An 84639-nucleotide genomic window follows, 5' to 3' on the forward strand; every position below is an offset into this window, starting at 1 on the left:
CTAAGAAGGTGCCCTTCCTTCAGTAGACAAGGGCTTGGGCGCCGTCGGTGAGGGTCTCTTCGACGAAGACGGCGGCGCCGGCGATGCGTACGCCCGCGATGACGTCATCGGGCGTGATGTCCCGGCGGGCGGCGCACTGGGTGCACAGGGTGACCGTGCCCCCGGCCAGGACGGCGGCCAGCAGGTCGGGCAGCGGCGCGGAGTGCGGCAGCTCGAACTCGGCGGCCCGGCCCGGCAGCGCGAACCAGCTCGACTCGCCGGTCAGCCACAGCGACACCTCGGCCCCGGCCGCCACGGCGGTGGCGGCGACGGTGAAGGCCTGCGCGCACCGCTCCGGCGCGTCGGCCCCGGCGGTCGTCTTGACGATCAGTTTGCGTGCCACGTCCGACAGCCTACGCACGGCGCCGGAGGCGTACTCATAGGATCTACTGGTGGTCACCGAGATCGGGTTCGTCAGCCTGCTGGTCGCGGGCTTCGGTGCGCTCGCCGGTGGCCTGGCCTACCTGGCCGTGAAGATCTCCCGGGGACGCTGGTGAGCCGTCGCCCCGGGGCAGCCGCCTGACGAAGAGGGTTGAAACGGTGAGTACAGAAGAGAACCCGCTGCAGCCGCCGCCGTGGCTCAACGCGCCGCCGGTCGACCCGTATCCGTACGAGGAGACCCACGACCTGCGCCAGGGCCCGGACCTGCACGCCGACCTGCTGGACCTGCTGCCGTTCATCGGCGTGTGGCGGGGCCGGGGCCGGGGCGGTTACCCGACCATCGAGGACTTCGACTACGCGCAGGAGATCCGGATCAGCCACGACGGCCGACCGTTCCTGCACTACGAGTCGCGGGCCTGGATCCTGGACGAGGAGGGCAAGCCGGTGCGGCCGGGCGGCCGCGAGGTCGGCTGGTGGCGCCCGGCGGGCAAGGACAAGGACGAGATCGAGGCGATCCTGACCACGCCGACCGGCATCATGGAGCTGTACCTCGGCAAGATCGAGGCGAACCCGCCGCGGATCGAGATGGTCACCGACTTCGTGGCGCGCACGTCCACCGCCAAGGAGGTCACCGCCGGGCACCGGCTCTACGGCATCGTCGAGGGGGCGCTGCTGTACGCGCAGGACATGGCGGCGATGGGTGAGGGCCTGACCCCGCACCTGAGCGCCCGCCTGATCCGGGTCGGCGGCTGATCCCGGCCGCACTTAACCGGTGTAGTTTCAGCTCCGTGACTGATCAGATTCGTTGGGGCGTTCTCGCCACGGGCGGGATCGCCGCACGCTTCGCGCGCGAGCTGGCACTGGTGCCGGACGCCGAGCTGGTGGCGGTGGGTTCGCGGACGGCGTCGTCCGCCGAGGCCTTCGCCACCGAGCACGGTGTGGCGCGCAGCCACGGCTCGTGGGAGGCGCTGGCCGCCGACCCGGACGTGAACCTCATCTACATCGCCACCCCGCACTCCCACCACCACGCGGCGGCCTCGCTGTGCCTGCGGGCCGGCAAGCCGCTGCTGGTGGAGAAGGCCTTCACCCTGGACCTGGCGCAGGCCCAGGAGCTCGTCACCGTCGCCCGGGAACGGCAGCTGTTCCTGATGGAGGCGTTCTGGACGCGTACGCTGCCCGCGATCCTCAAGGCGCAGCAGCTCATCGCGGACGGGGCGATCGGCGAGGTGGTCGCGGTGCAGGCGGCGTTCGGCATCGCGTTCGACCCCGATCCGGCGCACCGGCTGCGCAACCCGCAGCTGGGCGGCGGCGCGCTGCTGGACCTGGGCGTCTACCCGATCGGCTTCGCGCAGCTGCTGCTCGGCGAGCCGAACCAGGTCCGCGCCTGGGCGCAGCTGTTCCCCGAGGGCACCGACGCCCGCACCAGCATCGCGCTGGGCTTCCCGTCCGGCGCGGTCGCCTCCCTCTACTGCGGCACCGGTGGCGACCTGCGTACCGCCACGGTCGTCGGCTCCACCGGAAAGATCGACTTCCCGTGGGGCTTCCACGCCGCCGAGCGCTTCGTCCTCCACCGCGACGCCGCCGACCCCCAGGAGTTCCAGGACGCCCCCGCCGGTCTCCACTTCGAAGCCGCCGAGGCCGGCAAGTGCTGGCGCGCGGGCAAGCTGGAGTCCGACCTGGTCCCCCTGTCCTCAACCCTGTCCGTAATGCGCACCATGGACGCGATCCGCGCCCAGATCGGCGTCAGCTACTGACCCCCATACCGCGACGATCTTGCGTGAACTGTGGGGATGACACGCCCATTTGGGACGAAGTCCTAACAGTTCGCGCAAGATCGTCGCGATCTTGAAGCCGACGCCGAAGGCGAGGGCGGGGCGGGGCGGGGTTAGAAGATGGGGCGGACCAGGACGTAGGCGATGATGGCGGCCAGGGCGGCGCCGGGGAAGGTGAGGATCCAGGCCATCACGATGTTGCCCGCGACGCCCCAGCGGACGGCGGAGAACTTCTTGGTGGCGCCGACGCCCATGATCGCCGAGGTGATCGTGTGCGTCGTGGAGATCGGCAGGCCGTAGCTGGCCGCGGTGAAGAGCACGCCGCTGGCGACGGTCTCGGCCGCGAAGCCCGCCATCGGGTCCAGGTGGATCACCCGGCGGCCCAGCGTGCGGATGATGCGCCAGCCGCCCGCGTACGTGCCCAGCGCCAGCACGGTCGCGCTGGTCCAGAACACCCACTCCGGGATGTGCTCGTTCGAGCTCTGGAATCCGCCGGTGTAGAGCGCCAGCACGATGATGCCCATGGTCTTCGCGGCGTCCTGCATGCCGTGGCCGACCGACATGGCGACGGCCGACAGCGACTGCATGATCCGGAAGAACCGGTTGAGCGGGGTCGGGTGGAACAGGCGGGCCGACTTCTTCTCGGCGGTGGCCTTCGCGAGCAGGTACACCGCCCACAGCAGGGCCAGCATGAGCACCGCGCCGAGGATGAAGCCGGTGGCCGGGGACGCGATCATCGGGATGACGACCTTGTCCACGATGCCGCCCCACAGCACCTCGCCCTGCACGCCGAACGCGATCGCGGCGAGCATGGCGCCCACCAGGCCGCCGATCAGGGCGTGCGAGCTGGACGACGGAATGCCGAAATACCAGGTCAGCAGGTTCCAGGCGATGGCGCCGATGACCCCGGCGAAGACGATGCCGAGACCGGCCAGCCCTTCCGGCGGGGTGATGATGCCGCTGCCGACGGTCTTGGCCACCTGGGCGCCGAAGTGGGCGCCGACGAAGTTGCCGAGCGCGGCGATGCCCAGCGCGATCCGCGGGGTGAGGGCCCGGGTGGACACGCTGGTGGCGATGGCGTTCGCGGCGTCGTGGAAGCCGTTGGTGTAGTCGAACACCATGGCCGCGATGATGACCGCGAGCACCGGGATCAGGAGTGCGTTATCCACGCCCGGCACCTCCGCCGCGGCAACCGGCGATGAGGCCCCGCATCAGGACTCCTTGACCGCGATGGTCTCGATGGTGTTCGCCACGTGCTCGAAGGCGTCGCAGGCGGCCTCCAGCTCGTCGGCGACCTCCTTCATCTTCAGCACGGTCAGCGCGTCGTACTCGCCGCTGAACAGGCGTACCAGGAGCATGCGGTAGGTGCGGTCGCCGTCGTTCTCCAGGCGGTTGCACTCGACCCAGTAGTCCTTGAGGCCCTTCATCTGCTTGAGCCGCGGCATGGCCAGCGCGGTGACCTTCGCCTGCTGGTCCAGCACGTCGATCATCTCGATCATCTCCCGGGGCAGGGCCGGGAGCTTGGTCAGCCCGTACAGGTAGACCAGGTTGCCGACGGCCTCCAGGTGGTCCATGACGTCGTCGAGACCGGAGCCGAGGCGGTAGATGTCCTCGCGGTCGAACGGGGTGATGAACGTGGAGTTGATCTTGTTGTAGAGCTCGTGCGTGATCTTGTCACTGTCGTGCTCGACCTCGGCCAGCCGCTCGCTGACCGACTGCACGTCGGCACCGGGCAGCGCCAGCTCGGAGAGCAGCTCGGTGCCCCGCACGAGGTTCTGCGCGGCACGGGAGAACATCTCGTAGAAGGCACCCTCTTGGGGGCGGAGCGAAAACTTCACCGCAAGCACCTTTGGTCTGGTGGTGTCATCCGGACGGTTGGGTCGGGGGAATGCTAGACACTGTTACCGGTAGTTCGTGACCCGGTCACCCAGCGCCACCTGGTCTTCATGGCTCGTTCACCTGCCGTTCACCTTCCCCGCCCTGCCCGTTTCATCCTTCGACAGGCGTTTTCGCTCTGTCTGGGGGTCGAAACCGGGCGGCGGGTAGCGCAGATTCAGGCTCCGGAAGGCGTCGAGCATGAGATGGGCCACCGCCCAGTCGCGGTACCACTTCCGGTCCGCCGGCACCACATACCAGGGGGCGTGATCAGTCCCACAGCGGCTGAGCACGTCCTCATATGCCTGCTGGTACGCGGTCCAGTGGGCGCGGTTCTCCACATCGGCCGGGTCGTACTTCCAGTACTTGGTGGGGTCGTCCAGGCGCTGGCGCAGCCGCTCGCGCTGCTCCCCGAACGAGATGTGCAGCATGATCTTGACCAGGGTGAACCCGCTGTCCACCAGCTCCCGCTCGAATGTGTTGATGGTCTCGAAGCGCCCCTGCCACACCCGCGGCTCGACCAGCCGGCGCACCCGCGCCACCAGCACTTCCTCGTAGTGCGAGCGGTTGAAGATGCCGACGTACCCCGGCAGCGGCAGCGCCCGCCGGATCCGCCACAGGAAGTCGTGCTTCCTCTCCTCGGCCGTCGGCGGCCCGAACGCCTTGATCCGCAACCCCTGCGGGTTCATCGCCCGCGCCAGCCGCTTGACCGTCCCGTCCTTGCCCCCGCAGTCCATCGCCTGCAGCACCAGCAGCACCCGCCGCTGATCCCCCGGGTCGGTCTTCGCGTTCGCGAACAACATCTCCTGCTGCCGCGCCAGCTCCGCCCCCAGCACGGCCAGCTCCGCCCGCGCCCACCCCTTCGGATCCCGCCGCGCCACCCCCCGCCGCGGCAACCCGGGCACCCCCGCCGCATCTACCGCCGCGAGCTCCACCCCCGACCCCACCCGCAGCAATTCGGACACGTCCGCCACATCCCGATCATTGCGCACCTTCCCCCCACCCCGCCGCCGCTCCAGCAGTTGATCATGAACTTATGGACGTGCTGAACGGCGTGTCCCTACCCCACGACCGTGATCACCAATCAGCGGACAGGCGGGGGTGGGCCGGGCGGGCGCGGCGGCGCGCGGTGATCACGGCGGCCGGGTGGCGACACGCCGCCGACCACGTCCATAAGTTCATGATCAACCCACAGAAGGGGGGGTGGGTTAGGGGGTGACGTGGGCTAGCCAGCGGTGGAAGTGGGCGGCGAAGGGTTCCTTTTCGCCGCGGACGGCTTCGAGGAGCCACTGGGCGGCGGCGCGGGCCTGGTGGACGACCTCGTCGGGGTAGTTGAACTTGGCCTGGTGGGCGGCGAATTCGTCCTCGTCCACGAGCTGGACCTCGCCGGTTTGGCGGATCTTGCGGACGTCGAGGTCTAGGTCGGTGACCACGACGGTGTCGTCGTTCCAGGTGGCGGGGGTGGTGATGTCGCAGTAGACCGAGGTGTTGCGGGGGGCGGCGTTGAACATGGCGGTCCACCAGCCGGAGTGGGGGACGAGGACGACGCCGGGGATCTCGTACACCTTGCCGGTGTCGCTGACCGTGCCGCTCGGGATGCCGAGCCAGGTGCCGTGCTCGTCGCGGCCGAGCAGCGTGGCGGGGAACGCGCGGTGCGCGCTCCCGTCGAACTTGCGGATCTCCACACGCACGACAGCCATTCGACTACCTCGCTTCACGGTGGTGGTGGCGGCCTCCGCCACCGCGCCACGACGCGAGGGGGACGGGGGTCGCGCCCACAATGCGCCATGCTCCCACATCCCGGCGCGTTTGCAGGAGTGTCGGAGCGGACCGGTACGGTCTATCGGTGCCGCCGAAGAAGTCGCGAACCCGCAGCCACAGTGCTCTGGACCTGCTGGAGGCCGCCGTCGGGTCGGTGCCCGGCGGCTCCGCGCGGCCTGGCCAGCAGGCCATGACCGCGGCGATCGCCGCGGCCGTCGAGTCCGGTGACCACCTGCTCGTGCAGGCCGGCACCGGCACCGGCAAGTCCCTGGCCTACCTCGCCCCCGCGCTGACCGTGCAGGGGCCTGTCGTCATCTCGACGGCGACGCTGGCGCTGCAGTCGCAGCTGGTGGAGAAGGACCTGCCCCGCATCGGCCGGGCGGTGGCCCCGCTGCTCGGCAAGGAGCCCACGTTCGCCCTGCTCAAGGGACGTCACCACTACGTCTGCCTGGCGAAGCTGGAGCACTCCGACGAGCAGGACCCGCAGGAGGGGCTGTTCGACGCGGGCTCCAGCGGCAGCGGGGTGAAGTGGCTGGGCGAGTCGGGCCGGCTGGGCAAGCAGATCGAGCGCATCCGCGACTGGGCGATGGACAGCGACACCGGCGACCGCGACGAGCTCGACCCGGGCGTCGACGACACGGCCTGGCGCATGGTGTCCACCCCGGCGCGCGAGTGCGTCGGCGCGGCCAAGTGCCCGTACGGGCCGGAGTGCTTCGCGGAGCTGTCGCGCGCCCGCGCCCGCGAGGCCGACGTGGTGGTCACCAACCACTCGCTGCTCTCGGCGGACATGATGGCCGGGCGGCACATCGTGCCCGAGCACACGCTCCTGATCATCGACGAGGCGCACGAGCTCGCCGACCGCGTCTCCAGCGCGGCGCAGGCCGAGCTGACCCCGGACGGCGTGGACCGCACCGCCCGCGCGGCGCGCCCGTTCGTCGAGGGCGACGAGTACCAGTCGCTCCTTGAGGCCGCCGACGCGCTGACCCTGGGCCTGGCCGAGACGCCCGCCGGGCGCATCACCGGCCCGCTGCCGGCCGCCCTGGTCGAGGCGTGCACGCTGCTGGACGCGGCGACCCGGCGCGCGCTGACCCGGATCGGCGAGATCAAGGCCGAGGACCCGGATCCGGTGCGCAAGAAGCAGGCGAAGTCGCTGCTCGACGAGGCGTCCACCACCACCCAGCGGCTGCTGGAGGACGCCGACCACGATGTGGCCTGGGTCGAGCAGGAGCCGCGCCGCGCGCTGGTGGTCGCGCCCCTGTCGGTAGCGGGCCTGCTCAGCGAGAAGCTGTACGAGGACCGCACCGTGGTGGCCACGTCCGCCACGCTCACGCTGGGCGGCAAGTTCGAGACGGTGGCCCGTTCGCTGGGCCTGCCGGTGGCCACGCCCAAGCCGGGTGAGACGGCGCAGCCCGCCGCGGCCGGGCCGGGGTGGACCTCGCTCGACGTCGGCTCCCCGTTCGACTACCCGAAGCAGGGCATCCTCTATGTCGCGGCGCACCTGCCCCGGCCGGCCGCGTCGGGGCTGCCGGACGCGGCCGGGGCCGAGCTGCTCGCGCTGGTCGAGGCGCTCGGTGGGCGTACCCTCGGCCTGTTCTCCTCCCGGCGGGCCGCGCAGCAGGCCGCGGAGCTGCTGCGCGCGAAGACCGACCTGACCGTGCTGCTGCAGGGCGACGAGGCGCTGCCGCTGCTGGTGCGCAAGTTCCGGGAGGATCGCAACAGCTGCCTGCTCGGCGTGATGTCGCTGTGGCAGGGCGTGGACGTGCCGGGCGACGCCTGCCAGCTGGTGGTGATCGACCGGCTGCCGTTCCCGCGCCCGGACGAGCCGCTGGCCGCGGCCCGCTCGGCGGCGGTGGACGCGTCGGGCGGCTCGGGCTTCGCCGCGGTCAGCGTGCCGATCGCCGCGATCCGGCTGGCCCAGGGGGTGGGCCGGCTGATCCGGTCCACCTCGGACAAGGGCGTGGTGGCGGTGCTGGATTCGCGCCTGGAGACGGCCCGCGGCTACGGTCCGTTCCTGCGCGCCAGCCTCCCGCCCTTCTGGTACACCACCAAGCAGGAGACGGTCCTCGGCGTGCTCAAGCGCCTCAGCGCGACCTGAGCCGGGTCAGCAGTCGCAGCCGCAGCAGTCGCAGTCACAGCTCTTGCAGCAGCGGCCGCACCGGCAGCAGTCGCCGCAGTCGCAGCCGCTCCCGCAGTCGCAGTTGGTGCACCAGCCCTCACGGGCCCGGCCGCTCCACGGCCCCGGGTAGGGGTCGCGGCAGCACACCTGGCACGTGCAGCACATCCAGGAGGCCAGCGCGCAGCCGGTCAGCGCCCCGTGCGTACGCGGCGGGCTCTCCACGTGCGGCCAGCACCAGGAGCTGCTGCCGGGCGGGCGGGGCGCCTTCTTCCCCGGCTGGATCACCGGCGGGTGGTAGTCGGGGTCGGCCTGGATGAACGAGCGCTCGATGGCGTGCTCGACCTCGTGCACCAGCAGCCGGTGCACCAGCTTCGCGTCGGTGAAGGCGACCTCGTCCAGGGCCAGCCGGATGCCCGCCGCGGCGTCCCGGGCCAGCACACCGGCCTGGGCGTACGTCGCGCCGGTGGCGGCCAGCGGGTTCCACGCGCCGCTGGCCCGGTCGGCGGCGAGGTCCTCGACCGCGTCCAGCAGGTGCGCGATCCGGCCGAAGAAGCGGCCCGCCTCGGCCAGCGGCTCGGCGTTGCCGGGCCGCCCGGACAGCACCGCCGTGTGCGCGAACGCCGCCGCGGTGGCCAGCTCGGTGGGCTCGGTGACGGTCAGCAGCGACGCGCCGCGGGTGATCGCCCGCTCGATCTCGCGCTGCCCGTCGATCGCCGCCAGCAGCACCGACGTGTCGATGCCGAGGTCGAGCCCGGAGCGGTGGGCGCGGGCCGCCCAGCGCCGGGCGACCAGCCGGGCGCCCGCCGCGACCGGGCGGCGGGCGTAGAGGCCGTCGCCGTCGGCGGCGTGGTCGGACAGCTTCGCCGAGGCCAGCACCAGGGAGACCGTGGCGGCCAGCCGGGCGCCCGCGCCGTCGGCGACCGCAGCGGTGCGCATGCCGCGCAGCGGGCACGGCCCGGCGGTGCGCCGCTGCACCGTGTCGAGCTGCGCCTGGGTCAGCGCCGAGATGATCAGGCCGTCGTAGTTGGTGACGATCCGGGCCGCCTGCCCGTGCTCGTCGCGCAGGGCCAGGCAGAGGCCGCACAGGTGGCCGAGCCACTCACCGTGCAGCCGCTCGGGCAGGCTGTGCGCGCAGGGTCTGATGATGCCGAACACGCGCGGCAGCCTAGGTCACGCGGGCCACCCGGCGGCACCCCTCGTGGCTGTCGGTTCAGAGATAGAGACCGGTGGCGTCCGGCTCCACCCGGGACGCGGCCACGGCGTGCACGTCGCGCTCGCGCAGCAGCACGTACGCCTCGCCGTGCAGCTCCACCTCGGAGCGCTCGTCCGGGTCGAACAGCACCCGGTCGCCGACCTGGATGGCGCGCACGTGCGGCCCGATGCCGACGGCGGTGGCCCAGGACAGCCGGGTGCCCACCGACGCGGTGGCCGGGATGACCAGGCCCGCCGAGGAGCGCCGCTCGCCCTCGCTGGCCTCCTGTTTCACCAGCACCCGGTCGTGCAGCAGGCGGATGGGCAGCCCCGTCTCGGCGGTGGATGCGTTGAGTGTCACGCCGGTCAGGGTACTTCCCCGATGTTTGAGTAGTCGCAGGCGACTAACGTGATGGAGTCGTCGTCCCCGGGAGGGCACCAGTGGGCCGGTTGGATAACTTCAAGGCGAACGTGCGGCGAGCCTACGAGGCGAGCCGCGCCAGCGCACGCGCCCGGCGGGAGCAGGAGGAGCGCGAACGCCGCGAAGCCGACCTGCCGCTGCCGGAGCCGGCGGCGCCGGAGCACGTGCACCAATCCACGAGCAGCCGCGACGACGCCGACGTGCCGTACGGGCTGCGCATCGGCGCGGCCTGGGCGTGGCGCATCATCGTGCTCGGCATCGCGCTGATCTACCTGCTGAAGTTCCTCGGCATGGTGAGCATCGTGATCGTGCCGGTGCTGATCGCGCTGCTGCTGACCGCGCTGCTCGCGCCGGCGGTGCGCTGGCTGACCCGCATCCACGTGCACCGCTCGCTGGCCACCGCGATCGTGGTGGTGGCCGGTCTGGGCGCCGTCGCCGGCACGCTGACCGTGGTCATCAACCAGTTCGTCAACGGCCTGCCCGAGCTGACCAAGAACGCCGCCCAGGGCATCCAGCAGATCCAGACCTGGCTCAAGAACGGGCCGCTGCACCTGACCGACAGCCAGATGGACAGCGCGATCAAGTCGGTCACCGACACCATCAACGCGAACAAGGACACCCTGACCACCGGCGCGATCACCACCGCGACGACCGTGTTCGAGGTGCTCAGCGGCCTGTTCCTGGTGATCTTCGCGCTCTTCTTCTTCCTGCGCGACGGCCGGATCATCTGGCGCTTCCTGCTGCGCCTGGTGCCGGCGCCGGCCCGCGAGCCGCTGGACCGGGCCGGGGTGGCGTCGTGGGGGTCGCTGGGCGCGTACGTGCGGGCGACCGTGCTGGTCGCGTTCATCGACGCGGTCGGCATCGGCATCGCGCTGGGGGTGCTGAAGGTGCCGTTCGCGCTGCCGCTGGCCGCGCTGGTGTTCCTCGGCGCGTTCATCCCGATCGTCGGTGCCACCCTGTCCGGCGCGGTCGCCGTGCTGGTCGCCCTGGTCACCAACGACCCACTGACGGCGCTGCTGGTGCTGGCCGCGGTGATCCTGGTGCAGCAGGTCGAGGGTCACCTGCTGCAGCCGCTGATCATGGGCCGGGCGGTCGCCATCCACCCGCTGGCCGTGATCGTCGGCATCGCCGCGGGCGTGGTGCTGGCCGGCATCGTCGGCGCGCTGATCGCGGTGCCGCTGATCGCGGTGCTCAACACCGCGGTGCGCAGCCTGGCGGGCCGCCCCCAGCCCGAGCCCGACTCCGTGATCGTCAAGGCCCCGCCCGCCCCGGCCGCCTGACCGCTGCCTTCACCGCCTTTGCTCTGCACACAAATACGCAACGGTTGCGTATTTGTGTGCAGAGCAAAGCGCGTCGGCGGCTGTGGCCGCCGCAACTCCGGGGCTGAGCCCGGCGGCGACCACAGCCCACGCGATAGGCACGGACGGGGGTATGAACCGTCAGTACTGACGTGGCGGATACGGCTGCTGCGGAGCGGCCGGGTAGCCGGGAGCCGCCGGGTAGCCGGGCGCACCCGGGTAGCCGGGCGCACCCGGGTAGCCGGGCGCACCCGGGTAAGCCGCGGCCACCGCCGGATAAGCCGGATGCACCGGAGCGGCCGGCAGCACGATCGGGACCGGCACAACAGGCTCGGCGGGGGCGGGGACCGTCCGGGTCACCCCGTCCGGGAACGCCATCCGGTAGGACGCGCCGTCGAAGAACGCGCGTGGCGTCTGCGGGTCGCGGCCCACGAAGACCGCCCGCGCGGCGGTGATCGCGCCGAGCAGCGCCCGCTCCTCCCCCGCGCTGCGCGCGTGCTGCTCGGGCAGCTCGTCTAGGCCGCGGTTCATGCCGTCGCGCACCAGCGCCAGCCGGGTCGCGGCGTACTGGAAGTCCCGCATGGCCTTGCGCCCCGGGTCGCCCGCGACGCGTTTGGCCCAGACCCGGGCCGCGTGCCGTCGGGCCAGCGTGCCCAGCGCGGCGACCTCGGGCGGGGTGAGCCAGCCGGCCGCGGCGTACGCGGGCAGCACCTTCAGCGACAGCCGGCCCTCGCGGGCGCGCACCCACAGCGCGATGCCGATCATCGACAGGAACACCGGCACCATGACCGCGATGTAGCCGTACAGGAAGAAGAACGGGCTGATCTCGGCGGACAGGGTGGCCATCAGGTTCCACGAGCCGTGCAGGATCATCGCCAGGAACAGCCCGCCCAGCGGCGCGCACCAGCGCACCCAGCCGTTGGCGGAACGGGCGGCGATGCCGATGCCGATGCCGGTCATCGAGGTGAACAGCGGGTGGGCGAAGCCGGAGATCAGGATGCGGCCGAGGAACATGCCGAAGACGAGCTGGGCGCCCGAGTACGGCCCCCACTGCTCGTTGCCCGCGTAGTAGCCGTGCCCGCCCAGGTAGAGGATGTTCTCCACCATCGCGAAGCCGACCCCCGACAGGCCGCAGTAGACGATGCCGTCGGTGATGCCGGAGATCTCCCGGCGGCGGAACCACAGGATGAGCAGCGGCCCGAGCGCCTTGCCGATCTCCTCGATGAACGGCGCGACCACCGTCGCGACGACCGTGTCGGGCAGCTCGATCAGCCCGAACCGGCCGGACGCGAACGAGTTCACCAGCAGCGCCAGGCCGGTGGCCGGGAACGCGCCCCACAGGAAGCAGCCGACCAGCAGCTTCGGCGGCTCGGGCTCGTACCGGTCGAGCCACAGGAACACCGAGATCAGCACCGGCACCGGCAGGAACGCGGTGATGAGGCCGATGGTGAACGCCTGCGGCCCGAGGTTCCAGCCCAGATAGCCGAGCATGCCCAGGGCCGAGCCGCCCACCACGACGATCGCCGCGGCCAGGGGCAGCCACCGGCGCACCCCGCGCGGCCGCAGCACCGGCTCCAGCGCCGAGGGCGGCGCCTGGTAGGGATTCTGCTGGTACGCCGGTTGCGGGGTCCCAGGAGTCGGGAGGTCGGACATGGCCGCAGCCTACCTCCGCTATGCTCGGCGGAAGGTCACGAGTGTCAGCCGCTCTCACATTCGCCTGCGTCAGCAGGGAGACATGTCGTCTCATGGAGAGCAAAGCCCCGGCTTGCTGACCGGCAACCCTCGTAGTTCGCGGTGGGGTGCCCCGGGTGATGACCGGGCCCAGCCCGTTGTCGTGCTGGGCAAGCGCGGACCGCTGAGCGACGCCCAGGGGTCCCCCGACCCCGGAGGTGTGCTCCCATGACCACAGTCGCCCAGCGTCCCTGCAGCGCCGTCGAGACGGCCCCCGTCACCCCGCTGCGCGTCAGCGGCGCCGACCTGACCGTGCTCGGCGTGCCCGGCCAGATCAACCTCGACTACGCCGCCACCGCGCCCTGCCTGAAGGCCGCCGCCGACGCCGTCACCGAGCTGCTGCCCTGGTACGGCTCCGTGCACCGCGGCGCGGGCGCGCTGTCGCAGCGCTGCACGCTGGAGTACGAGCGCGCCCGGCAGACCGTCGGCGACTTCGTCGGCGCCCGCGACACCGACCACGTGATCTTCACCCGCAACACCACCGACGCGCTCAACCTGCTGGCCCACGCGCTGCCCGCGGGGACCCGGGTGCTCACCTTCGCCGGCGAGCACCACGCCAACCTGCTGCCCTGGCCCGGTGCGGTGCGCCTGCCGGTGCCGGACTCCCCCGACGAGGCCGTGCGCTACCTCGCCGCCGCGCTGGCCGAGCTGCGCCGCGACGACACCGAGCGGGAGATCCTGGTCGCGGTCACCGGCGCGTCCAACGTGACCGGCGAGCTGTGGCCGATCGCGCAGCTGGCGCTGATCGCGCACCGCTTCCGGGCCCGCATCGCGCTCGACGCCGCGCAGCTCGCCCCGCACGTGCCGGTCGACCTGGGCGCGCTGGACGTCGACTACGTGGCACTGTCCGGGCACAAGCTCTACGCCCCGTTCGGCGCGGGCGTGCTGGTGGGCCGGGGCGACTGGCTCGACGCGGCCCGGCCGTACCTGGCCGGCGGGGGCGCGACCAGCGGCGTCGGCGACGCCACCCACGATGTGCGGTGGACCGACGGCCCCGCCCGGCACGAGGCGGGCACCCCCAACCTGCTCGGCGCGGTCGCGCTGGCCGCCGTGTGCGCCACCCTGGAGGCCGCCGACCGCTACGCCCTGCACGAGGAGGAGCAGCGCCTCCTGGCCCGCCTGCGCACCGGCCTGGCCGAACTGCCTGACGTCGCCGAGCTGCGCACCTTCGGCCCCGACGCGGCCCGCATCGGCGTGGTCTCCTTCGCCGTCCGCGACCGCGACTCCGCCGACATCGCCCAGCGGCTCGGCCGCGACCACCACATCGGCGTACGCGACGGCCTCTTCTGCGCCCACCCCCTGGCCCGCCGCCTCCTCACCGAGGCCTCCGTCCGCGCCCACTGGCCCACCACCCCCGCCACCGCCCTCCGCGCCAGCATCGGCCTCGGCACCACCGACTCCGACATCACCACCTTCCTCACCGCCCTGGCCGCCGTCCTGCGTTGACCCCACCGCGTTGATCATGAACTTATGGCACGGCTCGACGGCGTGTCGTGTTCACAACTTCATGATCGACGCCTCCGCTAGCGCGGTGGGGTGATGCGGCCGCCGGCGCGGCGGACGGCGCGTTCGGCGTCCTCGCGGGGGAGGCCGGTGGCGCGGAGGAGGTCGGTGGCGGTCGAGCGGAGCTGGGCGAAGACGACCTCGCCGGAGAAGGCCAGGCCGGCCTCGTGGGCGTCGCGGGCGCACCGCAGCGCGCGGACGGCGGCGTCGCGGCTGTGCTCGGGGTCGGCGGCCTCGGCCAGCTCGCGGTCCAGGGACGACACCGACTGGGCCAGCGCGTGCACCGCGTCCACCAGGGACGCGGGCACGGGCTCGCCGTCGCGGATCATCGACACGATGCGGCGCACCAGCACGCGGCTGTTGCGCAGCGCCCGCGCCAGGTGGTCGGCCGCGTCGACGTACGCGGCCAGCAGCCCGTGCTTGCCCCAGTGCAGCGGCGCGACGGTGGCCAGCTCCTTGGCCGCCTTCAGGGACTCGCCGAAGGCGCGCAGGTGCGACTCGGCCTCGCGCATGTGATCCAGCGCCTCCTGCGCCGCCGCGGCGTCGCCGTGCGCCAGCGCCTCGGCGGCGTCGTTGAGCCCGGACTCCAGCGCCTGGAACAGCGGCCGGACCGCCCGCTGCACCTCGGTCAGCGGGTTCAGCGGCAGCAGCAGCGCCATCACCACCAGGGCGATCCCGCCGCCGACCACCGCGTCCACGAACCGGCTGAAGTAGTAGTCCTCACTCAGCGGCAGCAGCGTGGCGACCAGGATGCCCGACGACGCGGCCTGGGTGACCAGCGACGCCGAGCCGCCGATGAAGATCGCCAGGCTGATCGCGAGCAGCACCACCAGCGACACCTGCCAGGCGCCCCGCCCGATGACGAGAATCAGCAGCTCGCCGAGCAGGATGCCGACCGCGTTGCCGGCCACGATCTCGAACGCCCGGCGCATCCGCTGGCCGACCGAGATCGCCAGCGTCACCACCGCCGCGATCGGCGCGAAGAACGGCTGCACGTGGCCGAGCAGATCGTGCGCCACGTACCAGGCCAGCCCCGCCGCGACGGCCGCCTGCACGGTGAGGATCGCGCTGGCGCGCACCCGGCGCACCCGGTCGCGCAGCGTCACGCCGGTCCGTCGGCGCAGCTCAGCGGCGTCCATAAAGCCAACTGTGGCGTACGCCGCACCGCCTGCCGGGCGGATGCGCCAAGATTTGAAGGTGCTCACCGCCGACCGGTTCGCCATCACCGCCAGGGCCGCGGGCGCGGCCGCCCCCGACAGCGTGCTGGCCGAGGTCGGCACCGAGCTGATCAACCGCTGGTCAGAGCCGCAACGGCACTACCACACCGTGGACCACCTGGTCTTCTGCCTCGACCGGGTGGAGACCGAGCCGGTGGTGGCGCTGGCCGCCTGGGGCCACGACGCCGTCTACGACCCCACCGCCGCCGACAACGAGGAGCGCAGCGCCGTCCTCATCGGCGACCTCCTGACCGAATGCGCGGTCCCGGCGGCCGTCGTCGCCGAGGTGCAGCGGCTGGTACGCCTGACCGCCGGCCACTCCGTCGCCCCCGGCGACCACCACGGAGCCCTGCTCGCCGACGCCGACCTGGCCATCCTGGCCGCCCCGTGGCCGGACTACGTGCGCTACGTCGCCGCCGTGCGCGCCGAGTACGCCCACGTCCCCGACGAGCTGTGGCGCATCGGCCGCGCCACGGTCCTGCAGTCGCTGCTCGACCTGCCCGCCCTCTACCAGCACACGCCCGCGCTAGAGCCCGCCGCACGCGCCAACCTCACCCGCGAACTCGGCTCCCTGCGTACCCCCGCTTGATCAGCCGAGGAAGACGGGCAGGTCGGGGCGCGGCGTGGTGAGGTGCTTGGGGCGGCGCAGCCCGGCGGCGCGCAGCATCCGCGCGATGTGGCGGGAGGTGGTCGCCTGGGCACCGAGCCAGATCGCCACGGGGACGCGCTCGCTGGGGATGTCGTAGTGGTCGCGGTCGAAGCCGCGGCGGGGGGCGCCCAGGAGTTCGGCGAAGATATGCAGCTCCGCGAGGGAGGTGTCGCTGACCAGGTGTGCCCACAGGCGGCCGTGGGCGGGCCAGACCGGGCTGTCGACATAGATCACGTGTCCACGCTAGCGTGCCAAGGTGACCTTCCTTGACGAGCTGACGGCCGCGCTCGGCCCGGACCGGGTGATCACCGACCCCGACCTGCTCTCCTCGTACCGGCGCGACGAGGCGGACCTCTGCGCGGCGGGCACGCCGCTGGCCGTCGTACGCCCCGAGGAGACCGCCCAGGTCGTGGCCGCGGTGCGGATCGCGGCCCGGCACGGCGTGCCGATCGTGCCGCAGGGCGCGCGGACGGGGCTGGCCGGCGGGGCGAACGCGGTCGACGGCTGCCTGGTGATCTCGATGCTGGCGATGAACCGGATCGTGGACATCGATCCCGCGAACCGGATCGCCACCGTGCAGCCGGGTGTGGTCAACGCGGTGCTGGCCCGCGCCGTGCAGGCCGAGGGCCTGCGCTACCCGCCGGACCCGGGCTCCTGGGAGTCGAGCACCATCGGCGGCAACGTGGCCACCAACGCGGGCGGCATGTGCTGCGTGAAGTACGGCGTGACCACCGAGTACGTGCTCGGCCTGGAGGTGGTGCTGGCCGACGGCCGGGTGCTGCGCACGGGCCGCCGCACCCCGAAGGGCGTCGCCGGATACGACCTGACCAGGCTGTTCGTCGGCTCCGAGGGCACCCTGGGCCTGATCACCGAGATCACCGTGGCGCTGCGCCCGGCGGCCGAGGAGTCGCTGACCATGGTCGCCGTCTTCCCGACCACGGCCGGCGCCGGGGACGCGGTGAACCGGATCTTCGCGGCGAAGCTGGCCCCCAGCCTGCTGGAGCTGCTCGACCGGGTGCACCTGGAGGCGCTGGAGGCGTACCGGCCGATGGGCCTGGACACGACCGCCGCCGCGCTGCTGCTGGCCGCGGTGGACACCGGCGCCCGCGCCACGGCCGACCTGGAGGCGCTCGCCGAGGTGGCGCGGCAGGCCGGGGCGAGCGAGGTGTGGCAGGCCACCGACGCGACGGAGGCCGCCGAGCTGCTCCAGGCGCGCCGGCTGGCCCACCCGGCGATGGAGCACCTGGCGCTGTCGCTGTACGAGCACGGCGGGCTGATCATCGACGACATCGCGGTGCCGCGTACCCGGCTGGCGGAGCTGCTGGACGACATCGTGGTGATCGCGGCGAAGCACGACGTGCCGGTGGGCGTGGTGGGTCACGCGGGCGACGGCAACCTGCACCCGAACATCGTGGTCGACCGGGCCGACCCGGCCAGCGTGGCGGCGGGCCAGCGGGTCTTCGACGAGATCATGGAGCGCGGCCTGGCGCTGGGCGGCACCTGCACCGGCGAGCACGGCGTCGGCCTGCTCAAGCGCGACTGGCTGGCCGCCGAGCTGGGCGAGGTCGGGGTGGACGTCCAGCGCGCCGTCAAGGCCGCCCTCGACCCCGCCAACCTCCTCAACCCCGGCAAGGTCCTCCACTGACCGCTGGGAGCGTTAAGAAGGGCACCTTCCTCTACGCATAGCGTTAAGAAGGTGCCCTTCCTTTCTAGACGGCGGTGAGGCGGGTGGTGTTGGCGGCGGCGTCGTCGGCCATGCGCTGGGATTCGCGTTCGGCGTCGACGCGGGCCAGGTAGGCGGCGGTTTCGGCGTCGACGGTGGCGGGGTCCCAGCCGAGGACGGGGGCCATGAGTTCGGCGGTGCGGCGGGCGGTCGCCGCGCCGCGGTGGGCGGTCTCGATGGAGATCCGGGTACGCCGGGCCAGCACGTCCACCACGTGCAGCGCCCCCTCGTTGCGGGCGGCGTACACGACCTCGGCGGACAGGTGCTCGGGCGCGCCGGGCAGCGGCTCGGCCAGCGAGCGGTCGGCGTCGATCAGCGCGAGCAGCTCGGTGGTGAGCGTGCCGTAGCGCTCCAGCAGGTGCTCCACCGCGCCGACGCTCAGCTCGTGCCGCCGGGCCAGGTCGGCGCGGTCGCGCCACATGGCGTCGTAGCCGTCGGCGCCGAGCAGGGGCAGCTCCGCGGTGCCGCTGTGCCGCACGTCGCCGAGCCGCCGCACCGCCTTGTCGACGACGTCCTGCGCCATCACCCGGTACGTGGTGAACTTGCCGCCCGCCACCAGCAGCAGGCCGAGCAGCGGCTCGACCACGGCGTGCTCGCGGGACAGGGCCGAGGTGGAGTCGGACTCGCCGGACAGCAGCGGGCGCAGCCCGGCGTACACCCCCTCGATGTCGTCGCGGGTCAGCGGCCGGTCGAGCACGGCGTTCACATGGGACAGCAGGTAGTCGATGTCCTTGGCGGTCGCGGCCGGGTGCGCCCGGTCCAGCGCCCAGTCGGTGTCGGTGGTGCCGATGATCCAGTGCCCGCCCCACGGGATGACGAACAGCACGCTGGTCGCCGTACGCAGGATCAGCCCCACCTCGCCGGTGATCGCGGAACGGGGCACGACCAGGTGCACGCCCTTGGAGGCGCGCACCCGGAAGCCGACCCGCGCGTCGGGCAGCCACGACGACACGTCGTCGCTCCACACGCCGGTCGCCGCGATGACGGTCTTGGCGCGTACGTCGAACTCCTCGGTGCCGTCGCTGACCCGGACGCCGGTCACCTGCCGGGCCTGCCGCAGCAGGCCGACGGCCTTCACCCCGGTCACCACGGCCGCGTCGAGGCTGGCCGCGGTCCGGGCCACGGTCACCACGAACCGGGCGTCGTCGACCTGCCCGTCGTAGTAACGGATCGCGCCGACCAGGCCCTCCTCGCGCAGCGACGGGAACAGCCGCCGCGCGCCGTGCCGGCTCAGGTGCCGGTGCAGCGGCATGCCGCGGCCGCCGCCGACCAGGCCCGCGAACACGTCGTACAGGGCGACGCCCGCGCCGTAGTAGACGCGGTGCCACGCCCGCTTGGCGACCCCGGCCAGGCCGGGCGTCTCGGGAGGCAGCGGCACCAGGAACGGCACCGGGCGCACCAGGTGCGGCGCGAGCCGGGTGGCCAGCAGGCCGCGCTCCCGCAGCGCCTCGTGGACCAGCGGGAACTCCAGCTGCTCCAGGTAGCGCAGGCCGCCGTGGATCAGTTTGGACGAGCGCGAGGAGGTGCCGGCGGCGAGATCACTCGCCTCGATCAGGGCCACGCGCAGGCCGCGGGAGGCGGCGTCCAGCGCGGCCCCCGCGCCGGTCACCCCACCCCCGACGACCAGCACATCGAACTCTTCGTCGCGGAGCCTGCGCAGGTCGGCGGCACGACGCTCCGGAGAGAGAGCGCCCGCGGCGAAGCGGGACACGCTGCGGTCACGCATTCCATCAAGGTACCGTGCGGCTGTGCTCCCAGACGGTGACCGGCAGGGTGTTCCGCCCCATATTCCGCCCCTGAACGCGCCCCCCGAAGCAGCGACGGCGGCGGATGCGGCACCGGCGCGCGCGTCGGCCGGGCTGATCGTCGCGACCGTCGTGGTCGGTCTGTGGGCGGTCGCCGTCGCGGTCGCCTCGCAGTTCGGCCTGGTGCTGACCGGGCAGGTGCTCGGCCAGCTGGGCATGGAGCTGCCCGGCCTGCTGTGGCCGCTGACCGGACTGCTGGCCCTGCTGGTGGCGGGCATCCCCGCCTGGCTGCTGTCCCGCCTGCCGCGCCATCCGGGGGTACGCGCCGTCGGCGCGGCCTTCGGCCTCGGCGCGATCGCCCTGGGCGTGGGCAGCGCGCTGCGCATCGTGCCCGCCTCGGCCAACGAGCTCTACCTGCTCTGCTACGCGATCCTCGCGGGCGGTGGGGCCTACCTGCGCTACCGGCGCACCGGTGCGGCCACGGCGGCGGGCGGTCCGGCCACCGCCGCGGCGGCACCGGCCGGCACCGCTGCCGAGCGGACCGCGGCGACCTCGCCGGGCGACGCTGCCGGCCCCGGCGGCTTTGCTCTGCACACCGATACGCACCATGCGTATCCGCGCGCGGAGCAGAGCGGACCGCAGCCCGGGGCACTGGGGTGGGCGGTGGTCGGCGGCGTGCTGGTGCTCGCGCCGTTCCTTTGGGCCGGGGCGCTGGGCGGGCTGACCGAGTCCATCGCCGCGCTGCTGGCGGCCCTCGCCGCGGGCGCGCTCGCCGCGACGATCCTCGGGCCTGTCCTGTGGCCGCACTTCACCGGCCGGGGCCGGCCGACGCTGGTGGTGGCGGGCGGGCTGGTGGCCGGGGTGGTGCTGGCGCTGCTCGCGGGCGGCACCGGCGCGTCCGGCGTGCAGGTCCTGGAGCTGCTGGTGCTGCCGCCGCTGGGCTTCGCGGTCGCCGCGCTCGCCCCGGCCTCACCGCGCGGCTCGGCGACCCTGCTGCTCGTGGGCATCGCCGCGTTCGGGCCCGTCGGCTTCGTCGACCCCGACGAGATGAACCTCGCCCTGTTCGGCCGGGACGTGCCGTTCTACGCCCTGCTCGCGGCGCTGGTCGCCTGGCTGGTGGCGCTGGCCGTGGGCGTCGCGTACGGCGCCGGCCTGCTGCGCACCGAGCGCGCGCCGACCGGGGCGCACGCGGCGGGCAGGCCGCAGCCGCCCGCCGGATCGGCGGTGCACTGGTCGGACGACCCCGACCCCGGACCGCCGCTGCGGGTGGTGCCGCGCACCGGCGGCCGGGCCCTGGCGGCCGGGCTGGCGACCGCGGTCGCGCTGGGCGCCGGGGCGTACTACCTGTCCACCGGCCAGCCGGGCTTCTTCGGCGACCAGCTGTTCGTGGTGCTCAAGGAGCAGGCGCCGCTGGCGGGGCTGCCGACCACGACCGGCCTCGGGCCGGGCCGCGACGAGCGGGTGACGGCCGTTTACCGGCGCCTGGTCGAGCACGCCGACCGCACCCAGGCGCCGCTGCGCGCCGAGCTGGACCGGTGGAGCCTGAACTACCAGCCGTACTACCTGGTCAACGCGATCCTGGTGAACGGCGGGCCGGAGACCCGGGTGTGGCTGGAGTCCCGTTCCGATGTCGACCGGGTGCTCACCGACCAGCGGCTGCGCCCGCTGCCGGCCGAGGCGCCGGTCGAGCACGGCACCCAGCAGCAGCCGCCCGCCGCGCCGGAGTGGAACCTGACCATGGTCGGCGCGCCCGAGCTGTGGCAGCGCGGCGTCACCGGCAAGGGCATCGTCGTGGGCTCGTCGGACTCCGGGGTGGACGGCTCGCACCCCGCGCTGGCCGCGAACTACCGCGGCGGCGACGACTCCTGGCTGGACCCCTGGTCGGGCAGCCGTACCCCGAACGACCACAACGGGCACGGCACGCACACCACCGCCACGGCCGTGGGCCGGGAGCGGGTCGGCGTCGCGCCCGACGCCCAGTGGATCGGCTGCGTCAACCTGGAACGGAACATGAGCAGCCCCTCGCTGTACCTGGACTGCATGCAGTTCATGCTGGCCCCGTACGCGCACGGCGGCGACCCGTTCACCGACGGCCGCCCGGCCCGCGCACCGCACGTGCTCAACAACTCGTGGGGCTGCCCGCCGCTGGAGGGCTGCGACAGCACCGTGCTGCGCCCGGCGACGGCGGCGCTGGCCGCGGCCGGGATCGCGTTCGTGGCGGCGGCCGGCAACACCGGCCCGTCCTGCGGCTCGCTGGACACGCCGCCGGCCACCGACCCGGACGCGCTGACCATCGCGGCGGTGGACGAGGACCGGACCGTCACCGGCTTCTCCAGCCGGGGCCCGGCCGACGGCAAGCCCGACCTGGCCGCGCCGGGGCAGGCGGTGCTGTCGGCGATGCCCGGCGGCACATACGCCCGGCTCAGCGGCACCTCGATGGCGACCCCGCACGTGACCGGCGTGATCGCGCTGCTCTGGTCGGCCCGGCCGGAGCTGGTCGGCGACCTGGCCCGCACCGAGCAGCTGCTGCGCGACGCCACCCAGCCCGCGCAGCTCGCGACGGCGGCCGCCCCGTGCAACGACGAGGCAGCTCAGGCGGGGGCGGGCATCGTCAACGCGGCGGAAGCGGTCGTCGCCACCGGCGGGTAGGCTGGGCGCTCATGATCACCCCGTACGAGCCGCAGCACCGGACCGCCGTGGCGGAGCTGCTCGCCCGCTGCCTGCTGGAGGAGGACGCCGCCGAGGCGGCTGACCTGGTCGACCTGCTCGGCGGCTCGGCGGGCTTCGTCGCCACCGACGGCGACGCCCCCGACGCGGACGTGATCGGGGTGGCGCTGGCCAGCACGGGGCACAAGGACCCCACCGTGGGCCACCTGGATCTGCTCGCCGTGGACCCCGCCTTCCGCCGTCAGGGCCTCGCCCGGGAGCTGGTGGGCGCGGTCGAGGGCCTGCTGCGCTCGCGCGGGCTGAGCGCGGTCCGGGTCGCCGGCAACCCGCCCACCCACGCCTGGCCGGGGGTGGACGTGCGCTACACCCCGGCCGTCTGCGCGCTGACCGCCCTCGGGTACGCCCACGACCGCACCGCCTGGAACATGACCGCCGAGCTGGTCGAGGGCTCCCCGGCGCTGCGCGAGACGCGTACCGCGCAGGAGCGGCTGGCTCATTCGCACGTGGTGGTCCGCGCGGCGACGCCGGACGACCTGCCCGAGCTGCGCCCGATGATCCTCGCCGAGTGGGGCCCGGCCTGGGCCGCCGAGGTCGAGCGCGCGATCGGCGGCGCGGGCGGGTGCCATCTCGCGCTGCGCGACGGTCAGCCGGTCGGCTTCGCCGCCTGGGGCGGCTGCCGGCCGAGCTGGTTCGGGCCGATGGGGACGCTGCCCGCGGCGGCCGGGCTGGGCATCGGCGGTGTCCTGCTGCGACGCTGCCTGCGCGATCAGGCCGAGCGGGGCATCACCAGGGCGCAGATCGGCTGGGTCGGCCCGGTGCCGTTCTACTCCGGCGCGGCGGGCGCGGCCATCGAGCGGGTCTTCTTCCTCTTCCACAAAGCACTCTGAGGTGCGCTTTTTTCGCTTTTCGGATTAAGTTCGGAAAATTCTGGGCAACATGAGGGGGTGGCAGCCCCAGCGAGCCCCTTGGCGGAACCGCACGACACCCGCGGCGCAGCGATCATGGTCGCCGCCGCCGCCGCGGTCGGTGGCTTCCTGTTCGGGTACGACACCGCGGTCATCAACGGCACCGTGGACGCCCTGCGGGACACGTTCCACCTGAATCCCGTGGCGCTCGGCCTGGTCGTGTCGGCGGCGCTGCTCGGGTGCGCGGTGGGCGCGTGGTTCGCCGGCCCGCTGGCCGACCGGCTCGGCCGGGTCCGGGTCATGGTGATCGCCGCGGCCCTCTTCCTGGTCAGCGCCATCGGCTCGGGCCTCGCGTTCAGCGCCGTCGACCTCACCTTCTGGCGGGTCATCGGCGGCTTCGGGGTCGGCGCGGCGAGCGTCATCGCACCGGCGTACATCGCCGAGGTCTCCCCCGCCCACATGCGCGGCCGGCTCGGCTCGCTGCAGCAGCTCGCGATCGTCACCGGCATCTTCGTCGCGCTGCTCGTCGACTACCTGCTCGCCGACGCGGCGGGCGGGGCCATGCAGCCGATGCCGTGGGGCGGCGCGGCCTGGCGCTGGATGTTCGCCTCGGCCGCCGTGCCCGCCGTCATCTACGCGGTACTGGCGCTGCAGATCCCCGAGTCCCCGCGCTACCTGGTGCGCCGGGGCAGGCTCGCCGAGGCCCGGGCCGTCATCAAGCGGCTGATCGGCGGCGATGTCGAGAAGCGGATCACCGACATCAAGCGCACCGTGGCCGGCACCCAGGAGAAGGTCAAGCTCGGGGTGCTCAAGGGGCCGCGGCTCGGCCTGCTGCCGATCGTCTGGGTGGGCATCCTGCTCTCGGTGTTCCAGCAGTTCGTCGGCATCAACGTGATCTTCTACTACTCGTCGACGCTGTGGGCGTCGGTGGGCTTCAGCGAGTCGAACTCGCTGCTCATCACCGTCATCACCAGCGTCACCAACATCGTCACCACGCTGATCGCGATCGCCCTGGTCGACAAGATCGGGCGGCGGCCGCTGCTGCTCATCGGCGCCGCCGGCATGGTGCTCACGCTCGGCGTGATGGCCTGGTGCTTCTCCACCGCCACGCAGACCGTGGGCCCCACCGGCGAGGCGCTGACCACGCTCAGCCCGGCCGTCGGCAAGGTCGCGCTGGTCGCCGCCAACCTGTACGTGGTCGCCTTCGGCATGAGCTGGGGCCCGGTGGTCTGGGTGCTGCTCGGCGAGATGTTCAACAACCGCATCCGCGCCACCGCGCTGGCCGTCGCCGCCGCCGCCCAGTGGATCGCGAACTGGCTGATCAGCACCACCTTCCCGGCGCTGGCCAGCATCGGCCTCACCTTCGCGTACGGCCTCTACGCCCTCTTCGCCCTGCTCGCCTTCTTCTTCGTCCTCAAGTCGGTCCGCGAAACCAAGGGCCGCGAACTCGAATCCATGTAACGCCCCGCCCGCCCCCCGGGCCGGGCCACGCCGCGCCACGCCGCGCCGCGCCGCCAAGATCGTCCGACTTGCCAGGCACATGGGCGAATGACGCGTCAAGATACGCCCGAGTGCCTGGCAAGTCGAACGATCATCGGAGCGGGCCGCGGCCCGCGGGCCGCCGGGCGGCAGCGGGGCGGGACGGGAAAGGCCCCCGAGCGTGGGCTCGGGGGCCTTTCCGTCGGGTCTGACGGAACTCAGAAGTCCATCTCGCCGCCGCCGGGGCCGGCGGGCGCGGCGGCCGCCTTCTCCGGCTTGTCGGCCACGACGGCCTCGGTGGTGAGGAACAGGGCCGCGATCGAGGCCGCGTTCTGCAGCGCCGAGCGGGTCACCTTGGCGGGGTCGAGGATGCCGGCCTTGAGCAGGTCGACGTACTCGCCGGTGGCGGCGTTGAGGCCCCAGCCGGCGTCCAGGTTGCGCACCTTCTCCACCACGACGCCACCCTCGAGGCCCGCGTTGACGGCGATCTGCCGCAGCGGGGCGTCGAGCGCGACCTTCACGATGTTGGCACCGGTGGCCTCGTCGCCCGAGAGGTCCAGCTTCTCGAACGCGGTCTTGCCGGCCTGCACCAGGGCCACGCCGCCGCCGGCGACGATGCCCTCCTCGACGGCCGCCTTCGCGTTGCGCACGGCGTCCTCGATGCGGTGCTTGCGCTCCTTGAGCTCGACCTCGGTGGCCGCGCCGACCTTGATCACCGCGACACCGCCGGCCAGCTTGGCCAGGCGCTCCTGCAGCTTCTCGCGGTCGTAGTCGGAGTCCGACTTCTCGATCTCGGCGCGGATCTGGTTCACCCGGCCGTTGATCTGGTCGGCGTCACCGGCGCCGTCGACGATGGTGGTCTCGTCCTTGGTCACGACGACCTTGCGGGCGCGGCCCAGCATGTCCAGGCCGACGCTGTCCAGCTTGAGGCCGACCTCCTCGGACACGACCTGGCCGCCGGCCAGGATCGCGATGTCCTGCAGCATCGCCTTGCGGCGGTCGCCGAAGCCCGGGGCCTTGACGGCGACGGACTTGAAGGTGCCGCGGATCTTGTTCACGATCAGGGTGGCCAGGGCCTCGCCCTCGACGTCCTCGGCGATGATCAGCAGCGGCTTGCCGCTCTGCATGACCTTCTCGAGGATCGGCAGCATGTCCTTGACGTTGGAGATCTTGCCGTTGACGATCAGCAGGTAGGGGTCCTCGAGGACCGCCTCCATGCGCTCGGGGTCGGTGATGAAGTACGCCGAGTTGAAGCCCTTGTCGAAGCGCATGCCCTCGGTGAGCTCCAGCTCCAGCCCGAAGGTGTTGCTCTCCTCGACGGTGATGACGCCTTCCTTGCCGACCTTGTCCATGGCCTCGGCGATGATCTCGCCGACGGTCGGGTCAGCCGCGGAGATCGAGGCGGTGGAGGCGATCTGCTCCTTCGTCTCGACGTCCTTGGCCAGCTTCGAGAGCTCCTCGGCCACGGAGCTGACGGCGGCCTCGATGCCACGCTTCAGGGCCATCGGGTTCGCACCGGCGGCCACGTTGCGCAGACCCTCACGGACCAGCGCCTGCGCCAGGACGGTCGCCGTCGTCGTGCCGTCACCGGCGACGTCGTCGGTCTTCTTGGCGACCTCCTTGACCAGCTCAGCGCCGATCTTCTCGTACGGGTCCTCGAGCTCGATCTCCTTGGCGATGCTCACACCATCGTTGGTGATGGTGGGGGCGCCCCACTTCTTCTCGAGCACGACGTTGCGACCCTTGGGGCCGAGCGTCACCTTGACGGCGTCAGCGAGGACGTTCATGCCCCGCTCGAGGCCGCGGCGCGCCTCCTCGTCGAACGCAATAATCTTGGCCATAACGGCGTTGTCCTCCTGGACAATTCCGAGGTCGGACGGCTGGCCCGCGACGACCGGCTGCCACCATTCGGCAACCCCGCCACTCCGACTTCTGGTCTCGTGTTGGCACTCCCGCGCGGAGAGTGCCAATCACCTGTTTAGCACTCTCGCCCCCCGAGTGCAAGCGAACACGGGATGATCACAGGTCAGCGGAGCCGCCCGGCGAGCCCGGCGGTGTCGACCCCGCGCTCGGCGCCGAGGCGCTCGGCGTACGTGATGAGCACGCCGCTGAACAGCAGCATGGTGAGCGGCACCTCGACGGCGGCGGTGAGCGCCGCCCCGGTGAGCGGGATGAGCGGCGCACCGGTGGTCACGCCCAGCGCGGCGGCGGTCCGGTCCCCGATCTCGGTGACCATCACCTCGACGAACGACGACGCGAGCAGCGTCAGGCCCACCAGCGCCAGCCGCGCGCAGTTCGGCCAGAGCGCGGCGTGGAACAACCGGAACGAGGTTGCGATCGCGTTGCCCCGCTCCAACAGGTACGCCGGGCCGACCAGCGCGGTGGCCATCGCGAGGTAGGCGTACACCAGCGCGGCCGGGACAAGCCCGAGGTAGTCGGCGGCGCCGACGCAGCACGCCGCCACCCCGGCGACCGCCACGCCGACGAGCACGTACGTGACCACCTGGTAACCGGCGAGCCCGAGCAGGTGGCGCAGCCCGAACCGCAGCGACTGCCCGATGGAGACGGTCAGCCCGGCGGCCTGCCGGGTGGCGTGGTGCGTCGCGGCGGCGTACCCGATCAATTGGGGTAGCAGCACCACCACGACGTAGGCGAGCCCGGCGGCGAGCAGGACGCCGACGATGCTGTTCCGCCCGCCCTCCGCGAGCAGGCCCGGGTCCAGCTCGCCCAGGCGCAGCCCGGCGCTGCGGGCCAGCAGGCCGAACCCGATCGCGGGCAACGCGTGGGTCAGCGTGAAGATGACCGCGAGCGGACGTGCGCTGCGGCGCAACAGCATGCCGGTGCGCTGGGCCCAGCCGTTGATGCGCTGCTCGGGCGGGTTCACCAGCGGATCGTCCGCCGCGGTGGGCTGCGGCGCGGCCGCCCGGTAGGCCCCGTCGGGGGGCAGGAAGCCCTGCTGCGGGACGGCCGGGTGCGACGGGTCGGGGGCGGGCTGCGTCATCTGCGGCTCCAACGGAGAACAGCGGCCGGGCAAGCCGAAGGGCCCCGATCCGGTGGGATCAGGACCCTTTCGTCTTGCTCAAGCTTTGATGGCCAAGCGGTCAGGCGATGACCCGGACCTTCTCAGCCTGGGGGCCCTTCTGGCCCTGGGCGATCTCGAACTCAACGCGCTGACCGTCGTCGAGCGCCTTGTAGCCGTCCATCTCGATCGCGGAGAAGTGGACGAACACGTCCTGCCCTCCGTCGACCGCGATGAAGCCGTAGCCCTTCTCGCTGTTGAACCACTTGACGGTGCCCTGTGCCACGGTGCACTTCCTCACTTCTGTAAAGCTGGGTGGCCTTGCCGGCCCACCCCCGGCTGGTGTTGTCAGCCGTCCTCGCACGCTACACGAGCACCGGTGCCCTCGCACAGCCCCAAAACGGACCTGTAGCGCTCCCATTACAGTTCGACAGTCGGCAATCTGACCGTGCGTACCATCTTGCGCGTGACCGCGCGGGGCATGCGCAGGTTACGTGGAACGTGGACAAGCACCGCCGCTCCCTCGCCCTTCGTCTGCCGGGCGCGATCATCCCCCTGATGGCGACCACCGTCTGCGCCGTAGGCCTGCTCATCACCGGTGGCGCCATGCAGTGGGCGCTGCACACGGGCACCGGTGCGGCACCGGCCACCGCACCCGGGCCGGGCGGCGACCGCGGCGACGGCGGCACGGGGGCATCGGCCACGCCGGTGCGGCTGCAGCTGCCGCCGGTCACCCTCGACGTCGACGGCTTCAGCAGCTGGGCGCTGCTGGACCGGCGCACCGGCGAGATCGCCGGCTCCTCCAACCTGGACGCACCGAGCGACACCATGTCCCTCATCAAGGTATGGCTGGCCGCCGACTTCTTGCGCCGCACCGAGTACCCGGACCAGCGCAGCCTGAACCGGCTGATCATCATGATCCGGGACTCGGACAACAAGGCGGCGTACGAGTTCTACGAGCGCAACGGCGGCCGCGAGGGCATCGAGCGCATGGTCGAGCTGTGCGGGCTCACCGAGTCCGAGCCGTACCGGATCGACGGATACTGGTCGAACACGGTCGTCTCGGCGCGGGACGTGGTGCGGCTGGGCGCCTGCCTGGCCGACGGCCGCGCGGCCGGGCCGCACTGGACCGACTGGCTGCTCACCCAGATGCGGCTGGTCCGCGGCGTCGGCGACTTCGGGCCGCGCGCGGTGTTCCCGCCGGAGGTGGCGTCGACCATCGCCATCAAGAACGGCTGGCTGCTGCGGGCCGAGGACAAGCTGTGGCACCTGGCCTGCCTGGCGGTGACCGACAAGTGGGCGATGAGCGTGCTGCTGCGCTACCCGTCGCGCTATGGCTTCGACCACGGCCGCGAGCTGTGCGCCTCGGTAGCCGAACAGCTCAAACCCGCCCTGCCCTGAGCGGCACCGTCCGGCAAACGTTAAGAAGGGCACCTTCTACAACGCATAGCGTTAAGAAGGTGCCCTTCCTTTCGGCGTCAGGCGGGGCGGCGGGACTGGATGATGCGGAAGCGGCTCGCGACGAACGCGCTGTCGGTGAGGGCCGCGTTGGCGGCCGGGTTGGCGCCGGAGGCGTGGAAGTCGGAGAAGGCGGCGGACTGGTTGACGAAGATCCCGCCGGTCAGGTTCGCCGACAGGTGCACGCCGACCTCCAGCGCCGCCTGCTCCACCGCGTCCAGCACGGACTCGTCGGTGCTGTAGACGGCGGCGGTGATGGCGCCCTTCGCGCCCACCGTCTCGCGGAAGATCTCGATGCTGCGCGCGGTCGAGTCGGTCGGGATCGCGAAGGTCACCGGGCCGAAGCACTCGGTGCCGTAGCCGTCGGTCACCTTGACGATCATCGGGGTGCGGCAGACCGCGTCCGCGTACGCCGGGTGGGCCAGCTCGGCCGAGTCGAGCACGACGTCGCCCAGCTTGCGGGCGGACTCGATCCGGTCCAGCACGTCGTCGTTGACGATCGCGCCGGTCAGCTCCACGGCCTTGGCCGGGTCGCCGGTGATGGCCCGGACGCCGTCGGCGATGCCCGCCACGACCTCGTCGAAGCTCTTGTGCCCGGCCTCGGTCTCGATGCCGGCCGCCGGGATGAGCAGGTTCTGCGGGGTGGTGCACATCTGGCCGCTGTAGAGGGTCAGCGAGAAGCCCAGGTTGCGGCACATGCCGGCGAAGTCGTCGGTCGAGTCGACGACGACCGTGTTCACCCCGGCCTTCTCGGTGTACACCTGCGCCTGCCGGGCGTTGGCCTCCAGCCAGTCGCCGAAGCCGGTCGAGCCGGTGAAGTCGATGATGCGCACCTCCGGCCGCAGCGCCAGGTCGGCGGCGATCGGGGCCTCGCGGGTGTCGACGGCGAGCTGCACCGTGTTCGGGTCGAGCCCGGCCTCGGCCAGCACCTCGCGGGCGGCCTGCACGGTGATGGCGAGCGGCAGCACCGCGCGCGGGTGCGGCTTGACCAGCACCGGGTTGCCGGTGATCAGCGAGGCGAACAGGCCCGGCCACGAGTTCCAGGTCGGGAAGGTGTTGCAGCCGATGACCAGGCCGATGCCGCGCGGCACCAGGTGGTACGTCTTGGCCAGGGTGTCGGCCTTCTTCGTCCACACCACCGAGCCGACCTGCCGGGTCTGCTCGGCGTAGCCGTACGCCACCGCCTCCAGCGCGCGGTCGAGCGCGTGCGGGCCGCCCGCCTGGAAGGCCATCACGAACGCCTGGCCGGTGGTCGCGTGCACCGCGTTGGCCAGCTCGAACACCCGCTTGTGCAGCCGGGCCAGGATCTCCAGGCACACGCCCGCGCGCACCTGCGGACCCGCGTCGCGCCACGACGGCAGCGCGGCCTGCGCCGCGGCGATCAGGGCGTCCGGCCCCGTGCGGGGGTATCGCACGTCGAGCGCGACCCCGAACGGCGAGCGCTCCGGGGCGACCCACTCGTCGGCGGGCTGGTCCAGCGGGAAGTCCTTGCCGAGCAGGGCGGTGAACGCGGCCTTGCCGTCGGCGGCGGCGGTCTCGCCGTACACCTTCGGGCTGGGCGACTCCGGGTACGCCGACCAGTAGCCGCGCTCGGTGATCGCCCGCAGCGCGCTGTTCAGCAGCTCCTCATGGGTGGTGAAGAGATCCGTGGCGGTAGCAGTCATGCCCTCATCATGCCCGACGCCGTGAGCGGCGCCACCCTCCCGGCTTGATCAGCACTTTCGTGGCTTCGCGCCGTCGAGCAGGCGGACGTACGCGTGGGAGACGTAGATGCCGTCGCCGACCCGGTTCCACAGGTCGGTGGTGCGTACCGTGCCCTCGACCTTGTCGCCCCTGACCTGGCACCGGATCGGCAGCCGGGCGTAGTCCCCGGCGCCGCCGCGCAGCGACGCCTTGACCCTGGGGGCCGAGCGCACCCGCAGCCACTCGCCGTCGGTGTCGACCTCGCCGCGGTCGCCCGCGCCGGTCCACAGGTAGGTGACGTGCACCCAGGCGTTGTCGGTCAGGCCGAGCCCGTCCCAGAACGCGCCGTCGGCGATGTCGATGCCGGCCGGGTTGCGCACCTCGCGGCCGAACTCGTCCTCGCCGTCGTTGTGGTCGTCCTGGTACGCCGCCTGCGCCTGGGGCTTGCCGCGGGGCAGCTCGTCCCACATGTGCCGGTCCTCGGCCCAGTAGTCGTCCTTGGTGTTCCACGGGCCGACGTCCCACACCGGCAGGAACACGCAGCGGTCGTTGCCCTCGTGGCAGACCCGTACGCTCCGGTCGCCCTCGCCGCGGTCGTTCAGCGCGCGCCAGGACGGCAGCGCCGCGAACCAGTCCCGCTTCTTGATGGTGTGGCCGTTGGCGGTCTTCCAGCCGACCAGGCCCTCGCGGGTGGCGTAGATCTTCGCGACCAGGGTGCCGCCCGCGGGCGGGGCCGAACTGGCGGGTGCGGTCGCGACGAGCAGCGCCGGGACCACACTGAGGACAGCGATCAGGGACACGAGCAAACGACGCCTCATGTCCCTGATCAACGATCATGCGCCCGGCCTGGTGCTGGGCGAACCGCCAGTCCGTTTCAGGCAAACCGCCCCTTTTATGCCGGTTGTTCGGTCGCCGGGTCCAGATCACGCTGCCAGGTCTGGAACGCGGCCATCCGGCGGAAGCCCATCTGCTCGTTGATCGAGACCATGTAGCTGTTCTCCGCCGCGTTGAACGTGTCGATGTGCTCGATCTGCGGCTCGTTCTCCCGGAAGTAGCGCAGGTTGGCCACCTTCACCAGCGCGCCCAGCCGGTGGCCGCGGTGCTTCGGGTCGACGATGGTGATCTGCTGGAAGGCGTGCCAGGGCGCCTCCCCGATCGAGATGAAGGTCCAGGCGACCAGGTCGCCGGAGTCCTCGTGCACCGCACCCGCGTGATACGTGCGCCGCTGCCGGGCCGCGACGACCTCCTCGATCCGGCGGAACCGGGTCACGTCCGGTTTCTCCGGCTCCACCTTGAGATCGCCCATGGGCGCGTCGGTCATCAGCCGCGAGTCGAGGTAGGCCAGGCGCTCCACCAGCTCGGCCGGGGCCGCGCCGTGCCAGTGGACCAGGCGATACCCCGCCGCCTTGGCTCGCGCCGCGGCCTCCATCCCGGCCAGCACGTTCTCGTCCACGTCAGCCATCGACAGGCGCCGCTGCACCTCGGGCAGCGTGTTGGTGAAGCCGAGCGCGGTCGCGAACGCCGGACCGGCCTCGTCGGGGGCGGGCAGGCCGGGCATCGACAGGCTGGAGCTGGAGACCAGCTCGGTGAGGCCGTGTTCGCGCGCGTACGCCAGCACGTGCTCGAACAGCGCGCGGCCGATGCCCCGGCGCCGGTAGGCGGGCACCACCTCCAGCGTGAAGACGAGGTGCTTGAGGTTCTGCTCGGTCATGTAGACCAGTTCGAGCCGGCCCACCGGCACCCCGTCCAGCCACGCCACCCTGTCCCGCACGACGCGGGCCGGGAAGCGATGCCTCTGCATCAGCTGCCCGGCCCGTTCGGATATCCGTGGGAAGTGTGGTGTCTCGTGGTCGCATACCTGGCTCATGACCTGGACCCAGGCGGCGACCGAGGCGGGATCGTCGGCGTCGACGGGCGCGATGTGAAGGCTCATGCCCGCCAGGGTTCCCGCCGAGCCGCCGAACCGCACCCCGTTTTCGGCGCCGCCCACGTCCAGGGCGCCTGCCCGCGTTAAGAAGGGCACCTTCCTCTACGTAGACCGTTAAGAAGGTGCCCTTCCTTTCATCAGCCGAGGAGGCCGGCCTCGCGGGCGGCGCGCAGGGACGGCTTGACGCGGTAGGTGGGGCCGACCAGGGCGGCGACGGCGTCCAGGGTCTTGAGGCCCTCGCCGGTGTTGTAGACGACGGTCTCCAGGGTGGGGTCGAGCTTGCCGGAGGCGACCAGCTTCGCGGTGACGGCGGTGGTCACGCCGCCCGCGGTCTCGGCGAAGACGCCGGTGGTGCGCGCCAGCAGGCGGATGCCGTCGCGGATCTCGTCGTCGGAGGCGTAGTCCATCCAGCCGCCGGTGCGGCGCACCGCCTCCAGCGCGTACAGGCCGGCCGCCGGGTCGCCGATGTTCAGCGACTTCGCGATGCCGGTCGGCTTCACGGGGGTGATCACGTCGGTGCCGGCGTGCAGCGCGGTCGCGATCGGGTTGCAGCCCAGCGACTGCGCGCCGAACACCTTCCAGCCGCCCTCGGGCGCCACCGCCAGACCGGCCGCGACCAGCTCCTCGAACGCCTTGTCCACCTTGGTCAGCAGCTCGCCCGAGGCCATCGGGATGACGACCTGGGCCGGGATGCGCCAGCCGAGCTGCTCGGCCACCTCGTAGCCGAGCGTCTTGGAGCCCTCGGCGTAGAACGGGCGCACGTTCACGTTCACGAACGCGGTGTCCTCGAACTCGTCGGTCTCGACCAGCTCCGAGCAGAGGCGGTTCACGTCGTCGTAGGAGCCCTCGATGGCGACCAGGTCGCCGCCGTACACGGCGGTCGTGATGATCTTGCCGGGCTCCAGGTCCCACGGGATGAACACGATCGACGGGACCCCGGCGCGGGCCGCGTGCGCGGCCACCGAGTTGGCCAGGTTGCCGGTCGAGGCGCAGGCGTAGCGGGTGAACCCGAGCGCCTTGGCGGCGGTCAGCGCCACCGACACCACACGGTCCTTGAAGGAGTGCGTCGGGTTGGCCGAGTCGTCCTTCACCCACAGCGGCGCGCGCAGGCCGATCTCGGCGGCGAGCGCGTCGGCGCGGACCAGCGGCGTGAAGCCGGGGTCGAGCGACACCCGGTCGGCGGCGCGCTGGCCGGCGGGCAGCAGCCCGGCGTAACGCCAGATGTTCTTGGGCCCCGCCTCGATCTGCGCGCGGGTCACCGTGGCGAGCGCGTCCGCGTCGTACCAGACCTCGAGCGGGCCGAAACACTCGTAACACGCGTGCTGCGCGGCGAGCGGGAAGCGGGCGCCGCAGCCGCGGCACTCCAGCCCACGAGCGGGCGAGTCGACACCGAGCGGCGAGATGACGGCAGACGTCATGAGATGTTTCCTCTCATCTTCCCGGCGTCGCCGATCTGGCCCGCCGGACGGAGTTGGCACCTGCCATCGATGGTGGTTGCCGGAGCGTCATCGGGCCGTGTCCCTCAGCTCCTCTGGATGAGGTATTCAGTTGTGCTTTGCAGTTAATCAGAACCGTTCTCCCCCGGGCCAGCGTTCTCACCGGGTGAGATGGACCTCACGAACGTCGGGAAGGGCACCTTCTTATACGCATGGCGTTAAGAAGGTGCCCTTCCTTTCGGGGGTCAGGGTTTGAGGATGTCGCGTACGGCCTTCGCGTCGGCGAGCGCAGCGCGCAGGTGGGTGCGGGCGGCGCGCACGGCGGCACGGGCGGCGCCGGTCTTGGTGCGGATCGCGGCGGCGTCCGGGCCCGGCTCGACGGCGAGCAGGGTGTCGGCCACTCCGGCCAGGTCCACGGCGTCGAGTTCGGCCTTCAGGTGGGCGAGTTTCGCCTCGGCGTCGCCGACGTCCCTGCCCGCGGCCTTGGCGGCGGCGACCGCCTCGGCGAGCTTGCCGTGCGCGTCGCGCAGGCGGGTCAGCGCCGCCGACTCCACGTCGGCCGCGACGGTCAGGTGCACCTGCGGGCGGACCAGCAGGTAGACGCGGTAGTCCTCGACCATGCTGCGGGCGTCCGCGCGGACCGCCTCGACGGTGGTCTCGGCGGCGACCTTCGCGCGCAGCTCGGTCAGCCCGGCCAGGTCCGCGTCGATGATCTTCTGCAGGGCGGCCTGGTGCGCGTCGGTCAGGCGGGCCGCGTTGCGGATCGCCACCCCGCTCACCTTGAGCATCGCCAGGCGTCCGTCGATGCGCGCGGTGGTCAGCTTCTTCGCGGCGTCCAGCGTGGCGGCCTTGTCCGCCGTCGCCGCCGGTGACCCGGCACGCGTGGCCGGAGCCGGAGCAGCGGCCTGGGCGGGCAGGGCGGCAGCGGCCTGGGCGGGCAGGGCGATTGCAGCACCCAGCGCGGTCACCGCGAGCAGCGCGGCCGTGCTCACCAGGGCGCGGCGGATCAGCGGTTCAGTCCTCATCGTTCGGGCTCTCCTCTGCCTTCTTCAGCTGCCCGTCCAGCTCGCCCAGGAGCCTGTCCAGCTCGGCGAGGTCCTGGTCGGCCCGGCCCGCGGCGGCGGCCGGGTCGGCGGGGGCGGTCTCCTGCGGCGCCGGCGCGGCCGGCGTGCTCACGGTCGCGGCGGTGTCGGGCCGGACCGGCGACTGCGCGTCCCGCCCACCCGCACCCCGGCACCCGGTCAGCGCCAGCCCCAGGGCCACGGCGACCGCCGTCATAGCGATGGCACGTCTCATGCCCGGCACTCTGCGCGCCCTCGGTAAACCCCCGCCCCGCGCAATGTAAGCGTCACGTCAGGCCCCAAACCGCGACGATCTTGCGTGAGCTGTGGGTACGACACGCACCAATCAGGCGTATCAGCAACAGTTCACGCAAGATCGTCGTGATCTTGCTTGAGGCCACGCGGGGTTAGGAGACGACGTCCTTACGGGTGAAGCGGGCGAAGGCCAGGGCCGTGAAGAGCGTGAAGTAGCAGATCGCGGAGATGGTGCCCTTGATGATGTCGTCGAACTGCATCGGGGTGGTCAGCAGGCCGAGGTAGGCCTGGGCGAAGTGGGTGGGGAGGAAGTTGCGGAGTTCGCCGAGGGCGGTGATCTGGTCGAGGATCGACGAGACGATGTAGAGCAGGACCGCGCCGCCGACCGCGCCGAGCGGGGCGTCGGTCAGGACCGAGAGCAGGAAGGCCAGGCCCGCTACGACGAGCATGTTGACGCCGAGGAAGCCGGCGGTGGCGAGCAGGCGCAGCACGCCCTCGGCGGGCGGGATCTCGGCGGCCAGGCCGGACTGGAGCGGGTGCCAGCCGTAGCGCAGCGAGCCGAGCAGCAGGGCCGTGCCGAGCAGGGTCAGCATGGCCAGAGCGGAGTAGCTCAGCGCGACCGCGAGCTTGATGCCGAGCAGGCGGGCCCGGGGCACCGGCACCGCGAGCAGGTAGCGCAGGCTGCCCCAGCTCGCCTCCGAGGCGACGGTGTCGCCGTGGAACAGCGCCACCACCACGACCAGCAGGAAGCTGGCCGAGACGAACAGCGCGAACATGGCGAAGTTCAGGCCGCCGGAGATCGCGGCGTCGGACAGCTGCGAGAACTGGCCCCGGCCGGAGCGCCCGTCGTCGTCCTCCCCGCCCAGCTCGAACGCGATCAGCAGGATGATCGGCAGCAGCACCATGAAGCCCAGCGCGAGCTGGGTCCGCTTGCGCCGCCACTGCCGGGCGAACTCGGTCGCGTAGGTCAGCGTGCGGGCCGGGCGGTAGCCCGCCGCCGCGCCGTCCGCCTGCGGAACAGCCGTCGTGCTCATCGGTCCCCACTTCCCGCCGTCGAGTCGCCCACCAGGGCCAGGAACGCGTCCTCCAGGCGCCGCCGCGGCGTCACCCGGTCGATGCCGACCCCGGCCCGCACCAGCGCGGACACCGCCTCGGTGCGGCTCAGGTCGCCGAGGTCCACCACGAGCGTGCGCTCGCCGTCGACCGCGTACCCGGCGACGCCGTCGAGCCGGTCCAGCGTCTTGCTGGCCAGGTCGATGTCGGTGACGTCGAGCAGCGTGGTCGGGCTGTCCCCGACGATCTCGTCGACCCGGCCGGACGCGACGACCCGGCCCTTGTGCACGACCACCGCGTGGGTGCAGGTCTGCTCGACCTCGGCCAGCAGGTGGCTGGAGACCAGCACCGCGCGCCCGTTCTCGGCGTAGCGCTGCAGCACCCGGCGCATCTCGGCGATCTGCGGCGGGTCGAGCCCGTCCGTCGGCTCGTCGAGCACCAGCAGTTCCGGCAGGCCGAGCATGGCCTGGGCCACGGCCAGGCGCTGCTTCATACCGTGGCTGTAGTTCTTGACCTTGCGCTTGACCGCGTCGCCGAGCCCGGCGATCTCCAGGGCCCGCTCGAACTGGGCCTCCTCCCACGGGCGGCCGGTGGCCCGCCAGTACGCGGTGAGGTTCTGCTCGCCGGTCAGGTGCGGCAGGAAGCCGGGGCCCTCGACCAGCGCGCCGATGCGGGACAGCACCGGGGCGCCCGGCGCGAGCCGGTGGCCGAAGATGAGCACCTCGCCCGCGGTGGCCTGGGTGAGGCCCATCAGCACGCGCAGGCTGGTGGTCTTGCCGGCGCCGTTCGGGCCGAGCAGGCCGACCACCTGGCCGCGCTCCACGGTGAAGCTGATCTCGTCGACCGCGACGAAGTCGCCGTACGTCTTGCGCAGGCCGCGCACCCACAGCGGCGTGTCCGCGTGCTCGGCCGACACCGAGTGGTCCACCCGCCGGTGCCGCCGCCGGGCCACCACGATGACCACGGCCAGCCCGAGCGCGATCAGCGCCAGCAGGCCGAGCAGCACGTACAGCCACAGCGTGTCGGCGGTCGCGATGGGCGTCGCGGTGACCGTGGGCAGGGTGACCGCGCCGCTGTTGCCGTCGCCGACCGCCACGGTGTACTCGACCGGGTTCGCCGGGCCGAGGTACGACTGGTCGGCGGTGGCGATGGTGACACGCAGCCGGTGCCCGGCCTCGATCTCGTGCACGATGCCGGGCAGGCTCACCCGCACCGGCTGCGCCTGGGCCAGGTCGGCGGGCAGGCCGGTCAGCCGGACCGGGGCGACCAGGCCGCCGCTGAGCGTGGCGCGGCCGCCGGGGTCGACGTCGTACAGCTTGACGAACAGCACCGCCTCCCCGGTCGGCGACGCGGCCTTGATGCTGACCTGGGGCGCGCCGACCACGGAGACGGTCTGCTCCAGCGGCGCGGACTCGAAGCGCGCGTGCTGGCCGGGCAGGTCGGTCGCGGCGGCCCCGCTGATCAGGCTGGCCAGCGAACCGGCGCCGGGCAGCGAGGACAGCGCGGCCGGGGTGCCGTTGGGCGGGTTGGCGATGCTGCGCGGGCGACCGCTCACCGGCACCTGCAGCGTCTGCCCGCCACCCAGGCCGGGGTAGTCGGTCACCTGGTAGCCGGTGGCCATCTGACCCCGGTCGACGGCGTCCAGGCCGGTGATCCGGGAGTAGGTGAAGCTGTTCGCGGGCGCGTCGCCGTTGCCCTTGAGGTAGTGGTCGAACCACGTCGCGATGAGGTACTTGAGCCGGTCCTGGTCGGACTGCGGGCCGTCGCCGCCGTCGTGGCCGCCGGTGAACCAGGCCACCCGCACCGGGGTGCCGTTGGCGGCGATGCCGCGCGCGTTGGCGTCGGCCTCGGCCAGCGGGAACAGCGAATCGGTCTCACCCTGGATCAGCAGCGTGGGCGCCTTGATCCGGCCGAGGACAGTGGCGGGGCTGCGCTGGGCCAGCAGCTGCCGGGCCGGGTCGTCGAGGCGGCCGGTGGCGGCCACCCGCAGGTAGGTCTCGCAGACGTCGGCGGCCCACCGCCCGCACTGCGGATCGAGGGCCGCGCCGCCGCGGTCGCCCGGCGTGCCGTTCGCGTCTCCCGTGCCGGAGCCGCCGGTGACGCCCTCGCCGCCCTGGCCGTCGCCCGAGCCGTCGCCATCGCCGCCGGTCGCGCCGAGGGCGTCCAGGTTCAGGCCGCCGCCGCGCCCGCCGCCCATGCCGGAGCCGAAGAAGATCCCGGCCCAGGCCTGCTTGAGCACGCCGTCGCCGGGCTTGTCGGCCAGCGACTGCTGGAACAGGGACTGGCCGAGGTCGTTCCACGTGATCATGGGGACGATCGCGTCGAGCCGCCGGTCCTGCGCGGCCAGCATCAGCGACAGGTTGCCGCCGTACGAGCCGCCCATCGCGCCCGCGCGCGGGTCGCCGGGCCCGTCGAGCATGATCTCCGGCCGGGCGGCCAGGTGGTCGAGCAGGCCCTGGGCGTCCTTGACCTCCCAGTCCGGGGAGTTCAGGTGGATCTGCCCGGTGCTCGCGCCGAGGCCCTGCGCGGTCCAGGTGAGCACCGCGTAGCCGAGCCCGGCCAGGTCCTTGGCGTCGGCCGAGACGCTCTCCTTGGTGCCGCCGAACCCGTGCCCGAGCAGCAGCGCGGGCACCTTGTGCGACGCGGACGCGCCGTCGGGCAGGTAGAGGCGGGTGTCGAGGGTGGCGGTCTGGTCGCCGGCCGGGCCGGTGCGCACCGTCACCCGCTCGTCGATCGTGCGGTAACCGGGGTCGGCGGGCGAGAGCGCCCAGGCCACGCCACCGGCCAGCACCGCGGCGGCGAGACCGCCCGCGAGCCACCGTCTGTTCAGCTTCGCCCGCAACCGGGACCCGAACGCGCGCATGCCCGCCACAGTACGGCTCCGCGCCCCCGGTCCCCTCAGGGAGAACCCCCAGCGCAGCTGAGAGTTCTTTCAGGTCGCGTGCGGGTGGCTTTCAGGCTTCAGCGGGTGCTGCGGGTGCGCGCGCGGCTGCCGCGCAACCGGCGCAGCCGGGCCACCAGCACCGGCTCCAGCTCCAGCGCGGCCGGGTTGTCCAGCAGCGCGTTCAGCAGCTGGTAGTAACGCGTCGCGGAGAGCCCGAAGCCGTCCCGGATCGCCTGCTCCTTGGCCCCGGCATGGCGCCACCACTGCTTCTCGAAGGCGAGGATGTGCCGCTCGCGCTCGTCGAGCCCGCCCTCCACCACGCCGACCGGCGCGGGCAGGTCGGAGTCGACCTCGTCGTCGCTCTCGGCGGGCAGCACGCCCGTGGCGGCGGGGTCGAGCTGGGCCGGTTCGCGGCGCGGAACGGGGATCAGGGGCAGCTCGGCCGGGTCGGCTTCGTCGGCACGCGTGCGCTGCCTCATCTGCTCCATTTTGTCCCCTCCCCGCGAACCACGTTCACCGAGTCTAGGTGCCCTGTCGAGATCAACGAAAGGCCGCCGGAGCGGGTTGCCGTGCCACATGAGGAAGGCGGCCGGGGTTTGACATACCCCCGGCCGCCTGCTGTTTAACGTGACCGTCAGCTCACGTCGCGGCGCCGCATCTGCCAGAACGCGAGCACCAGCAGCACCACGATCGCGCCCAGCGTGATCGAGCCGGTGTCCTGCCAGGTGATGGACTTCACCTGCTCCACGCACTGGCCGCCCATGCAGTCGGCCGGGTTCGCGAACGGGTTGCTGACCTGCACCACCTTCGACATCCACGCCTGCAGATGGGTCGGGATCAGGTACATCTCCGGGTACGGCACGCGCAGCATCAGCAGCAGGATGGTCAGGCCGACCTGGCCGACGACGACCACGGCCAGCGCGACGCCCAGCGCCACACCGGTGTGCCGCCCGAGCGTGGCCAGCGCGAAGCCGAGCACGCCGATGGCGACGATCAGGCCCAGGCCGCGCAGCCCGGTCAGGCCCAGCGACTGCCAGGTGCCCGGGGTCATGCCCGCCGTGCTGCCGCGATACACCGCGGTCGCCCACAGCGCCGCCGTCCACAGACCGCCGGTGACCACCGCGATCGTGGTGAGCCAGCCGACCAGCACGGCGAGCTTGGTGCCCAGCACCGACATCCGCTTCGGCCGCCACGTCAGCAGGCTGGACATGGAGCCGGTGCTCCACTCCGCCCCGACGAACGACGCTCCGATCACGAACGCGATCACCGCCATGATCGCCGCCCAGACGACGATCATCTCCTCGAACTGTCCCTTGAACACGAACGTCGAGGGCATGTAGTACTCGGCGCGGTACCAGTCGCGCTGCGGCTGCTCGCCGCTCTCCACCCACTGGCAGTATTCCGGCTTGACGTTGCCCGACGGCACCTCCTGGCAGGCCTTCAGCTGCCGCTGGAAGTCCGCCATCGCGAAGTCGTACTCCGCCTCGGCCTTAGCCTCCGCCGACGCGAGGGTCTCCGCCGACACCTTCTGGTTGTCGAAGAACACCGCGGTCGCGATCACGCCGAGGATCACCACGCCGACGACGACCAGCCACTTGATGAGCCGGCGCTTGAAGAACCTGCGCCGCTCCGCCCTGACCAGACTCATGCCGATACTCCGTCCTGCGCCGTGTCCGGCTTCACGCTCTGATCGACCTGACGGGCCTGGCCGGGCACCGGGGCGGTGCCGGTCAGCTCCAGGAACACGCTTTCCAGGTCGGCGTGGACCGGAGCCAGCTCCGAGACGTAGAGCTGGCGCTCGGCCAGCAACCGGGCGACCAGCGCGGGCTTGTCGACCCCGGTCAGCATCAGGTGGTCGGCGTGCGCCTGCAGCTGCATCCCGGCCGCCACCAGCACCTGCGCCGCGGCGCTCAGGTCCGCCGCGGTCTCCAGGGCGACCCGCACCTGGCCGGACGAGTGCGCCTGCAGCACCTCGGCCACCGGGCCCGCGGCCACCCGCCGGCCCAGCGAGATGATCGTGACGCTGTCACAGATCAGCTGCACCTCGCCGAGGATGTGGCTGGACAGCACGACGGTCATGCCGCCCGCCGACAGCGTCGCCATCATGTCCCGCATCTCGCGGATGCCACCCGGGTCCAGGCCGTTGGCCGGCTCGTCCAGGATCAGCAGCTTCGGCTGCTTGAGCAGCGCCGAAGCGACCGCCAGCCGCTGCTTCATACCGAGGGAGTACGTCTTGACCCGCTCCTTGGCGCGGTCGCGCAGACCGACCAGCTCCAGGGCCCAGTCGACGCGCGATTGCGGCAGGTTGCCCGCGTCGGCCAGCAGCGACAGGGTGTCCCGGGCGGAGAAGTGGGGGAAGAACTGCGGGCTCTCCACGATCGCCCCGACGTGCGCGATGACCTGCGGCAGCTCGGCCGGCACCGGCCGGCCCAGGATCCGCAGGTCACCACTGTCCGGCCTGATCAGGCCGAGCAGCGTACGCAGGGTGGTGGTCTTGCCGGAGCCGTTCGGCCCGAGGAAGCCGTGCACCTGGCCGGCTTCCACGTACATCTCGAAGCCGTCCAGCGCCCGGCGAGGTCCGCCCCGGGCACGGTACGTCTTTGTCAGGCCTTGGATCTCCAAGACAGCGGTCACAGGGACCTCCTAGCTAACGATGACCACCGCACCCTACGAGGTATGCACCCCCCACGCACCCCCGCTCTCCCCCGATCCTTCACAACCCACCAACCACATCACCCTGCGTACACACCCTCCGCCGCGCCGCGACCAAGGTCATCCGATTTGCCAGGCACATGGCGGTATGCGCGTTCATGATTCGCCCATGTGCCAGGCAAGTCGGACGATCAAGAGCGCCCGACGCGGCGGCCCACGGGTCGGGCCGGTCAGGCGGCGATGACGTTGAGGCCCGCGACGCGGAAGGCGGCGACGGCGGCGGGGTCCGCGTTGGAGTCCGTGATCAGGGTTTCGATGCGCTCGACGGCGCAGATGCGGGCGAACGCGTGGCTGCCCAGCTTGGACGAGTCCGCGATGATGGCGACCCGCTTGGCCCTCGCCACCATCAGCGAGTTCATCGCCGCCTCGCCCTCGTGGTGGGCGGCCGCGCCGAGCGTCACGTCGATCGCGTCCACGCCGAGCAGCACCAGGTCCAGGGTGACCTCGCGCAGGATGCCGCCACCGAGCGGGCCGACCAGCTCGAACGACTGCGGGCGCACCACGCCGCCGGTGACCACGATCTTCATCCGGGAGCGGACCAGCAGCTCGTTGGCGATGTTCAGCGCGTTGGTGACGACGGTGAGCTGCGCGCCCTCGGAGGTCGAGTTCAGCTCGGGGCGCACGGCCAGCGCCCGCGCCACCTCGGTGGTGGTGGTGCCGCCGTTGAGGCCGACCACCATGCCGGGCTGCACCAGCGCGGCCGCGGCGGCGCCGATGCGCTGCTTCTCGGCCGAGTGCTTGGCGGTCTTGTAGCGCAGCGGCAGGTCGTACGAGACGCCGCTGGCCACCGCCCCGCCCCGGGTACGCGTGATCATCTGCTGCTGCGCGAGCTGGTCGAAGTCGCGGCGGATGGTGGCCTGGGAGACGTCGAGCCGCTCGGCGGCCTCCTCGACGGTGACCCGGCCGGAGTCGGTGAGCAGTTCCAGCAGCGCGTTCCAGCGGGCGTACCGGTCCACCGATCCTCCGTTTGCGCGATTTCTGAGCGGATGCGTGCACACTAGTGCGCGAAACCGGCCCATGCAACGCGATGTGCTGCGCGTATGTGACTCTTGAGTTGCCTTCGGCAGAGGCGTCACGCAGAATAGCGCGCGAAACACCGTACTTTCGAACCGTTACGCGCACGCCTGCTGGAGGGGTCGCCGCCATGACGTACGTCGCCGAAGAGATCAACAGCCAGCCTGAGCTCTGGCGACGCGCCGCGGCCGAGGCCGCCGGAGCGGCCGGGGCGCTGCCCGTCCCCGGCGAGCGCGTCGCCGTCGTGGGCTGCGGCACCTCCTGGTTCATGGCGATGGCGTACGCGAGCCTGCGCGAGGCGGCCGGCCAGGGCGAGACCGACGCATTCGCGGGTTCGGAGTTCCCGATCGACAGGCCGTACGACCGGATCATCGCGATCACCCGGTCCGGCACCACCACCGAGGTGCTCGACATCCTGCGCAAGGCGGGCGACCGGAGCACGGTCCTGGTCGGCGACGTGGACACCCCGGCCGTCACGCTGGCCCGCGACGTGATCGCGCTGCCCTGGGCCGACGAGCGCTCGGTGGTGCAGACCCGCTTCGCCACCAGCGCGCTGACCCTGCTGCGCGCCTCGCTGGGCGCGGACCTGGCCAAGGCCGCCGACGACGCGCAGCGCGCGCTCGCCCTGCCGCTCCCGCTGGACCCGGCCACCATCGAGCAGGTCACCTTCGTGGGCCGCGGCTGGACCAACGGCCTGGCCCAGGAGGCAGCGCTGAAGTGCCGCGAGGCGGCCACCTTCTGGACCGAGGCGTACCCGGCGATGGACTTCCGGCACGGCCCGATCTCGATCAGCGCCCCCGGCCGCGCGGTGTGGGCCTTCGGCGAGGTGCCGGCGGGCCTGCGCGCGGACGTCGAGGCGACCGGCGCGGCCTTCGTGCACGACCCGGACATCGACCCGGTCGCGCACCTGATCGTCGCGCAGCGCTTCGCCGTCGCGCTGGCCGAGCACAGGGGCCTGAACCCGGACGAGCCGCGGCACCTGACCCGCTCGGTCGTCCTCTCATGAGCACGCGCATGCTGGCATCCGGCGCGGTCGCGACCACCGGCCGCCCGCACGGCGCGCCGCTTCCCCACGCGCGCCGGGCCACCGACGAGGCCGGGGGCGTGCAGGCCCCGGGCGTGCGCAGCGAGGAGAGGGCATGACCACCGCTCACGAGCCCGCCGACGTCGTCGTCTCGATCGACGTCGGCGGCACCGGCATGAAGTGCGCCCTGGTCGGCACGGACCACCGGGTGCGCCACACCGAACGCCACGCCACCGGCCGGGAACGCGGGCCGCAGGCGGTGCTCGGCACCATCCTCGACGTGGCCGCCGGGCTGGCCGCCACCGCCGCCGCACGCGGCTGGCGCCCGGTCGGCGCGGGCGTGGTCGTGCCCGGCATCGTGAACGAGGCCGACGGCATCGCCACCTACTCCTCCAACATCGGCTTCCGCGACGTGCCGCTGCGCCGCGAGGTGCAGGACCGCACCGGCCTGCCCACCGCGGTCGGCCACGACGTGCGCGCCAGCGGCCTGGCCGAGGCCCGCCTCGGCGCCGGGCGCGGGCGCAGGCACGTGCTCGTGGTGCCGATCGGCACCGGCATCGCCGCCGCGCACGTCGTCGACGGCGCCGTGATGGCAGGCGCGCACGGGGCGGCCGGGGAGATCGGCCACATCGTGGTCCGCCCCGGCGGCCCGCTCTGCGGCTGCGGCCTGCGCGGCTGCCTGGAGGCGGTCGCCTCGGCGAGCGCGGTCGAGCGGCGTTACACAGAGGTGGCGGGCACGCCCGCCACCGCGGCGCAGGTCGCCGGGCGGCTGGGCGCGGACAAGCACGCCGACCAGGTATGGGCCGAGACCGTGGACGCGCTGGCCGACGGCCTGCTCACCGGCCAGGCCCTCTACGACCCCGAGCTGGTCGTGATCGGCGGCGGCCTGGCCGAGTCCGGCGAGACGCTGCTCGCGCCCCTGCGCGACGCCCTGGGTAAGAAGGTCACCTTCCACCGCGTGCCCGAGATCGTGCGCGCCGAGCTGGGCGACGAGTCCGGCAGCCTGGGCGCGGCCCTCATCGCCCTGGACCTGGTCGGACACCAGGCATGACCGCACCGTATCCGCAACGCCATCGACCCCCCGCCGAGCGAAACGAGGAGCAGGCATGACCGTCAGCGGACGGATCGTCACCCCCGGCGGCGTCGTCGAGGGCACGCTGAGCATCGACGGCGACCGCATCAGCACCGTCGCGCCCGACGCATCGGCCGCCGACCGGTGGATCCTGCCCGGGTTCGTGGACATTCACACCCACGGCGGCGGCGGGCACACGTTCACCACCGGCGACGCCGCCTCCGCACGTGGTGCGGCCGCGTTCCACCTGCGCCACGGCACGACCACGCTGCTGGCCAGCCTGGTCTCGTCGCCGTTCGCGCTGATGCGGGACGCGGTGCTCGCGTATGCGCCGCTGGTCGCCGAGGGCGTGCTGGCCGGCGTGCACTTCGAGGGGCCGTACCTGTCGCACGCGCGCTGCGGCGCGCAGAACCCCGAGTTCCTGCGCGACCCGTCGCTCGACGAGCTGACCGAGCTGATCAAGCTGGCCGACGGCACGCTGCGCATGGTCACCATCGCCCCGGAGCGGCCCGGCGCGCTGGACGCGATCCGGCTGCTCGCCGAGCACGGCGTGGTGGCCGCGGTCGGTCACACCGACGGGTCGTACGCCGAGGTCAACGCCGCGATCGAGGCGGGCGCGACGGTCGCCACGCACCTGTTCAACGGCATGCGCCCGGTGCACCACCGGGAGCCGGGGCCGATCGTGGCGCTGCTGGACGCCCCGTCGGTGGTGTGCGAGCTGGTCGCCGACGGCGTACACCTGCACGACGGCACGCTGCTGTTCGCCGCGCACGCGGCCGGACCCGCACGGGCCGCGCTGATCACCGACGCGATGGACGCCGCCGGTATGGCCGACGGCGAGTACGACCTCGGCGGCCAGGCCGTGATCGTGGCCGACCGGGTCGCCCGGCTGGCCCGGGACGGCAGCATCGCGGGCAGCACCCTGACCATGGACGCCGCGGTGCGCCAGGCGCTCGGCGCGGGACTGTCCATGGCCGACGTGGCGGCGATGGCGGCGACCACGCCCGCCCGCGCGGTCGGCCTCGGCGACCAGGTCGGCGCGCTGCGCCCCGGCCTGCGCGCCGACCTCGTGGAACTGGACTCCGAGCTGCGGGTCGTCCGCGTGATGAAGTCGGGAGAGTGGATCCGATGACCCTGGTCTCCACCGGGAAGCTGGTCGCCGAGGCGGCCGCGACGCGCACCGGCGTGGCCGCGTTCAACGTCATCACTCTGGAGCACGCCGAGGCGATCACCGCTGGTGCCGCCGCCGCGGGCCGCCCGGTGATCCTCCAGATCAGCGAGAACGCCGTGAAGTTCCACGGCGGGCAGCTCGGCCCGCTGGCCGCCGCCGCCCGCGCGGTAGCCGAGCTGGCCGCGGTCGACGTCGCCCTGCACCTGGACCACGTCGAGTCGGCCGCGCTGCTGCACCAGGCCCCCGACCACGGCTTCTCCTCGGTCATGTTCGACGCCTCGACCCTCCCCTACGCCGACAACGTCGCCGCCACGAAGGCCGCCGCCGAGTTCTGCCACGAGCACGGCCTCTGGCTGGAGAGCGAGCTGGGCACCGTCGGCGGCAAGGACGGCGCCCCGCCGCTGGGCGCCCACGCCCCCGGCGCCCGCACCGACCCCGCCGAGGCAGCCGCCTACGTCGCCGAGACCGGCGTCGACGCCCTCGCCGTCGCGGTCGGCTCCTCCCACGCCATGACCACGCGCGACGCCGCCCTCGACCACGACCTGATCGCGGCCCTCAAGACCGCCGTCCCCGTCCCGCTGGTCCTGCACGGCTCCTCGGGCGTCGGCGACGCCGAACTCCGCCGCGCCGTCACCGGCGGCCTCGTCAAAATCAACATCGGCACCGCCCTCAACATCGCCTTCACCGCCGCGGTCCGCGACACGCTGGCCGCCGACGCCAAGCTGGTCGACCCCCGCAAATACCTCAAGCCCGCCCGCCAGGCCATGTCCGACACCGTCCGCCACTTCCTCACCCTGCTCTGACCACCGCGCCCCGCTCTGCGGCGCCGATCTTGCGTGAACTGTGGGGATGACACACTCCAAACCGACAAATGGGCAACACTTCGCGCAAGATCAACGTGATCTTGCGCGGGTACGGCTGGTGCGGGTCGCGACTCTGCGCGACGAGCGTCTCGACGCGCACGGGGTGACGGTGCTGTTGGTCCGCGATGACCTCGTGGATCCGGAGTTGCCGGGCAACAAGTGGCGCAAGCTCAAGTACAACCTGGTGGCGGCGCGGGAGCACGGGTTCGGGACGCTGCTGACGTTCGGCGGGGCCTACTCCAACCACCTCCGCGCGGTCGCCGCGGCAGGTCGCCGCTTCGGCTTCCAGACCATCGGGGTGGTACGCGGGGAGGAGCACCTGCCGCTCAACCCGTCCCTGGCGTACGCCGCCGCGCAGGGCATGACGCTCAAGTACCTCGACCGCGAGACCTACCGCCGCAAGCACACGCCCACGGTCCTCGCGCAGCTCGAACGTGAGTGGGGCGCGTGCTATGTGATTCCCGAGGGCGGCAGCAACGCGCTCGCAGTGAAGGGCTGCGCCGAGCTGCCCGCCGAGATCGGCACGGACTTCGACGTGATCTGCTGCCCGGTCGGCACCGGCGGCACGCTCGCGGGCCTGGCCGCCGGGCTGTCGAGCGGGCGGCGCGCACTCGGCATCGCCGTGCTCAAAGGCGCGGGCTTCCTCGCCGACGAGGTCCGCGAGCTGCAACGCCAAGCCCTCGGCGCTCCGACGGACAACTGGAGCATCGACCTCGACCACCACTACGGCGGCTACGCCAAGCGCACCCCGGACCTCGACGCCTTCGTCGCCGACTTCGAGATCCGGCACGGCATCGCGCTCGACCCGATCTACACCGGCAAGCTGCTCGCGGGCCTGTACGACCTGATCGCGCAGAGCGCCTTCCCCGCCGGCACGCGGCTGGCCGTCGTCGTCACCGGTACCGCACCAGCGCTGGCGCTCTGAGCGGTCAGCCCTTGCGGCGGTGGATCACGTAGGCGAGCACGCCGAGGCCGAGCATCCCGGCTCCGGCGAGCACGGTCGGCTCGGGCAGCGTCATCGCGAGCACGATGCAGCCGACCAGCCCGAGCGCCGCGACGGCGCGCAGGTGGCGCGGGCCGCCCAGGGTCCACGCGGCCGCGTTCGTGATCGCGTAGTAGGTCAGCACCGCGACGCTGGAGAAGCCGATCGCGCCGCGTACGTCCGCGGCCAGCACTACCACGATGATCACCACGGCGACGGTCAGCTCGGCCAGCCACGGCGTGGCGTACGCCTGATGCACCGCCGCCAGCCGTTCCGGCAGGTCGGCGCGGCGGGCCATGGCCAGCACGGTGCGCCCGACCCCGGCGAGCAGGCTCAGCAGCACCCCGCACACCGCGATCCCGGCCCCGACCCGCACCGCCGGCGCGAACTGCGGCAGCCCGGCGGCGCTCACCATGTCGGCGAGCGGCGCGGCGGACCGGGCCAGCGCCGGCATGCCGAGCACGTTCAGGCAGGTCACGGCGACGGCGAAGTACACCACCAGCACGATCCCGAGCGCGACGGGCACCGCGCGCGGGATGGTCCGGGCCGGGTCGCGCACCTCCTCGCCCAGCGTGGCGATGCGGGCGTACCCGGCGAACGCGAAGAACAGCAGCCCGGCCGCGCCGAACGGCCCGGCAGGCCCGGCCGCGCCCGCCTCGGGCGCACCCCCGCCGGCCAGCCCCGCGACGACGGCCGTGGCGAGCACCGCCAGCGTCACCGCGACCAGGATCCGGGTGGCCAGGGCGGTCTTGGTCACGCCACGGATGTTGACCGCGGTCAGCACGACGACGGCCGCCACCGCGAGCACCCGGGCCTGCTCCGGCCACAGGTAGTAGCCGATGGTCAGCGCCATCGCCGCGCAGCTCGCGGTCTTGCCGATGACGAACGCCCATCCCGCGAGGAACCCGGTGAACGCGCCCAGCCGCTCCCGCCCGTACACGTACGTGCCGCCGGACTCCGGGTAGCGGGCGGCCAGCCGCGCCGAACTGGCCGCGTTGCACGCCGCCACGAACGCCGCGATACCGAGTCCGAGCAGCAGCGCACCGGCGGTCCCGGCGGCGGCCGCGGCGGGCCCCCACACCACGAACACGCCCGCGCCCAGCATCGCGCCCAGCCCGATGACCACGGCGTCCCCGAACCCCAGCCGCCGCGCCAACGTCGAGATCACGCCCGCAGGCTAGCCCGCCCCATACGAAGAAAGGAAGGGCACCTTCTTAACGCTATGTGTATAGGAAGGGCACCTTCTTAACCCCGACCCCGCACCCAGGCACTCTCCCCAAACCGCCCACCTCGCCGCGCCCACCACGTCAGCGCGCCATCCGCGCCGCAGTTTCGGGGAAACTGCACGAATCCGTGGCCACGTTCCCGCAGTTTCCCCGAAACTGCGGCCCACACGCGCGGCCCGGAAAGGCGCGGTCAGCGGCGGGGCGGGAGGATCGCGTCCCAGTCGACGCGGTGGATGAGGCGGTCGAGGAGCAGGCCGAGCGCGAGCGCGGCGATGCCGTCGGTGAGCCAGTGGTGCGACAGGTACGTCGTCGTGCAGAGCACGATCACCGGCGGCGCGACCCGCATCCAGCGCACCAGCGTGGGCGACAGCCGGAACAGCCGCGAGGCCAGGATGACGATGACGCCCCACCAGACGATGGCGTTGACCACGTGCCCGGACGGGTACGAGTTCGAGTAGTTCACCGCGAGCGGGTTGAAGAACTCGACCGCGTTGGGCAGGGCGCTGCTCGGCGCGTCCCGGTGCGTCCACAGCTTCAGCGGCCCGATGGTGAGGTACGTCAGCAGGAACCCCGTCACCCCGGGCAGCAGCACCCGCAGGTCCCGGGTGCGGATCAGCAGGGTCAGCGTCAGCCCACCGGTGAGGATCCACATCACCAGCCAGCCCTGGCCGAGGTAGTTCAGCAACCGGGCGGGCCAGTAGGCCCACTCCGGCCGGTGCGCCTCCACCCACGCGCTCACGCCGAGATCGAGGCTCGCCGTGACCCCGCGCGCCGCGAGCGCGGTGACCAGCGCCAGCACCGCGAGCAGCGCGGCGTCCCACCACCAGCTGTCGAAGCGGCTCAGCCGCCGGGTCGGAATCCGCACCGGCCCACTATGCCTGACCGGGGGCGCGACGGCCCGCGCCCTTCACCCGTTCTCCACAGCGCTCAGCGCAGCTCGGCGAGCTTCTTGCTGATCAGCTCCATGCGTACCCCCGAGTTGGGGCAGCCGCCGAAGTGGTGCAGCGCGATGACCTTGTTCGTCTTGCGGGACAGCACCGGCGAGCCGGACGAGCCGCCCTCGGTGTCGCAGTAGTAGGAGATGTCGGTGTCGTCGGCGTACCCGTCGTAGGAGTTGCTCTCCACCGCGCAGTTGCCGGCCCGGTCCCGGTCGCTGCTGACCGCGACCATCGCGGGCGCCCCGGCGGGGTGCTGCGGGATGTACAGCTCCTCGCCCTTGTCCGGGCGGCGCAGGTCCAGCTCCAGGTAGCCGAACTTCTCCACCAGCGCGAAGTCGGTCACCGAGAACAGGCTGAAGTCGAGGGTGCGGTCGGTGGTGATCAGCTCGCTCAGCCACACCTTGGTGGGCCGGAACACCTCGTAGCCGCCGCACTCGGCGCACTGGTAGTTGAACCACACCTCGACGTCGGCGGTCTCGTTCTTGTCGGCGACGCAGTGGTTGTTGGTGAGCAGCAGGTTCTTCGGGCCGACCCGCCAGGCGGTGCACAGCTCGACGCCGCCGATGAGCATCCGGGCGACCGCCTTGGAGCGCCGGTAGACCACCGGGTCCGAGCTGCGGTAACAGACCGCGTCGGCCTTCTGGTCGGAGCCGCAGATGCTCTCCTCCCGCCCGCCGGTGGCGGCCGCGCGCTTTTCCTTCCGGTACGCCGCGGAGGCCGCGCCGCGCTCCGCCTCGGTGTACCCCCGGCTGATCTTGTCGATCACCACGCCGAGCTGTGCCACCGTGCTGCTCAGCCCGAGCAGGTCCAGGTTGCCGCTGTGCAGCTCGACGACCGCCGTGTCGCCGGTGACGGACATGGCCCAGCGGCCCGCGCCGCCGAGCACCGTGCCGACCGGGTCGCCGTCGATGCGGTGCACCTCGGCGCGCTTCGGGTCGCTGACCGTCAGGTAGTCGCCGGGCAGCAGCAGGAGCTGCGCGAAGTGCACCTTGACGTACTCGGCGCCGGGGTGGCGCAGGGTCGCGGTGCGGTCGGCGCCCAGGTAGCCGAGCACGGCGTGCGCCGCCTCGACCCGGCCCGCCTCGGCCCGTCCCGGCTTGCGCACGGTGCCGTCGGGCTTGGCGGCGGTCTCGGCCGTCGCGGCCCGCTCCCCGGTGCCGACCGCGGCCGGTGCGGCACCCTGCAAGGCGGTCGCGAGCTCGTAATTCCCGGCCGGCGCGGACGCGGGCGCGGGGGTCCGGTCGCCGAGCACCGCGGCACCCGCCGTGGTGGCCAGTGCGAGTGCGGCAGAGATTCCCATCACCAGCGCGACCGTACGGCGCATGCGACCAGCCTCCTGATCAATCCTGGACAAGCTCCCTACGTGCAACGACGCAACACTGTGGCCGGTGCCTCGGCCGAAAAGGGGATGCCGGGCCCGCTGGCGCGAATCCGTAGGCTGTTCGCGTGCGGATCACCTCTGCCCTCGTCGACCCTGCCCTGCTCGACCTCCCCTGGTCCACGCCGCTGGAAGAGTGGCCTGCCGACCATCTCGTCGCGCTGCCCCAGGGCATCTCCCGGCACGTCGTCCGCTTCGTGAAGCTCCAGGGCACCGTGTACGCGGTGAAGGAGACCCGCGAGAAGATCGCCGAGCGGGAGTACGACCTGCTCCGCGCGCTGGAACGGATCGACGCCCCGGCCGTCGAGGCGGTCGCGATCGTCGCCGACCGCGTCGCCGCCGACGGGGAGCACCTGGAGCCGGTGCTGGTAACCCGGCACCTCCAGTTCTCCCTGCCGTACCGGGCGCTGTTCTCCCACACGCTGCGCCCCGAGACGATGAACCGGCTGCTGGACGCGCTCGCCGCGCTGCTGGTGCGCATGCACCTGCTCGGCTTCTTCTGGGGCGACTGCTCGCTGTCCAACACCCTGTTCCGCCGCGACGCGGGCGCCTTCGCGGCGTACCTGGTCGACGCGGAGACCGGCCAGCTGCACCTGCGGCTGTCCCCCGGCCAGCGCAGCGAGGACCTGGAGATCGCGCGCGTCAACATCTTCGGCGAGGCGCTCGACCTGCAGGCAGCGGGCCTGCTGCACGAGGGCATCGACCCGGAGCACGTCTCCGACGAGGTGGTGCGCCGCTACGAGGTGCTCTGGCACGAGCTGACCCACGAGCAGGAGGTCGAGGCCGACACCCGGCGCCAGATGGACAAGCGCATCCGCCGCCTCAACGAGCTGGGCTTCGACGTCGAGGAGGTGTCGATGTCGGTCGTCGAGGAGGGCGGCCACCGCAGCATCATGCTGCGCCCGAAGGTCGTCGACGCCGGTCACCACACCCGCCGCCTGCTCCGCCTCACCGGCCTCGACGCCGAGGAGAACCAGGCCCGCGCCCTGCTCAACGACCTGGACGCGTACCGGGCCGAGTCCGAGGACCTGCCCGACGAGGCCCAGGCCGCGCACCGCTGGCTGACCGAGGTGTTCGCGCCGGTGATCCGGGCCGTGCCGCCGCACCTGCGCGGCAAGCTGGAGCCGCCGGAGCTGTTCGTGCAGATCATCGAGCACCGCTGGGCGCTGAGCGAGACCGCCGGACGCGACGTGGGCCTCGCCCCGGCCGTGCAGTCGTTCCTCAGCACGGTGCTGGTGCACCGGCCCGACGAGCAGGCGGTGCTCGGCTTCGACCCCGACGACGACCTCGACCCCGACCTGATCCCCGACGAGGACGCCGACCTGGACCCGGTGTAACCCGTCCGGGCGCTGGGCGATCGGTAAAACTGCAGGTAGCGTGGCCGCCCGGTCCGGGCGCGCCTTCCCCTGGGGCGCGGGTAACCCCGCCGGGCCGCAGGCAGCGAAGGGATCGCGACGATGCGATCACGCAGGCGCCGGGCCACTCCTGCCCGGCTCACCGCCCAGCGTGCCGGGACCCTGTCCCGCCGCCCGCTGCCCGGCTGGCTGCGTTCCCTGCTGGTGCTCGGCGTGGGCGTCGCCGCCGCGCTCACCCTGGCCGCGCCCGGCAACGCGCAGACCCCGCCCGACGTGGCCGCGACCCATACCATCCAGACCCTGACCAGCGGCGACCTCGCCGCGGTCCCGGCGGACTTCCCCAGAGTCATGGGGTATGCCCCCCGCACCGCGCACCTGGCCGACGGCTCGGTACGCGTGATCAACCCGAAGGGCTCCTGCTCGGTGCCCGGCGAGGGCCGCCCGTTCGACTTCGCGGTGCCCTGCCAGGCCCACGACTTCGGCTACGACCTGCTGCGCTACGCCGAGCGCCGGGGCGCGCCGCTGGACGCCTCCGCTCGCGCCGCGATCGACACGCTGCTCGACCACGACCTGCGCGTGCAGTGCCGGGCGGACTCGGCCCCGGCCAGCTGCGACGCGACCGTGGCGCTGTTCGCGGCGGGGGTCGGCTTCAACTCCTGGCGGCAGGTGTCCGGGCCGCCGGTGGACACCTCCGGGCTGCCGCGCACCGCCGGCCTGGTGCTGCTGACCCTGACCGGCGGCGGCTGCGTCGTCACGGCGCGGCGGCGCCTGCTCCCTCGGCGATCGGGTCCACGTCGTCTCCGGTTCCGGCTGCCTGGCGCATCAGCCGGCTGAGCCCGTCCCGGGTGGCCACGACCGTGATCCGGTCGCGCGCCTTGAGGGTCCGGTTGGGCGCGGGCCGCCACAGCGGGCGCGGCTCGCCGAACTCGGCCAGCGCGATGGCGCGCACCGCACCGGCCGCGTCGACGACCGCGACGCGCTGCCCGTCCAGCGCCGAGCCGGGACCGACCACGACCTCCGCGACCAGCAGCACCCGCCGCTCGACCGAGATGGTGCCGATCACCTCGCGTTCCATCAGCGCCTCCGCGAACGCCGGCGCGGCCAGATACGACACGCTCCGGGTGAACCGGATGCTGAACGTCTTGCGCACCCGCGCGGCCAGGTCGCCGTCGAACAGCCGGACCAGCACCCGCAGCTGCGGCTTGAGGTTGCGGCCGTGCAGCGCCGCCTCCAGGTTGATGACGTCGTTGCTGGCCAGCGTCATCAGCGCGCGGCAGTCCTGCACGTGCGCCGAGCGCAGCGTGCTCTCCCGGCTGGCGTCGCCGATGATCAGCGGGATGCCCAGCTCGCGGGCCAGCGGCACGCCGCGCGCCTGCTCGTTGACGTCGATCGCGACCAGCGGCACGTCCCGGTCGTAGAGCAGGCGCAGCACCCGGGTGCCCACGTTGCCGAGCCCGACGAGCACCACGTGATCGGCCTCGGGCAGGCTCAGCCGGCCCTGCGCCACCGCGAGGCGCGCGTTGACCAGGCCCTCGACCACCATCGCGGTGACCAGCGGCACCAGCGCCACACCCGCCAGCGACACCATGAGCTGGAGCACCTGCTGCCAGCCGGGCAGGTCGGCGTTGAGCTGCGGGCCGCCGAGCGCGTTGACGAGCACGACGTACACCCCGTCCCAGAAGGAGTGCACCTCCTCGGCCTGCGTACGCGCGAAGGCGAAGCCCGCCCCGACGAGGATCAGCAGCACGACCGCCACCGCGATGCGGAACTGCCGCGAGACCAGGGTCCGGGCGGTGTCCACGACCGCCGACAGGCGCCAGCGCCGGGCGCTGCGCTGCACGGTGCGCGCGACCGATACCACGGTCTCCTCCACCGAGGAGGTCACCCGCGCCTCGGCCAGCACCAGATCCGCCCGGCCCGGGTCGGCGGGCAGCAGGTCGGGCGCGGTGCCGCCGGTGGTCGTGTCCACCAGCCCGCACACCACGTCGTCGGGGGCCACCTCGGCCCGCCGCGCCACCACCAGCGTGCGGCCGCCGACCGGCAGCGGGGCCGCGTTGACCTCGTCCAGCGCGAGCGCCACCAGGGCCGGTGAGGCGATCTCCGCGTCGGACAGCACCCGGGCGTTGCCGAGCAGCTCCTCGATGCCCCGGCCGAGGTGTGAGTTGTACATCCGGACCACCAGGCGCAGCCCCGGCACCAGCTCGCGGGCCTGCAGCGCGACGTGGATGTTGCCGACGTCGTCCTGCACGGCCAGCGCCAGCCCCAGCGCCGTGGCCAGGTCGGCCTTGACCAGGGCACGCTCGTCGACCCGGTCCACGACCACCACGCGCACCCGCGGCAGCTCGGCGAAGTCGCGCGCGTCGCGCTTCTGGTCGGGCGTCATCAGCACCACGACGTCCACGCCGTAGCGGGTGGTCAGCTGCTCGGCCAGCCGATACGCCAGGCCGTCCGCGCCGTTGACGACGAAGTGGTTGTTGCGGGCACGGCGGAGGTTGGCCACTACCGAGGAGGGGGTGAGCACGCCCGGATGCTATCGACCGCGCACCACTCGAACCACCCCTGAGGGATCGTCGTACGTGCCTTTCCCGCGACGATATGCCCCATTTGGTCGTTGCTCCTTCCGACGAATGCACCAAACAGCGCCCTGCTCCAACGGGCGCCCCGGTCAGCAATCGAATGGATGGACATGAACAAGTGGTTCTACCGTGCCGTCGGCGCCGTAGGCGTGGCGAGCGGCGTCATGCTTCTGGGCAATGGCGTCGCGCACGCTGAAGGTAACGCCTCGGCCAAGCCGACCGCCGATCCCCAGGCCATGCGAGGGCTGGTGGCCGACCTCTTCTCCCCGACGGGCGGCCTGCACGACCTGGGCCTGTCGCTGGACACGCCCGACACCCGCGTGAGCGCCGGCCTCGTCGCCGACGGCCCGCTCAGCATCACCCGCGGCGCGGGCAACGTCGGCATCACCGCGCACGCGCCCGGCATCCAGGACATCTCCCTGGCCGGCAAGCTCCCGCGCCTGTCCGACATGGCGCCGCGGACCAACCTGCTCAGCAGCGCGACCAGCCTGCTCACCGGCGTCACCGCGGAAACCGGCCGCGTGGAGGCGCTGCCCCTGCCCGGCCTCGACATGCTGTCCAGCGGCCCGCTCGGCGGCCTGCTCGGCGGCACCCCCGGCGGCAGTCCCATCGCGGGCCTCAGCAACGGCCCGCTCGGCGGCCTCGCCAACGGCCTGGTCGGCGCCGACGGCAACGGCACCGTCGGCGGCCTGACCAGTGGCCTGCTCGGCGGCGACGCCAGCCCGCTCGGCGGCCTCACCGGCGGCCTCACCGGCGGCGACAGCCCGCTCGGCGCCCTCGGTGGCCTGACCGGCGGCGACAGCCCGCTCGGCGCCCTGGGTGGCCTGACCGGCGGCCTCACCGGCGGCGACAAGGGCGCGAGCCCGCTCAGCGGTCTCACCGACGGCCTCACCGGTGGTCTGACCGGCGGCCTGGCCGGCGAGCGCAACAACGCGCCCGCCCCCGCCCCGCGCCCGCTGGGCGACATCAGCCAGGACCACTTCGGCGACTGGCTGGACACCCCCGGCGACCTGCCCGTCGACCAGGTCATGCGGCAGGCCGTCATCGACCCGCTGGTGGACACCGCCGCGCTCGACCCCGCCGACGCGCTGGGCGTCACGCTCGACCCCGGCCTGTCCGCGCAGGTCGCCGACGCCACCTCGCAGATCGTGCCGGCCCTCATCGCCGACGCGATGGGCAAGAACAGCTCCATCGACGACCTGCTCGGCGCCACCGACATCGGCGCCACCGAGGCGGCCGGACCGGCCGAGGGCCTGCCCATCGTCGACAAGCTGCCGCTCGTCGGCGACGTGCTCGGCAACGGCGGCCCGCTGGACGGCGTCCTCGTCGTCGGCGACATCGCCAAGCAGCTCCCCGGCGTACGCGACGTCGTCAACGGCAAGCTCGGCCTCGACACCGTGACCAAGCTGCCCATCGTCGGCGGCATGCTCAGCAGCGGCATCGTGCAGGGCGGCAAGCCCGGCAGCTCGCTGCCCATCGTCGGCTCCGTCCCGATCGTCGGCGACGCCCTCGGCAAGGTCACCGGCAACCTGTCCGGCGGCCTGAACCCCGGCCGCGGCGCCAACCTGCTCAACCGCGAGCCCGTCGTCGGCACCGCGATGCCGGTCGCCCAGACGCTGCCCGCGCCCGCCATGGTCGCCGCCCAGCCGCACGTCGGCCGCCACCGCGCCACCGAGCGCCCGGTCGCCGGCGAGGACGCGGAGTACACCGAGTCCGCGACCGAGGCGGCGCCGCTGCCAGGTCTGGGCGACCTGCCGCTGCTCGGCTCGCTGGCCGGCGGGGCCGGTGGCGGGCTGCCGCTGGTGGGTGACCTGCTGGGCGGGCTGCCGCTCGTCAGCAGCCTGCCGATCCTCGGCGACATGGGCACCTCGATGGAGGTCCTGCGCAACCTGCCCGTCGTCGGCACGGCCGCGGGGCTGCTTCCGCTGGGCTGATCCGCATCCGATCAAAGCTCCCGCCGCGCTGTCGGCGGGAGCTTTGATCATTTCGGGGGTTGCGGGGCTGACAGGCGGGCGCCCGGCCGCGCACAATGCGCTGCGTGGCTCCCCTCGCCGTAGGCCGCTCGCAGCGGCTCACCCCACTGCCCGCGCTCGGGCCGCTGTACCTCGTCGGGCTCGTGATCTGCGTGATCCTGTTCGTCGAGGCGATGCGGGACGGGCGGTACACCGACCCGATGCTCATCGGGCTCGTGCTGCTGGGCGGGGGTTGTTATCTCGGGGTGCAGCAGGGGGTGTACCTGGTCGGGGATCGGGTGGTGCTGCGGTTTCCGCTGGCGCGTACGGCGATCCCGTTGCGGGACGTGCGGGCGTTCACGATCCGGCACGAGGACGGGTCGCTCGGCGACAAGCGCGTGCTGTGGATCGAGCTGAACGACGGCGGCGAGTTCCGTACGCACGTCGGCGTCAGCCGCAACCTGTTCAGCCCGGCCGTGCGCGTCCCGTTCGAGAAGATGGTCGCCCTGGTCGAACACCTCGACCAGCACCGCCGCCAGGCGAGCTGAAACGGCGCCGACCAGCGGACTGACCTGCGATCTTGCGCGACCGAATGCTGGCGCGGGCTCCGTTCCACGCAGGACGGCTAGACCCGCAGGGTCGCCCCAACTGACCGGGTTGTGTGGTCCCAGTCTGCGCGCTACTCCTCCGGTACGTACACCCCACGACCCGGCGAACCCACCACCACGCCCTGGATCCGCAGGTCCCGAATGACTCGCGCGATCGTCGCCACAGACACCGGGGCGTAGATCTCGGTCAGCTGCGAGTACGAGGGCAGCCGCGAACCCGGCGGGTACTCACCGGTCTTGATCCGGGCGGCGATGTCTGCGGCGATTTCGGTCGAGCTCATCGGTACGGGCATGGCAGATCCTCGGGTTGGCGTACCCCAAGTCAAGCGCACTCACTTAGATCACCACCAGAGCATGACGCACCCCTTGATATAAGTTAGATAGGTGAGATAAGTTCTGTCGGGGTCCTCGGGTTGGCGCTTTGAGGGCCCCACGGGTGGCCGGATCGCACCCCGGCCACCCGGGCCTGAAGCCCCACCACGCTGGCCGAAGTGACGGCGCGACGGGGCTTCAGCTGGCAGCCGATGCCCAGCGGCGCGGCCTATGTCACCAACTCAGCGCGGCGACATAGGCGAGACATCACGGCAGATGCTCAGTATCGATCTTGGGTGCGCCACTCCCTCGCGCAGAACGGAGGTCGACCGGTGTCACATCCCAACCAGCAGCAGGTCGTCAACTTGTTGTCCAACCTGGAGCGGGCGGTGCCCGCAGCGCACCCCACTTGGTGCGAACGCACGCACCCTGACCACTGGCCAGTGCACTCGGCACACGTCGGCGAGATCAGCTACGGCCTCACCTTGACCCTGGCAGTGGAGATCGTCGACGTCGGACTGGGCAGCGGACCCCGAATTACGGTCGAGATGACCGACTCTCGGGACAGCGGCAGCGGCGACGTCTACGAGCTGCCTGCGCAGGCAGCCCGGGATCTGTCGATGCTGTTGGCGGCCGGCGCAGACATCCTGTCCGGCTGCACCGGCCAGCCGCTGAGGCTGGGGGCGCCGCAATGACCACATGTGGTCGGAAGTTGGCCGGGCTGCCGCGTGGGCAGGTGCGGGCGTGACCGCTGCACTCATCATCGCCGCAACACTGCACCTAATCGCGGCCGTGTTCGCCGCAGTCGCATTCGGGAGGAGCTGACATGGCCACCAAGCCGAAGCGGGTCCGCCCGCCCTGGTCGCTAGGCCCATGGTCAATGAGCTAGCGCGCCTAGCAAGCGCCGACACAGCGGCCTCCTGCTTCGGGGTGGCGGCGACCGACTTCCTTGCGAGGCAGTGGCTTCCGCCGCGTGGCGTTGGGTCAGGGTCGGCGCGCTAAAGGCTGGCGTGTCGGCCCGGTGCCCCTGGGACCCCGGCGCGGCCGCTTGCGGCCGCCTTGACCCTCGTAGAGAAAGTTTCGACAGAACTGGCGAGACTTCACTGCCATATGACGTCGCTGTCGTACGGGCGAGCCCGGCTCAGCGCTTCTTGAGTTGAGGCGTTGGAGCCGACCAGGGGACTTGAACCCCTAACCTTCCGATTACAAGTCGGGTGCGCTACCAATTGCGCCAGGCCGGCATGCACGACCTCGCCGGTCGTACCCAGCGATGGTACGCGTCCCCACGCTCCCGGCGCCTACCGGATTCCCCGGAGTTTCGTACCGATCATTGTCGTAAAGTCCGTTTCGCCTGGCAGATGCGTTCCACATGATGATCCACGGGCTTGCTGACACGCCGTGGCCGGGCTAGGTTGACGAACGCCGGGTTCGTGCATACGTATTCGGCACTTCACTTTCACTCGGATCGTCCGGCACGTTCCTGCCGGTGGAAGGACACACCCCCGTGGCTACCGTCACCTATGCGAAGGCGTCCCGGATCTACCCGGGCACCGACCGCCCCGCCGTCGACCAGCTCGACCTCCAGATCCAGGACGGCGAGTTCCTCGTCCTCGTCGGCCCGTCCGGCTGTGGCAAGTCCACCAGCCTGCGGATGCTGGCCGGCCTCGAGGACGTCGACCAGGGCGCGATCTACATCAACGACAAGGACGTCACGAACCTCCCGCCGAAGTCGCGGGACATCGCGATGGTCTTCCAGAACTACGCCCTCTACCCGCACATGACGGTGTACGAGAACATGGCGTTCGCGCTCAAGCTGCGCAAGACCCCGAAGTCGGAGATCGACGTCCGGGTCAAGAAGGCCGCGCAGATGCTGCAGCTGGAGGAGTACCTCAACCGCAAGCCGAAGGCGCTCTCCGGCGGTCAGCGCCAGCGTGTCGCGATGGGCCGCGCCATCGTGCGTGAGCCGCAGGTCTTCCTCATGGACGAGCCGCTGTCGAACCTCGACGCGAAGCTGCGTGTGCAGACCCGTTCGCAGATCGCCACGCTGCAGTCGCAGCTGGGCATCACCACGGTGTACGTCACGCACGACCAGGTCGAGGCCATGACCATGGGTCACCGGGTGGCCGTGCTGCTCGACGGTGTGCTGCAGCAGTGCGACACCCCGCGTGCCCTGTACGACAAGCCGTCGAACGTGTTCGTCGCGGGCTTCATCGGCTCGCCGGCCATGAACATCAAGACGGTCCAGCTGACCGACGCCGGCGCGGTGTTCGGCCAGATGGTGCTCCCGCTCACCCGCGAGCAGGTCGCCGCGGCGCAGGCCGAGGGCGGCAACGGCCAGGTCACCGTGGGCTTCCGCCCGGAGGACTCGGACCTGGTGGGCGCGAGCGAGGGCGGCATGCCGATCGTCGTGGACCTGGTCGAGGACCTGGGCGCGAACGCGAACGTGTACGGCCACGCCGCGATCAACGGTGGCGAGGAGCGGTTCGTGGTCTCCACGTCCCGCCAGGCCATGCCGAACCTCGGTGACACCGTGTTCGTGAAGCCGGTCGTGGGCAGCCACCACGCGTTCCACGCCGCCTCGGGTGTGCGTATCTGACGCAGGCAACAGCAACGAGGGGCGGGGCCGAATGGTCCCGCCCCTTCTTCGTGTACGCGTGCCGATCTTCGCCTTGCCGTGCGGAACCGGGTAAGGATGAAGCCATGACGGAGTATCGAGTCGAGCACGACACGATGGGCGAGGTGCACGTGCCCGCCGACGCGCTGTGGGGCGCGCAGACCCAGCGTGCGATCGAGAACTTCCCGGTGTCGGGTACGCCTCTGCCGTACTCCCTGATCATCGCCTTGGCGCAGATCAAGGAGGCGGCGGCGGAGGCGAACGCGGCCACCGGGACGCTGGACAGCGAGACGGCGGGCGCGATCGCGTCGGCGGCGCGGCAGGTCGCCGACGGCGACTTCGCGGCGCACTTCCCGGTGGACGTGTTCCAGACCGGGTCGGGCACCTCGACGAACATGAACATGAACGAGGTGCTGGCGCGCCTGGCGGGGCAGCGGCTGGGCCGCCCGGTGCACCCGAACGACCAGGTGAACGCGTCGCAGTCCAGCAACGACGTGTTCCCCTCGGCGATCCACCTGGCGGCGCTGCGGCTGGTGGCGCACGACCTGCGCCCGGCGCTGCTGGAGCTGGAGGACGCGCTGGCGGTGAAGTCGGAGGAGTTCGCGCACGTGGTGAAGTCCGGGCGGACGCACCTGATGGACGCGACGCCGGTGACCCTGGGCCAGGAATTCTCCGGGTACGCCCACCAGGTGCACCGGGCCGCCGAGCGCATCGCCTCGGCGCTGCCGCACGTGGCCGAGCTGCCGCTGGGCGGCACGGCGGTGGGCACCGGCGTGAACGCGAGCGCCGCGTTCCGGCGCGAGGTCTACCGCCGCCTGGCCGCGAACACGGGGCTGCCGGTGGCCGAGGCGGAGAACCACTTCGAGGCGCACGGGGCCCGGGACGCGCTGGTGGAGCTGTCCGGGCAGCTGCGGGTGGCCGCCGTCAGCCTGTACAAGATCGCCAATGACGTCCGCTGGATGGGCTCCGGGCCCCGCGCGGGCCTGTCCGAGCTGCGCATCCCCGACCTGCAGCCCGGCTCGTCGATCATGCCGGGCAAGGTGAACCCGGTGATCTGCGAGTCGGTGCGCCAGGTGTGCGCGCAGATCATGGGCAACGACGCGGCCGTCGCCTTCGCGGGCTCGCAGGGCGACTTCGAGCTCAACGTGATGCTGCCGCTGATCGCCCGCAACCTGCTGGAGTCGATCACGCTGCTGGCGGGCGCGAGCCGGCTGTTCGCGCGCCGCTGCGTCGTCGGGCTGAAGGCGAACGAGGAGGTCGCCCGCCTGTACGCGGAGGGCTCCCCGTCGATCGTCACGCCGCTGAACCGGCACATCGGTTACGAGGAGGCGGCTGCCGTGGCGAAGCAGGCGCTCGCGGAGAACAAGACGATCCGCCAGGTCGTCGTCGAGCGCGGCCACGTCGACGCGGGCAAGCTCACCGAGCAGGAGCTGGACGCGGCCCTGGACGTGCTCGCGATGACCCGCCAGCCCGACTGACCCGATGATCAAGGCTCCCGCCATGCCACTGGAACGGCATGGCGGGAGCCTTGATCGGCAGAACTAGGCCGTCGCGCGGCGGCGGGCCACCTCGGCGAGGGCAACCGCGGCCGCGACGGAGGCGTTGAGCGACTCCACCTCGGACACGATCGGGATGCTCACCCGCAGGTCACAGGTCTGCCCGACGAGGCGGCCGAGGCCGCGGCCCTCCGAGCCGACGACCACGACCAGCGGGCCGACCGCGGCCTCCAGCTGGTAGAGGTCGGTCTCGCCGTCCGCGTCCAGGCCGACCACCACGAAGCCCTCGGCCTGGGCCTGCTTGAGCGCCCGGGTCAGGTTGGTCACCTGGGCGACGGGCAGCCGGGCCGCGGCGCCCGCGCTGGTGCGCCAGGCGGTCGCGGTGATGCCCGCGGCGCGGCGCTCCGGCACGAAGATGCCCTGCGCGCCGAACGCGGCCGCGGACCGGATGACCGCGCCGAGGTTGCGCGGGTCGGTGACCCCGTCGAGCGCGACGAGCAGCGGCTCCGGGTGCTCGGCCGCGGCGGCCAGCAGGTCCTCGAAGCTCTCGTACGCGAACGGCGGCACCTGGATGCCGACGCCCTGGTGCAGCACGCCGCCGGTGAGCCGGTCCAGCTCGGCCCGGGTGATCTCCAGGATCGGGATGCCGCGGTCGCCCGCGGTGCGCACGATCTCGGTGATCCGCTCGTCGATGTCGATGCCCTGCGCGAGGTAGAGCGCGGTGGCCGGCACGTGCGCGCGCAGCGCCTCGACCACCGGGTTGCGGCCGACGAGCAGCTCCGGCGCGTCCTTGGGGGTGAGCGACTTGCGGCCGGGCGCGACCCGCGGGCCCATCCGCGTCGCGGCGCCGCGCGCGGCCTGGGTGCGCCTGGTCGGCGCGCCCTTGCCGGTGCCGCCCTTGCCCCAGGTGGTGTCCTTGGTGCCCGGCTTGCCGATCTTCGGGGCGCGCCCCTCGGCGGCCGCCGCCTTGCGCTCCTTGTCCTGCTTCCAGGCGGTCTTCGACGGCAGCTTCTCGGTGCCCGAATACCCCTTGTGCCAGGGTCGCTCGTCGGCGGGCAGGGTCTTGCCGCGGCCCTTGAGGGTGTCCTTGCCCTTGCCGCCCGTCCCCTTGGTCGCGGTCTTCTTGCTGACCTGGCGAATGTTGCGGCGTTGCGAGTTGCCCGGCATTACAGTTCACTTCCGATCGTCCAGCGTGGACCGTGCGGGGTGTCCTCCACCACGACTCCGGCCTGTTTGAGCTGGTCGCGCACGGCGTCCGCGGCGGCCCAGTCCTTGCGTGCCCGAGCAGCGGTGCGCTGCTCCAGGGCCAGTGCCACCAGCGCGTCCACCGTGCCGCGCAGCCCCTCGCCACCCTTGCCCGACGCCCACACGGGGTCGAGCGGGTCGAGGCCGAGCACGCCGAGCATCGCCCGTACGCTGCCCAGCGCCCCGGCAGTGGCCTTGTCCTCTCCGGCGGCCAGCGCCGTGTTGCCCTCGCGCACCACCTCGTGCAGCGCGGCGAGCGCGGCGGAGGTGTTGAGGTCGTCGTTCATCGCCTCGGCGAACTCGGCGCACATCGCCCCCGGCTCTACCACGCCGACGATCTCGACGGCCCGCTGCACGAAACCCTCGATGCGGCGGTACGCCGTGGCGGCCTCCTCCAGCGCCTGCCAGCTGAAGTCGATGCGCGCCCGGTAGTGCGGGGCGAGCAGGTAGTAGCGCAGGTCGGCGGGGCGGATGCCGCGCTCGGTGACCGCGTCGAGGTCGATCACGTTGCCCAGCGACTTGCTCATCTTGGCCTCGCCGAGGTTGAGCAGGCCGTGGTGCACCCAGAACCGGGCGAACGGCAGCCCGGCGGCGCGCGACTGCGCCTGCTCGTTCTCGTGGTGCGGGAAGACCAGGTCGAGGCCGCCGCCGTGGATGTCGAACTCGGCGCCCAGGTAGCGCTTGGCCATGGCGGAGCACTCGATGTGCCAGCCGGGCCGGCCGCGTCCCCACGGCGAGGGCCACTCGGCGTCGTCCGGCTCCTCGGCCTTGGCGCCCTTCCACAGCGCGAAGTCGCGCGGGTTGCGCTTGGCCCGCTCCGGCCCGTCGGCGGCGGCCTGCATCTCGTCCGGCTTCTGCCCGGACAGGGCGCCGTACTCGGCGAACGAGCCGACGGCGAAGTAGACGTCACCACTGCCGTCGTTGCTCGGGTACGCGTTGCCGCGCTCGATCAGCTCGGTGATCATCTCGTGCATCTCGGGCACGTGCCCGGTGGCGCGCGGCTCGTACGTCGGCGGCAGCACGTTCAGCGCCCGGTAGGTCGCGGCGAGCGTCACCTCGTTGGCGTACGCGATCGACCAGAACGGGCGACCCTGTTCCAGCGACTTGGCGAGGATCTTGTCGTCGATGTCCGTGATGTTGCGCACGAACACCACGTCCAGGCCCGCGTGCAGCAGCCAGCGCCGCAGCACGTCGTAGTTGACGCCCGAGCGCAGGTGGCCGATGTGCGGGCCGGACTGGACGGTGAGACCACACAGGTACACGGAGGCCTGACCGGGAACGCGCGGCACGAAGTCGCGCACCTGTCTGGTCGCGGTGTCAAAGAGTCTCAACGTCACCGGACAAGGATAGTCAATGGGAGCGCCGTATTTATCACCGCGCCCGCCGGTCACCCGGCGAGGCTCGTCACCGCGTCGGGCAGCTCGTCCAGCGAGCCGATCACCACGTCCGCGCGGACCGGCCCGGCGGCGGGGGCGCCCGCCCGGTTCAGCCACACGGTACGCAGGCCCGCGCCCGCAGCGCCGGCCACGTCGTGCTCGTAGTTGTCGCCGACGTACACCACCTCGTGCGGCTGGGCCTGCGCCGCGGCCAGCACCGCCTCGAAGAACCCGCGGGCCGGCTTCTTCGGCACGCCTCCCCGCAGCGCGTAGATCTCGAACGCGAACCGGCCGCCCAGCCCGCACCGGTGCGCCTCGCTGTTGGCGTTCGTGGCGTACCCGAGCCGGTAGTCGCGGCTCAGCTTGTCCAGCACCGCCGTCGCCCCCTCGAACGGCCGCGAGTGCGCGAACCGCACCTCGAAGAACAGCTCCAGCCACCGGTCCAGCTCGTGCTCGCGGCCCGCACGAGCCAGCGTGTACCGCATCGCGGCGGCCCGGATCTCCCGCGCGTCGCGGTCGGCGAGCGAGATCCAGTGATCGTCGGCGTCGGCGTGGAACAGCTCCAGGGTCAGCGCCGGGTCGGCCACCGCGGCGGTGACCGCGCTCAGTCCGGCCGTGACGGCGGTGTGGATGTCCACCAGGGTGTCGTCGGCGTCGAAGGCGACAGTCGTGATCATCGGTACACGTTAGCGGAACCGCAGGTCACAGCCCTGCAACGTCACCCACCGGGGTGACCGCGTCTCATGTCGCGAGACGGGCGAGCGCCTCCGGCAGGTGCGCCAGGCGGTCGATCACGGCATCCGGCACCACCGCGCCCGGCACCTCGCGGCCCGCGCGGTTCACCCACACCGTGCGCATCCCCGCCGCGGCGGGCGCCTCGACGTCATGCCGGTAGTTGTCGCCGACGTACACCACCTCGTGCGGGTCCACCCCCGCCGCCTCCAGCACCGCCGCGAAGAACGCCGGGGACGGCTTCTTCGGCAGGCCGTTCTGGTGCGCGTACAGCTCGAACGCGAACTCCCCGCCCAGCCCGCACCGCTCCGCGATCGAGTTGCCGTTCGTGGCGTACCCCAGGACGTACGAGGAACGCAGCTCGGCCAGCATCGCCAGCGCGTCGGGGAACGGCCGGGTCTCCCGGAACCGCGCCGCGAAGAACGCCTCCACCTGCGTGTCCAGGTGATGCTCCAGGCCGAACCGGGCCAGCGAGCGCCGCAGCGCCTCCCTGCGGATGTGCGGCACCGGCGCGTCCGGATCCTCGGCGAACACGGAGTTCCAGTCATCACGCAGATGATCGCGGCTCAGCTCCGCCGCCGGATCGATGCCCCGCACCTCGGCCCGCACCACCTCCAGCGCCGCCTCGATCGCCGGCCGCAGGTCCAGCAGGGTCTCATCCGCATCGAACGCCACCGCCCTGATCACCCCGCCACTGTATCCGGGCAAGGAAGGGCACCTTCTTAACGCTATCCGTAGAGGAAGGGCACCTTCTTAACGTGGCGCCGAGCCGGGCGCCGCTTCCTCTGGGGTCAACCGGCGGTTGATCGCCGTTTCGTGTCGAAAGCTGCGGTCTAGCCCCAGGTTCCGACACGAGAACGCGATCTTCACCCGACGCCGGACCGACCACGCCGCACCGACCGTGCGACGACCTGCGCCGACGTGCACGGACCCGCGGCGCGGCGCGGCGTGGCGATCCACGGCGATCCGCGGCGCGGCGCGGCGTGGCAATCCACGACGATCCGCGGCGCGGCGCGGCGAGGTAGTCCGTGGCGGGGCGATCGGTGGCGAACTGCGCCACCCGGGCGCGCACGGGAAAGGTCTTTGCGCCGTGACGCGGCGGGCGGCGGGGCGCGGCCCGCTCTTAGTCTTGATCCCGTGGACACCGCCCAGACGCTCGACCGTGGCCTGCGCCTGCTCACCCTCGTCGCGGACACGCCAGGCGGGCTGACGGTCACCGAGGCCGCCAACCACCTCGGCGTCGGCCGCGCCGTGGTGTATCGCCTGGTCACGACCCTCACCGAGCACGCCTTCATCCGGCGCGACTCCGGCGGCCGGCTGCGTCTCGGTCTCGGCCTGCTGCACCTGGCCCGCCGCGCCCAGCCGCTGCTCGCCGACGCCGCGCTGCCCGCCCTGCGCCGCCTCGCCGACCAGGTCCGCGCCACCGCGCACCTGACCGTCGCCGACGGCGACGAGGCTGTCGCGGTGGCCGTCGTCGAGCCCAGCGCGACCATGTTCCACGTCGCCTACCGCACCGGCTCCCGGCATCCGCTCGCCGCGGGCGCCGCCGGACGCGCGATCCTCTCCGAGGCCGAGGGCTGGACCGTCTCCTCCGGCGAGCTGCAGCCGGGGGCGTACGGCATCGCGGCCCGCGTACACCGTGTCGAGGGCCTGCGCGCCAGCGTCGGCGTGGTCGCCCTCGCCCCGCTCGACCCCGACACCGTCGGCCCCCTCGTCGTCGCCGCCGCCCACTCCATCACCACCGCCCTGACCTGACCCCGACCCGGCCCGGCCCGGCCCGGCCCGGCCCTTTGATCGTCCGACTTGCCTGGCATACGGGCGTATCTTGAGCGCGCATTCGCCCAGGTGCCTGGCAGGTTGGACGATCATCGCCGGACGATCATCCACAGCGGTTGTCCACACCCGTCCACAGGTGATCCACACGGTTGTCCACAGGGGGTGGGCGGGTTATCCACAGGGTCGTGCACAGGGATCCGGAATCTCAGGCACGCTGTCCGGCGTGCGACGCATCGACCGACCCCGACCACTCGCCTGGCAGGTGTTCCGCGGCTCCGACGCTCTGCGGGACGGCCTGCTCACCCCCGACCAGCTGCGCGGCGACAACTGGACGAGCCTCGGCTACAACGCCTTCGCCGACAGCCGGCTCGACCACGACCATGAGCTGAGCTGCCGCGGGCTGGCGCTCGACCTGCCGGAGCGCGCCTGCTTCGCCGGCCCGTCCGCGGCGTACCTGCACGGCGTCCCGCACGCCGCGTCCCCCGGCGACCGGGTGCACCTCGTCGTCCCGACCGGCACCCGGCTCAACCAGCAAGCAGGCGGTCGTACACCGCATGCAGCTCGACGGCGCAGACGTCGGAACCCACCGCGGCTATCCGGTGACCAGCCCGCTGCGCACCTGCTGGGACCTCGCGCTCTGGCTCGACCTCGTGCCCGCCGTAACGATCATCGACGCGCTGCTACACGCCAAGCTGGTGTCCGGCGAGGAGCTGAGCGAGCTGGCCAGAGCCCGCTGGGGCAGGCACGGCGCGGCGAAGGCGGCGAAGGCGTTCGGGCTCGCGGACGGCAGGGCCGAGTCGCCGCCCGAGTCACGGCTGCGCGTCGGGTTGGTCCGCAACGGCGTCCCCCAGCCTGAACTGCAGTTCCCGGTCGCGGTGACCGGCGGCCGGCTGCTGCACCCGGACCTGGCCTGGCCCGACTACCGGGTCGCCGTCGAGTACGACGGGGAGTGGCACGACGCCCCCGACCAGTTCCACCTGGACCGCCGCAGGCTGAACCTGCTCGTCGGCGAAGGCTGGATCGTCCTGCACGTGACCAGCCGCCGCCTCCGCACCGACTTCCCCGCCGTCGTCCGCGAGGTCAAAACCGCCCTCCGCTCCCGCGGCTGGCGCCCCTAGATCACTCGACTTGCCTGGCACATGGGCGAAAGCGCCCCCAAGATACGCCCAAGTGCCAGGCAAGTCGGATGATCAAGCGGGCCGGACGGCGGGCCGTCAGCGGCGGCCGATGGTGAGCGTCGGCTTGCTCGTTTCGGCGAAGAAGTCGTTGCCCTTGTCGTCGACGACGATGAAGGCGGGGAAGTCCTCGACCTCGATCTTCCAGACCGCCTCCATGCCGAGCTCCGGATACTCCAGGACCTCGACCTTCTTGATGCAGTCCTGGGCGAGCCGGGCGGCGGGGCCGCCGATGGAGCCGAGGTAGAAGCCCCCGTACGCCTGGCACGCCTTGGTGACCTGGCCGCTGCGGTTGCCCTTGGCGAGCATCACGTACGACCCACCCGCGGCCTGGAACTTCTCCACGTACGCGTCCATCCGCCCAGCCGTGGTCGGGCCGAAGGAGCCGGACGCGTAGCCCTCGGGCGTCTTGGCGGGCCCGGCGTAGTAGACCGCGTGGTCGCGCAGGTACTGCGGCATCGGCTCACCGGCGTCCAGCCGCTCGGCGATCTTCGCGTGGGCGATGTCCCGGGCGACCACGAGCGGCCCGGACAGCGACAGCCGCGTCTTCACCGGGTACTGCGACAGCTGCTCGCGGATCTCGGACATGGGCCGGTTGAGGTCGACCTTGACCACCTCGTCGGACACGTCCTCGACGGTGACCTCGGGCAGGTAGCGGGCCGGGTCGGTCTCCAGCCGCTCCAGCCACACGCCCGACGGCGTGATCTTGGCGACGGCCTGGCGGTCGGCGGAGCAGGACACGGCGATGGCGACCGGACAGGACGCGCCGTGGCGCGGCAGCCGGATGACGCGGACGTCGTGGCAGAAGTAGCGCCCGCCGAACTGCGCGCCGATGCCGAAGTTGCGGGTCAGTTCGAGGACCTCCGCCTCCAGCTCCACGTCCCGGAATCCGTGCCCGAGCATCGAGCCGGACGACGGCAGGTTGTCCAGGTACTTCGCCGAGGCCAGCTTGGCGGTCTTGAGCGCGTGCTCGGCGGACGTGCCGCCGATGACGATGGCCAGGTGGTACGGCGGGCAGGCGCTGGTGCCGATGAGGCGCAGCTTCTCGTCCAGGAAGCGCATGAACGAGGTCGGGTTCAGCAGCGCCTTGGTCTCCTGGTAGAGGTACGACTTGTTGGCGCTGCCGCCGCCCTTGGCCATGAACAGGAACTTGTACGCGTCGGCGTGGCCGTCCGGGTCCTCGGCGTAGAGCTCGATCTGCGCGGGCAGGTTGTTGCCGGTGTTGCGCTCGTCCCACACGGTCAGCGGGGCGAGCTGCGAGTAGCGCAGGTTCAGCTTGGTGTACGCCTCGTACACGCCGCGGGCGATGGCGGCCTCGTCGGCCCCGTCGGTGAGCACGTGCCGGCCGCGCTTGCCCATGACGATCGCGGTGCCGGTGTCCTGGCACATGGGCAGCACGCCGCCGGCGGCGATGTTCGCGTTGTGCAGCAGGTCCTTGGCGACGAAGCGGTCGTTCGGCGAGGACAGCGGGTCCTCGATGATCGAGCGGAGCTGGGCGAGGTGCGCCGGGCGCAGATAGTGCGCGATGTCGTGCATCGCCTCGGCGGTGAGCTGGGTGAAGATCTCCGGCTCGATGGTGAGGAACTTGCGCCCGCCCGGCCCGCTGACCACGTCGACGCCCTCGTCGGTGACGAGCCGGTAGTCGGTGGTGTCCGCGCCCAGGGGCAGCAGGGAGGAGTAGGCGAAGTCAGTCACGGCGAAAAGCGTACTCATGTGTCGAGGGGTCGCAGAATTCGCGGCCCGGCTAATCGAACGCGAGGTAACCGAGATCACGCCGCTGGCCCAGCAACAGGCCCTTCGCGTCGGCGGCGAGCACCTCGGCCTCGGTGCGGACCTCGCGGCGGACCCGGCCGGTGCCTGGGTCGAGCACGATCACCCGGTCGGGTGCGCGATCGACGAGCACCACCACGCCGCCCCGGATCGCCGCGGACGCCTCCGGGTTCACCTTGCGGGTCCACAGCTGCTTGGGCTTGGTGGGGCGGTCCGCGTCGTGCTCGTACATGGTCAGCTTCTTGCCGTCGGCGGAGCGGACCAGCGCCCGCTGCGCGTCGACGGCGACGATGTGCTCACCGGTCGCGCAGGTCAGCACGGGCCTGCCGAGGCCGGTCTCGATGAGCTGCTCGCGGCCGTCGGGCAGCACCGACACCAGCACGGTGTCGGTGCCGGCGGGCTGGTCGCGCTGGTCGCACCCGCCGCCGCCGATGGTGCGCAGGTGCTGGCCCTTGGGGATGGACCAGACCTTGCCGCCGCCGGTGTCCCGGGCGGTCACCTGGATGTCACAGCCGCCGTCGCGCGGGGTGGCGACGCTGTGCAGGACGCGGCCGCCCGCGACGACGATGCGCTCGCGGCGCCCCGGCTCCACCGGCTCCCGGGTCGCCTCGCCCAGCGCCGGGCTGACCACGTACACCTTGCCGTCGATCGGGAAGCCGAGCAGCTGCGGCATCTTGCCGGGCTCGTGCGACGGGGCGATCCGGTCGGCCCCCAGCGGCACGCTGCCGAGCAGCTCCGGGTTGTCCGCGAAGAGCACGAAACCCATCCCGGGCAGGCCGGTGGACCACTTCTCGTCGCCGCTGGCGGGCTCGCGCGAGGTGAGCACACAATCCTGGGGGGTACGGCAGGACACCTCCAGCAGCTGGTCGTCGAAGGTCCACACGGCCGAGGCCTTCTCGTCGCGCCGGATCACCAGCCCCGTCGCCGGGTCGATCACCTGGTATCCCTTGACCAGCAGCTTGCCCGCGACGACGACGGTGCGCTCGGGCGGCCCGGCCACCGCGGCCCAGTCGGCCGGGGTCGACCAGACCCGGCGGCCGCTGCCCCGGCTCAGCGCCTCGACCGAGTCGCGGTGCTCGACGACGATGTGGTCGGGCAGCAGCGTGACGGTCTGCGGGGTGCCGCCCAGGCGCTCCTGCCAGCGGGCGGCCGGGTCGGCGATGGGCCCGCTCGTGTTGATCCAGTTCCACAGGTCGGGGAACGGGTTCCAGACGCCGGTGCTGACCAGCACGGTCAGCGCGACGGCACCCGCTACGAGCCAGCCCGCGCCAGCCCTCCCCTGAGCCATCCGGAAAGGATAGCCAGGCCGCGCTCATACGTGAGTGACTGTCCGATTCACCCGTGTCGGGCGGCTTTCCCCACCAGCGGCAGGGTGCGGTACGGCAGCTGCTCGGCGAGCGCGATCAGCGTGGAGGCGCGCACGATGCCCTCGTACGACACGATCTCGTCGATGACGCGCTGCAGGTCGGCATTGGACCGGGCGACGATGCGGCAGAGCAGGTCCCCGCCGCCGGTGATGGTGTACGCCTCCAGCACCTCCGGGATCGTCGACAGGTGCGCGGCGACCGGGTCGTGGCCGCCGCTCTGCCGGATCTCCAGCGTGATGAACGCGGTGACGCCGTAGCCGATCGCCGCCGGGTCCAGCTCCGGCCCGAAGCCCTTGATGACGCCGCGCGCGACGAGCCGGTCCAGCCGGGCCTGCACGGTGCCCCGCGCCACCTTCAGGCGGCGCGAGGCCTCCAGCACGCCGATCCGCGGCTCGGCCGCGAGCAGCTCGATGAGCCGTACGTCCAGCTCGTCCACGCCGACGGTCACCGGCACATCATGTCATCGCGGGCCGAGGATGTTCTGCCGCCCGTCCGCGGTCCAGGTGCGGCCACCGGCCCGGACTTCCACCGACCTGGGCAGCGCTCCGGCGGTGCCGTCCTTTCCGGCCAGCCAGGCCGCGAACCAGCCGCCGGAGAAGCGCAGCGCCACCTTCCGGCCGTTCGCCAGCGTCACCGTGCCCGACTCGGCGCCCGCCGGGGCCCGCCCGACGATCCACCCGTCGCCGTATCCGGCGTCGGCCACCCACTGCATCGGCTGCCATGTACCGGCGCCGTCGGCCGCACTGACGGTGAGCAGGGAGACGTGGTTGCCACTGCGGTCGCAGACCATGACGGCGCCGTCCACGGCATGGACGAGCAGTGGCTGCGTGGCATCCCGGAAGGAGAACCGCCGCGGCGGCTGCGACGGCCCCCCGGCGACTCGGCCGCGATCGGCGGCGGCCCGGCAGATCTGCTCCGCCGACTCGGTCAGCTGCTCCTCGGGCAGATAGTCGACGCCTGAGTCGAGGATCGTCGCCGTCGCCGTGTGCGCCCGGACGATCGCGTCGTTGAGCCCGCCCTCGGGCGCCCACAACAGGAACAGGCCGCCGTCGAGCCTGGCCTCGATGACCCTGCCGTCCGGGCTGACGGCGTCGACCCGGGTCGCTCCAGCGGGCACCCGGCCCACGAAGTAGTCGGCGCTCGCGACCTCGCTCAGGCTTCCGTCCAGGTGCGAGATGGAGCCGTACCGCGGGATGCGGGCACCCACGTCGGGCAGCAGCCGCTGCGTGGGCTGTGCGTACGTCATGCTGATGCCGAGGCCGCCCGGCGACCGCTCGCAGTCGGCGATCACCCGGTCGTTGCCGTACACCCGGATGCCCAGCTCCGGCTCCAGCGCCTCCATGCGCAGCGGCGGCAGCTCGGCGCGGTCCTCCGGCGCCAGCTTGCTCCGATCGCTGTCCAGCCACTTGCGGCGGCAGTCCTCGGCGAAGCCCGCGTGCCACGGTGCGCTCGTCGCGCTCGGCGTGGCACCGGGTGTGGCGCTGGCCGTCGCCAGCGGTGCCACCTCTCCGGCGGGCGGGGACGGCCATACCAGGAACCCGGCTGCCACGACCGCGGCGGCGCCGACAGCGGCCCAAGCGCCCAGGCGGCGGCGTGGGTCTCGCCCGGCCCGCTGTTCGATCTCGCTCACCGTCATGGTGAAGCGCTCCTCCCCGTATTCGTCCGTGAGCCTCGCCCGCAGGTCGTCGACGGTCATCACGCCACCTCCCGGGTGGGGTTGAGGGCCGTCAGACCGGCCGGGGCGAGCTGGTGGCGCAGGGACTGCACGGCACGGTGCAGGTGGGCGGTGACGGTGCCCTCGGCGATGCCGAGCAGCTCGGCGGTCTCGGCCACGCTGAGGTCGGCGATCAGCCGGAGCGCGACCACCTCCCGCTGCCGCCGGGGCAGCGCGGCCAGCTCGCGCCGCAGCGCGCCGTCGCGCACGGTCTCGGCGGCGGCACGGTCCGGGAGATCCCCGAGCACCTCCCGGCGCAGCCGCCGCCAGACCGAACGGCGCACGTTGAACGCGGTGCGCAGCACCCACGCGGTCGGGTTCGGGTGCACGCGCACCGCCGCCCAGCGCGCGCAGGCGCGGGCGTACGCCTCGGCCACCGCGTCCTCGGCGCCGGCCCGGTCGCCGCCCGCCGCGAGCACGGCGCGGAACACCGCGTCCTTGCCGCTGAGATAGAACTCAGCGAAGTCGTCCATCCCGTCTCCCCTTGTCACCGGGGATACGCCCGGGAGCCCGGCGAGCATTACAGGGTTCGGTAACGATTCGATAACTGGTCAATCTGTCCAGCGAACCGGCCCGACCGCCGGTCGATCTGCGCAATCTGATCAGTGTCGCACGAGACAGTTGCCCAGGTCACGGGCCCGCGCCAAGCTTTCGGCATGACCGCAGTAGCGCACCCGGCCGCCACCCACGCGAGCCCGGAACAGCTGACCGACCCGTTCCCCGTGAAGGGTGTCGACCACATCGCCTTCCTGGTGGGCAACGCGAAGCAGGCGGCGCACTACTACTCCACCGCGTTCGGCATGACGCTGGTGGCGTATCGCGGCCCCGAGCAGGGCTATCGCGACTACGCCGAGTACGTGCTGACCTCCGGCTCGGCGCGGTTCGTGCTGCGCGGGGCGGTGCACGCCGCCGCGCCCGGCGCCGACCACCACGCCCGCCACGGCGACGGCGTCACCGACATCGCCCTCGAGGTCCCGGACGTGGACGCCGCCTACGCGTACGCCGTCAAGCACGGCGCCCGGGGCCTGCAGGCACCCGAGGACCTGACCGACGAGCACGGCACCGTGCGGATCGCGGCGATCGCCACCTACGGCGACACCCGGCACACGCTGCTCGACCGCTCGCGCTACACCGGCCCGTTCCAGCCCGGCTTCGTCACCCGCGAGCCGATCGTGGACCGCTCGGCGCTGGTCGCGGCGGGCGCGCCGAAGCGGCTGTTCCAGGCCGTCGACCACGTGGTCGGCAACGTCGAGCTGGGCCGGATGGACGAGTGGGTGGAGTTCTACCACCGCGTCATGGGCTTCACGAACATGGCCGAGTTCATCGGCGACGACATCGCCACCGACTACTCGGCGCTGATGAGCAAGGTCGTCGCCAACGGCACCCGCAAGGTGAAGTTCCCGCTCAACGAGCCGGCCATCGCCCGCAAGAAGTCGCAGATCGACGAGTACCTGGAGTTCTACGGCGGCCCCGGCGCGCAGCACATCGCGCTGGCCACCAACGACATCCTGGCCACCGTCGACGCGATGCGCGCCGCCGGCGTCGAGTTCCTGAACACCCCGGACTCGTACTACGACGACCCGGAGCTGCGGGCCCGCATCGGCAACGTGCGCGCCCCCATCGAGGAGCTGAAGAAGCGCCGCATCCTGGTCGACCGCGACGAGGACGGCTACCTGCTGCAGATCTTCACCAAGCCGGTGCAGGACCGCCCGACGGTCTTCTTCGAGCTGATCGAGCGCCACGGCTCGCTCGGCTTCGGCAAGGGCAACTTCAAGGCCCTGTTCGAGGCCATCGAGCGCGAGCAGGACACCCGCGGCAACCTCTGACGTACGCAAGGAAGGGCACCTTCTTAACGCTATGCGTAGAAGAAGGTGCCCTTCTTAACCTGTGAAAACCGCCGGAACGAGCACCTGCGAGGACATGGAAGGATGTCACGCATGACCTCCCCCTCCCCCTCGCCGTTCCCGCCGCCGGCGCCGCAGCCCGGCGCTGCGGGTGCGCCCGCCACGCCGTGGTCCACGCAGCCCGCGGGCTGGGTGCCGCCGCCCCCGCCGCCGGGGACGTACCAGCCGCTCGCTCTCCCGCTGGCCCCCAACGGGCTGCCCCTGGCGAGCTTCGGCGACCGCCTGCTGGCGTTCCTGCTGGACGCCCTCATCGCGAGCGCGATCAGCATGGTCGTCACCCTGCCGCTGACCTTCATCTGGATGTTCAGCTGGATCTCCACCATCGAGGAGTCGGCGAGCAGCTACGACGCCTACGGCGACCCCGTGCCGCCGGACTTCTGGGCGCTGTTCGGCCCGATGATGATCTTCTTCGTGGTGGTCTTCGGCTTCACGCTGATCTTCACGTACCTCTACTACGTGGAGTACCAGCTGCGTAAGGGCGGCCAGACCGTCGGCAAGAAGACCATGAAGATCCGCGTCGTGATGGCGAACCCGGCCGAGGTGCTCGACCGGGGCGCGCTGACCAAGCGCTGGGCCGTCGAGCGCGTGGTGGGCCTGTTCGTGCCGTTCTTCAGCTACCTCGACGGCTTCTGGCAGCTGTGGGACAAACCGCTGCAACAGTGCCTGCATGACAAGGCCGCGCGGACCGTCGTGGTGAAGGTCGGTTAAATAGCAGTCATGACGATCAGCCCAGGGTGGTACAAGGACCCCGCCGATCCCGGCACGCAGCGCTACTGGGACGGCGAGGGCTGGCTCGGCGCGCCCCTGCCCGCCGACGCGACCCCGCCGGACGGGCCCCCGGCCGCACCGCCGCCGCCTCCGCCTCCGCCGCTCGCACCGGCCGAAGAGCCCGTGGCGAAGGTCAGCGGCGCGCGGGACGGCGCGACGCCGCCCGTCCTGACCCCGCCGCCGCACCCGCCGGCCGGCGGCCCAGGCGGCCCCGGTGCCCCGGGCGGCCGCCCGCTGCCGCCGGGCTGGCCGTATCCCGTGCCGCAGCCCCCGGTGCGCCCGCACGGCATGCCGCTGGCCACGCCGGGCGCGCGGCTGGTCGCCCGGATCATCGACACGGTCGCCCTGGTGCTGCTCAACGTCGTCGTCAACGGCTGGTTCGTGTACCTCTTCCTGCGCGACTACATCCCGTACACGCAGGCGGTCACCAACAAGTGGCTGGAGACCGGCTCGCTGCCGCTGGACATCGCGCGCCCCGCGCAGATGGACGCCCTGCTGTTCGTGATCGTCCTGATCGCGCTGGCGCTGTGGTTCGCGTACGAGGTCCCGGCGACCGCGCACACCGGGCAGACGCTCGGCAAGCGGATGGCGAAGGTCAAGGTGGTGCGCGCGGAGAGCCTGGAGCCGCTCGGCATCGGGCGGGCCTGGCGGCGCTGGAGCCCGCTGGCCATGCCGCTGCTGCTGCTCACCTGCTGCGGGCCGTTCTTCGTGATCCTGCAGTTCGCCGACGTCGTCTTCCTGCTGATCGACCGACAGCAGCGCATGGCCTGGCATGACCGGTCCGCGGGCACCTTCGTGGTGCACCCGCCGGAGCCGGTCCGGACCGACAAGAAAGGTGGCATGTGATGGGCAAGCGGACCCTCACCAGGGCTGACCTCGACGCCCTGCCGAACTACGTGCCGGGCCGGTCCGTGCCCGGCGCGATCAAGCTGGCCAGCAACGAGGTGCCGTACGGCCCGCTGCCCGGCGTCGTCGAGGCGGTGGCCGAGGCCGCCGCCAACGTGCACCGCTACCCCGACATGGGCGTCGCGCAGCTGCGCGACCGGCTCGCCGACCGGCTGGGGGTGCCCGCCGAGCGGGTCGTCACCGGCTGCGGCTCCGTCGCGCTCGCCGAGCACCTGGTGCGCGCCACCTGCGTGCCCGGCGACGAGCTGCTCTACTCGTGGCGCTCGTTCGAGGCGTACCCGATCATCGCGCACACCACGGGCGCGACCTCGGTGCGCGTGCCGAACACCGCCGAGCACGGCCACGACCTGCACGCGATGGCCGCCGCGGTGACCGATCGCACCCGGATGATCCTGGTCTGCAACCCGAACAACCCGACCGGCAGCAGCGTACGCAAGGCCGAGCTGGACGAGTTCCTGGCGGCCGTGCCGGAGGACGTGCTCGTCGTGCTCGACGAGGCGTACCTGGAGTTCGTCACCGACCCCGGCGTGCCGAACGGCGTCGAGGTGTACGGCGACCGGCCCAACGTGGCCGTGCTGCGCACCCTGAGCAAGGCGTGGGGCCTGGCCGGCCTGCGCGTCGGCTACCTGGTGGCGCACCCGGAGGTGGCCGGCGCGGTGCGCAAGGTGGTCACCCCGTTCTCGACCAGCCTGCCCGCGCAGGCCGCGGCCCTGGCCGCGCTGGACGCCGAGGCGGAGATGCGACGCCGCTGCGACCTGGTCATCGCCGAGCGCGACCGGGTGCAGATCGCGCTGGCCAAGGTGCTGCCGGGCGTGCCCGCCAGCCAGGCCAACTTCGTGTGGCTGCCGCTGGGTGAGCGTGCGGTGCCGTTCGCGCAGCACTGCGAGGCCGAGGGCGTCATCGTGCGGCCGTTCGCGGGCGAGGGCGTGCGCGTCACCATCGGCACCGCGGACGAGAACGACGCGTTCCTGCACGCCGCGGACAAGTTCCTCGGCTGAGGGCGTACCGAACAAAGAACCGCCGCCGACCCGCGTGAGCGAGCCGGCGGCGGTTTCTCTATGTCAGCCGTCAGGCCGCGGCGACCGTGATCTGCCGCGTGGTGCTGGCGGCCTTGCCCCAGCCGTCCGTCACGGTGAGGGTCACCGTGTACGTGCCGGCCGCGGGGAAGGTGTGCGACATCGACGACGCCGTGCTCTGCGCCGTGCCGTCACCGAAGTCCCAGCGGTAGGTGAACGTGTCGCCGACGTTCGGGTCCGTGGACCCGACCCCGGAGATGTTGCACACCAGCAGCGTGCACGACGGCGTGTTGATCACCGGCGTGGGCGCCGCGTTGCCCGGGGGCTCCGTGATGGTCACCGGCAGCGTCTTCGTCGCGGTGAGGCCGTACTCGTCCCGCACCGTCAGGACCACGTTGAACGTGCCCGGAGCGGTGTAGGTCTTGGTGGCCACCGCGCCGGAGCCGGTGCCCTGCCCGAAGTTCCACGAGTACGTCAGCGCCGGGGTGTTCTCGTCGGTCGAGGTGCGGCCGTCGAAGGTGCAGACGTTGTTCGTGCAGGACGCCGTGAAGTTGGCGACCGGCGCGTTGTTCGGCGGCACCTGCACGGTCACCGTCACGTCGACCGGCGGGTCGGTGGCGAAGTCGTGCTGGTCCACGCCGCGCACCCGCACCGTGTACGTACCGGCCGGGATCGCCGGGGTGGTGTACGAGTAGTTCGAGCCGGGCGAGCCGGGCGAGTTCAGGAACGCGCTCCGCCAGCTCTGTGCCGTGCTGGTGAACGTGCCCGTCGAGCTCATGTAGCGGCCCGCGCTGTCCACGATCGCCACCTGCGCGGCGGCGATCTGCTGGTCGTCCTCGACCCGGCCGCTGACGAAGATGCGGGCGTCGGTGAAGACCGCACCGTTCTGCGGCGCCATCAGGGCCTGCGTCACCGTCGGCGGCAGGTCACCCGGGTAGATCGCGTACGTGGCGGTCGCCCCCGTGGTGGAGGTGTCCTGCTGACCGACCGTGTCGTACGCGTACGCGGTCACCGCGTACCGGCCCTGGGTGGGCAGGTCCGTGGACAGCGTCCAGGTGGTGCTGGTGCCGTTCGGGCTGGCCAGCACCGCGTTGCGCGTCGCGAACGCCGCGCTCAGCGAGCCGTCCGCCTGCAGGTAGCGGCTGCTGTCCTGCTCCCGGATGGCGACCTTCACGCTGGCCACGCCGAAGTCGTCCGTGGCCGTGCCGGCCAGGTCGAGGTGCAGCACCGACGCGGTCTGGTTGCCGGTGACGTTCAGCAGGCCGTTGGGCGGGTTGTCGCCCGGGATCTGCGAGTTGATCGTCAGCTTGCCCTGGTTGGTGCTCGACGTCTCCAGGCCCACGTCGTCGGTGGCCTTGACCGAGAACGAATACGTGCCCGGCTTCAGGTTGAACGGCGTCGTGTACGACCAGTTGACGCTGGTCGCGTTCAGGTTCAGCGGCGTGACGCGGAACCAGCCCGCCTGCACGTCGGTGCCCCAGGTGCCGTCGGAGGCCAGGTTCTCGCGCGTGGTCGAGTTGCGCAGCTGGATCTCGACGCTGAACAGGTTCTCGTCGTCGGAGGCCGTGCCCGAGAAGGTCATCGGGCTGCCCGGCGCCACCGTGATCGCAGGCGTCGCGGTCGGCGGGTTCATCACCGCGGGCGCGGCGATGGTCACCGACGGCGCGATGCCGGTGGTGCTGACGATCCAGGTCCGGTCACTGGTGTCCAGCGAGGACTGGCCGGCCGTGTCGGTCGGCACCACCTGGATCTGCCACTGGCCCTCGTACGGGACGGTGACCTCGGTCGACCAGGTGGTCGACAGGCCGCCCACGACGTCCGGCTGGATCCGGAACTGGTTGTACGCGGTGCCCGCCGAGCCGTCGTCCTGCAGGTAACGGTTGTTGGCGTCGCGCAGCGTGTACCCGATCGACTGCACGCCCTTGTCGTCGGTCGCCGTGCCGGTGACCGTGAACGTCGTCGACGGGACGACCGAGCCGGTCGGGCCGGTGACCGACGCGGTCGGCGTACGGTCGTCCAGGCTGAACGTCTCGAACTTCTTGATCGCCTTGGTGGCGTCGCTGTTGCCGTTCAGCGCGAACGACTTCGCCTGGACCTTCAGCGTGTGGTTGCCCGCGATGGTCAGCGGCAGCGACCACGCGCTGGTTACCGCGTTCGGCGACGCGAGGTTGGTGTTGATGATCGTCGCCGCGCCCCAGGTGGTCAGGTCGGGCTGCAGGTAGCGGTTGGTCGCCGTGTCGATGATCTCGACCTGGACCCGCCGCAGGCCGCCCGTCGCGGTCGCGGTGCCGGTGATGGTGAACTGCTGCCCCGCCGGGAACACCTTGCCCTCGACCGGGGAGGTGATGGTGGTGTCGTACGGCGACGCGGCCGGGATCGTGTTGAAGTCGTAGAAGGCGACCCGCCCGACGTTGTAGCCGCCCTGCGTGGTGGCGTCACCGCCGGCGAACAGACCACGCGGCGTCACCAGCATGGCCTTGTTGCCCTCGAACGAGTTCGAGCCCGGGTTCCACTCCAGCCCCTTGCCGTTGGCCGGGTCGAGCGCGCCGATGTGGTCGCGGCGGACCACCGCGTCACCCAGGCCGTAGCCGCCCAGGCCCTGGCCGGTGCCGTAGCCGACGTCGTCCAGACCCGGCCACGGGTCCGGCGCGCTCTGCGACTCGACCCAGGAGAAGTGGCCGCCGATGTACACGGCGTTCTCCGAGATCGCGACCGAGTAGATGGAGTCGAACGCCCGCGAGATCCACAGCGGCTGCACGTGGTCGTCCCCCGCGATCGGGAACGCGATCGCCGTGTCGTTGATCGGCGGCCGGTCGCCACCGGAACCGCTGGTCACCACGAAGTACTGGTCGTTCGGCGCGATGTCGCCCGCGTAGATGCGCTGGATGCCGCCGACGAACTGCAGGTTGTCGTCCCACAGCCGGCTGCGCCAGGGCAGCAGCTGGTTGTTCGTGGTGTTGATGAGGCCGACGCCGTACCGGTCCTGCCCGGCGATCTGGCGCCCGGTGTGCACCACCAGCAGCTTGCTGTCGTCGTGCGTCAGCACCAGGGCCTGCACGGTCAGCGCGCCGTCGACGCCGATGCCGCCGGACAGGTTGTTCACGAAGCCGGTCACCACCGCGCCGGTCGACGCGTTCACCGCGGCCAGACCCACCCGGGCCACGTTGTTGATCGTGGTGAACTGGCCGCCGATGTACACCGTGGTGTTGGTGGCCTCGATCGAGGTCGCGGCGCCGTTGGCGTTCGCGGTGAACCCGGCGATCGGCGCGCCCGTGGTGATGTTCAGCGAGACGACCTTGCGCTTCGTCACGCCGTTGACCGTGTTGAACCGGCCCACCGCGAACAGCTTCGTGCCGTCCGGCGAGGCCTCGACCTCGGTAACCGCGCCACCGGCGAACGTCGGGCGGAACGTCGTGTCGATCAGGCCGGTGTCGATGTTGTACGCCGCCAGGTACGCCTGGTTGACCGTCGTCGTGTTCGTCGACGTGTTGTTGCGGATCGAGGTGAAGGTGCCGGCGATGAAGACCCGGTTGCCGATGTAGGCGAGGTCCGTGATCTCACCGGTGGTGATCCGCGGCGTGTTGGTCCGCGGAATGTCCGGTGCCAGCCTGGTGTGATTCGGCTTGGGCTGTGCCGCCATGGCCGGCGCTGACGCCGCCACGACGGTGCCCAGAATGGACAGCCCTCCCACCAGGGAGGCTGTTACTAACGATGCCACGCCTCTGCGTGTGCGCACGGTTGATCCCCCACGCATGAAGATTCCCCAAACCCAGTGGAAAGAGAGCCTCCCCCGGAGGCTACGGAGCACACTCTCAAGCAGCCCCACCGTCCGGAATGGTCTCTTCGCATCGACCGGTGGGCCGTCCGGTCCGAATGCGCCGTGCCCACGTCCAACATGACCCACGTCACGCGCCTGACCTGCGGCGATGCGTGCGCCCTGCACTGACGTGCCATTGAGTCGCACTTATGACACCAGGCCCCGGCACAATGCTGTGACGGCATCCGCGTCGATCCGTCGACACCAGGCGCCAGCAGGACGAACGCCGCCGGAATACGTTCCGGCGACCGTAATAGGGTGCTCCTATGACTTGGCGGACCCTGCCCCGCGGAACACGATTCGCGGTGATCGGCGTCGTCGCGGCGGCCCTGCTCGCGGCAGCCGGGCTGACCGCCTGGCGCGTGCTCGCCCCCGCCGAAGTGGTCAGCCCGGCCCGAAAGCCCTACCCCGAACCGGTGATCCCGGCCCCGGGCCCGATCGGGGCGCTGGTGTCCGCGCCGCTCATCCTCGACGACCGCATCCGGATCTTCGCGGCCGAACGCCAGGTGTGGGCCGACGCCCCACCGAACTTCAAGTACGAGAACAGCGCACTGTGGTCGCTGCGCCGCTGGCCCGCCCAGCTCATCGGTGTGGTCGCGCGCGGCGGCCCGTCGCCCGTCGTGGTGAGCAGCTGGTCCGACGGGCAGCTCGTCGGCACCGACCCGCGCACCGGCGAGACCGTCTGGCAGGCCACGGCCGAGCCGCTCGGCGACGCCTACGCCGGGCGCCGCACCGGCGCGGCCACCCTGTACCAGCCGCCCGGCCTGTTCAGCACCGCGGACGCCGTCGTCGTCGCGGGTCCCGCGCACGTCACGGCGTACGACCCGGCCACCGGCGCGCAGCGCTGGCAGCTGGCCGCGCCCGCCGACGCCGCCTGCCGGGGCACCGACCTCACCTCCGCCGGGCAGTACCTGGTCCACGACACGTGCGCCGGCACGGTCCGCCGGGTCGGCGCCGCCGGCGGCGCCGCCCTCCCCGACCTCGGCAGCGGCATCACCGCGGTGGAGCCGGTCTCCTGCCCGGTGGGCCATTCGACATGTCCGGGGGTACGCCTGACCGGCCCGTCCGGGACGGAAGGGCTCCTGCTCGACGGCACCGCCGCGATCCCGTCCCCGCCGCTGTCCGCACCCGGGACCGTGCTCGCGGGCGGCGTCGCGGTCACCGCACCCGACCCCGCCGCGGTGACCCGCCTCGACGCCCGCGACCCGCGCACCGGCGAACTCCGCTGGACCTGGCAGCCGTCACCGGGCAACGCCGCGACCCCGCCCGGCCGCCTGCTCGCCGCCGGCACCGACCGGGTGCTCCTGCTCGCCCCCGACCAGACCCTCATCGCGGTCAGCGCCGAGTCCGGCAAGGAACTCTCCCGCTCCTCCATCCAGCTCCGCCACGAACCCGTCACCCCGTACGACCTCTCCCAGGTCCACACCTCAGGCCGCTACGTCGTCCTGGTCCGCACCATCCCCGGCGCCCCCGCCACCGCCCCCGACTCCGACTACTACCTCTTCCCCCGCCCCGTCCTCCTCACCGGCTCCTGACCCCTCCCATCCCGCGTTGATCATGAACTTATGGGCGTGTTCGACGGCGTGTCGTGTCCACGGGGCCGTGATCGATCTGCTCTGCGCGGCCGCTAGTTGCCCGGGGTTAGGTTTATCCAGTAGCGGCGGGTCAGGCCGAGAGGGGTTTCACGGATGTCCTCAAGGACGCCGCCGTTGCGCTCGATGGTGCGGGCGGAGCCAGGGTTGTCGTCCCTGCAGGAGATCATCACGCGATCGAGGCCGCGGCGGGTGCGGGCGTGTTCCAGGACCTCGCCCAGCGCCCAGGAGGCGAGTCCACGCCTGCGTGCCGTCGGACGCACCGAATAGCCGATCTGGCCGCCGGCCTCCAGCAGGAACTCGTTCAGGCGGTGCCGGAGCGAGATCGACCCGGCCACTTCACCGTCCTCGACGATCCACCAGTACGTCGCGTGGACCAAGCCCGGCGCGATCGGCATCGAGTCGTCCGACATGACCGCCAGACGTTCGATCCAGGCAGCGAATGCAGCGGGTGAAGTCACGTCGTCATCGGGTTGCGGACCGCCGCCGTGCAGCAGCTCGCCTGCCTTCACGAACTCGTCCCGTGCGGAAAGCCACGAGGCGTGCAGATCCATGGTGGGTGCGACGAGTTCAGCCATGCCCGAACCCTAGACAAGCCGCCGATTCCACGACGACCAATTTGAACCGCGGTTGATCGCGTTCTCGTGTCGCAACCTGGGCTCTGACCACAGCTTTGGACACGAGACGGCGATCATCGCGCGGAGCTGGCAGTTAAGGGATCGCCGGCCGCGGGCGTCGGGGCGGCTGTGGGGAGGGAGGTTTGTCTGCGGCGGGCCGGTGATCGCGGTTTCGTGTCCGGATGTGCGCTCTGGCGCGGGGTTTCGACACGAGACGGCGATCTTCGCTGGGCTGCCGGCCGGCCGGGGCGGGCCTGCGCACGGCTGGGGTTAAGAAGGTGCCCTTCTGCTACGGATAGCGTTAAGAAGGTGCCCTTCCTTC

The 84639-nt window shown here is 72.2% G+C and carries 74 protein-coding genes, 1 tRNA gene and 2 riboswitches; of the genes, 32 read left to right on the forward strand and 43 right to left on the reverse strand.

What is annotated here, in order from left to right:
* Positions 1 to 19 precede the first annotated feature (19 nt).
* Positions 20 to 382, reverse strand: coding sequence for a DsrE family protein (locus Cba03nite_RS34840; protein WP_203755912.1), 363 nt, complete (start codon positions 380 to 382; stop codon positions 20 to 22).
* Positions 383 to 431: 49 nt separating this feature from the next.
* On the opposite strand from Cba03nite_RS34840, the gene mtfM reads away from it, so the two are divergent.
* From mtfM to Cba03nite_RS34850, 3 genes are read left to right on the forward strand one after another with little or no spacing between them, the layout of a single operon-like run.
* A complete protein-coding gene (mtfM, locus tag Cba03nite_RS40460) occupies positions 432 to 536 on the forward strand; it encodes a small membrane protein MtfM (RefSeq protein ID WP_275411636.1) in 105 nt (34 codons plus the stop codon).
* Between the two features lie 43 nt (positions 537 to 579).
* On the forward strand, positions 580 to 1173 hold the full coding sequence (locus tag Cba03nite_RS34845) for a heme-binding beta-barrel domain-containing protein (protein WP_203755914.1): 594 nt from the start codon (positions 580 to 582) through the stop codon (positions 1171 to 1173).
* A 35-nt stretch (positions 1174 to 1208) separates the two neighbouring features.
* Positions 1209 to 2174 (forward strand): Gfo/Idh/MocA family protein, encoded by a 966-nt coding sequence (locus Cba03nite_RS34850; protein ID WP_203755917.1) that lies wholly within the window; start codon positions 1209 to 1211, stop codon positions 2172 to 2174.
* 131 nt (positions 2175 to 2305) lie between these two features.
* Here Cba03nite_RS34850 and Cba03nite_RS34855 read toward each other — a convergent pair whose 3' ends face one another.
* From Cba03nite_RS34855 to Cba03nite_RS34870, 4 genes are all read right to left on the reverse strand, one after another.
* Positions 2306 to 3313, reverse strand: a complete 1008-nt coding sequence (locus Cba03nite_RS34855; protein WP_203756059.1) for an inorganic phosphate transporter — start codon at positions 3311 to 3313, stop codon at positions 2306 to 2308.
* Positions 3314 to 3403: 90 nt separating this feature from the next.
* The gene (locus Cba03nite_RS34860; RefSeq protein ID WP_203755921.1) at positions 3404 to 4030 is read right to left on the reverse strand and encodes a DUF47 domain-containing protein; all 627 of its coding nucleotides are present in this window, start codon (positions 4028 to 4030) and stop codon (positions 3404 to 3406) included.
* A gap of 117 nt (positions 4031 to 4147) precedes the next feature.
* Complete coding sequence (locus tag Cba03nite_RS34865) at positions 4148 to 5041, reverse strand: PPK2 family polyphosphate kinase (RefSeq protein ID WP_203755924.1); 894 nt, start codon at positions 5039 to 5041, stop codon at positions 4148 to 4150.
* Between the two features lie 234 nt (positions 5042 to 5275).
* The gene (locus Cba03nite_RS34870; RefSeq protein ID WP_203755927.1) at positions 5276 to 5767 is read right to left on the reverse strand and encodes a DUF402 domain-containing protein; all 492 of its coding nucleotides are present in this window, start codon (positions 5765 to 5767) and stop codon (positions 5276 to 5278) included.
* Between the two features lie 80 nt (positions 5768 to 5847).
* On the opposite strand from Cba03nite_RS34870, the gene Cba03nite_RS34875 reads away from it, so the two are divergent.
* Positions 5848 to 7923, forward strand: a complete 2076-nt coding sequence (locus Cba03nite_RS34875) for an ATP-dependent DNA helicase (protein WP_203755930.1) — start codon at positions 5848 to 5850, stop codon at positions 7921 to 7923.
* Positions 7924 to 7929: 6 nt separating this feature from the next.
* On the opposite strand, the gene Cba03nite_RS34880 is transcribed toward Cba03nite_RS34875, so the two are convergent.
* Both Cba03nite_RS34880 and Cba03nite_RS34885 read right to left on the reverse strand, forming a co-directional pair.
* Positions 7930 to 9099, reverse strand: coding sequence for a DUF5685 family protein (locus tag Cba03nite_RS34880; protein ID WP_203755933.1), 1170 nt, complete (start codon positions 9097 to 9099; stop codon positions 7930 to 7932).
* Between the two features lie 55 nt (positions 9100 to 9154).
* The gene (locus tag Cba03nite_RS34885) at positions 9155 to 9496 is read right to left on the reverse strand and encodes a GroES family chaperonin (protein ID WP_203755937.1); all 342 of its coding nucleotides are present in this window, start codon (positions 9494 to 9496) and stop codon (positions 9155 to 9157) included.
* 80 nt (positions 9497 to 9576) lie between these two features.
* Between Cba03nite_RS34885 and Cba03nite_RS34890 the strand changes: the two genes are divergently transcribed.
* Positions 9577 to 10836 carry an AI-2E family transporter gene (locus tag Cba03nite_RS34890; protein WP_203755940.1) on the forward strand — a complete coding sequence of 420 codons (1260 nt, stop codon included), beginning with the start codon at positions 9577 to 9579 and terminating at the stop codon, positions 10834 to 10836.
* A gap of 159 nt (positions 10837 to 10995) precedes the next feature.
* Here the strand turns inward: Cba03nite_RS34890 and Cba03nite_RS34895 are convergent, their stop codons facing one another.
* On the reverse strand, positions 10996 to 12507 hold the full coding sequence (locus Cba03nite_RS34895; protein ID WP_203755943.1) for a PrsW family intramembrane metalloprotease: 1512 nt from the start codon (positions 12505 to 12507) through the stop codon (positions 10996 to 10998).
* Positions 12508 to 12593: 86 nt separating this feature from the next.
* A riboswitch (SAM riboswitch) is annotated at positions 12594 to 12708 on the forward strand.
* A gap of 45 nt (positions 12709 to 12753) precedes the next feature.
* Between Cba03nite_RS34895 and Cba03nite_RS34900 the strand changes: the two genes are divergently transcribed.
* On the forward strand, positions 12754 to 14031 hold the full coding sequence (locus Cba03nite_RS34900) for an aminotransferase class V-fold PLP-dependent enzyme (RefSeq protein ID WP_203755947.1): 1278 nt from the start codon (positions 12754 to 12756) through the stop codon (positions 14029 to 14031).
* 77 nt (positions 14032 to 14108) lie between these two features.
* On the opposite strand, the gene Cba03nite_RS34905 is transcribed toward Cba03nite_RS34900, so the two are convergent.
* Positions 14109 to 15227, reverse strand: a complete 1119-nt coding sequence (locus Cba03nite_RS34905; protein WP_203755950.1) for an FUSC family protein — start codon at positions 15225 to 15227, stop codon at positions 14109 to 14111.
* Positions 15228 to 15237: 10 nt separating this feature from the next.
* On the opposite strand from Cba03nite_RS34905, the gene Cba03nite_RS34910 reads away from it, so the two are divergent.
* Positions 15238 to 15894 carry an HD domain-containing protein gene (locus Cba03nite_RS34910; RefSeq protein WP_239126245.1) on the forward strand — a complete coding sequence of 219 codons (657 nt, stop codon included), beginning with the start codon at positions 15238 to 15240 and terminating at the stop codon, positions 15892 to 15894.
* On the opposite strand, the gene Cba03nite_RS34915 is transcribed toward Cba03nite_RS34910, so the two are convergent.
* Positions 15895 to 16188: a DUF4031 domain-containing protein gene (locus Cba03nite_RS34915; protein ID WP_203755952.1), complete on the reverse strand. Its 294-nt coding sequence runs from the start codon at positions 16186 to 16188 to the stop codon at positions 15895 to 15897.
* Between the two features lie 22 nt (positions 16189 to 16210).
* Between Cba03nite_RS34915 and Cba03nite_RS34920 the strand changes: the two genes are divergently transcribed.
* On the forward strand, positions 16211 to 17599 hold the full coding sequence (locus tag Cba03nite_RS34920) for an FAD-binding oxidoreductase (RefSeq protein WP_203755954.1): 1389 nt from the start codon (positions 16211 to 16213) through the stop codon (positions 17597 to 17599).
* A 64-nt stretch (positions 17600 to 17663) separates the two neighbouring features.
* On the opposite strand, the gene Cba03nite_RS34925 is transcribed toward Cba03nite_RS34920, so the two are convergent.
* The gene (locus Cba03nite_RS34925) at positions 17664 to 19403 is read right to left on the reverse strand and encodes a glycerol-3-phosphate dehydrogenase/oxidase (protein WP_203755956.1); all 1740 of its coding nucleotides are present in this window, start codon (positions 19401 to 19403) and stop codon (positions 17664 to 17666) included.
* A gap of 22 nt (positions 19404 to 19425) precedes the next feature.
* Here Cba03nite_RS34925 and Cba03nite_RS34930 point away from each other — a divergent pair, with 22 nt between their 5' ends.
* Genes Cba03nite_RS34930 through Cba03nite_RS34940 form a run of 3 tightly spaced genes read left to right on the forward strand, consistent with a single transcriptional unit; the run spans position 19426 to position 24455 of the window.
* Positions 19426 to 22071, forward strand: coding sequence for a S8 family serine peptidase (locus tag Cba03nite_RS34930; RefSeq protein WP_239126246.1), 2646 nt, complete (start codon positions 19426 to 19428; stop codon positions 22069 to 22071).
* A gap of 11 nt (positions 22072 to 22082) precedes the next feature.
* Complete coding sequence (locus Cba03nite_RS34935) at positions 22083 to 22976, forward strand: GNAT family N-acetyltransferase (RefSeq protein ID WP_203755958.1); 894 nt, start codon at positions 22083 to 22085, stop codon at positions 22974 to 22976.
* Positions 22977 to 23033: 57 nt separating this feature from the next.
* Complete coding sequence (locus tag Cba03nite_RS34940; protein ID WP_239126247.1) at positions 23034 to 24455, forward strand: sugar porter family MFS transporter; 1422 nt, start codon at positions 23034 to 23036, stop codon at positions 24453 to 24455.
* A gap of 236 nt (positions 24456 to 24691) precedes the next feature.
* On the opposite strand, the gene groL is transcribed toward Cba03nite_RS34940, so the two are convergent.
* The 3 genes from groL to Cba03nite_RS34955 form a co-directional block, all read right to left on the reverse strand.
* Positions 24692 to 26314 carry a chaperonin GroEL gene (gene groL / locus Cba03nite_RS34945; RefSeq protein ID WP_203755959.1) on the reverse strand — a complete coding sequence of 541 codons (1623 nt, stop codon included), beginning with the start codon at positions 26312 to 26314 and terminating at the stop codon, positions 24692 to 24694.
* A gap of 185 nt (positions 26315 to 26499) precedes the next feature.
* Positions 26500 to 27474: a hypothetical protein gene (locus tag Cba03nite_RS34950; protein WP_203755960.1), complete on the reverse strand. Its 975-nt coding sequence runs from the start codon at positions 27472 to 27474 to the stop codon at positions 26500 to 26502.
* 100 nt (positions 27475 to 27574) lie between these two features.
* Positions 27575 to 27778, reverse strand: a complete 204-nt coding sequence (locus Cba03nite_RS34955) for a cold-shock protein (RefSeq protein WP_033342363.1) — start codon at positions 27776 to 27778, stop codon at positions 27575 to 27577.
* Positions 27779 to 28050: 272 nt separating this feature from the next.
* Between Cba03nite_RS34955 and Cba03nite_RS34960 the strand changes: the two genes are divergently transcribed.
* A complete protein-coding gene (locus tag Cba03nite_RS34960) occupies positions 28051 to 28893 on the forward strand; it encodes a serine hydrolase (protein ID WP_203755962.1) in 843 nt (280 codons plus the stop codon).
* A 77-nt stretch (positions 28894 to 28970) separates the two neighbouring features.
* Here the strand turns inward: Cba03nite_RS34960 and paaN are convergent, their stop codons facing one another.
* The 12 genes from paaN to Cba03nite_RS35020 form a co-directional block, all read right to left on the reverse strand.
* Positions 28971 to 30614: a phenylacetic acid degradation protein PaaN gene (gene paaN / locus Cba03nite_RS34965; RefSeq protein ID WP_203755972.1), complete on the reverse strand. Its 1644-nt coding sequence runs from the start codon at positions 30612 to 30614 to the stop codon at positions 28971 to 28973.
* Between the two features lie 48 nt (positions 30615 to 30662).
* Complete coding sequence (locus Cba03nite_RS34970; RefSeq protein ID WP_203755974.1) at positions 30663 to 31451, reverse strand: DUF8814 domain-containing protein; 789 nt, start codon at positions 31449 to 31451, stop codon at positions 30663 to 30665.
* A gap of 74 nt (positions 31452 to 31525) precedes the next feature.
* Complete coding sequence (locus Cba03nite_RS34975; protein ID WP_203755975.1) at positions 31526 to 32566, reverse strand: GNAT family N-acetyltransferase; 1041 nt, start codon at positions 32564 to 32566, stop codon at positions 31526 to 31528.
* Between the two features lie 131 nt (positions 32567 to 32697).
* Positions 32698 to 33978: a threonine synthase gene (gene thrC / locus Cba03nite_RS34980; RefSeq protein WP_203755976.1), complete on the reverse strand. Its 1281-nt coding sequence runs from the start codon at positions 33976 to 33978 to the stop codon at positions 32698 to 32700.
* 10 nt (positions 33979 to 33988) lie between these two features.
* A riboswitch (SAM riboswitch) is annotated at positions 33989 to 34102 on the reverse strand.
* Positions 34103 to 34241: 139 nt separating this feature from the next.
* Positions 34242 to 35021 carry a hypothetical protein gene (locus Cba03nite_RS34985; protein WP_203755978.1) on the reverse strand — a complete coding sequence of 260 codons (780 nt, stop codon included), beginning with the start codon at positions 35019 to 35021 and terminating at the stop codon, positions 34242 to 34244.
* The gene (locus tag Cba03nite_RS34990) at positions 35011 to 35292 is read right to left on the reverse strand and encodes a hypothetical protein (protein WP_203755980.1); all 282 of its coding nucleotides are present in this window, start codon (positions 35290 to 35292) and stop codon (positions 35011 to 35013) included. Before Cba03nite_RS34990 ends, Cba03nite_RS34985 begins: the two co-directional genes overlap by 11 nt.
* A gap of 172 nt (positions 35293 to 35464) precedes the next feature.
* The gene (locus tag Cba03nite_RS34995; RefSeq protein WP_203755983.1) at positions 35465 to 36346 is read right to left on the reverse strand and encodes an ABC transporter permease; all 882 of its coding nucleotides are present in this window, start codon (positions 36344 to 36346) and stop codon (positions 35465 to 35467) included.
* Entirely contained in the window at positions 36343 to 39228 is a 2886-nt protein-coding gene (locus Cba03nite_RS35000; RefSeq protein ID WP_203755986.1) for an ATP-binding cassette domain-containing protein, read from the reverse strand. The genes Cba03nite_RS34995 and Cba03nite_RS35000 overlap by 4 nt, the downstream gene beginning before the upstream one ends.
* A gap of 98 nt (positions 39229 to 39326) precedes the next feature.
* Positions 39327 to 39728 carry a DUF3263 domain-containing protein gene (locus tag Cba03nite_RS35005; protein WP_203755988.1) on the reverse strand — a complete coding sequence of 134 codons (402 nt, stop codon included), beginning with the start codon at positions 39726 to 39728 and terminating at the stop codon, positions 39327 to 39329.
* Positions 39729 to 39883: 155 nt separating this feature from the next.
* The gene (locus Cba03nite_RS35010) at positions 39884 to 40897 is read right to left on the reverse strand and encodes an ABC transporter permease subunit (protein ID WP_203755990.1); all 1014 of its coding nucleotides are present in this window, start codon (positions 40895 to 40897) and stop codon (positions 39884 to 39886) included.
* Positions 40894 to 41883 (reverse strand): ABC transporter ATP-binding protein, encoded by a 990-nt coding sequence (locus tag Cba03nite_RS35015; protein WP_203755992.1) that lies wholly within the window; start codon positions 41881 to 41883, stop codon positions 40894 to 40896. Before Cba03nite_RS35015 ends, Cba03nite_RS35010 begins: the two co-directional genes overlap by 4 nt.
* 248 nt (positions 41884 to 42131) lie before the next feature.
* The gene (locus tag Cba03nite_RS35020; protein ID WP_203755994.1) at positions 42132 to 42917 is read right to left on the reverse strand and encodes a DeoR/GlpR family DNA-binding transcription regulator; all 786 of its coding nucleotides are present in this window, start codon (positions 42915 to 42917) and stop codon (positions 42132 to 42134) included.
* Positions 42918 to 43105: 188 nt separating this feature from the next.
* Between Cba03nite_RS35020 and Cba03nite_RS35025 the strand changes: the two genes are divergently transcribed.
* The 6 genes from Cba03nite_RS35025 to Cba03nite_RS35050 all read left to right on the forward strand — a co-directional run bounded on the left by Cba03nite_RS35025 (position 43106) and on the right by Cba03nite_RS35050 (position 48030).
* The gene (locus Cba03nite_RS35025) at positions 43106 to 43981 is read left to right on the forward strand and encodes an SIS domain-containing protein (protein WP_203755996.1); all 876 of its coding nucleotides are present in this window, start codon (positions 43106 to 43108) and stop codon (positions 43979 to 43981) included.
* On the forward strand, positions 43978 to 44118 hold the full coding sequence (locus tag Cba03nite_RS35030) for a hypothetical protein (RefSeq protein WP_203755999.1): 141 nt from the start codon (positions 43978 to 43980) through the stop codon (positions 44116 to 44118). Before Cba03nite_RS35025 ends, Cba03nite_RS35030 begins: the two co-directional genes overlap by 4 nt.
* A complete protein-coding gene (locus tag Cba03nite_RS35035) occupies positions 44115 to 45050 on the forward strand; it encodes an ROK family protein (protein WP_203756001.1) in 936 nt (311 codons plus the stop codon). Before Cba03nite_RS35030 ends, Cba03nite_RS35035 begins: the two co-directional genes overlap by 4 nt.
* A 55-nt stretch (positions 45051 to 45105) precedes the next feature.
* A complete protein-coding gene (nagA, locus tag Cba03nite_RS35040; protein ID WP_203756003.1) occupies positions 45106 to 46203 on the forward strand; it encodes an N-acetylglucosamine-6-phosphate deacetylase in 1098 nt (365 codons plus the stop codon).
* The gene (locus Cba03nite_RS35045) at positions 46200 to 47045 is read left to right on the forward strand and encodes a class II fructose-bisphosphate aldolase (protein ID WP_203756005.1); all 846 of its coding nucleotides are present in this window, start codon (positions 46200 to 46202) and stop codon (positions 47043 to 47045) included. Before nagA ends, Cba03nite_RS35045 begins: the two co-directional genes overlap by 4 nt.
* A gap of 118 nt (positions 47046 to 47163) precedes the next feature.
* Positions 47164 to 48030, forward strand: a complete 867-nt coding sequence (locus Cba03nite_RS35050) for a 1-aminocyclopropane-1-carboxylate deaminase/D-cysteine desulfhydrase (RefSeq protein WP_239126248.1) — start codon at positions 47164 to 47166, stop codon at positions 48028 to 48030.
* A gap of 4 nt (positions 48031 to 48034) precedes the next feature.
* On the opposite strand, the gene Cba03nite_RS35055 is transcribed toward Cba03nite_RS35050, so the two are convergent.
* From Cba03nite_RS35055 to Cba03nite_RS35065, 3 genes are all read right to left on the reverse strand, one after another.
* Positions 48035 to 49252, reverse strand: coding sequence for an APC family permease (locus Cba03nite_RS35055; protein WP_203756068.1), 1218 nt, complete (start codon positions 49250 to 49252; stop codon positions 48035 to 48037).
* A gap of 251 nt (positions 49253 to 49503) precedes the next feature.
* Positions 49504 to 50178: a phosphatase PAP2 family protein gene (locus Cba03nite_RS35060; RefSeq protein ID WP_203756009.1), complete on the reverse strand. Its 675-nt coding sequence runs from the start codon at positions 50176 to 50178 to the stop codon at positions 49504 to 49506.
* Between the two features lie 62 nt (positions 50179 to 50240).
* Positions 50241 to 51551: a trypsin-like serine peptidase gene (locus tag Cba03nite_RS35065; protein WP_239126252.1), complete on the reverse strand. Its 1311-nt coding sequence runs from the start codon at positions 51549 to 51551 to the stop codon at positions 50241 to 50243.
* A gap of 146 nt (positions 51552 to 51697) precedes the next feature.
* Between Cba03nite_RS35065 and Cba03nite_RS35070 the strand changes: the two genes are divergently transcribed.
* Together Cba03nite_RS35070 and Cba03nite_RS35075 are read left to right on the forward strand one after the other, a co-directional pair.
* Positions 51698 to 52966 carry a DUF4032 domain-containing protein gene (locus Cba03nite_RS35070; protein WP_203756014.1) on the forward strand — a complete coding sequence of 423 codons (1269 nt, stop codon included), beginning with the start codon at positions 51698 to 51700 and terminating at the stop codon, positions 52964 to 52966.
* 120 nt (positions 52967 to 53086) lie between these two features.
* Positions 53087 to 53818, forward strand: a complete 732-nt coding sequence (locus tag Cba03nite_RS35075) for a phospholipase A2 (RefSeq protein ID WP_203756016.1) — start codon at positions 53087 to 53089, stop codon at positions 53816 to 53818.
* Here Cba03nite_RS35075 and Cba03nite_RS35080 read toward each other — a convergent pair.
* On the reverse strand, positions 53736 to 55505 hold the full coding sequence (locus Cba03nite_RS35080) for a potassium channel family protein (RefSeq protein WP_203756018.1): 1770 nt from the start codon (positions 55503 to 55505) through the stop codon (positions 53736 to 53738). The two genes, Cba03nite_RS35075 and Cba03nite_RS35080, sit on opposite strands and share 83 nt — an antisense overlap.
* Positions 55506 to 55670: 165 nt before the next feature.
* Between Cba03nite_RS35080 and Cba03nite_RS35085 the strand changes: the two genes are divergently transcribed.
* Together Cba03nite_RS35085 and Cba03nite_RS35090 are read left to right on the forward strand one after the other, a co-directional pair.
* Complete coding sequence (locus Cba03nite_RS35085; protein ID WP_203756020.1) at positions 55671 to 57494, forward strand: hypothetical protein; 1824 nt, start codon at positions 55671 to 55673, stop codon at positions 57492 to 57494.
* A gap of 104 nt (positions 57495 to 57598) precedes the next feature.
* Positions 57599 to 58060 (forward strand): hypothetical protein, encoded by a 462-nt coding sequence (locus Cba03nite_RS35090; RefSeq protein ID WP_203756022.1) that lies wholly within the window; start codon positions 57599 to 57601, stop codon positions 58058 to 58060.
* Between the two features lie 131 nt (positions 58061 to 58191).
* On the opposite strand, the gene Cba03nite_RS35095 is transcribed toward Cba03nite_RS35090, so the two are convergent.
* The gene (locus Cba03nite_RS35095; protein ID WP_346113791.1) at positions 58192 to 58401 is read right to left on the reverse strand and encodes a winged helix-turn-helix domain-containing protein; all 210 of its coding nucleotides are present in this window, start codon (positions 58399 to 58401) and stop codon (positions 58192 to 58194) included.
* A gap of 363 nt (positions 58402 to 58764) precedes the next feature.
* Here Cba03nite_RS35095 and Cba03nite_RS35100 point away from each other — a divergent pair, with 363 nt between their 5' ends.
* Positions 58765 to 59127, forward strand: coding sequence for a hypothetical protein (locus tag Cba03nite_RS35100; protein WP_203756026.1), 363 nt, complete (start codon positions 58765 to 58767; stop codon positions 59125 to 59127).
* Positions 59128 to 59597: 470 nt separating this feature from the next.
* Here the strand turns inward: Cba03nite_RS35100 and Cba03nite_RS35105 are convergent.
* Positions 59598 to 59673, reverse strand: a tRNA-Thr gene (locus Cba03nite_RS35105).
* A 263-nt stretch (positions 59674 to 59936) separates the two neighbouring features.
* Here Cba03nite_RS35105 and Cba03nite_RS35110 point away from each other — a divergent pair.
* Complete coding sequence (locus Cba03nite_RS35110) at positions 59937 to 61028, forward strand: ABC transporter ATP-binding protein (RefSeq protein WP_203756028.1); 1092 nt, start codon at positions 59937 to 59939, stop codon at positions 61026 to 61028.
* Positions 61029 to 61132: 104 nt separating this feature from the next.
* The gene (locus tag Cba03nite_RS35115; RefSeq protein WP_203756030.1) at positions 61133 to 62524 is read left to right on the forward strand and encodes a class II fumarate hydratase; all 1392 of its coding nucleotides are present in this window, start codon (positions 61133 to 61135) and stop codon (positions 62522 to 62524) included.
* Between the two features lie 63 nt (positions 62525 to 62587).
* On the opposite strand, the gene rlmB is transcribed toward Cba03nite_RS35115, so the two are convergent.
* The 4 genes from rlmB to Cba03nite_RS35135 all read right to left on the reverse strand — a co-directional run bounded on the left by rlmB (position 62588) and on the right by Cba03nite_RS35135 (position 66582).
* On the reverse strand, positions 62588 to 63709 hold the full coding sequence (gene rlmB / locus Cba03nite_RS35120; RefSeq protein ID WP_203756031.1) for a 23S rRNA (guanosine(2251)-2'-O)-methyltransferase RlmB: 1122 nt from the start codon (positions 63707 to 63709) through the stop codon (positions 62588 to 62590).
* Positions 63709 to 65124 carry a cysteine--tRNA ligase gene (gene cysS / locus Cba03nite_RS35125; protein ID WP_203756032.1) on the reverse strand — a complete coding sequence of 472 codons (1416 nt, stop codon included), beginning with the start codon at positions 65122 to 65124 and terminating at the stop codon, positions 63709 to 63711. The genes rlmB and cysS overlap by 1 nt, the downstream gene beginning before the upstream one ends.
* Before the next feature lie 50 nt (positions 65125 to 65174).
* Positions 65175 to 65840: an HAD family hydrolase gene (locus Cba03nite_RS35130; RefSeq protein WP_203756033.1), complete on the reverse strand. Its 666-nt coding sequence runs from the start codon at positions 65838 to 65840 to the stop codon at positions 65175 to 65177.
* Between the two features lie 64 nt (positions 65841 to 65904).
* Positions 65905 to 66582: an HAD family hydrolase gene (locus Cba03nite_RS35135; protein ID WP_203756034.1), complete on the reverse strand. Its 678-nt coding sequence runs from the start codon at positions 66580 to 66582 to the stop codon at positions 65905 to 65907.
* Positions 66583 to 67032: 450 nt separating this feature from the next.
* Here Cba03nite_RS35135 and Cba03nite_RS35140 point away from each other — a divergent pair, with 450 nt between their 5' ends.
* Both Cba03nite_RS35140 and Cba03nite_RS40140 read left to right on the forward strand, forming a co-directional pair.
* Positions 67033 to 67650: a helix-turn-helix domain-containing protein gene (locus Cba03nite_RS35140; protein WP_203756035.1), complete on the forward strand. Its 618-nt coding sequence runs from the start codon at positions 67033 to 67035 to the stop codon at positions 67648 to 67650.
* A gap of 575 nt (positions 67651 to 68225) precedes the next feature.
* The gene (locus Cba03nite_RS40140) at positions 68226 to 68789 is read left to right on the forward strand and encodes an endonuclease domain-containing protein (RefSeq protein ID WP_239126249.1); all 564 of its coding nucleotides are present in this window, start codon (positions 68226 to 68228) and stop codon (positions 68787 to 68789) included.
* 96 nt (positions 68790 to 68885) lie between these two features.
* On the opposite strand, the gene Cba03nite_RS35150 is transcribed toward Cba03nite_RS40140, so the two are convergent.
* Genes Cba03nite_RS35150 through Cba03nite_RS35170 form a run of 5 tightly spaced genes read right to left on the reverse strand, consistent with a single transcriptional unit; the run spans position 68886 to position 74170 of the window.
* Positions 68886 to 70541, reverse strand: coding sequence for a fumarate hydratase (locus tag Cba03nite_RS35150; RefSeq protein WP_239126250.1), 1656 nt, complete (start codon positions 70539 to 70541; stop codon positions 68886 to 68888).
* Between the two features lie 49 nt (positions 70542 to 70590).
* Positions 70591 to 71904, reverse strand: coding sequence for a PQQ-binding-like beta-propeller repeat protein (locus tag Cba03nite_RS35155; protein ID WP_203756040.1), 1314 nt, complete (start codon positions 71902 to 71904; stop codon positions 70591 to 70593).
* A gap of 47 nt (positions 71905 to 71951) precedes the next feature.
* The gene (locus Cba03nite_RS35160) at positions 71952 to 72431 is read right to left on the reverse strand and encodes an Lrp/AsnC family transcriptional regulator (protein WP_239126251.1); all 480 of its coding nucleotides are present in this window, start codon (positions 72429 to 72431) and stop codon (positions 71952 to 71954) included.
* Positions 72432 to 72443: 12 nt separating this feature from the next.
* A complete protein-coding gene (locus tag Cba03nite_RS35165) occupies positions 72444 to 73679 on the reverse strand; it encodes a hypothetical protein (RefSeq protein WP_203756043.1) in 1236 nt (411 codons plus the stop codon).
* Entirely contained in the window at positions 73679 to 74170 is a 492-nt protein-coding gene (locus tag Cba03nite_RS35170) for an RNA polymerase sigma factor (protein WP_203756045.1), read from the reverse strand. The genes Cba03nite_RS35165 and Cba03nite_RS35170 overlap by 1 nt, the downstream gene beginning before the upstream one ends.
* 183 nt (positions 74171 to 74353) lie before the next feature.
* On the opposite strand from Cba03nite_RS35170, the gene hppD reads away from it, so the two are divergent.
* The 4 genes from hppD to hisC all read left to right on the forward strand — a co-directional run bounded on the left by hppD (position 74354) and on the right by hisC (position 78273).
* On the forward strand, positions 74354 to 75523 hold the full coding sequence (hppD, locus tag Cba03nite_RS35175; RefSeq protein WP_203756047.1) for a 4-hydroxyphenylpyruvate dioxygenase: 1170 nt from the start codon (positions 74354 to 74356) through the stop codon (positions 75521 to 75523).
* A 111-nt stretch (positions 75524 to 75634) separates the two neighbouring features.
* Complete coding sequence (locus Cba03nite_RS35180) at positions 75635 to 76309, forward strand: RDD family protein (RefSeq protein ID WP_203756048.1); 675 nt, start codon at positions 75635 to 75637, stop codon at positions 76307 to 76309.
* A 9-nt stretch (positions 76310 to 76318) separates the two neighbouring features.
* Positions 76319 to 77215, forward strand: coding sequence for an RDD family protein (locus Cba03nite_RS35185; RefSeq protein ID WP_203756049.1), 897 nt, complete (start codon positions 76319 to 76321; stop codon positions 77213 to 77215).
* On the forward strand, positions 77215 to 78273 hold the full coding sequence (gene hisC, locus Cba03nite_RS35190) for a histidinol-phosphate transaminase (RefSeq protein ID WP_203756050.1): 1059 nt from the start codon (positions 77215 to 77217) through the stop codon (positions 78271 to 78273). The genes Cba03nite_RS35185 and hisC overlap by 1 nt, the downstream gene beginning before the upstream one ends.
* Positions 78274 to 78343: 70 nt before the next feature.
* Here hisC and Cba03nite_RS35195 read toward each other — a convergent pair whose 3' ends face one another.
* Positions 78344 to 81952: a PKD domain-containing protein gene (locus Cba03nite_RS35195; RefSeq protein ID WP_203756051.1), complete on the reverse strand. Its 3609-nt coding sequence runs from the start codon at positions 81950 to 81952 to the stop codon at positions 78344 to 78346.
* 422 nt (positions 81953 to 82374) lie between these two features.
* Here Cba03nite_RS35195 and Cba03nite_RS35200 point away from each other — a divergent pair, with 422 nt between their 5' ends.
* Complete coding sequence (locus Cba03nite_RS35200; protein ID WP_203756053.1) at positions 82375 to 83643, forward strand: outer membrane protein assembly factor BamB family protein; 1269 nt, start codon at positions 82375 to 82377, stop codon at positions 83641 to 83643.
* 92 nt (positions 83644 to 83735) lie between these two features.
* Here Cba03nite_RS35200 and Cba03nite_RS35205 read toward each other — a convergent pair whose 3' ends face one another.
* Entirely contained in the window at positions 83736 to 84278 is a 543-nt protein-coding gene (locus Cba03nite_RS35205; protein ID WP_203756056.1) for a GNAT family N-acetyltransferase, read from the reverse strand.
* Positions 84279 to 84639: the final 361 nt, after the last annotated feature.

This window comes from Catellatospora bangladeshensis (genome assembly GCF_016862575.1).
Classification (GTDB): Bacteria; Actinomycetota; Actinomycetes; order Mycobacteriales; family Micromonosporaceae; genus Catellatospora; species Catellatospora bangladeshensis.

What these genes read in the sequence shown, in the direction of transcription:
- Cba03nite_RS34855 (WP_203756059.1), bottom strand. Translation starts at nt 3,313, where the DNA reads ATGGTGTTCGACTACACCAACGGCTTCCACGACGCCGCGAACGCCATC.
- Cba03nite_RS34870 (WP_203755927.1), bottom strand. Translation starts at nt 5,767, where the DNA reads ATGGCTGTCGTGCGTGTGGAGATCCGCAAGTTCGACGGGAGCGCGCAC.
- Cba03nite_RS34875 (WP_203755930.1), top strand. Translation starts at nt 5,848, where the DNA reads ATGCGCCATGCTCCCACATCCCGGCGCGTTTGCAGGAGTGTCGGAGCG.
- Cba03nite_RS34895 (WP_203755943.1), bottom strand. Translation starts at nt 12,507, where the DNA reads ATGTCCGACCTCCCGACTCCTGGGACCCCGCAACCGGCGTACCAGCAG.
- Cba03nite_RS34900 (WP_203755947.1), top strand. Translation starts at nt 12,754, where the DNA reads ATGACCACAGTCGCCCAGCGTCCCTGCAGCGCCGTCGAGACGGCCCCC.
- Cba03nite_RS34905 (WP_203755950.1), bottom strand. Translation starts at nt 15,227, where the DNA reads ATGGACGCCGCTGAGCTGCGCCGACGGACCGGCGTGACGCTGCGCGAC.
- Cba03nite_RS34925 (WP_203755956.1), bottom strand. Translation starts at nt 19,403, where the DNA reads ATGCGTGACCGCAGCGTGTCCCGCTTCGCCGCGGGCGCTCTCTCTCCG.
- Cba03nite_RS34935 (WP_203755958.1), top strand. Translation starts at nt 22,083, where the DNA reads ATGATCACCCCGTACGAGCCGCAGCACCGGACCGCCGTGGCGGAGCTG.
- groL (WP_203755959.1), bottom strand. Translation starts at nt 26,314, where the DNA reads ATGGCCAAGATTATTGCGTTCGACGAGGAGGCGCGCCGCGGCCTCGAG.
- Cba03nite_RS34950 (WP_203755960.1), bottom strand. Translation starts at nt 27,474, where the DNA reads ATGACGCAGCCCGCCCCCGACCCGTCGCACCCGGCCGTCCCGCAGCAG.
- Cba03nite_RS34960 (WP_203755962.1), top strand. Translation starts at nt 28,051, where the DNA reads ATGGCGACCACCGTCTGCGCCGTAGGCCTGCTCATCACCGGTGGCGCC.
- paaN (WP_203755972.1), bottom strand. Translation starts at nt 30,614, where the DNA reads ATGACTGCTACCGCCACGGATCTCTTCACCACCCATGAGGAGCTGCTG.
- Cba03nite_RS34970 (WP_203755974.1), bottom strand. Translation starts at nt 31,451, where the DNA reads ATGAGGCGTCGTTTGCTCGTGTCCCTGATCGCTGTCCTCAGTGTGGTC.
- Cba03nite_RS34975 (WP_203755975.1), bottom strand. Translation starts at nt 32,566, where the DNA reads ATGAGCCTTCACATCGCGCCCGTCGACGCCGACGATCCCGCCTCGGTC.
- thrC (WP_203755976.1), bottom strand. Translation starts at nt 33,978, where the DNA reads ATGACGTCTGCCGTCATCTCGCCGCTCGGTGTCGACTCGCCCGCTCGT.
- Cba03nite_RS34985 (WP_203755978.1), bottom strand. Translation starts at nt 35,021, where the DNA reads ATGAGGACTGAACCGCTGATCCGCCGCGCCCTGGTGAGCACGGCCGCG.
- Cba03nite_RS34990 (WP_203755980.1), bottom strand. Translation starts at nt 35,292, where the DNA reads ATGAGACGTGCCATCGCTATGACGGCGGTCGCCGTGGCCCTGGGGCTG.
- Cba03nite_RS34995 (WP_203755983.1), bottom strand. Translation starts at nt 36,346, where the DNA reads ATGAGCACGACGGCTGTTCCGCAGGCGGACGGCGCGGCGGCGGGCTAC.
- Cba03nite_RS35000 (WP_203755986.1), bottom strand. Translation starts at nt 39,228, where the DNA reads ATGCGCGCGTTCGGGTCCCGGTTGCGGGCGAAGCTGAACAGACGGTGG.
- Cba03nite_RS35005 (WP_203755988.1), bottom strand. Translation starts at nt 39,728, where the DNA reads ATGAGGCAGCGCACGCGTGCCGACGAAGCCGACCCGGCCGAGCTGCCC.
- Cba03nite_RS35010 (WP_203755990.1), bottom strand. Translation starts at nt 40,897, where the DNA reads ATGAGTCTGGTCAGGGCGGAGCGGCGCAGGTTCTTCAAGCGCCGGCTC.
- Cba03nite_RS35025 (WP_203755996.1), top strand. Translation starts at nt 43,106, where the DNA reads ATGACGTACGTCGCCGAAGAGATCAACAGCCAGCCTGAGCTCTGGCGA.
- Cba03nite_RS35030 (WP_203755999.1), top strand. Translation starts at nt 43,978, where the DNA reads ATGAGCACGCGCATGCTGGCATCCGGCGCGGTCGCGACCACCGGCCGC.
- Cba03nite_RS35035 (WP_203756001.1), top strand. Translation starts at nt 44,115, where the DNA reads ATGACCACCGCTCACGAGCCCGCCGACGTCGTCGTCTCGATCGACGTC.
- nagA (WP_203756003.1), top strand. Translation starts at nt 45,106, where the DNA reads ATGACCGTCAGCGGACGGATCGTCACCCCCGGCGGCGTCGTCGAGGGC.
- Cba03nite_RS35045 (WP_203756005.1), top strand. Translation starts at nt 46,200, where the DNA reads ATGACCCTGGTCTCCACCGGGAAGCTGGTCGCCGAGGCGGCCGCGACG.
- Cba03nite_RS35065 (WP_239126252.1), bottom strand. Translation starts at nt 51,551, where the DNA reads ATGGGAATCTCTGCCGCACTCGCACTGGCCACCACGGCGGGTGCCGCG.
- Cba03nite_RS35075 (WP_203756016.1), top strand. Translation starts at nt 53,087, where the DNA reads ATGCGATCACGCAGGCGCCGGGCCACTCCTGCCCGGCTCACCGCCCAG.
- Cba03nite_RS35085 (WP_203756020.1), top strand. Translation starts at nt 55,671, where the DNA reads ATGAACAAGTGGTTCTACCGTGCCGTCGGCGCCGTAGGCGTGGCGAGC.
- Cba03nite_RS35095 (WP_346113791.1), bottom strand. Translation starts at nt 58,401, where the DNA reads ATGAGCTCGACCGAAATCGCCGCAGACATCGCCGCCCGGATCAAGACC.
- Cba03nite_RS35115 (WP_203756030.1), top strand. Translation starts at nt 61,133, where the DNA reads ATGACGGAGTATCGAGTCGAGCACGACACGATGGGCGAGGTGCACGTG.
- rlmB (WP_203756031.1), bottom strand. Translation starts at nt 63,709, where the DNA reads ATGCCGGGCAACTCGCAACGCCGCAACATTCGCCAGGTCAGCAAGAAG.
- Cba03nite_RS35130 (WP_203756033.1), bottom strand. Translation starts at nt 65,840, where the DNA reads ATGATCACGACTGTCGCCTTCGACGCCGACGACACCCTGGTGGACATC.
- Cba03nite_RS40140 (WP_239126249.1), top strand. Translation starts at nt 68,226, where the DNA reads ATGCAGCTCGACGGCGCAGACGTCGGAACCCACCGCGGCTATCCGGTG.
- Cba03nite_RS35155 (WP_203756040.1), bottom strand. Translation starts at nt 71,904, where the DNA reads ATGGCTCAGGGGAGGGCTGGCGCGGGCTGGCTCGTAGCGGGTGCCGTC.
- Cba03nite_RS35165 (WP_203756043.1), bottom strand. Translation starts at nt 73,679, where the DNA reads ATGACCGTCGACGACCTGCGGGCGAGGCTCACGGACGAATACGGGGAG.
- Cba03nite_RS35170 (WP_203756045.1), bottom strand. Translation starts at nt 74,170, where the DNA reads ATGGACGACTTCGCTGAGTTCTATCTCAGCGGCAAGGACGCGGTGTTC.
- hppD (WP_203756047.1), top strand. Translation starts at nt 74,354, where the DNA reads ATGACCGCAGTAGCGCACCCGGCCGCCACCCACGCGAGCCCGGAACAG.
- Cba03nite_RS35180 (WP_203756048.1), top strand. Translation starts at nt 75,635, where the DNA reads ATGACCTCCCCCTCCCCCTCGCCGTTCCCGCCGCCGGCGCCGCAGCCC.
- Cba03nite_RS35185 (WP_203756049.1), top strand. Translation starts at nt 76,319, where the DNA reads ATGACGATCAGCCCAGGGTGGTACAAGGACCCCGCCGATCCCGGCACG.
- hisC (WP_203756050.1), top strand. Translation starts at nt 77,215, where the DNA reads ATGGGCAAGCGGACCCTCACCAGGGCTGACCTCGACGCCCTGCCGAAC.
- Cba03nite_RS35200 (WP_203756053.1), top strand. Translation starts at nt 82,375, where the DNA reads ATGACTTGGCGGACCCTGCCCCGCGGAACACGATTCGCGGTGATCGGC.
- Cba03nite_RS35205 (WP_203756056.1), bottom strand. Translation starts at nt 84,278, where the DNA reads ATGGCTGAACTCGTCGCACCCACCATGGATCTGCACGCCTCGTGGCTT.